Genomic DNA, 115,343 nt, shown 5'->3' on the forward strand with positions numbered 1-115,343 from the left:
CGCGGCGCCGGGACCATATCCAACGACCGGCGGCCCACCAACATTCCGGGCCCGACCACCCCACCACACCGGGCGGCTTCCTCGGTCGCGAGTCATCTACAACGACCGGCGGCCCGCCAACATTCCGGGCCTGGCCGACCCCGCCTCGCGGGGGCATCGGTCGCGTGGTTCACGTGCAACGACCGGCGGCCCATCCGTCATTCCGACCCGGGTCCTGGCGACCCTGATCGCGGGGCACCTTCCTCGGCCGCGCACCCGTGTTCAACGACCCCCGGCCGCCCACCATTCCCGGCCCAGGACCCCGGCCGTCACCCGCAAACCGGACACCACCCACCACAACCCCCGGCCAAGTGACCGATCCCGTCCGTTGATCCACTCCAGATCCCGCAAACGGCGGCATCCAGCACCCACGACACCACCACATACCGCACACGAAGTCGATCACCACGCCCTGCCCAACGAGGCGACCCTTTCGGGGAAAGCGGCCCCTCAGAGCGCCGTGAGGGCCCACCTTCGGCGAAAGCGCGACCTGAGCACACACGGCGGACCGACGACAGGCCAGCCAGGACCGGCCAACCAGGGCGAGCCCCAGCCCACACCCCCGGGCACGAACCACGCAGCCACCACAAGCCGAACGGAAAACCGACGGACACCGGCCGCGAACCACGCAGGCCGCCACATCCGGACGGCGCAGGACCACGACGCGGGTGTGGCCCGCCGTGACCGGCGCAGGGATCAAGCCTGACCGCCCGGAGCCGGGCACGGCGGGCCACACCCGCGCACCGCAACCAAAGTCAGCAGCCACTCACGACGGGTGCACGGTGGGCCACACCCGCACACCGCGACCACAGTCGGCAGCGACCCATGACGGGGCACGGCGGGCCACACCGCGACCACAGCCGGCAGCCACTTACGACGGGTGCACCGCGGGCCGCACCCCAAGAGCGACCAGAAACCGGACCCGCCGCGACCACCCGAGGCGGCGGCTCAGGCGGCGGGCCAGTCCTGGGAGGCCAGACGCGGCGAGACCGCCCCGGGCGGGGCGGCCTCGAGCCAGGAGAGGAAGCCGGTGACCGTGGATCGCGCCATGGCGATCTCCACCGGTGCGTGGTTGCTGGTACAGCGCAGGATCACCCAGTCGGCCGGCATGGAGAACCGTTCCTGCCCCTCGGGCAGCCGGCGGCGCTCCACGGCGAGCCGCTTACGGGAGAGCACCCGCTTGGGCCGCAGGGCGAAGCTGAACATGCGGTACCAGCGAAGTTCGTCACCGACGAAACGGCCGAAGCCGGGTGACCAGCCTCGGCCGTCAAGGATCGTGGAGACCCGGACACTGAGCCGGATGATGCCTCCGCTGCGGGTGAACAGGGCCCGCCGAACGAAGAGGATCAGAAGCGCGGCGAGCACGACCGCGACGCCGATTCCGATCCCTTCCACGATCTCCATCGGCGGGTCGGCTCAGCGCGCCGGGGTGGCGGGGGTTGCGCTCTCGGCGAGGACGGTGACGCCCGCACCGGTCACCGACAGGAAGCCGCCGGCGACGTCGTACGCGAGCTGCTGGCCGCCGGCCTGCTTGATGCGTACCTGGCTGGGCTCCGCGAGCTGGCCGAGCAGGGGCGCGTGCCCCGCCAGCACACCCAGCTCACCTTCGGTCGTCCGGGCGACGACCATCTCGGCCTCGCCGGACCAGACCTTCTCCTCGACGGCTACGAGCTCGACGTGAAGCTGCTGTGCCACGCTGTCTCCTTGCTGCGGCGGCGGATTGCCGAAAGTCTAGTCGCGGCCCGGAGCGCCACCCAACGCGGGTGGCGAGAGCTGCGCCACGTCACGGCAACGGCCCCGGCACCCGCCGGGTCCGTTGGCGCTCAGGTTAGCTGGTCTTCTGCTTGAACTCGGGGTGCTCCAGCATGAACGCGTCGATCTGTTCGTTGCCGAGCGCCGCGAAGAAGTCGTCGGCCGCCGGGAGCAGCCGCTCCCCCTTGTACGCCGAGCCGGTGCCGATGTTCGCGCCCGGCAGCTTGATCATCTGGATGGAGTCCGCGCGGATGTTCTTCAGAGCGAGCGCGAAGTCGACCACGCTGTTGCCGCGACCGTTGAAGATGAGCGACTCCCCGGCGGCACGCAGCACCTTGTCCAGCTTCACCGGGTTGGTCACCACGTCGGCGCTGAACGCCTGGCTCACCATCGCCTTGATGAACTGCTGCTGGTGCCGCTGCCGGCCGTAGTCGGCGTCCGGCACGCCGTTCTTCGGGTAGCGCTGCCGCACGTAGTCCAGCGCCTGCCAGCCCTTGAGGTGGGCGTTGCCCTTCTTGTACTCGGCCTGCGGGCCGAGGTAGCCGCCGCCGCCCGGCTTGAGCTGGCGCATGCTGCCGTCGGGCTGGCGGTGCTCCGACTTCACGTCCCGCTCGATGTACATGTCGACGCCGCCCATCGCGTCAACGATCTTCCGGAAGCCGGTGAAGTTGATGATCGCGCCGGCGTCGAAGCGCTTGATCCCGGTGACCTGCTGGACGGTATTCGCGAGCAGTTCGAAGCCCTGGGCGGGTTCTGGGTTCCGCCCCGACACCACGCTGCCGTGCGACATCGCCGCGTTCAGCCGGTCGGTGCCGCCCGGGTAGTCCGCCTTCGGGAAGGCCGGGATGTCGACCCGCAGGTCGCGCGGCAGCGAGAAGAGATAGGCCCGGTCGAGGCCGGCCGGCACGTGCAGGACCATGATCGAGTCGGACAGCGGCCGGGTCTCCGGATTGCGCGGGTCGATGCCGACCAGCAGGATGTTCAGCGGGCCTTTGATGTTGCTCTTCTTCTCGGTGGCGCCGGCCGCCTGGTCGCCGAAGAGGTCCCCCTTGCCGACCGCGCCCTCGTAGCGGGCCACCAGCGCGTGGTAGCCCACCAGCACGCTGCCGCTGAGCACCATGAGGACCACGCCGAAGATGGTGCACACCCGGGCCCAGCGCGGCACGCCTCGCCACATGGACCGCTTGCCGCCGCGACCGCCGGCCTTAGCCACGAGCTTCTCCAATCGTCGCGCCCACGACTGGTAGACGGGCGGGCGGGTCCGTTTCGTTGCGAGAGATCAACGTTGATGACGTGAAGTCGTGTCACGAACGGTACCGCGCGGTCGAGCGAGCCGCGTGCCGGGCAACTGGACAGCTGGTATGGGCCGGGCCTGAACAGGCGGAGGCCGCCCCGACATCTGTCGGGGCGGCCTCCGTGGACTGTGGCAAGGGTCTCAGCCCTCCATCAGCTCCTTGGCCTTGCGCTCCAGGTCCTCAAGACCGCCGCACATGAAGAAGGCCTGCTCGGGGAAGTGGTCGTACTCGCCCTCGCTGATCTTCTTGAACGCCTCGATGGTCTCCTTGATCGCGACCGTCGAGCCCGGCACGCCGGTGAACTGCTCGGCGGCGTAGGTGTTCTGCGACAGGAAGCGCTCGATCCGCCGGGCCCGCTGCACGGTGATCTTGTCTTCCTCGGAGAGCTCCTCGATACCGAGGATGGCGATGATGTCCTGCAGGTCCTTGTAGCGCTGCAGGATCCGCTTCACCTCGGTGGCCACCTGGAAGTGCTCCTGGCCGACGAACTCCGGGGCGAGGATCCGGGACGAGGACGCCAGCGGGTCCACGGCCGGGTAGATGCCCTTGTCGGAGATCGACCGCTCCAGGTTGGTGGTCGCGTCCAGGTGGGCGAACGTGGTGGCCGGCGCCGGGTCGGTGTAGTCGTCGGCGGGCACGTAGATCGCCTGCATCGAGGTGATGGCCTGGCCCCGGACGGAGGTGATCCGCTCCTGGAGCTCGCCCATCTCGTCGGCCAGGGTCGGCTGGTAACCCACGGCGCTCGGCATGCGGCCGAGCAGCGTGGAGACCTCGGAACCGGCCTGCGTGAAGCGGAAGATGTTGTCGATGAAGAGCAGCACCTCCTGCTTCTGCACGTCGCGGAAGTACTCCGCCATGGTGAGCGCGGAGAGGGCGACCCGCAGCCGGGTGCCCGGCGGCTCGTCCATCTGGCCGTAGACCAGCGCGGTCTTTTCGATGACGCCGGACTCGGTCATCTCGGCGATGAGGTCGTTGCCCTCGCGGGTGCGCTCACCCACGCCGGCGAAGACCGAGGTACCACCGAAGTTCCGGGCAACGCGGGTGATCATCTCCTGGATGAGCACCGTCTTGCCCACGCCGGCGCCGCCGAACAGGCCGATCTTGCCACCCTTGACGTACGGGGCGAGCAGGTCGATGACCTTGATGCCGGTCTCCAGCATCTCGGTCTTCGGCTCCAGGTCCGCGAAGGCCGGGGCCTTGCGGTGGATCTGCCAGTGGTCGTCCGGGTTGAGCGTCTCGCCCTCGGTGAGGTTGAGGCACTCGCCGATCGCGTTGAACACGTGGCCCTTGACCGTGTCGCCGACCGGCACGCTGATCGGCGAGCCGGTGTCCCGCACCTCGGTGCCGCGCACCAGGCCGTCGGTCGGCTGCATCGAGATGGCGCGGACCAGGTTGTCACCCAGGTGCTGGGCGACCTCCAGGGTCAGCGTCTTCTCGCCGCCGGACAGGGTCACGTCGACGTGCAGGGCGTTGAACAGATCCGGCATGGCGTCGCGCGGGAACTCGGCGTCGACGACCGGGCCGATGACCCGGACCACGCGACCCGTGGCCGTCTTGGTCTCTACTGGGGCAGTCATCACACTTCACTTCCCGACGCGGCGAGCGCGTTCGCGCCGCCGACGATCTCACTGATCTCCTGGGTGATCCCGGCCTGGCGGGCCGTGTTCATCTCACGCGTGTACTTCTCGATCATCTCTTCGGCGTTGTCGGTGGCGCTCTTCATCGCCCGCCGCCGAGCCGCCGACTCGCTGGCCGCCGACTCCAGCAACGCCGCGTAGATCCGCGTGTTGATGTACTTCGGCAGCAGCGCGTCGAGCAGCGCCTCCGCCTCCGGCTCGAACTCGTACGCCGGGAGCAGACCCTCGGACCGCGGCCGGTCCTCGACCTGCATCGGGCCGATGATCCGCGTGACCGGCGTCTGGGTCATCAGGGACTTGAACTCGGTGTAGACGATGTGCAGCTCGTCGATGCCGAGGACGCCGTCGGGCCCGGCCCCGCCATCCACGTCGTCCGCGCCGGCCGTGAACGCCTTGATCAGCGTCTCGCCCACCTCGCGGGCGTCGGAGAAGTTCGGCTGCTCCGAGAAGCCGGTCCAGCTCGCCGCGATGTCCCGGTTGCGGAACCGGTAGAAGGTCACGCCCTTGCGACCGATGACGTAGAGCACGGGCTCCTTACCGTCGGCCTTGAGCCGGGCGATCAGCGACTCCGCGGTCCTGATCGCGTTGGAGCTGTACCCACCGGCCAGACCGCGGTCGCTGGTGATCAGCAGGACGCCCGCCCGCCGCACCCGCTCACGCGGGGTGAGCAGCGGGTGGTCGATCCGCGCGTTCGACGCCAGCGCCGTGAGCACGTCCGTGATCGCCTTGGCGTACGGCAGGGACGCCTCCACCCGCGCCTGGGCCTTGGCGATGCGGCTCGTCGCGACGAGCTCCATCGCCTTGGTGATCTTCTTCATCGACTTCGCCGAGCGGATCCGTTGACGAAGAACGCGAACCTGGGCGGCCATCGTCAGCTCTCAGCCGGGCGGTCGGTCGAGCCCTCGCGGAAGCGGGTCACCGTCTCGCGGGTCTCCTCGCCCTCCAGCGGCTTGGCCGGGGCCTCGTTGATCCGGACCTCGTCCTCCTTGCCGAGGAAGAGCTGCTTGAACTCGGTGATGGCCGAGTCCAGCGAGCCGATGATCTCGTCGTCCCACTTGTTGTCGGCGATCGCGGCCAGGACGCCCTCGTGCTTGTGCCGGAGGTACTGCAGGAACTCCGACTCGAAGCGCTTGATCTCGCCGACCGGGATGTCGTCCAGCTTGCCCTCGGTGCCGGCCCACACGGAGACGACCTGCTCCTGCACCGGGTACGGCGAGTAGTTCGCCTGCTTGAGCAGCTCGACCAGGCGGGAGCCGCGCTCGAGCTGGGCGCGGGAGGCCTTGTCCAGGTCGGAGGCGAAGGCGGCGAACGCCTCCAGCTCGCGGAACTGGGCCAGGTTGAGCCGGAGCGAACCGGCGACCTTCTTCATCGGCTTCACCTGGGCGGCGCCACCGACCCGGGAGACCGAGGTGCCGACGTTGATCGCCGGCCGGACGCCCTGGTTGAACAGGTCGGTCTCGAGGAAGATCTGGCCGTCGGTGATCGAGATGACGTTGGTGGGGATGAACGCCGAGATGTCGTTCGCCTTGGTCTCGATGATCGGCAGACCGGTCATCGAGCCGCCACCCAGCTCGTCGGAGAGCTTGGCGCAGCGCTCCAGCAGCCGGGAGTGCAGGTAGAAGACGTCACCCGGGTACGCCTCGCGGCCCGGCGGGCGGCGCAGCAGCAGCGACACGGCCCGGTACGCCTCGGCCTGCTTGCTCAGGTCGTCGAAGACGATCAGGACGTGCTTGCCGCCGTACATCCAGTGCTGGCCGATGGACGAGCCGGTGTACGGGGCGAGGTACTTGAAGCCGGCCGGGTCCGAGGCCGGGGAGGCGACGATGGTGGTGTATTCCATCGCGCCCGCCTCCTCCAGCGTCCCCTTGATCGAGGCGATGGTGGAGGCCTTCTGGCCGACGGCGACGTAGATGCAGCGAACCTGCTTCTTCGGGTCGCCGGAGCGCCAGTTGTCCCGCTGGTTGAGGATGGTGTCCAGGGCGACCGTGGTCTTGCCGGTCTTCCGGTCACCGATGATCAGCTGACGCTGGCCACGGCCGATCGGGGTCATGGCGTCGACGGCCTTGAGGCCGGTCTGCAGCGGCTCGTCGACCGACTTGCGGGACATCACGTTCGGGGCCTGGAGCTCCAGCTCACGGTAGCCCTCGTTCGGGATGTCACCGAGGCCGTCGATCGGCTGGCCGAGCGCGTTGACCACGCGGCCGAGGAAGGCGTCGCCGACCGGGACGGAGAGCACCCGGCCGGTGCGCTTGACGCGCTGCCCTTCCTCGATACCGCCGAAGTCACCGAGGACGACGACACCGATCTCCCGGACGTCGAGGTTCAGCGCCACGCCGAGCGTGCCGTCCTCGAACTCCAGGAGCTCGTTGGTCATGGTCGAGGGCAGACCCTCGACGTGGGCGATGCCGTCGCCGGCGTCGGCGACGGTGCCGACCTCCTCACGGGAGACGTCGGCCGTGTAGGAGGAGACGTAGCGCTCCAGGGCGCCGCGGATCTCCTCCGTCGAGATGGTCAGCTCGGCCATCCTCTGCTTCCTTCAAGTATCAGGGGCCCGGGATACCTAGTACCGACCGGTCCGATGGCGTCGAATCAGGGCTGCGGAGGCGCTGGTCAGCGCTTCGCGAGCGCGTTACGGGTCTCGTTGAGGCGGCGCAGGACGGTGCCGTCGTACAGGTCGGAGCCGACCCGCACGCTCACCCCACCGAGCACCTCCGGGTTAACCGTCTGCTTGACGGAAACCTCTCGACCGTACATCGCGGAGAGGCGGGCACCGAGGCGTCGCTCCTCCTCGTCACTCAGCGGGGCCGCCACGGTCACGTACGCGACCTGACGGTCCCGCCGGTCGGCGGCCAGCTCCACCAGCCGGGTGAGCGCCCCGATGAAGGAGCGCCCCCCGAAGCCGGCCAGCGCGGCCTCGACGAGACGGACGGTGACCGGCCGGGCCTTGCCGGCGAGCAGCTCGCGGGCCAGGGTGGCCCGCCGCTCGGCCGAGGCCATCGGATCGGAGAGCGCGTTGGACAGCTCGGCGGAAGCGGAGACGACCTGGCCGAAACGGAACAGCTCGTCCTCGACCTCGCCCAGCTCGCCGGCCTTGTCGGCGCCCGCCAGGAGCGCCTCGACGCCGAGCCGCTCGGTGCCGTCGAGCAGTTCCGACGGCGCCGACCAGCGGCCGGAGACCAGCGCGGTGAGCAGGTCGAGTGCGTCCGCGCCGACCTTGCCGCTCAGGATGCCCGTGAGCAGGCCGGCGCGGTCCTCACCCGGACGCGCCGGGTCGGACAGCGCCCGGCGCAGCCGCGGCTCGCGCCGCAGCAGGGCGGCGACGGAGAGGATGTCGTCGGCGGTGGAGGCCACCGCCGACGGCTCCGTGCCGCGGGCGTACGCGTCGAGGCGCTCGGCCGCGACCTTGTACGACTCCCGGCTGGCGGCCTGCATCAGCGGGCCCCCGCGCTCTCGAGACCGCTCAGGAACCGGTCGACGGTGCCCTTGCGACGCGCCTCGTCGGCGAGCGACTCACCGACGATCTTGCTGGCCAGGTCCACCGCGATCGTGCCGACCTCGGCGCGGAGCTCGCGCACGATGGTGGCCCGCTCGGCGGCAAGCTGCTCCTTGCCGGCCGCGATGATCCGGTCGGACTCCTCCCGCGCCTTGGCGAGGATGTCCTGGCGGATCCCCTCGGCGTCGGCCCGGGCGTCGTCGCGGATCTTGGCGGCGTCGGTCCGGGCCTCGGCCAGCTGCGCGCGGTACTGCTCGAGCAGCTTGTTGGCCTCGGCCTGGGCGGCCTCGGCCCGCTTGATGCCACCCTCGATCGCGTCGACCCGGGCCTGGAACGTCTGCTCCATGCGGGGGAAGACGAACTTCATCAGCACGACGCAGAGCAGGATGAAGGCGATACCACCGACCACGAGTTCCTGCCAGGCAGGAAGGATCGGGTTGTGGTCCGCCGCACCACCACCCTCAGCGGCGAGGTAGAACATGGGAAACCTCCCGGTCTAAGGGCGGGATCAGGAGAGGGTGCCCTGCCAGATGAAGCCGAAGGCGATGCCCAGCAGCGCGAGCGCCTCGATGACGGCGAAGCCGATCCAGACGTACGGCAGGGTCATCCGGGACGACTCCGGCTGCCGGGCGGTCGACTGGATGTAGGCGCTGAAGACCAGGCCGACGCCGATACCGGGACCGATGGCGGCGAGGCCGTAGCCGATGGCGGCGGTGCTGCCGGAAACCGCGGCGAGAACGTCCATGGGTTTGGTTCCTCCTGGATATCACGCGTGACGATCACGCGGGACGACAACGGTTGGTGCGGTGGATCAGTGCTCTTCGGCGAGCGCGCCCTGCACGTAGCTGGCGGTCAGCACGGTGAAGACGTATGCCTGCAGGACGATCACCAGGAATTCGAGGAAGGTGAGCGCGATGGTCATCACCCAGGACAGCACCGAGACCGGCGCCAGCCAGGCGTTCGCGCTGATCATCGCGAAACCGCCCAGCGTGAAGACCAGCAGGAGCATGTGGCCCGCGAACATGTTCGCGAAAAGACGGACGGCCAGCGAGAAGGGCCGGACCAGGAAAGTCGAGAAGAACTCGATCGGGATCAGCAGCGGCAGGATGTACCAGGGCGCCGGCGGGACGAGCGAGTTCTTGAAGTACTTCACGAAGCCGTGGTGCCGGATGCCGACGTAGTTGAACATCACGTAGGTGATCGCGGCGAGGAGCGCCGGGAACGCGATGTGCGAGTTCGGCGAGATCTGGAAGAACGGGACGATCGCGAAGAAGTTCGTCAGCAGAATGAAGCAGAACAGCGTGGTGAAGTACGGCGCGAACCGGACCCCCGCGTGCCCGATCATGTCGACCGCGATGTTGTTCCGCACGAAGCCGTAGATCGACTCGGCGAACCACTGCTTCTTCGTCGGCACGAGCTGCGGGTTCCGGTAGCTCGCCAGGAAGAAGATGATCAGGATGCCGACGGCGATCCAGACCATCGCGGTGATCTTCGTGAACCAGAAACTGTTCTCCGCACCCCAGGGCAGGATGCTGGGCAGGTAGAAATCCGACACGCTGGGTGGGAATTCCGCCTGGCCCTGAGCCAGGACGTTCGCCTGTCCGAACACCGCGTCCCTTCCTAAGTAGGTGTACCGAGTCGACGGACGACCAGGATGATCCCCCCGGCCATGCCGAGCACGACACCGATCCCGGTGGCGATGCCCCCGGTGTCGAGCCAGTGGTCGACCAGCCAGCCGATGAAACCCCAGACGAGCATGCCCCCGATGAGGTACGAGAGCGCCGTCCAACCCTGACCGGCACCGGACGGATAGTCGCCCGGGCCGCCAGCGCTGGGGGGTTTCTGGTCACCGGCCATGACGGGGCGAACGATATCAGTCGAGAAGACGAGGCTGTGCCTCACCCCCCGCACAACCTGGTTGTGTGGGACACGGGTGGGCGAAGTCGTCTGGAGGCACGCTACTCCCCTTCCGCCACTGAGAGAATGACCGATCGCGGACACGTCGGCGCGCCGTCCGAAAGGTGGGACGGCGCGCCGGACCTCCGCGGGTCAGCGCCGGGACCGCCGGGCGTGGACAGTGGTCAACCACCAGATGTGCACCGCGGTCCAGACCAGCACGCCGGCGGCGATGCCGAGGCAGAACGGGATCAGCCCCGGCCAGCCGGTCGAGGCGACTCCCACCATCACCGCCCCGAGCAGGGTCATCTTGGCGACGTACGCGCCGAGCCCGAAGGGCAGCACGAGCTGGGGGTCGCGGGCGTCGGCCCAGGCCAACGCGACCGTGGTGAGCGTGTAGCTGAGCGCGGTGACGGCCACCCCGGCCGCCGCACCGAGCGCGCCGTCCACGCCCCGGGTCACCCCGCCGACCACCCCGGCCGCCGCGGCCAGCACCGCCGTCGAGATCAGCAGGACCGGGAGGTGGCGCAGTCGCCAGCCGCGGTCCTCGAGCGCCTCCGCCGCGCGGGTCCCCGGCTCAGCCACGGGGGTACGCCGGGAAGGCGGTGACCAGCTCGGTCACGTCGGCGGCGGTCCGGGCCAGCTCGTCCGCGCCGCCCGGGGCCGCCGGATCGGTGCGGACCGCCCGGGCGATCAGCGTGGCGATCCGCCGCATCTCGCCCTCCCGCATGCCCTGGGTGGTGACGCTCGGTGTGCCCACCCGGATGCCGGAGGCCACCATCGGCTTCTGCGGATCGTACGGGACGGCGTTCTTGTTCAATGTGATGTTGGCCGCGTCGCAGCGCGCCTCGGCGTCCGCCCCGGTCACCCCGACCTCGCGCAGGTCGATCAGCGCGAGGTGGGTGTCGGTGCCGCCGGAGACCGGCCGCATCCCCTCGGCGGCCAGCCCGTCGGCCAGCGCCTGGGCGTTGCTCACCACCTGGGCGGCGTACGCCCGGAACTCGGACTGGGCGGCCTCGCGCAGCGCGACCGCCTTGGCGGCGACGGCGTGCATCAGCGGGCCGCCCTGGGTGAACGGGAAGACCGCCTTGTCGATCCGGGCGGCCAGCGACTCCCGGCAGAGGATCATGCCGCCGCGCGGGCCGCGCAGCGTCTTGTGGGTGGTGGCGCAGACGACGTCGGCGTACGGCACCGGGGACGGGACCGCCCGGCCGGCGACCAGCCCGATGAAGTGCGCCGCGTCCACCATCAGGTACGCGTCGACCTCGTCGGCGATCTCCCGGAACCGGACGAAGTCGATCAGCCGCGGGTACGCCGTCGCGCCGCAAATGATCATCTTCGGCCGGTGCGCCCTGGCCAGGTCGCGTACCTCGTCGTAGTCGATCAGCTCGGTGTCCCGCCGGACCGTGTAGCTGACCGGGTGGAACCACTTGCCGGAGAAGTTCACCCGGCTGCCGTGGGTGAGGTGGCCGCCGTGCGGCAGGTCCATCGCCAGCACGGTGTCGCCCGGCTGCACCAGGGCGGCGTACGCGGCCAGGTTGGCGCTGGCCCCGGAGTGCGGCTGGAGGTTGGCGTGCTCGGCCCCGAAGAGCTCCCGGGCCCGGGCGATGCCGATCTCCTCGGCCCGGTCCACCTCGGCGCAGCCGCCGTAGTAGCGCCGGCCCGGGTAACCCTCGGCGTACTTGTTGGTCAGCGTGGAGCCGAGGGCCGCCAGCACCGCCGGGGAGGTGAGGTTCTCGCTGGCGATGAGTTGCAGGCCGCCGCGCAGCCGTGCCAACTCCCCCAGCACCACCCCGGCGATCTCCGGGTCCTCGGTGCTGAGCTGCTGGAAGTCCGGCCCCCAGAACGTGTCTCTGGTGTTCTCCACAGCGTAGGAGTCTACGGAGCCCCGCATCGGGAGCTGTGGCATGCCTCGGCACCGGAGCCACGGGCCACCCGGTCAGTTCCCCGAGCGGGGGCTGGTGCGCTCGAAGGCGACGGTCTGGCTGGGCGGGACGAAGTCGCGCACCGGCTGGTCGCGCAGCGCGTACGCCAGCACCCGGCCCACCGCGGCGATCTGCCGGGTCTGCACCCCACCGCCGACGGCGTCCCGGGGATTGTCCGGGTTCGCCGCGATGGTGGCGACGGCGAGCTGCGGGGTGAAGGCGACCACCGTCTCGGTCTCGTTCCGCTCCGCGCTGCCGGTCTTGCCGGCCACCGGCCGGTTCAGCCCCGGCGCCAGTTCCTCGGCGGTGCCGCCGTCGCAACGGCGGTACATCGACTGGTCGCCGACCGGACAGCGGGCCGCGTCCGCCGCCGCCCGGGCCACCTCCGTGTCGAGCGCCTGCCGGCAGTCCGGGTTCCCGGCGGCCAGCTTCCGTCCCGAGCTGTCGGTGATCGAGGCGACCGGGGTGGGCCGGCACCAGACGCCCTCGGCCGCCACCGTCGCGTACGCGTTGGCCAGGTCCAGCGGGGTGGTGGCGACGACGCCCAGGGTGAACGGACCCCAGCTCTTCGCCCCCTCGCGAGCCAGCCGGGCATCGTCGGCCGCGCGCAGCACGATGCCGAGCCGCTCGGCCATCTCCACCACCCGGTCCGCGCCCACCTGCTCGGTCAGCCAGGCGAAGTACGTGTTCACCGACCGGCCGAACGCGCTCCACATGGTGCGCCGGCCGTCCATCCAGTCCGGGTTGGCGTTGGCCGGGCACCAGTGGCCGCCGCAGGCGGCCGGTCCGGGTCCGGTGGCGTAGCGGGTGACGTAGACCGCCGGGGCGTCGAACTCGGTGTCCAGCGGCAGCCCGGACTCCAGTCCGGCGAGCAGCGTGAAGAGCTTGAACGTCGACCCGGCCTGGTAGCCGACGATGCCGCCGCCACCGGCGATGAGCTGGTTGACGGTGTTCGGGTAGTTCTTCTGCCCGTCCGGGTTCGCGGCCACGCTGTAGTTCCGGTTCACCGCCATGGCCAGCACCCGACCGGTGCCCGGCTGGACCACGGCGGTCGGCGCGGCCCGTTTGTTGGTGACCGGGTAGATCTCCAGCACCTGCTCGGTGGTCTTGCGCTGCACGTTCGGGTCGAGCGAGGAGACGATCGAGAAGCCGCCGCGCCGGAGGGTGCGCTGCCGCTCCTCCGCGGACGCCCCGAAGGACGGCTGGCTGTTCCACCACTGGGTGAACCAGTCGCAGAAGAAGCCCCAGTCGTTGTGGTCCTTCGAGATCGCCGTGCAGTCGTTCGGGGTGGCGCTGGGCTTCAGGGCGAGCTGCTCGGCCTTCGCCCGGGCGGCGTCCTCGGCCGACACCTGGCCGGTCTCCAACATCCGGTCCAGCACGTACGCCCGGCGGTCCAGGGCCGCGTCGGCGTCCCCGTTGATCGGGTCGTCGCTGTCCGGCGAACGGACCAGCCCGGCGAGCAGTGCCGCCTGGGCCAGCGTCAGCTTGGCCGGGGTGGTGGAGAAGTAGCGCTTGCTGGCCGCGCCGACGCCGTACGCCCCGGCGCCGAAGTACGCGATGTTCAGGTAGCGGCTGAGGATCTCGTCCTTGCTCAGCTCCCGCTCCAGGGCCAGCGCGTACCGCATCTCGCGGATCTTGCGGCCCGCGGTGACCTCGGTGGCCCGGGCCCGCTGCGCCTCGGTCAGCCGGGGATCGCTGGCCAGCGCGTTGCGGACGTACTGCATGGTCAGCGTCGAGGCGCCCTGCCGGGTTCCGCCCTCCCGCTGGTTGACGGTGAAGGCCCGCACCACGCCGCGCACGTCGACGCCGTGGTGCTGGTAGAACCGGACGTCCTCGGCGGCCACGATGGCCTGCCGCATCACCGGCGCCACCTCGGCGGCCGGCACGTCCATCCGGTCCTCGACGTAGAACGAGGTGATCAGGGTACGGCCGTCGTTGGCGTAGAGGTTGGAGCGCTGGGCCGGTTCCGGCGTCCGCAGCGACTGCGGCAGCTCGGCGTAGGGCACCAGCCCCTTGAAGCCGAGCCCGAAGACCAGCGCGGCCGGCAGCGCGGCCGCCGCCAGGGCCAACCCGGCGAGCACGCCGGCGAGCAGGATGGTGAACAGCTTGTCGAGATGGACCCGGTTCATCAGCTCTCCCCGCAGGAGCCGGCTGTACGAGACCCATTCAGAATGACGCGAATAGGGCCTTTCGCCGCCACCTTCCTCAAAACACGCAGGAATTTCGCGAGGAAGGATGAAGGTGGACAGAAAGCCCTACATCGAGCGGGCGGGGGGACTCAGGGCAGCAGCGCGGCGGCCAGCGGGTGGACGGTCTCCTCGATCTCGTCGGCCACCCGGCTGAAGCACTGGTCGCCCCGGCCCCACGGGTCGTCGAGGTCGTCGAAGGGCAGCGGAGCCGCGCCCTGCCGGGCCGCCTCCGCCGCCGCCACCAGGGCCACCCCGCGGGCGTACACCGCGTCCGGAGTGGCCGCGGCCGGAGGCAGGACGGACGCGTCCACCCCACCCAGCAGCCGGCCGAACTCCCCCAGCACGAAGGTGCGCGCGGCGGCGTCCGGGCGCAGCGCCACCACGTACTCCTGCTGGTCGGCGGTGGCGGTGAGGACCAGATCGGCGGCGTCGATCAGGTCGGAGCGGAGCTTGCGGGCGGCGAAGCCGGCCACGTCCCCGCCGCGGGAAATCACCTGCCGGGCCGCCGGCGGGTTCATCTCCTCGCCGGCGTGCCAGCCGCCGGTGCCCGCGCTGTGGCTGTGCAGCAGCTCGTCGGAGCGCTCCGGGTCGGCACCGAGCCGGCCCAGCCGCTCGCGGACGGCGAGCACCAGCAGCCGCTCCGCCATCGGCGACCGGCAGATATTGCCCATGCAGACGTGCAGGACGGTGAACGGGGGCACTCAGAACCCCCGCTCGTCGAGCATGTCCGGCACCACGTCGCGCAGCTTCTCCAGCGACACGGCGCCCTGGCGCAGCACCCGGGGCACCTCGCCGGTGAGGTCGACGACAGTGCTCGGCACCGGGTCCAAGGCCGGGCCCGCCTCCAGATAGGCCCGCACGCCGTAGCCGAGCTGGTCGCGGGCCTCCTCGGCGGTGAGCGCGGCCGGCTGGCCGACCTTGTTGGCCGAAGCCACCGCCATCGGGCCGGTCTCCCGCAGCACCTCGAGGGCCACCGGGTGCAGCGGCATGCGTACGGCCACCGTGCCGCTGCTGTCGCCCAGGTCCCAGGACAGGCTCGGCGAGTGCTCCACCACGATGGTCAGCGCGCCCGGCCAGAACGCCTCGACCAGGTCGCGCGCCGCGCGCGGCAGCGAGAAGACCAGGCCGTCGAGGGTGTGCCGGGAGCCGATCAGCACCGGGGGCGCCTGCCGGGCGCCGCCCTTGGCGTCGGCGAGCGCCTTCACCGCGTACGGGGTGAAGGCGTCGGCGCCGATGCCGTAGACCGTGTCGGTCGGCAGGACGACGAGTTCCCCGTTCTTGACCGCCTCGATGGCAGCGGCGATGCCGCGGTCCCGGTCGGCGAGCGACCGACAGTCGTAGAGCATCACGAGGAGCCAGTCTGCCACGCCGCGTCGGGCTCGGCGTGCTGGCCGTCCCCGCGGCGGGACGCGGTGGCGAACCGGGGCCGGCCGACCAGGTCCCGGTGCTCCTCGACCCGCTCGTACCGGCCGTCCGCGGCGAGCAGCGCCGGCACCGCCGCGCCGTGGGTGTCGTCGTGCTCCACGCCGAGCGCGCCGCCGGGCCGGAGCAGCAGCGCGGCGGCCCGGGCGACCACCGGCCGGATCACCGCCAGCCCGTCCGCGCCGCCGAAGACCGCCTCGTCCGGGTCGTACCCGGCCACCTCCGCGGACACGGCCACCGACCGCGGCACGTACGGCGGGTTGCAGAGCAGCACGTCGACCCGGCCCACCAGGTCCGCGAGAAGCTGCGGGTCGGTGACGTCGGCGGCCACCACCTCGATCGGGGTGTCCCCGGCGGCGGCCCGGTCGGCGGCGTTCCGGCGCAGCCAGGCCAGCGCCGCCGGGGACCGCTCCACCGCCACCACCCGGGCCTGCGGCAACTCCTGGGCCACCGCCAGGGCGATCGCGCCAGAGCCGCTGCACAGGTCCACCACCAGCGGCGAGCGGCGTTCCCGGCCCTGGGCCACGCCCCAGCCGGCGAGCAACTCGGTCTCCGGACGCGGTACGAAGACCCCGGGGCCGACCGCCAGCTCCAAATGCCGGAACCCGGCGGTGCCGGTGAGGTGCTGGAGGGGTTCCCGGGCCACCCGGCGCGCCACCAGCGCGTCGAACCGGTCACGTTGCCCGGGGGTGAGGCCCTCGGTCAGGGCCAGCCGGCCGCGCGGCACGTCCAGCACGTACGCGGCCAACTGCTCGGCCTCCGCCCGGGGCGCCTCGACCCCCGCCGCCGCGAGGGTTCGGGCCGCCCGGGCGACCGCCAACGAAGGCCGCTCGCGTTCCGTCCCTTCGGACGGGTGTTGCGGGAGGTGGGTCACGACATAATCATGAAGCGTCGCGGGTCACATCACGAGCGGGTGCGTTCGGGCGCACACCACAGGGAGGTTTCGAGTGGGCTGGCTCGACCGGGTCGACGACCAGGTTGACGCCCTCCGGCGCGCCCGGGCGTTGCAGGAGGCGAGCCGCTCGGCGGAGGCGGTCGCCCTGCTCGACCGGGTCGTCCGCACCACGAACGATCCCTGCACCCGCGCGGACGCGCTGGTCCAGCGCCTCTGCGCGGTGATCAATCTCGGTCGGACGGCGGAATACACCAGGGCCATCGAGGACGCCTCCGCCGCGGTCCGGGACCTCGCGGAGCCGTACCTGCACGGGCACCTCAACGCCCTGGCGGCGCTCGCCGCGCACCACCAGGGGGCGCTGGACCGTTGCGTCACCCACCTGGTCAAGGCCTCCCGCTGGCTGACCGCCGACGACGACCCGGACCGGGACACCGCCTGGGGCTGGCACGACCTGGCGATGGCCTACTCCTACCTCAGCTTCCACGGACACGCCCTCGGCGCGATCGAGCGCGCCCGCCAGGTGGGGATCGCCGCCGGCATCCCCGAGGAGACCTTCGCCGCCCCGGGCATCCGGCTGCGCAACGCGGTGGCCCTGGACCACACCGGCGACAGCGACGGCTGCCTGCGGGTGCTGCGCGACGTGGCCGGGGACTTCAACCGCTTCCTGCACAGCGGTCGGGCCGGCAACATCCGGCCGAGCAGCCTGGCAGCGTACGGCTACGCCGTCGCCCGGCGGGCCGCCCTCGGCGACCAACTGGATCCCGGTGGCGACGCCGACCTCGACCGGCTGCTCGGGCACGGCGGCGACAGTGCCCGCGCGCGGGACATGCGCCAGCTCGGCCAGGTCTGCCTGGCCATCGCCGACGGCCGCCCGATCGAGGCGGTGACCCGGCTGGACACCTCCCGGGTCTCCATCGAGACACTGGGCGCGGCCGAGCCGCCCCGGCTGCGCAGCATCGCGCTGGCGCGGGCCGGCGACCACGCCGCCGCGCACCGGGCCGACCGGTACGCGTTCCGGCTGGCCGCACAGCGCAACGACCGGCTGCGGGACGTCTACATCGAAGGCATCGCAGCCCGGATCGACCACGAAGAGGTGCGCCGCGAGGCCGCCCGGTACGAGGGCGAGGCGCTCACCGACCCGCTGACCGGGCTGCCCAACCGGCGCCGGCTGGAGCGCTACATCGGCGCCGTGGTGTCCCGGGGCGAGCGGGTGGTGATCGGCGTCTGCGACCTGGACGGCTTCAAGGCGGTGAACACCCGGCACGGCCACCACTCCGGGGACCTGGTCCTGCAACGGATCGCCGGGGTGATCAACCGGGTGATGCGCCGTGGGGACTTCGTGGCCCGGTACGGCGGGGACGAGTTCGTCGTGGTGCTGCCCGAGGCGGGCATGTCCGAGGCGGCCGAGGTGGCCCGCCGGATCCAGGCGGCCGTCCGCACCGAGGACTGGGAGTCCCTGGTCCCCGGCACCCCGGTCGGGGTGAGCATCGGCTTCGCCGAGGTGAGCGGGGGCTCCGGGGCGAGCGTCCGGGACGCCCTGGGCGCCGCGTTCGAGCTGGCCGACCGGGAGATGCTGCGCGCCAAGGACCGCCTCCGCGCCTCCTGACTCCACCCGCGCGCCGCCCCCGCGGCGCCGTGCCGGGCCCGTGCACCCGCGCCGGGCCCGTGGGGCCTAGTTCACGGAAAGAGTGGCCATCCGGCGCGGAATGGCCACTCTTTCCGTGAAACTGGCACCAAGTCGGGCGCGCGCGAAGCGGCACGGCGGGGCAGGGCGTCAGCGGCGGGTCAGTTCGGTTTCGCCGGCCAGGCGGGCGGCGCGGTCGGCCTCGGTGAGGGCGTCCAGGACCCCGTCCAGCTCACCGGCCAGGGCCAGATCCAGGTTGTACGCGGTGTAGCCGATCCGGTGATCGGTGATCCGGTTCTGCGGGAAGTTGTAGGTGCGGATCCGCTCCGACCGGTCCACGGTGCGGACCTGCGCCTTCCGGGCGTCCGAGGCGGCCGCGTCAGCCTGCTCCTGGGCGGCGGCGAGCAGCCGGGCGCGCAGGATGCGCATCGCCTGCTCCCGGTTCTGCAGCTGCGACTTCTCGTTCTGGCAGGAGACCACGATCCCGGTGGGCACGTGGGTGATCCGGACCGCCGAGTCGGTGGTGTTGACCGACTGGCCGCCGGGCCCGGACGAGCGGAACACGTCGATCCGGAGGTCGTTCGGGTCGACGGTGAGGTCGACCTCCTCGGCCTCCGGCAGCACCAGCACGCCGGCCGCGCTGGTGTGGATCCGACCCTGCGACTCGGTGACCGGGACGCGCTGCACCCGGTGCACGCCGCCCTCCCACTTGAGCCGGGACCAGACGCCGTTGCCCCCCTCGGGCACGCCCTTGGTCTTGATCGCCAGGGAGACGTCCTTCACGCCGCCGAGGTCGGAGTCCTGCGAGTCGATCACCTCGGTGACCCAGCCGTGCCGCTCGGCGTACCGGGTGTACATCCGGAGCAGGTCGCCGGCGAAGAGGGCCGACTCCTCGCCGCCCTCCCCCGCCTTGATCTCGACGATGACGTCCTTGGCGTCGTGCGGGTCCCGAGGGATCAGCAGCTCCGCCAGCCTCTCCTCCAGCGCCGGCAGGGACGCGGCGATCGCCTCGGCCTCGGCGGTGAACGCCGGGTCCTCGGCGGCCAGCTCGCGGGCGGCGGTCAGGTCGGCCCGGGCCTGCTCCAGCTCGCCGGCGGCCTTGTGCAGCGGGACCAGCTCCGCGTAGCGCCGGCCGACCCGCCGGGCGGTGCCCTGGTCGGCGTGGATCGCGGGGTCGGCCAGCCGCTTCTCCAACTCGGCGTACTCGTCGAGGAGGGCGGCCAGGCGCTCACTGCTCATGCTGCGGATGCTCCTTGAACGACCGGATGGGGACAGGGACAAGCGGGCGGAAACGGACGAACGCCCGCGCCCGGCACGGAGCCGGACACGGGCGTCGTCGGAGGAGCTACTTGGCCTTCTTGGCCTGAACCTTGGCGTACTTCTGCTGGAACTTGGCGACCCGACCGGCGGTGTCGAGGACGCGCTGCTTACCGGTGTAGAACGGGTGGCAGGCGCTGCAGGTCTCGACACTGATCTGACCGCCCTTGGCGGTGCTGCGGGTCGTGAACGTGTTGCCGCAGGAGCAGCGGACCTCGGTGGTCACGTACTCCGGGTGGATGTTGGGCTTCATCTCGCCTCGGTCCTTTCGTGGGTGGTCGCCGGGTCGCCGTCGTCGCTCCCCGCCGTCCGCGAGAGGCTCGGGCGTGAACCGGAACCGGTGGCCGATTGACCAGTGTGCCATGGGCCTCCGCCGACCCGGCGAGCGGGCCGCACCGGAGGTCCGGCAGGCGCAACGCTCACTATCAGGTACGCATTCCCGCGCGGGTCGCGGGCATTCGTGAACCGGTCCGGGGATGGACCGGGACGAACAGGAGGTGCGGGATGTTCTGCCTGATCGCGACCCGTGGGCTGCCCGCCTCCGGCAAGACCACCTTCGCCCGCCGGCTCCAGCCCGGCGTGGTCCGGGTCAACCGGGACGACCTGCGCCGGATGATGCACGGCGAGCGGCTCTTCACCCAGTGGGCCGAGGGGCAGGTCACCCGCGCCCAGCGGGCCCAGGTGGAGGCGCTGCTGGCGGCCCGGGTGAGCGTCTGCGTGGACGACACCAACCTGCGCTCGCGCACGTTGCGGGACTGGGCCGAGCTGGCCGAGCGGTTCGGCGCCGCGTTCGAGGTGCACGACTTCACCGACGTGCCGCTGGAGGAGTGCCTGCGCCGGGACGCGGCCCGGCCGGAGGCCGACCGGGTCGGCGAGGCGGCGATCCGCCGGCTGCACGAGCGCTACCTCGCCAACCGGCCGTTACCGCTGCCGGTGCCGACCGCCCGCACCGGCACCCCGGCCCGGGTCCACCCGCCCCACCCCGAGCCGCCCGCGATCGTGCTGGTGGACATCGACGGCACGGTGGCGTTGACCGTCTCCCGCAGCCCGTACGACATGACCCGGGTCGGCGAGGACGCCCCGAACGAGGCGGTGATCGCGGCGGTCCGGGCGATGCACGCGGCCGGGCACGGGGTGGTCTTCTGCTCCGGCCGGGACGCGACCGCACGGCCGGCCACCGAGACCTGGCTGGACCGGCACGTCAAGGTGCCCTACCTGGCGCTGCACCTGCGGGCGGTCGGCGACCACCGCAAGGACGCCGTGGTCAAGCAGGAGATCTACGAGCGGGAGATCCGGGACCGGTACCGGGTGGTCGGCGTATTCGACGACCGGCAGCAGGTGGTCCGGATGTGGCGCTCGCTCGGCCTGACCGTCTTCCAGGTGGCCGAGGGCGACTTCTGACCGAGCACCCGCCGACGGGCTCCTCCCCCAGGTCACAGGGCCCGTCGGCGGGTGGCGGCCGGCGTCCGGGGACGCAGACCATGGCCGCGCCCCCGGGGCGGGTCAGGCGGCGGGCGCCTCCGCCGCCGTCAGGGTGACCGTCGCCTGGGCGGGTACGCCGTTGACGGTCACCGCGAGCACCACCTGACCGCCGGGGCGCAGCGCGGTCAGCTGCCCCGTCGCCGGGTCGAACCGGGCCACGTGCCAGGGCTTCACCCCGTCGGCCCCACCGACGTGCAGGTTCGGCGAGCCGGACCAGTCGGCACTGACCGGTGCGGCGACCGGGACGGTACGGCCGCCGGGCTGGGTGAGCGTGGCCGTGACGGTCGCCGGGGCGCCCACCGCGACGCTGGCCGGAGCCGCCAGGGCGAGCCGGTCGACGTGGGCGTGGAACTCCGCCTCGACCCAGCGCGGCCCCTCGGCCAGTGGGTCACGCCGGGCCCGCTCCGCCTCCTGCGGGGTCACCGGGTCGACGCCGAACTCGGTCCAGCCGGTGAAGCCGCCGAGCTGCGGCGGGGTGGAGGGGTTCTTGCCCGAGTTGCCGTTGATCACGTACGGGACGCCGTCCACCCGCTCGGCGTGGAACGTGCCGACGTGCCCGTTGACCAGGAGCGCGCCCTTGCCCGTCCGGTGCTGGAAGTCGGCCAGCCACTGCTCCACCAGGGCGGCCTCCTTCCGGTCGCCGAGCTGGCTGGCCTTGGCCGGGCTGGGGTCGCGGGGCGGGTGGTGGAAGAACACCGCGACCGAGCCGACGGCCGGGTCGGCGGCGGCCCGGTCCAGCGTGTCCCGCAGCAGCTTCACCTGGTCGAAGCCGCCGCCGCGCAGTGAGCCGTTGGCGGTGTTCAGCGTGACGAACCGGGTGCCCTGGTGGTCGAAGACCCGCGAGGTGTCGCCGAAGGCGGCCTTGAAGTTGTCGATCGGGGCGCCCATGATCTCGTGATTGCCCGGGACGTAGTAGTAGGGCAGCTCGCCGCCCAGTTCCTCGTCGAGGATCCGCTTGGCCAGCGCGAAGTCCGCCGGGTACGCGGTGTCCACGAGGTCGCCGACGATGATCACGAAGTCGGGCTTCGCCGCCTTGATCTCGCGGAGCGTACGGCGGGCCTGGGCGACCAGGTCGCTGTCCGGGTCGGCGGCGACGAACTGGGCGTCGGACATCACCGCGAAGCGCCAGGACGCGCCGTCCACCGTGCCGTCGCGCAGGACCACCCGGTCGGTCAGCGGTGACTCGGCCGGCGCGTCCAGGGTGGGCGGCACCTTGGCCACCAGGTCGTCGATGACCACCTCGCTCTTGTACTGCTTGGCCGGGTCGGTCTCCGCCACGTAGAACCGGCGCACCCGGACCGGGTACTGCACGCCCGGCGGGACGGCGAACTCGACGTACCGCCACCCGGTCCAGGTGACGTACGGGCCGCGGAGCACGAACTGGGTGTCCTGGGCGTCGTGCAGGTGCAGGCTGGGCCACTCCCCGGTGCCGTTGCCCTTGATCCACATGCCGAAGGCCTGCGGCTGGCCGGGCACCGGGATCCAGGCCGGCGGGTCGGCGTACGCGGCGCGGGTGCCGGTCGACTGGCTGAAGTCGTACGACAGCTTCAGGCCGGTGCCGGTGTGGCCCGGCGTCGGCGCGACCGACCCGCTGGCCCGCGCCTGGCTGAACTTCCAGGAGGCGGCGTCGTCGAAGCCGGCCACCGGCACGTCGGCCAGCCCGACGGTCACCGGCAGCACGGTGGTCTGCGCTCCGACGTGGATGGTGACCAGGGCGGAGCCGGTGCCGCTGAGCGCCTTGACCGAGAGGTTGCCGTCGCCGGTCGGGGTGACCGCGAGGAGGTCGTGGTCGTACTCCAGGCGCAGGTCGGCCGGCTCGATCGGCGCGGTGTTGCCCTCGGCGTCGTAGCCGACCACGCCGAACAGGCCGGTGTCACCCTGCCGGTTGAGGCCGAGCCGGTCCACGGTTGAGTCGATCCGCTCCAGAGGACCGAGCACGGTCAGGTCGAGGGTGCCCCGGGCCGCCTCGCGCCAGGCGGTGATGGTGCTGCGGCCGGGCCGAGCGGCCCGGAACACGCCCTCGTCGTCGACCGTGCCCTGGGCGGCCGGGTTGGCCCGCCACTGCGGCGCGCCGGCCGCCGGCCCATACGTCTCGTCGTAGCCGGCCGCGGTGAGCCGGCGGGTGAGCCCGGGGAAGACCCGGTCCGGCCGCCCGCCGCGGACCGGGGCGACCCCCGGCGCGGCGGTCGGGTCACTCGCCGTCTCCAGCCAGTACCCGGTGAGCCGGCCGCTGCCCGGCGGGGCGTAGATGGCCAGGCCGTTCGGCACCGGCCGCTCGCTGCCGTCCGAGGGGCTGTTCTCCACCTGCACGGTGGCCGCGCCGGGCTCGCGGGCCAGCAGGGTCGAGGAGCCGCCGCCGTCGAGGTTCAGTGCGGTCCACGCGCCGAGCTCGCGCATCATCCGGCCCAGCTCGGTCTGCGTGACGCCCCGGCTGTCCACCTGCCGGCCGTCCACGGTCAGCATGATCATTCTGCGCCCGTCGGCGGAGAAGCCGACCGAGGTACGCGGGGCCAGGCTCTGATCGGCGATCTGCTGCACCACGCCGTCCCGGATCAGCACGTTGCCGCCACCGACCGCAGCCCGCAGGCTGCTCCCGTCGGAGGCCTTCGGCCGCCAGCTCAGGTCGACCGGATCGCCCGGCCGCAGCGCCGCGAGCGCGTCGGCGCCCGCCTCCCGGCCCAGCAGCACAGTGGTGCCGGCCGGAATCGGGCCCTCGCCCGCCGCGGTGGCCACGGCGGCCACCTTGCCGCCGGTCACCGTCACCTCGACCACCCGGGCGGCGCCCTCCACCGGGCGCTTGCGGGAGTACGTCCCCCAGAGCGGGGTGAAGACGCCGACGCCGTCGCGCTGCACCATGTTGTTGAACTGGGTCAGCGGCACCGACCCGGCCGGCAGGGTGACGCTGCCCTCGAAGCCGACCTGGATCACCCGGCCCAGCCCCTCGGCGCTGATCGCGGCGGCGTTGGTGTGCCCGGCGACCGGCGACTGAACCAGTTCGCCGGAGCGGATGCCGATGCCCTGCGCGGCACCGGAGTTGTTGATGTCGAAGAAGTCGCCGTTGACCGCGGCCACCGCCCGGGAGCGGTCCACCGCGGCGCGCAGCGGCTCGTCCCGGGTGACCGCGCCCGAATTGACGTAGTCCACGGTGACACCGCCGGACAGGTCGGCGGTGAGGGCGTCGGCCCGCAGCCAGCCGTCGGCGTCGTACCGGTCGAAGGAGGTCAGCTCGAGTCCGGGGGCGACCGGACGGATGGTCTTCGCGGTCTCCAGGCCGCCGGCCGGTTCCAGACCGGCGGCGTCGCCGGCGAGGGCGACGGCGGAGTCAGGGCGGGAGGAGGCGGCCGGGGCGTCCTCGGCCGCGGTGTGCGGCTCACCTGCGGGCGCCGCGGTGCCGGGTGGGACGGGACCGGCCAGGGTGAGCAGCGGCGTCAGCAGCAGGACGCCGGCGAGACGGGCAGATCGACTGCGGATACGCATGGACGACAGTCAACCGGAAACTGAATAGAAGTTTCAATACCTCTAGGCTTAACCGTAGAAAAACTTCATACAGGCTGTTCGGCACCCGGCCAGGAACGCGGAAGAGGGGCACGACCCGCAGGCCGTACCCCTCTTCGCTCCGCCCCTGGCGGGATCACTCGCCCGGCGTGGACTTCGCGATCTGCATCAGGAACTCGATGTTCGTCCGGGACTGCTTGAGCCGGTCCAGCAGGAGGTCGAGCGCCGCCTGCGAGTCCAGCGAGTGCAGCACCTTCCGGAGCTTGTGGACGATCGCCAGCTCCTCCGGCGCGAGCAGGACCTCCTCCTTGCGCGTACCGGAGGGGTTGATGTCGATCGCCGGGAAGACCCGCTTGTCGGCGATCTTCCGGTCCAGCTTGAGCTCGGCGTTGCCGGTGCCCTTGAACTCCTCGAAGATGACCGTGTCGGCCATCGATCCGGTCTCCACCAGCGCGGTGGCGAGGATGGTCAGCGAGCCGCCGTTCTCGATGTTCCGCGCCGCGCCCAGGAAGCGCTTCGGCGGGTAGAGCGCGGTGGAGTCGATACCACCCGACATGATCCGGCCGCTGGCCGGCGCCGCCAGGTTGTACGACCGACCGAGCCGGGTCACCGAGTCGAGCAGCACGACCACGTCGTGCCCCAGCTCGACCAGGCGCTTCGCCCGCTCGATCGCCAACTCCGCCACCGTGGTGTGGTCCTGCGGCGGACGGTCGAACGTGGCCGCGATGACCTCGCCCTTCACCGACCGCTGCATGTCGGTGACCTCTTCCGGCCGCTCGTCGACCAGCACCACCATCAGGTGGCACTCCGGGTTGTTGCGGGTGATCGCGTTCGCGATCGCCTGCAGCACCATCGTCTTACCGGCCTTCGGCGGCGAGACGATCAACGCCCGCTGACCCTTGCCGATCGGCATCACCAGGTCGATCACCCGGGTGGTCAGGATGTGCGGCTCGGTCTCCAGCCGCAGCCGCTCCTGCGGGTACAGCGGAGTGAGCTTGTAGAACTCCGGACGGCGCTTCGCCTCGTCCGGCTCCATCCCGTTGATGGTGTCCAGCCGGACCAGCGGGTTGTACTTGTCGCGCCGCTGCTCGCCGTCCCGCGCGGCCCGCACGGCGCCGGTGATGGCGTCACCGCGGCGCAGGCCGTACTTCTTGATCTGGGACATCGAGACGTACACGTCGTTCGGGCCGGCCAGGTAGCCGGTGGTCCGGACGAAGGCGTAGTTGTCGAGCACGTCGATGATGCCGGCGACCGGGACGAGCACGTCGTCCTCGCCGACCTGCGGCTCGCGGCCGCCGCCCTCGCCGCCCTCGGCCCGCTCACCGCGGCCCCGCCGGCGGTCACGGAACCGGCTGCGCCGGCCGCGCCGGCCGCCGCCCTCGCCGTCCTCGTCGCCGTCGTTGTCCCGCTCGGCGCGCTCAGCGCGCTGGCCACGGTCGTTGCGCTCGGCCCGCTCGCCACGCTCGGCACGCTCGGTGCGTTCGCCACGCTCGCCACGCTCGGTGCGTTCGGCCCGCTCGCCACGCTCGGCACGCTCGGTGCGCTCGGTCCGCTCGCCGCGCTCGGCCCGCTCGGCCCGCTCGGTGCGTTCGGCCCGCTCGGTGCGCTCGGCCCGCTCGGTGCGCTCGGCCCGCTCGGTGCGCTCGGCCCGCTCGGCGCCGCGCTCCCGGCCGCGGCCCTCGCCGCGCTCGGCCCGCTCACCGGTCTCGGCCGGGGCCTCCTCGGCACGCGGCTCGGCCGGACGCGCCTCGGCGGTCGCGGCGGCCCGGCCACGCCGGCTCCGGGTGCGACCCTCGGTCACCTCGGCGGCCGGCGCCTGCTCGGCCGGGCGGCGCTCGGTCTCGGCCCGCTCCTCACGGACCTCGGCGTGCACCTCTTCCCGGGCCGGAGCGGCCGCGGCCGCGACCTCGGCCCGCGGTCGAGGGGTGCCGGCGGCGGCGCCGCCCTGCCGCTCTGTGATCGCGCTGATCAGCTCGCCCTTGCGCATGCGAGCCGTACCGGAGATGCCGAGCGACGCGGCCAGGCTCTGAAGCTCAGGCAGCAGCATCGCCGACAGGCCGGTACCGCTGCGCCGACGGCGAGTGGGAGCGGCGGCGGTGGCATCGCCAGCGACGTTGGAAACATCCGACGTCACGTCGGTGGTGTCGCTCAATGGATTCCTTCCCTCGATAGGCCGGGGCTGCCCGGAGTCGAAACCAGGTGGCCGGGCGGCCTCGGTGCACCCGCCTCGCATGGACGCGTCGCGGGAGTCTGTGACACAGCAGCCGGTCGGTTTCCCGACTCACCAGCGTCGGTGAGCAGGTCTCGCCGTCTGCGGCGACCTGTGGAAACTGCGGTGCGGCGTAGGCCTTTGGCAGGGGTGACGGGCTGACCGCCGAGAGCTTCGGGGGTGCGCCGCCCCGCAGGAGATCGCATGCTTCGCGGCTGTGCTGAGTCTAGAGCGTAATCAACTCTTCCGACCTGCGGCAACAGGGTCCCGCTCGGCGTGTCCAAGTCTACCCCGGGTGACCCGGGCACCGCTGACATCTATCGGCAACTCCCAGCGCTGCCAATCTGTTCCCGCGCCGAACCCCGCCGGCACCTCGGTCAACGCCAGAACCGTCGGGCCCGCCCCACTGACCACAGCCGCCACATCCGCCTCACGCAGGGCGACGACCAGGGCTGCCGTCCCCGGCATCTCCTCGGCGCGGTAGTCCTGGTGCAGCCGGTCGACCGTGCCCGGCAGCAGCAGCGCCGGATCGGTGGTCAGCGCGTGCACCAGCAGGGCCGCGCGTCCGGCGGTCAGGGCCGCGTCGGCGTGCGGCACGGTGGCCGGCAGCGCGGCCCGGGCAACGGCGGTCAGGCCGCGCTCCCCGGGCACGAAGACGGTCGGGCGGACGCCTTCCGCCACGGGCAGCGACACCGCCCGGGCACCGGCCGGCTCGGTCCAGGCGACGGTGAAGCCACCGAGCAGGCAGGGCGCGACGTTGTCGGGATGGCCCTCGATCTCGGCGGCCAGCCGGAGCGCGGCGACGTCGTCCAGCAGCGCCGCGCCGTCGTCGGCCAGCGCCCGGGCCAGCAGCACCCCGGCGACGATGGCCGCCGAGGACGAACCGAGGCCCCGGGCCTGCGGGATCCGGTTGACGCACTCCAGGGCCAGCCCCGGCGGCTGCGTGCCCAACACGTCGAAGGTGGCCCGCATGGCCACCACCACCAGGTGCTGGTCCCCGTCCGGCAGCTCGCCGGCGCCCTCGCCGGTCACCGCCACCCGGACCCCGCCGGCGGTCACCTCGGCCGCCACGTCGTCGTACAGCCCGAGGGCCAGCCCGAGCGAGTCGAAGCCCGGCCCCAGGTTCGCGCTGGTCGCGGGCACCCGGACCCGCACGGGACCGGAGGTGAGAGTCATCGGCACCGGCTCATGCTAGGACCCGACACCGACAGCCCGTCGATTCGCCCGGACCATGGGATGCGTTCCCACGCTCGGCGAAGCCGGCGTCGGTCGTGGGCGCCTCGCAGCCCGGATGGCGGGTGGGCGGCGCCGCCGCGCGCACCGTGCGCCGGCGCGGGTCAGGACGCGCGGCTGGCACAGGGCTCCTCCGCCGGATCGGTGAGCGAGAGCCGCCGGGTGGCCAGCCGCCAGCCCAGCGCGTAGACCACGGTGACCAGACCGCAGCCGGCCAGCACGGTCCGCTCGCTCACCGTGTCGACCACCAGGGCGACGGCCAGCTGGCTGACCGAGATGGCCAGCGTCGCCAGCATCATGTCGGTGGCGAAGACCCGCCCCCGCAGGTGGTCCGGCACCTCGCCCTGGAGGGCGTAGTTGGACAGCACCCAGTTGCTGCCGCCGCCGAGGTGGGCCAGGAAGACCAGCACCAGCACCAGCGGGAACCAGGCGACCACCGACGCCCCGAGGTAGGCCAGGCCGTAGAGGGACATGGACAGCGCCAGGCCGGTGAGCAGCCAGGCCCGGTTGGCGAGCACCCGGCGCATCAGGATCGGGCCGACCAGCGCCCCGGCACCCCGGGCGGCGAAGAGCAGTCCGGTGCCGACCGCCCCGACCCCGTACACCCCGGCGAGCAGCGGGAAGACGGTCAGCACGCCGTTGCCCAGGCCGACCGCCGACTTGACGGTGACCAGGCCGAGCACCCGCGGCCGGTGCGCGATGTAGCGCAGCGCCTCGCGGATCGCCGCCCAGGTGCGCGTGGGTGCCAACGCCGGGTCGCGGGGGGCCTGCAACGGCCGGCGGATCAGCGCGGCCAGGCCCGCCGCCACCACCAGGCTCCCCGCCGCCACCCAGAAGCTGACGTACGCGCCGGCGGCCGCGCTGAGCATGCCGCCGAGCGAGGCGCCGACGACCGTCATGGTGCCCCAGGCGGAGCCGGCCACGGCGTTGCCAGCGGCCAGGTCCGCCGGGTCGAGCACGTTGGGCAGGGCAGCCTGGGCGGCCGGCGAGTAGAACGCCTTCGCCACCGCCACGGCCGCGATCGCTACCAGGGCCAGCCAGGCCGTCCGGGGGCTGCGGACGCCGAGCAGCAGCAGGACGCCGGCCAGCGCGGCGAGGTTAGCCGCGATCATGGTCTTCCGCCGGTCGAACCGATCGGCGATGGTGCCGGTATACGGCAGCAGCAGCGCCAGCGTGCCGGTGTCCACGGCGAGCACCAGCGCCCCCCACACCCCGCTGCCGGTCAGCTTCGGCAGGAGCACCAGCAGCGGCACCATGACGAACCAGTCGGCGCCGAACACCACCAGCTCGGCGAGGAAGAGGTTGCGGAAGTCACGATTGCGGACCAGGACCGAGACGGTGGGTGACACGCCGGCACCCTACCGGGCCGGTCAGACCACGGCGGCGTGGCGGAGCAGCTGGGAGACGGTCACGAAGGTGTAGCCGCGGGCCCGCAGCCCGGTGATCATGTCGGGCAGGCCGCGCAGCGCGACCAGCCGCCGTTCCGTGCCCACGTCATGGCCGAGCAGGATGGTGCCGGGCTGCACGTCGGCGACGATTCGTCGGGCGTGCCCAGCCGGGTCGTCGGGAAACTCCCCCTCGACCATCTGCAACGTCCATAGCACCAGCCGGTAGTCCAGCCGGGCGGCGGCGTGCAGCACCGCCCCACCCAGGTGCCCCCAGGGCGGGCGGATCAGGCGGGGCGCGACCCCGGTGGCCTCGGTGATGGCCTCGTGGCTGCGCCGGAGGTCGTCGTACGCGGCGTGGGCGTCCATCCGGGCCAGGTCGTGGTGGGCCCAGCTGTGATTGCCCACCTCGTGCCGCCCCAGCCGGCCCCGGACCAGGACGGCGTGCTCCCGGGCCCGGACACCGACCAGGAAGAAGGTGGCCGGGACGGCGTACTTCTCCAGGGTGTCCAGCACCATCGGCGTCCACTGTGGCAGCGGCCCGTCGTCGAAGGTGAGGGCGAGCAGTCGCTCGGTGGTGCGTACGCCCCAGGCGACCTCGACCGTGCCGGAGCCGACCTCCTGGTGGCGGCTGCCCACGGTGGCGCTGGCCGGCCCGCCGGCGATCGGGAGCCGGCGGTCGGCGATCCAGGTGGTCTGCGAGGTCGCGGCGGCGCCCAGCGCCGCGCCCCCGGCCAGCAGCGCGGTGCGACGCAGCACCGCCCGCCTGTCCCACCGGCCCACGCCGTCCGCCATGGCCCCGCCCCCGCTCCGGCCGGCCATCCACGACAGCGAGCCGACGACGCGCAGTAGGTGTCAACTCACCCACGGTACAGCCTGGCGTCGCCGCCCATGGTCCCCTCGCGCCGCCGTCCGCCGTGAAACGCCCGCTTCCCCGAAAAGATTGGTCCCCCCTCCCTCCGTCGGGGACGTTGGAGGGGCCCCTTCCGCGGAAAGAGTGGCCAGCCGAGGCGGAATGGCCACTCCTTCCGGGAATTTGCCCGCAACCCGCCGGGGCGGGGGGGCGGGTGGGGGTCAGTCGGCGGGTGGGAGGGGGGAACGCCGGCTCTTCGGGAGCCGGAGCACCTCGAACTGGTCCGTACCGTCCAGCAGCGCGGCCGACGGGGCCGGCCGGGCCGGCGCCGGGGCGGCCGGTGCGGCAGGCTCGGCCGGCGACTCGCCATCGCCGACGGTCGCCAGGACCGGCACCGGGACCGGCTCCGGTGCGTCCCGGCGGCGGGCCCCAAGTGCACGCAGCGACTCCTTGGCGCGTTCCACCATGGTGTAGAGGGTCGGCACCAGGATCAGCGTCAGCAGCGTCGAGCTGATCAGGCCGCCGATCACCACGATCGCCAGCGGCCGGGAGATGAAGCCACCCTCGCCGGTGAGGCCGAAGGCCATCGGGAGCAGCGCGAACACCGTGGCGACCGCGGTCATCAGGATCGGGCGCAGCCGCCGGCGGCCGCCCTCGACCACCGCCTCGGTCACGCCCATCCCCCGGGCCCGGTACTGGTTGATCAGGTCGAGCAGCACGATCGCGTTGGTCACCACGATGCCGACCAGCATGAGCACACCGATCAGCGCTGGTACGCCCAGCGGCGTCCCGGTGGCCAGCAGCAGCGCGATCGCCCCGGTGGCCGCGAACGGGACGGAGACCAGCAGGATCAGCGCCTGGGTCAGGCTGCGGAACGTACCAACCATGATCAGGAAGACGATCGCGATCGCGGCCAGCACGGCCAGCCCCAGGTCGGCGAAGGCGTCCTTCTGGTCGGCGCTCACCCCGCCGATGGCGAACGTCGCCCCCGGCACGTCCAGCGCGTCCAGCCGCTTCTGCAACTCCTGGGTGGTGGCGCCGAGGTCGGAGCCGGTAGCCGTGCCGGTGACCGAGACGCTCCGCTCGCCGTCGATCCGGGTCACCTGCTGCGGGCCCTCGACCTGGTTGACGTCGGCGATGTCGTCCAGCTTGACCGGGCCCACCGGAAGCGCCCGCAGGTCGGCCACGCTCAGCGGCGGCCGGGTCCCGGTGCTGAGCACCACGTTCAGGGGCCGGCCGTCCAGCGTGACCTGGCCCAGCGGGGCACCCCGGTACGCCTGCGCGACGAGCTGCCCGACGGCCGCCTCGGTGAGCCCGGCCCGCGCCGCGGCGACCCGGTCCACGGTCACCTCGACCCGGGGCACCCGGGCGGCGAGGCCGGTGGCGACGTCGTCGACACCCGGCGTACCGGCCATCGCGTCCCGGACGGCCTCGGCGGCCCGGGTCAGGGTCTCCTGATCGGCGGCCTGCACGACCACCTCGAGCTGGCTGGCGGAGGCGTCGCTCTGTCCGGCGCCGAAGCTCAGCTCACCCACCTCCGGGCCGAGGCCGTCGAACTCCTCGCGGAGGGTGCGCCGGACCTTCGCGGCGTCGGTGTCCTCGGTGAGCGCCACCGAGTAGGAGGCGGTGTTGTTGCCACCGCCACCCGCCCACGGACTGTCCGTGCCGCCCGCGCTGACCTGGTACGTCTTCACCCCCGGCGTACCCCGGAGCACCTCCTCGACCCGCGCGGCGGCCTGGTCGGTGCCGGTCAGCCCGGTGCCCGCCGGCAGCTCCTGCCGGATGGCCAGGGTGTCCTGGCCGGAGTCGTCCAGGAAGTTGGTCTCCAGCTTCTGGGCCAGGCCGAACGTGCCGAGCAGCACCAGCAGGCCCAGCCCCACGGTCGCCCAGCGGGTGCCCCAGGAGCGGGTGGCGAACCCGATGGCCGGCAGGTACGCCCGCTGCAGTGGGCTGCGCAGCTCCTTCTCCTCGGCCGCCCCCCGGGCTGCGGCGTCGTCCGCCCCGCCGCGGCCCGGCTTCAGGAACCAGTACGCCAGCACCGGGATCACGGTCAGCGAGACCAGCAGCGAGGCGAGCAGGGCCACCGTCACGGTGATCGCGAACGGTGCGAAGAGCTGCCCGACGAAGCCGCCCACCAGCGCGATCGGCGCGAAGACCGCGACCGTGGTGAGCGTCGAGGCGGTCACCGCGCCGGCCACCTCGCGGACCGCGCCGAGGATGGCCTCCCGCTTCGGCTCGCCGTACTCCAGGTGCCGCTTGATGTTCTCGAGCACCACGATGGAGTCGTCGACGACCCGACCGACGGCGATGGTCAGCGCGCCGAGGGTGAGCAGGTTGAGCGAGTGGTCGCCGGCCCAGAGCACGATCAGCGCGACCAGCACCGACAGCGGGATGGAGACCGCGGTGACCACGGTGGAGCGGATCGAGAGCAGGAAGACCAGGATCACCACCACCGCCATCAGCAGCCCGAGCAGGCCCTCGGTGGTGAGGCTCTCGATGGACCGCTCGACGAACGGGGCCTGGTCGAAGACCACGGTGAGCGCGGCGCCGGAGGCGGCCGAGAGCGCGTCGAGCCGGTCCCGGATCTCGTGCGAGATCCGGACCGCGTTGCCGTCCGGGGTGGCGGTGACGGCGATGCCGAGGCTGGGCTTGCCGTTGGTCCGGGTGAACCCGGTGGCCGGGGCGAGCTGCTGCTCCACCCGGGCCACGTCGCCGAGGCGTACCGGGGCGGCGGGGGCGGTGGTGAGCACGATGCCACGCAGGTCGTCCACGGTCCGGATCGGGGTGCCGACCTGGACCGGCAGCGACCGGCTGCCGTCAGCCACCGCGCCGGCCGGCACCGCGACGCCGTTGGTCCTGAGCGCCTGGCCGATGGCGGTGGGGGCCAGCCGCGCCGCGGCCAGCTTCACCGGGTCGGGGGTGACCAGCACGACCTGGTCGCGGGTGCCGGTGACCGCGACCGTCCGGACCCCGTCCAGTCCCTCCAGCTCGGGTACGACGGTGCGGCGCAACTGCTCCGCCAGCGCCTGCTCGTCGTCGCCGCCGGTCGCGGCCACCACCACGGCGGGCAGATCGTCGGTGCTGCCGGCGATGACCTGCGGATCCACCCCCTGGGGCAGCTGCCCGTCGATGCGGTTCAACGCGGTCTGCATCTTGTTGACCACGTCGTCCAGATCAGTGCCGAACGCGTACTGCACCTGGACCGTGGTGGAGCCCTCGCGGGAGGTCGAGGTGACCTTCTCCAGCCCCGGGATGCCCTGCAGGCTGTTCTCGATCGGCTCGGTGACCTGGGACTCGACAATCTCCGGCGCGGCGCCCGGGTACGCCGCCACGATGAACGCGGCGGGGAACTCCAGCGACGGCAGGAGCTGCTGCTTCAGCGATGGTACGGCGAACGCCCCGAACGCCGCGGTCACCAGCGCGATGAGGGCGATCAGCCCTCGGTTGGCGAGGCTGAATCTGGCGAGCAGCGACATCGGCGTGGCTCACTCCTGGAATGGGGTCTGCGGGTGCCCAAAGTCTGCCCCACCCCCTCCGTCCACTCCGCACCCACCCACCCCGTCCGGCACCCTGTTGATCAAGAAGTTTGGCCAGGAACCGGGGCGATCCTGACGCAACCTCTTGGTCAGCGCCGGCGGCCGCGCGCCCGGCGGAGGGGGAAGGGGGGTGGGGTGGGGTGGAGCGTGGGGGTCAGGCCAGGTCCAGGGAGCGGGCGGCGGCCAGGGGGTCGTTGGCGATGGTCACCGGGGCGGGGGCGGTGGAGATAGCCCACTCCGGGTCCTTGAGGCCGTGGCCGGTGACCGTGCAGACCACGGTGGACCCGGCCGGCACCCGGCCCGCGGCGCCCTGCTGGAGCAGCCCGGCCACGCTGGCCGCGCTGCCCAGCTCGACGAACACGCCCACCTCGCGGGCCAGCAGCCGGTACGCCGACAGGATCTCCCGGTCGGTGACCGCCGAGATCAGGCCACCGGAGGCGTCCCGGGCGTCGACCGCCTTGGTCCAGCTCGCCGGGTTGCCGATCCGGATGGCGGTGGCGATGGTCGACGGCTCCGGCACCACCTGCCCGGTGACGATGGGGGCCGCACCGGCCGCCTGGAAGCCGTACATCTTCGGCGCCTTCGTGGCGTTGCCGGCCGCCACGTCCTCCGAGTAGCCCATCCAGTAGGCGGAGATGTTGCCGGCGTTGCCGACCGGCAGGCAGTGGATGTCCGGCGCGTCGCCCAGCGCCTCGACGATCTCGAACGCGGCGGTCTTCTGCCCGTGCAGCCGGTCGATGTTGACCGAGTTGACCAGGGCGACCGGGTAGTCCTGGGCGAGCTTGCCGGCCAGCGCCAGGCAGTCGTCGAAGTTGCCCTGCACCTGGAGCAGCCTGGCGCCGTGCACCAGCGCCTGGGCCAGCTTGCCCAGCGCGATCTTGCCCTGCGGCACCAGCACCGCGCAGGTGATCCCCGCGCGGGCCGCGTACGCCGCGGCGGAGGCGCTGGTGTTGCCGGTGGAGGCGCAGATGATCGCCTTGTCACCGGCCTCGACGGCCTTGGAGACGGCGACCGTCATGCCCCGGTCCTTGAAGGAGCCGGTGGGGTTGGCCCCCTCCACCTTCAACCAGACGTCGGCGCCGATCCGGGCGGAGAGCACCGGTGCCGGCAGCAGCGGAGTGTTCCCCTCGTGCAGGGTGACGACCGGGGTAGCGTCGGTGACGGGCAGCCGGTCCCGGTACGTCTCGATCAGACCCCGCCACATGTCGCTCTCCTCGCCTCGACCGCCCCGGCCACATCGGGGCTTCTACCAGCGTGAGCCAGCCTCCCGGACCGGCCGCTGGCACACCTCCGGTTAACCATCAGGCGGGACGAAAGCTACGCCCCGCCCTCGACCCGCAGCACGCTGGTCACCGAGCGGACGATCGCCAGCCCGCGCAGCTCCCGGACGGTGGCCGCGAGCGCGGCGTCCGGCGCGACGTGGGTGACGATGACCAGTTCGGCGTCCGCGCCCCCGCCGGCCGCGCCGCCACCTGCCGGGCCCTGCCGGACGGTGGCGATGGAGACCTCGTGCCGGGCGAACACCCCGGCCACCGCCGCCAGCACACCCGGCCGGTCGGTCACGTCGAGGCTGATGTGGTAGCGGGTGAGCGCCTCCCCCATCGGCCGCACCGACAGGTCCGCGTACGCCGACTCGCTGGGCGCGTGCACCCCGGCGAGGCGGTTGCGGGCCACCGCCACCACGTCGCCGAGCACTGCGCTGGCGGTCGGCGCGCCGCCGGCGCCCCGGCCGTAGAACATCAACTGCCCGGCCGCCTCGGCCTCGACGAAGACCGCGTTGAACGCGTCGCCGACGCTGGCCAGGGGGTGGGTCAGCGGGATCATCGCCGGGTGCACCCGGACACTGACCGTCTCGCGGCCCTGCGCGTCGGAGCCCCGGGCGGCGATGCAGAGCAGCTTGATGGTGCAGCCCATCGCCCTGGCGCTGGCCACGTCGGCGGCGGTCACCTCGGTGATGCCCTCCCGGTGTACGTCGGCCGCGGTTACCCGGGTGTGGAACGCCAGGGAGGCGAGGATGGCGGCCTTGGCGGCGGCGTCGAAGCCCTCCACGTCGGCCGTCGGGTCCGCCTCCGCGTACCCCAGCTCGGTGGCCTCCTCCAGCGCCTCGGCGAAACCGGCGCCGGTGGCGTCCATGGCGGAGAGGATGAAGTTGGTGGTGCCGTTGACGATGCCGGTGACCCGGTTGATCCGGTCCCCGTGCAGCGACTCGCGCAGCGGGCGCAGCAGCGGGATGGCCCCGGCGACGCTCGCCTCGTAGTAGAGGTCGGCGCCGCCCTCAGCGGCGGCGTCGTGCAGCGCCGCGCCGTCCTCGGCGAGCAGCGCCTTGTTTGCCGTGACCACGCTCTTGCCCGCGCGCAGCGCCTCGACGAGCCAGCTCCGGGCCGGCTCGATGCCGCCGACGACCTCCACCACGACGTCCACGTCGTCCCGCTTGATCAGCCCGAGCGGGTCGGTGGTGAACAGGGCGGGGTCGACCGGCAGGTCGCCCCGGTCCCGACCGAGCCGGCGTACGGCGATGCCGGCGATCTCCAGCGGGGCACCGATCCGGGCGGCGAGGTCGGCCGACTGCTCGTGCAGCAGCCGCACCACGTCGCTGCCGACCGTGCCGCAGCCGAGCAGCGCCAAGCGAACGGGTGAGGTCATCCGACATCCAATGCGAGCAGGTCCGCTTCGGTCTCCCGGCGGACGATCAGCCGGGCCCGACCGTCGCGGACGGCGACGACCGGGGGCCGCGGGACGTGGTTGTAGTTGCTGGCCATGCTCCGGCAGTACGCCCCGGTGCCGGGCACCGCGACAAAATCTCCGGGCTGCACGTCAGCGGGCAGGAATTCATCCTTCACCACGATGTCCCCGGACTCACAATGCTTTCCCACCACGCGGGCGAGCAGCGGTTCCGCAGCTGAGGCCCGGTTCGCCACCGTCGCCGAGTAGGACGCGTCGTAGAGCGCGGTGCGGATATTATCGCTCATCCCGCCGTCCACGCTCACGTAGGCACGATGGCCGTCGCCGCCGCCAGTGCCCAGCGGCACGGACTTGACCGTGCCGACCTCGTAGAGGGTGAACACGGCGGGACCGACGATGGCCCGGCCCGGCTCGATGGACAGGTGCGGCACCCGCAGCTTCTCGGCGAAGCACTCGGCGTCGACAATCTTGCGCAGCCGCTTGGCCAGGTCGCTCGGCGCGGCCGGGTCGTCCTGCGTGGTGTACGCGATGCCGAACCCGCCGCCCAGGTCCAGCTCGGGCAGCTCCACCCCGCGGGCGTCGCGGATCTGCGCCTGCAGGCCGAGCACCCGCCGGGCGGAGACCTCGAAGCCGCTGGCGTCGAAGATCTGCGACCCGATGTGCGAGTGCAGCCCGCGCAGCTCCAGCACGCCCTCGTCGAGGATCTTGAAGGCGGCCGCCGCAGCCGCCCCGCCAGCGAGCGAGAAGCCGAACTTCTGGTCCTCGTGCGCGGTGGCGATGAACTCGTGGGTGTGCGCCTCCACGCCGACGGTGACCCGGACCAGCACCTTGGGGCGTACCCCACGCTCGCGGGCGAGCGCGGTGAGCCGGTCGATCTCGGCGAACGAATCGACGATGATCCGGCCCACCCCGGCGTCCACCGCCCGGGTCAGCTCGGCCACCGACTTGTTGTTGCCGTGGAAGCCGATCCGCGCAGGCTCCATCCCCGCCGACAGCGCGGTGGCCAGCTCGCCGCCGGTGCAGACGTCGAGGAAGAGGCCCTCCTCGGCGACCATGCGGACCACGGCGCGGCAGAGGAAGGCCTTGCCGGCGTAGTAGACGTCGGCGTCCGGGAAGGCGTCCCGGAACTCGCGGCAGCGGGAGCGCAGGTCGTCCTCGTCCAGCACGTACACCGCGGTGCCGAACTCGGCGGCCAGGTCGCGGACGTCCAGCCCGGCGACCTCCAGCGCGCCGCCCGCCCCGCGCGCCACATGGCGCGGCCACAGCTGCGGCACCAGGGCGTTGACGTCGACCGGGGTACGCAGCCAGGCCGGCCCGCGGTTGCCGATGTCGCCGTGCAGGGCACCGGCCTCGTGCGCGCGCATGGGACTACATCCTTTCCGGGGCGGAGACGCCGAGCAGCTGCAGGCCGTTGGCGATGACCACGCGGGTGGCGTCGTTGAGCCAGAGCCGGGCCCGGTGGGTGTCGGTGATCTCCTCGTCGCCCTGCGGGGTGACCCGGCACTGGTCGTAGAACCGGTGGAACGCCGGGGCAACCTCGCGCTCCAGGTAGTGCGCGAGCCGGTGCGGCTGGCGCAGCTCCGCGGCGGTGGCCACCACGGCCGGGAACCCGGCGAGGGCCTTGAGCAGCTCGTGTTCCTTCTCGTGGCTGAGCAGCTCGGGGCGGAAGTCCGCCGCCGCGCCCCGGGTCAGCCCCGCCTCGGCGGCCTGCCGCGAGATGCCGGCGGTCCGCGCGCCCACGTACTGCACGTAGTAGACCGGGTTGTCGTTCTTGGCCCGGGTCCACAGCTCCACGTCGATGTCGATGGGCGAGTCGGCCGAGTAGCGGGCCAGCGCGTACCGGGCGGCATCCACGCCGATCGCGTCGACCAGGTCCTCCAGGGTGACCACGGTGCCGGCCCGCTTGCTCATCCGCACCGGCTGCCCGTCGCGGACCAGGTTGACCAGCTGGCCGATGAGGATCTCGAGGTTGCGGTCCGGGTCGTCGCCGAAGCAGGCGGCCATGGCCTTCATCCGGCCGATGTAGCCGTGGTGGTCGGCGCCCAGCATGATCACCACGCGCTCGAAGCCGCGCTCCCGCTTGTCCAGGTAGTAGGCGCAGTCGGCGGCGAAGTAGGTCCACTCGCCGTTGGACTTGCGCAGCACCCGGTCCTTGTCGTCGCCGAAGTCGGTGGTGCGCAGCCAGGTGGCGCCCTCGGCCTCGTAGACGTGCCCCTGCTCGCGCAGCCGGGCCAGCGCCTTGTCCAGCTCGCCCCGGTCGTGCAGGTCCTTCTCGTTGAAGTAGGTGTCGAACTCGACCCCGAAGTCGCGCAGCGACGCCTTGATCTCCTCGAACATCAGCTGGACGCCCTCGACCCGGAACATCTCCTGGGCGGCGGCGTCGTCCAACTCCCGGACCTCCGGCCGGCGCCGGCACACCTCGTCCGCGATCTCGGCGAGGTACGCGCCGCCGTAACCGTCTTCCGGGGTCGGCTCGCCCTTCGCGGCGGCGAGCAGCGAGCGGGCGAACCGGTCGATCTGGGAGCCGGCGTCGTTGAAGTAGTACTCGGTGCCGACGTCGGCGCCGGTGGCGCGGAGCAGCCGGCTCAGCGCGTCGCCGACGGCCGCCCAGCGGACCCCGCCGATGTGCACCGGGCCGGTCGGGTTCGCCGAGACGAACTCCAGGTTGATCTTCTGGCCGGCAAGGGTCGCACTGCGGCCGTACTCCGGGCCGGCCTCGACGATGACCTTGGCCAGCTGGCCGGCGGCGGCCGAGTCGAGCCGGATGTTCAGGAAGCCCGGGCCGGCGATCTCCACCGACTTGATCCCCGGCGCCCGACCGAGCTGCTCGGCCAGGGCGGCGGCCAGCTCCCGCGGGGGTACGCCGACCTTCTTGCTGAGCTGCAGCGCCAGCGTCGAGGCGTAGTCGCCGTGCTCGGGGTTTCGGGGTCGCTCGACGGTGGTCTGCGCGGGCAGCGCGAAGCCGTCCAGGCCCCGGTCCTCGAAGACGGCGCGGGCTGCGGCAAGGACTACGTCGGCGAGTTCTGCGGGAGTCACCGAACCATGTTATCGGGGGTAGACTCGGGCACCGCGGCGGCGACCAGCATGTGAACCGACCCGCCGGGCTCCCTGACCGACCGACCTGACGAGGCACGATGAGCATCAGCACCCCGGGCGGCCCGGAGCGCCGTCCGACCGTGGTCAGCACCGGCAAGAAGCCGGCCGCCGGCCGGCCGGCCGCTGCCGACAAGCCCGCCGGCGGCAAGGCCGGATCCGGCAAGGGCAACCCGCGGCCGGCCGCGGGCGGCAAGGGCCGCAAGCCGGTCGCCCCGGTGAAGGTCAGCCAGGGTCGGTCCTGGGGCCCGATCGCCCTCTTCGTCGCGGTCGGCGTGCTCGCCGCCGGCATCATCGGCTACGGTGCCTACGCCGCCTTCCAGGGCTCTCAGCCGTGGCAGACGCGGGCCGACGCCATCAAGGGCATGGTCGACTACCGCAAGAAGGACCCGGACCTGGTCAAGGGTGGCAACCACCAGCCGGGCTCGATCAAGTACGACGTCCTCCCGCCGGTCGCCGGCCCGCACAACCAGGCCTGGCAGAACTGCATGGGCGACGTCTACGACGCCCCGATCGCCAACGAGCACGCGGTGCACAGCCTGGAGCACGGCACGGTCTGGATCACCTACCGCCCGGACCTGCCGGCCGACCAGGTGGCCAAGCTCAAGGCCAAGGTCGAGGGCAAGGAGAAGCTGATGCTCAGCCCGTTCGAGGGGCTGGACAAGCCGATCTCGCTGCAGGCCTGGGGCTTCCAGCTCAAGGTCGACAACGCCGACGACAGCCGGATCGACGACTTCATCAAGACGCTGAAGGTCAACGCCTCCATCGAGGGGCCGACCGCGCTCTGCGACCAGGGCGTCACCGCCACCGGCACCACGCCGCGGGACAACCTGGGCAACCAGATGCCCGAGCAGCCGACCCAGTGAGGACGCCGCGATGACCGCCGCCGTGACGACGGACACCGAGCTCGACGAGGCCCCGGCCACCGGTGACGGTGGCCGGGGGGCCGCGCGCCGCTTCGGCGTGCTGGCCCTGGCCGCCGCCGTCGTGGTCGGCCTCCTGCTCGGGTACGCGGGCGGCCTGCTCACCCCGGCTCTCACCCGGCCGGGTGACAACTCCGCCGAGGCGGGCTTCGCCCGGGACATGACCACCCACCACGCGCAGGCGGTGGCGATGGGGCTGCTGGCCTTCCAGCAGGGCCAGGACCCGGAGGTACGGCAGATCGGCGTCGACATCGCGACGGGCCAGCAGGGCGAGATCGGCATCATGCAGACCTGGCTGCGCTCGTGGCACCTGGACCCGACCGGCGACCAGCCGCCGATGGCCTGGATGCCGGACGGCGCCGGGCTGGTCAAGAACGGCCTGATGCCGGGCATGGCCACGCCGGAGGAGATGGCGAAGCTGCGGGCCGCCAAGGGCCGCGAGTTCGACGTGCTCTTCCTCACCATGATGCGGCAGCACCACCTGGGCGGGGTCCACATGATCCAGGGGATCCTCGACCAGGGGCACGACGAGGACGTGCTGGCGGTCGCGCAGACCATGAAGAACACCCAGCAGACGGATCTGACCAACATCCAGGCCGCGCTCAAGCGGCTCGGTGGCTGAGCCGCCGGCACGCCTGCTTCCGGAAGGGCCCGCGTCGTTCCCGACGCAGGCCCTTCCGCATACCCGCCCCTACCAGCCCGTTATGCCCGTTTATAACTTTTTGATGGAGTTCAACCCATAGTGCTCCTTGGAGACTTTTCTACCCACATATCGTGACCAGTTGCGATTCGGGCTCGTTGCGCAAGACGTGGGGGTTGCACTCAGAGACGCAGGCAGGTCGGTGACCAGTTGGTGCCGACGCCACACCATCGGCGGTGACGGGGCGGTGGCAGCCGTCCGTCGCGGACAGCGGCCGGGCGAGTCGGGAACGCTCAGCCGCGAACAGGAACTCGAACTGATCGACGTACTGCGGGGCGTCCACCCCGACGGGTTCGGCCTGGACGAGGAGCTCTGGACGCGACAGAGCCTGACCACCCTCATACAGCGCCGGTTCGACCTGGCGATGGACCCCGGCACGGTCGGGGCGTACCTGCGGGCCTGGGGGTTGGGTCCGCGGGAGCCCCGGGAGCGGGCCTGCGGGCTCTGCGTGGGCGCAGTCGAGCGCTGGGTGCGCAGCGAGTACCCGGCAATCACCGGGGCCGCCCAGGAGCACGCCGCGGAGGTCTACTGGATCGGCCGGATCCGCCTGCGCGGCACCATGCCGGCGGCCGACGTGATCTCCGCGGTCTCCTCCCGGGGCCGGGTCCGCTTCATGATCACCACACCGTCGGTCGACCCGCCGCTCCCGCGCGACTTCGTGCTGCGGCTTAGCGGCGCCGAGGAGCGCAGCGTGCACCTGATCGTCGACGGCTCGTGGCCCCGCAACGAGTGGCCGCGCCGCCTGCCGCGCCGCATCGTCCTGCACCCGCTTCCCAGCTGCGGCCGCCCCCTGGCCGCCGCCTGACCCCCGGCCACCTTTCCGGTGATCATGAGGTTGCCGGCGACAATGATCTCCACGGCTGCCGCCAACCTCATGATCAGGGCAATTGCGGAGACGGGCGGCGCGCGGGGATACCGATTGGGTGATCCGGAGGCGGGTTTGCTACGCTTCTCGGGTCGCTGAGCCCCCGTAGCTCAGGGGATAGAGCACCGCCCTCCGGAGGCGGGGGCGCAGGTTCGAATCCTGCCGGGGGCACCATCCAAGGCCGCTGACCAGGGAAATCCGGTCAGCGGCCTTGATCGTGTATGCGGGCCGTCGGCGGCCCGCGGCCATCAACCGCGAACATCACAACGACCGATAACTCGCCGGTTATCGCCGCGGCACGGTGACGACGCGCCACACCTAACCATGGCGAGCAACCGGCAGCCCCGGGAGCCGCACCCGGACCGGTCAGCCGGCCTCGCGGCGGGCCTTCGCGCGGCGCTTGCCCTCGTGCATGGCCTGCACCCGGGCCACCGGGATGGTCCGCCCCTCCGCGACCAGGTCGGCCGGGAGCCGCTGCGGGGCCGGCAGCGCCGCCGCCCACGGGTCCCGCTCGGCGACCAGCGCCGGCACGGTCCGCACGGTGAAGTCGGCGGGCGTCGCCGACTCCAGGTCGTCCCAGCCGACCGGGTACGACACCGGCGTGCCCGGCCGCACCCGGGGGCTGTACGCCGCCACCACCGTCGCCCCGTACGCCCGGGTCGAGTCGACGAACACCCGGCCGCCGCGGTCCTCGACGATGAACGCGGTGGTGGCCAGTGCCGGGTCGAGGCGTTCGGCGCGGGCGGCGACGGCCCGGGTCGCGGCGGCCGCCTCCTCGGCCGTGGTCTCGGCGGCCACCGGCACGATCACGTGCACGCCCTTGGCGCCGCTGGTCTTCACCGCCCCGGCCAGCCCGACGTCGGTCAGCGCCTGCCGGACCAGCAGCGCGGCCCGGACCGCCATGCCGAACGAGTCACCCGGGGGCGGGTCGAGGTCGAGCACCAGCTGGGTGGGGTGCTCCGGCCGGCCCGCCAGGCCCAGTGTCGGGTGGTACTCCACCGCCCGCTGGTTGGCGAACCAGAGCAGCGTCCGCCGGTCGTCGCAGAGGGCGTACGAGATCCGCCGGCGGGACGCCTCCGCCCAGACCGAGGTGCGGCGCACCCAGTCGGGGGTGTACTTCGGCAGGTTCTTCTGCATGAACGGGTCCTGCCCGGGCCGCACCCGGACGACCGAGAGCGGCCGGTCACGCAGCTCCGGCAGGATCCGCTCGTGGACGGCGTCCAGGTAGTCGACCAGATCGCGCTTGGTCGCCCCGGCCCCGTCGAACAGCGGCTGGTCCAGATTGGTCAGCGAAACCCCGTCCCGGGTCTCGTCAGCGGCACCCATCCGCTCACCTTCCCGGCCCGAAGCCGTGCCGGCAACCCCGACACGACCGCCGAGGGAGTCAGACCCAGAACGTGTCGTGCCGCAGGAAGAACTCCGTCCGCTCCTCCTCGGTCCGGCCGGCCAGGTCCAGCAGGCCCTCGAAGTAGCCCTCCCGGGGCGCGCCGGGCGCGAAGTGCAGCAGCATCGAGGCGGGCTCGCCGGACTCGTTGCGGAACGCGTGGACGCCACCCTCCGGGACGTGCACGAAGTCGCCGGGCACCGTGTCGATCCACCGCCGGCCGTCGTAGATGCGGACCGTCCCGGACAGGATGTAGAACGACTCCGAGATGGACCGGTGGAAGTGCGGATCCGGGCCGCTCGGCTGCGGGCCCATCTCCCAGCGGTAGAGCCCGAACTGCCCGTTGGTCGACGCGCCGGTGGCGAGGTAGTGCGCCGTGCCGCCGCTGGGGTAGACCAGCTCGGGCGGCTGGTCGGCCGGGCGGTAGGTGGCGGTCGGCTCGCCCCAGTCTCCTGAGTAACGCGGTGGTGGGTAGGTCACCGTGCCTCCTCTGCGGTCCGGAACAACTCGTCGCCCGCCCGGATCGCGGCGAGCATCTCGACGGTACGGGCGCGGGCGGCCGCGTACAGCCCCTCACCGAAGCTGACCCGGGCCACGCCGAGCCCGGCCAGCTCGGCCACGGCCGGTGCGCCGGGGCGGGCCAGCACGTTGACCGGGGCGTCCACCTCGGTCACCAGGGTCCGGACGTCGGCCGGGTCGGCGAGGACGATCGGGTAGACGCAGTCCACCCCGGCGGCCCGGTAGCGGCGGGCCCGGCGGACCGCCTCGGCGAGCCGCCCCTCCGCCGGCCCGTACGCCCGCAGGTGGACGTCCACCCGGGCGTTGAGCACCACGTCCACCCCGGCCTCCCGGGCCGCCGCGCGGACCCCGGCGAGCAGGTCGGCCTGCTCCGCCACGTCGCGCAGCTCCCGGGTACGCGGGTCGGAGTCCTCGAGGTTGCAGCCGACCGCGCCGGCGGCGAGCAGCCGCTCGACCAGCTCGGCCGGGCGCAGCCCGTACCCCCGCTCCAGGTCGGCGGTGACCGGGACGGCCACGGCGGCGGCGATCCGGGCGACCGCGTCGAACATCTCGTCCACCGGGGTGGCCTCGTTGTCGGCGTGGCCGAGCGCCTCGGCGACCGCCCCGCTGCTGGTGGCGACGGCCGGGAAGCCGGCCGCGACCACGGCCCGGGCCGACCCGGCGTCCCAGGCGTTGGGCAGGATCAGCGGTACTCCGGGGCGGTGCAGCGCGCGCAGCGTGGCGGCCCGCTGGTTCAGCTCGGTCATGCGGGGATTCTCGCCGGGCCGGTGGCCAACCCCTAAGCTCCAATTCCGTGCCGATGGACTGGGCCGATTTCGGCGTCGACCTGCACCTGGAACTGGACGCGAGCGGCGGCCGGCGGGCCGGGCTGGAACGGGCCCTGCGGGCGGCCATCCGCGACGGCCGGCTACCGCCGTCGGCCCGCCTGCCGGCCACCCGCACCCTCGCCACCGAACTCGGGCTGTCCCGGGGCACGGTCAGCGCCGCCTACGACCAACTGGTCGCCGAAGGCTGGCTGGTGGCCCGGGTCGGCGCCGGCACCGAGGTCAGCCCGCTACGCCGGGCGGCGCCGGCGCCGGTCGCGCCGCCGCCCGGGCCGGCACCCTTCCGGTACGACCTCCGTCCGGGCAGCCCCGACGTCGGGCTCTTCCCGGTCACCGCCTGGCTGCGGGCCACCCGACGGGCGCTGGCCGTGGCCCCCGCCGAGGCGTACGGCTACGGCGACCCGCGCGGCCGACCGGAGCTGCGTACCGCGCTCGCCGGCTACCTGGGACGAGCCCGCGGCGTGCTCGCCGACCCGGAGCGGATCGTGGTCACCACCGGGTACGTCCAGGCGCTGGTGCTGCTCACCACCGTGCTGCGCGACGCCGGTACGCCGGCCGTGGCGATGGAGGATCCGGGGCTCCCCTTCCACCGGGAGGTGGTCCGCCGGCACGGTGGCACCGTGCTGCCGCTGCCGGTGGACGAGCGGGGTGCGCGTACCGACCTGCTCGGCACCGGGCGCCTCGCCCGGGTGGGCGCCGCGGTGGTGACCCCGGCACACCAGTTCCCGATCGGGGTGACGCTGCACCCGGCCCGCCGGCACGCGCTGGCCGACTGGGCCCGGGCGACCGGCGGCCTGGTCGTCGAGGACGACTACGACGGCGAGTTCCGGTACGACCGGCAGCCGGTGGGCGCGGTCCAGGGCACCGCCCCGGAGCAGGTGGCGTACGTGGGCACCGCGGCGAAGACGCTCGGGCCGGCGTTGCGCCTGGCCTGGCTGGTGCTGCCGGCCCGGCTGGTGGATCCGGTGGTGGACGCGAAACGCCACCTCGACCTGCACACGGAGACGATCGGCCAGCTCGCCCTCGCGGACCTGATCGGCACGCACGGCTACGACCGGCAGATCCGTACCGTCCGGCGGCGCTACCGGCAGCGGCGGGACCTGCTGCTGGACCGGCTGGGCCGGTGGCCCGGCCTGGACGGGATCTCGGCCGGCCTGCACGCCACCGTCGACCTGCCGGCGGACGGCCCGACCGAGGCGGAGGTGCTGGCGGCGGCCGGCGCGCGCGGGCTCGCCCTGGGCGGGCTCGGCCCGCACCGGCATCACCCGGCAGGACAACCGGGCGGTCTGGTCGTGGGTTACGCGCACCCGCCGTCGCACGCGTACCCGGCGGCGGTGGATCTCCTGGCCCGGGTGCTGGGCGCCGACGGCCGGAGCTGACCGCCGGCAGTCTGCTGGCCAATCGGAGGCGCCGAGCCCGCTGCGGTCGCCCGCCCTGCCGGGGGCGTCGGGAGGGCTTCCTGGCGACGGGGCCGCCGGGCGGTGCGGAGGGCGACCAGCAGGGCGGCGGCGACCAGCGCGGCGGCCACGGCGAAGGCGTACCGGTAGCCGGCGGCGAGGGCGGCCACCTGGTCCGCGCCGGCGGCGCGCGCCGCGTCGGTGCGGGACGCGGCCAGGGTGGCGAGGGTGGCCAACCCGAGCGCCCCGCCCACCTGCTGGGTGGTGTTGGCCAGCCCGGAGGCGAGCCCTGCGTCGTCGGGCGCGGCACCGGCCATGGCGAGGTTGGTGACCGCCGGCAGGGTCAGCCCGCCCGCGACGCCGAAGACCAGCATGGCCGGGAGCAGGTCCCGCGCGTAACCGGCGTCCACCGGGAGGCGGGCCAGCAGCAGGAAGCCCGCCACGGCGAGCGCCAGCCCGCCGACCAGCACCGCCCGGGCGCCGTACCGGGCCACCAGCCGGCCGGCCAGGCCCAGCGAGACCGCCGCGATCACCAGCGGGGTGGGCAGGAAGGCGAAGCCGGTGGCCGCCGGGTCCAGCCCGAGGACGAGTTGCAGGTGCAGCGCGAGCAGGAACTGGAAGCCGAAGTACGCGGCCACCATGAGGAACTGCGCGGCGTTGGCGGCGACCAGGCCGGGCGCCCGCAGCACCCGGGGTGGCAGCAGCGGGGTCGGGGCGATCCGCTGCCGGGCCGCGAAGCCGGCCAGGAGCGCGATGGCCAGCCCGGCGGCGGTGAGGGTGCGCGCCGAGGTCCAGCCGTGTTCGCCGGCACCGACGATGGCCAGCACGGCGGCCATCAGGCCGGCGGTGGCCAGCACCGCGCCGAGCAGGTCCAGACCGGCCCGCAGGCCGACGCCGGGGTCCGGCGCGATCAGCCGTCCGGCGGCGGCCAGGATCAGCGCGCCGATCGGCAGGTTGATCAGGAAGATCGACCGCCAGCCCGCCAGGTCGGTGAGCACTCCCCCGACCAGCAGGCCGATCGAGGAGCCGGCCGCGCCGGTGAAGCTGAACACGGCGATCGCCCGGGCCCGCTCGGCCGGCTCGGGGAAGAGCCGGACGATCATGCCGAGGCTGACCGCGGTGGTGAGCGCGCCCCCGACGCCCTGCGCGAAGCGGGCGGCGACCAGGATCGCCGGGCTGGCGGCCACGGCGCAGAGCAGCGAGGCGAGGGTGAACAGGGCCACCCCGGCCAGGAAGACCTGGCGCCGGCCGAGCAGGTCGCCGAGCCGCCCGGCCAGCAGGAGCAGGCCGCCGAACGCGACCAGGTAGGCGTTCACCACCCAGGCCAGCCCGGCGCCGTGGAAGCCCAGGTCGGCCTGGACGGCCGGGAGCGCCACGGCGACGATGCTGCCGTCCAGGATGATGATCAGGCTGCCGGCGCAGAGCACGAGCAGCGCCGGCCAGCGGTTGGTCCCCGTCATCGGGTACGACCTCCTTGGTGCATGGTTTGTTACCGAGGCCATCGTCTGTGACCATCAGACCGAGCGGAAGGAGGCACTTTCGTGTCCCAGGGGAACAGCTGTGTGTCCGTGACCGCCCAGCAGGCACGGGCCTGCACCGTCCGGGAGGCGCTGGATCGGGTCGGCGGCAAGTGGAGCATCGGCATCCTGATCGCCGCGTCACAGGGGCCGATCCGGTTCACCGAGCTGGAGCGGCAGGTCGAGGGCATCAGCCGGCGGATGCTCACGCTGACCCTGCGCAACCTGGAGCGGGACGGCCTGCTGCACCGGCACGTCTTTCCGACCGTCCCGCCGAAGGTGGAGTACACCGCCACCCCGATGGCCCTGGAGCTCTACGAATCACTGGTCGCGTTGACCGCGTGGGCGGAGCGGCACCGGACCGCGATCACGGCGGCCCGGGCGGCGTACGACCACGAGCACGGTGTTCCGGTCGGCTGAGGCTGTGGCGAAGACCACGCAATCCGTCTGACCGATCGGTCAGGTGCTGACCGATCGGTCAGGCATCCTGGAGGACATGGCACGGGCGCTACCGGAAACTCACGACGAGATCCTCGCCGCGGCGGCGCGCCGCTTCGCCGTCACCGGCTACAAGGGCACCTCGCTGCAGGACATCGCCCGCGAGGTGGGCTGCTCCAAGGCCACCGTGCTCTACCACTTCGCCAACAAGGAAGCCTTGCTCAGCGAGCTGATGGCACCCGCCATCGCGGTGCTGGAGGCGCTCGACGCCCGGATCGCCGCACACACCGGCGCGGACGCCCAGCGGGTCGCCGGCGAGGGCTTCGTCGACCTCGCGGTCCGCTTCCGGCGGGAGATCGCGCTGCTCCGCGGCGAGTTCCCCGACCTGCTCCAGCAGCCCGCCTTCGCGCACGTCCAACAGATCTCCGAACGACTGATCGGCGCGTTCGCCGGCCGGTCCGACCGCCCGTCCGCGCGGATCGCCGCGCTGGTCGTGCTCGCCGGGATCGCGGAGACGTGCGCCGAGTTCATCGCCATCCCCGACGAGGAGCTGCGGCCCGCGCTGCTGGCCGTCGTCCGGCGGGCCCTCGAGCCCGCCACCTGATCCCAGTTCACGACCCCGAGGACAAGGAAACCTCATGGCGACCCTGCTCTACCGGCTCGGCCGGGCATCCTTGCGCCGCCGGCGACTCGTCGCCGTCGTCTGGCTCGTCGTACTCGTCGGCCTCGGTGCCGCCGCGCTGACCCTCAAGGGCTCGACGGCGAGCAACTTCAGCATGCCGGGCACCGAGTCGCAGCGCGCGATCGACCTGCTCGCCGAGCGGTTCCCGGCAGCCAGCGGGGCCACCGGCACCATCGCTGTCAAGGCACCCCAGGCCGGCCAACTCGGCACGCCCAACGGGCAGGCCGTGGTCAAGCAGGTCACCGAGGAGGCGGCCGCCCTGCCCGGCGTGGTCGGCGCGGTCGACCCGTACCAGGTGCAGGCGCTGAGCCCGGACGGCCGGTACGCACTGATCCAGGTGCAGTTCAAGGGCCGGGCGGACGAGGTGACTGACACCCAGCGCACCGCGTACGAGCAGGTCGGCGCGCAGGCCGAGGCGCAAGGGTGGCAGATCGCCCCGGGCGGCGAGGTGCTCAACGCCGAGCCGGAGGTCGGCTCGACCGAGGCACTCGGTGTGCTGGTCGCGGCAATCGTCCTGATCGTCACCTTCGGCTCGCTGGTGGCGGCCGGCATGACCATGCTGAACGCGCTGATCGGCGTCGGCGTCGGCATGGCCGGCCTGTACGCGCTCAGCGGCGCGGTCGAGCTGACCAGCACCGCGCCGATCCTGGCGCTGATGCTCGGCCTCGCGGTCGGCATCGACTACTCGCTGTTCATCACCTCCCGACACCGGCAGAACCTGCTCGACGGGCTCTCCCCCGAGGAGGCGGTCGGCCGGGCCGTCGGCACCGCCGGCTCCGCCGTGGTCTTCGCTGGCGCCACCGTCGTCATCGCGCTCGCCGGCCTGGCGGTGGTGAACATCCCGTTCCTCACCGTGATGGGTCTGGCCGCCGCCGGCACGGTCACGGTGGCCGTCCTGGTCGCGATCACCCTGGCCCCGGCGCTGCTCGGCTTCGCCGGCCGCAAGGTGCTGCCGCGCAAGCTGCGCAACCGCGAGGCGGTCGCCGCACGTGCCGGCGAGAACCGCTCGGGCTTCGGGTTCCGCTGGGCGCGCTGGGTGACGAAGCTGCGGATCCCGGTCATCCTGGTCGGCCTGATCGGCCTCGGCCTGCTCGCGCTCCCCGCCCAGCACATGCGCCTGTCCCTGCCGGACGCCGCCACCGCGGCCGAGGGCACCCCGGCCCGGGTCAACAACGACCTGATCCAGGAAGGCTTCGGCCCCGGCTTCACCGGGCGCCTCGCGGTGGTCGTCACCGGCGACTCGCCGCAGGCCACCCAGGCCGCCGTGCCGCAGGTCACCGCGCTGGTCCAGAAGACGCGCGGGGTCCTGGCCGTGGCCCCGCCGCAGCTCGACCCGACCGGCCGGACCGCGCTGCTCGGCGTCATCCCGAAGACCGGCCCGACCGACGAGGCCACCGAGACCCTGGTGCACGACATCCGCGACCAGGTCAGCGGCATCCGGAACGCGGACGTGCTACTGACCGGCGCGACCGCGATCGGCATCGACGTGTCCGAGAAGCTCTCCGCCGCGCTCCCGGTCTATCTGCTGCTGGTCGTCGGGCTGTCGGTGCTGCTGCTGATGCTGGTGTTCCGCTCGGTCCTGGTGCCGGTGAAAGCGGCGCTCGGCTTCCTGCTCACCGTGGCGGCCACCTTCGGCATCACGGTCGCGGTGTTCCAGCAGGGCCACCTGGCCGGCCTGCTCGGGCTGGACACCCCCGGTCCACTGGTCAGCTTCCTGCCGATCCTGCTCATCGGCATCCTGTTCGGCCTGGCCATGGACTACGAGGTCTTCCTGGTCTCCCGGATGCGAGAGGACTTCGTGCACGGAGACAGCGCCCGGCAGGCGACCATCAACGGGATGGGCCACGGCGCGCGGGTGGTCACCGCCGCCGCGCTGATCATGATCTCGGTGTTCGGCGGCTTCGTCTTCCTCGACGACCCGGTGATCAAGTCGATGGGCTTCGCGCTCGCGATCGGAGTCGCGATCGACGCGTTCGTGGTCCGGATGGCCGTCGTCCCGGCGGTGATGTCGCTGCTCGACACCGCCGCCTGGTGGATCCCCCGCTGGCTGGACCGGATCCTGCCGAACGTGGACGTCGAGGGCGAGGGCCTGCGCGCCCACCTCGCCGAGCGCGAGCCCGCCGGCGTGTGAGGAACGGGCCCCTGGTTGTCGCCCCGCGACAACCAGGGGCTCCTCCTACTGCCGCCGGCCGCTCAGACCCCGGCCGGGTAGGTCTCCATCTCGCCCGGCGCGCTCAGCGCCGGCAGCGGGTGCAGAGCGGTGGCCTCGTCGCACCAGATGAACGCGTCGTAGCGCTCGCCGAGCCGGGTGGGCACGTAGTTGCCCCAGGACTCGAAGCTCGGGTCGTAGACCACCCCGATGGCCCGGTGGTCGGCCGTCCCGGTCACCCACTCCGGCTCGTCGGGGCCGCCGAAGACCAGCACCGCCCGCTCCGGCATCAGCTCGTGCAGCCGCCGCTCCACCGAGCCCTCCCGGGCCGGCGGCACCACCATCGCCTCCGCCGGGGAACCCCAGCGCGGCGCGGCGATCACGGTGCCCCGGTAGCTGCCGAAGCCGACCAGCGTCACCGCGTCACCGCCGTGCCGCTCGCGGGCGAGCTGGCCGATGTTGACCATCCCGTCCGTCGCCATGTCGGTGGCCCGGGCGTCGCCGATGTGGGTGTTGTGCGCCCAGACGATGCCCCGGGAGTCCGGGCCGTAGTGGTCGAGCAGCCGGTCGAGGGTGTCGGCCATGTGGATGTCGCGGACGTTCCACGACTCCGGGCCGCCGCCGACCATCGCCCGGTAGTAACGCTCCGCGCCGGCCACCACCTCCGCGTTCTGCCAGGCCGAGAAGCGGTCCGCGCCGTCCGCGGCGGCGTGTTCCCGGGTACGCGCCAGCAGCCGGACGACCTCCTCCTCGCAGCGGGCGGAGACGAACCGGCTGGCCGTGCCGTACTCCTCGACCCGCTTGCCGTACGGCTCGAAGCAGCGGTACGCCTCCTGCGCCGCCTCCAGCGAGGCCGGTTCCTCCTCGCCCAGGTAGTCGAAGATCGCCTGCATCGACTCCCACAGGCTGTAGACGTCCAGCCCGTGGAAGCCGGCCCGGTCCCCCTCGGCGCGCTCCAGGTTCCAGGCCCGCAGCCAGCGGCAGAAGCGGGCCACCTCGGCATTGGCCCACATCCAGGTGGGCCAGCGTTCGAAGCGCTCCAGCGCGGTCTGCGGATCGGCCAGCCCGCCCGGGGCGGCCACCACCGAGCGGTGCACCCGGTCGCAGTCGGGCCAGTCCCCCTCCACCGCGACGAAGTCGAAGCCCTGCTCGGCGATGAGCCGCCGGGTCAGTTGCTCACGCAGCCGGTAGTAGTCGTAGCTGCCGTGCGTCGCCTCCCCGATCATGACGATCCGGGCGTCCCGGACGCTGTCCAACAGCGGGTCGAAGTCGCTCGGCGCGCCGAGTCGCTGTACCAGCATGTCCGCGGCTACCCGGGGACCCGGCCGGGCAAACCGGCATGCCTCCCGGTGGAGCGGGTAGCCGCGGACATGACGGTGACCGGGGTGCAGTTGCAGGAGTTCCTGGCCGGGCTCGACTACCCGGTTTCCCGGGAGGACCTGATCCGCTGGTGCCAGGAGAACGGTGCCAGCACCGAGACGTTGCAGCTGATCAAGGCCCTGCCGGCGGAGGAGTTCGACTCCCCCGCCGAGCTGGCCGACGCGCTGAAGACGCTCACCTGAGCCGGGTCAGACCCGCAGCAGCCGGAACAGGGTGAGCCACTGCTCCGGCCAGACCGCCCCGACCAGGGTCTCGGGCGGCAGCCGGAGGGCACGCAGCGCGGCGTCCACCCGGGCCCGGGGGTGGTGCCGGCGCAGCGAGGCGGCCAGCGAGCCGCCCACCCCGCCGAAACCGACCTCCACCAGCCGCCGATAGGCCGGCAGTTCGGCGGGGGACAGCAGCGGCTCCGGTCGCCGCTCAATCCGCAGGATGCCGGCGTCGACCCGCGGCACCGGGCGGAACGCCGTCCGGGGCACCGTGCCGACCGCCCGCCAGGCGTACTCGGGCCAGGTCAGGATGGTCAGCCGGGTCCACCGGCCGCCGTGGCCGGTGCGCCGGCGGGCGTACTCCCGCTGGGTGAGCAGGGTGGCCGCGCGGAGCCGGTCGGCGGCCAGGCACCAGCGGACCACCGCGGCGGTCAGCGACCACGGGATGTTGCCGACCAGGTCGAAAGGCTCGGCGGGCGGCGCGGCGGCGAGGAAGTCGGCCCGGCGCAGCGTCACTCCGGGCAGGCCGGCGCAGGCCGCCGCCAGATCCGCGGCGGCCACCGGGTCGATCTCGTACGCGACCAGCCGCCCGCACCGGACGGCCAGCGGAACGGTCAGCCGGCCCCGGCCGGCGCCCACCTCGACGAGGAGGACGTCCGGGTCGGGCCGGGCCGCCCGGACGATCCGCGCGACGGCGGCCGGGTCGGCGAGGAAGTTCTGGGAGAGCACGCGACGGGACCGGTCGCGTTCGGTGGGTCGGGGCGCCATGGCGTCGTCGTCCTGTCTGTCGCCGGTCGGCGACGGGACGGACAGGCAGCCGGCGATCGGGCCTGTCCGAGCGGATGGGGACTCGGACGGCCCACGGCACGGGCGGTACGCGGTCAGCACCCACCTCCCGACCGGCGGGGCGCCGGGCACGGCGCGGGGCGGGTCGGTACGGCGGGGTGGGGCATCGCCGGGCGGCCCTCGAAGGGTCGCCGGCGAGCGGTCAGCAGCGGATCGCGTTCCAGCCGGCCGGGGCCGGACGCCGGATCCGCGGGCGGGCCACCAGCATCGGGGCCCACGCGGCCGGCGTGCCGGCCACGTCGATCAGGGCGTGCGCCATGCGGGCGAGGGTAGCCAGGGCGAGGGCGCCCGTCGACCGATTTCGCCCCGGCGGCCGGGACGGTAGCGGCGGTCAGGCGGGCAGGTCGACGGTGCGCCCCTCGGTGCGGGCCCGCTCGGCGGCCGCCAGCACCGCCACCACCTCGCGGCCGAACCGGACGTCACAGCGGTGGTCCCGGGTGCCCGCGTCGACCTCCTCCAGCAACTGGTCGATCGCCGTGCCGTACGCCTGCAGCGCGCTCCCGTCGCCGGGCGGGACGGTCTCGGTGCCGTTCTCGCCGAAGAAGACGAAATCCCGGGTCACCGCCTCGGCCGGCGCCTCCAGGGTGAGCGAGAGCGAGCTGGTGGCGCCGCCGTCGTGGGTGAGCAGCAGGTGCACCAGGCCGCTCGGGCCGTCCATCGCGGCGACCCGGGTGACCCGGCCGAGCACCGGCAGGATCAGCGACAACGCGTGCGGTCCGATGTCCCACAGCGCGCCCCGGTCCCGCCGCCACTGCGAGTTCCCGTACGGGTTCCCCGGCTGGTAGATGGACGCGAACATGGTGGCCCGGGCGTGCTGCCAGCCGCCGGCCGCCGCGGTGGCGGCGAGGAAGCCGGTGACGTTCGGGTGGAACCGCTGGGTGAAGAAGACCACCGAGGCCACTCCGGACGCCTGCGCGGCGGCGACCACCCGGTCGGCCTCCGCGAGGCTCAGCGCCAGCGGCTTGTCCAGCAGCAGGTGCCGCCCGGCGGTGGCGGCCCGGACGGCGATCTCGGCCTGGATGTCCGGCGGCAGCGCGACCGCGATCGCGTCGCAGGCGGCGAGCAGCGCGTCCACGTCGTCGAAGGCCGGTACGCCGTGCCGATCGGCCAGCGCCGCGACCTTCGCCGGGTCCCGGCCCCAGACCCCGGCCAGGTCGGCCCGCGGGTGCGCGTCGATGGCCGCGGCGTGCGTCTCCGCCGCCCAGTGACCGGTGCCGAACAAGCCGAACCGCACCACGGATCCCCCTACCCTCGTCGTCCGCCACGGCTTACGCCCGTGGCCGTGATCCACGCTAGTCGTCCGGCGGAGTCGGCGGGCCCGCGACCGGATGGGAGAGCCAGGCGACGGTGGTTACTACGAGGCTTAGTAGTCTGTGCCGGTGACTCGGACTGCGCCGGGAGGGCGCCGATGACCAGCGCCGCTGCGGCCGGCTCGCCGGTGGACGGGATCCTCGCGACGGCCGCGATCGTGCTGTCGCTCGTTGTCGCGGCCTGGGCGCTGGTGGCCGCGCTGCGCCACCGGGCGCCGGACCGGCTCCAGTTCGTCGGCCTGGCCGTGCTGGAGGTGGCGCTGCTCGCGCTCGCCGTGCTGGCGCTGGTGGCGCTCGGCGAAGGCGTACGGCCGGGCGAGCCGGGCGCCTTCTTCGGCTACCTGGTGACGCTGGTCTGCCTGCCGCCGCTGGCCTGGGTACTGGCCCGGATGGAGCCGACCCGCTGGGGCTCGGCGATCGTCTGCGCGGTCTGTCTGGTCACCCCGGTGGTCGTGGTCCGGTTGCAGCAGACCTGGGAGGTCATCGGTGGCTGAGACCCAGGTGCCCGAGCGCACCACCAACCGGGGGCCGGGGCGGCTGCTGATCGCCGTCTACATCCTCTTCGCCATCGCCGCGACCTCGCGGGCGGGCCTGCAGATCGCCACCAAATTCGACCAGGCGCCGGTGGCGTACCTGCTCTCCGCAGTGGCCGCGCTGATCTACATCGTGGCCGCGGTCGGGCTGGCCCGGGCCGGGCACGCCGGCCGCCGGGTCGCGCTGGCCTGCTGCTCGGTGGAGCTGGTCGGGGTGGTCGCGGTCGGCATCCTCAGCCTGGCCGACCGGGCACTCTTCCCGGACGAGACGGTCTGGTCGGGGTTCGGCAGCGGCTACGGCTACATCCCGCTGGTCCTGCCGATCCTCGGCCTGTACTGGCTCTGGCGCACCCGCCCCGACGCGTCCCGCCCCTGATCGGGCGGGACGCGTCGGAGGGTCAGTCCTTGGGACCGCCGGCGACGTAGATGACCTGGCCGGAGACGAACGACGCGCCCTCGCTGACCAGGAACGAGATGGTGTGCGCGACGTCCTCCGGCCGGCCAGTGCGGCGCACCGGGATCTCGGCGGCGGCATGCTGCTGCAGCGCCTCGAAGTCGACCTTCATCCGGGCCGCGGTGGCCGCGGTCATGTCGGTGACGATGAAACCGGGCGCGACCGCGTTGACGGTCACCCCGAACGGGCCCAACTCGATGGCGAGGGTCTTGGTGAAGCCCTGCAGGCCCGCCTTGGCCGCGGCGTAGTTCGCCTGGCCCCGGTTGCCCAGGGCCGAGGTGCTGGAGAGGTTGACGATCCGGCCCCACTTCCGCTCGACCATGTGCTGCTGGGCCGCCTGACTGAACAGGAACGCCCCCCGCAGGTGCACGCCCATCACCGTGTCCCAGTCGGCGTCGGTCATCTTGAACAGCAGGTTGTCCCGGAGCACCCCGGCGTTGTTGACCAGTACGGTCGGCGCCCCCATCTCGGCGGCGACCCGCTCGACGGCGGCCTCCACCTGGGCCCGGTCGGAGACGTCGGCGCCCACCCCCAGCGCCCGGCCGCCGGCGGCGACGATGGCGTCCACCGTCTCCTTGGTCGCCGACTCCTCGATGTCGACCACGGCGACGGTCATGCCGTCGGCGGCCAGCCTACGGGCGGTGGCCGCGCCGATGCCGCGCGCGGCTCCGGTCACGATGGCGACGCGGGGCTCCTCCGACATGATTACCTCCCGGTAACTTGGGCTCGATCGAAGGAGCTTAACGCAGGGGTACGCGGCGTCCGGCCGTCACAGGCCCCTGCCGCGGCTGATCCGGATCCACCGGTAGCCGTAGCCGGCGAGCTTGAGCTGGTCCAGCTTGCCGACCTCCTCGTAATTGCGGTCGGTGAACACGTCGATCGGCAGGTCCGCCTCGGGGGCGAGCATGCTCAGGTCGACCTCGACGTCCTCGGTGCCGAGGTTGTGCAGGAACACCATGGTCCCGGTCGGACCGTCGGCGCGGTGCGCGAGCACCCCGGGTGGCATCGGCACGTCGATGTGGGTGGTGCTGCCCGAGCCGATCTCGGGAGCCTCCCGGAGGGTGCGGATCATCCGCTCGAACCAGCCCAGCAGCGACCTCGGGTCCCTGCGCTGGGCGGTCACGTTGACCTTCTGGTAGCCGTACTCGCCCTTGTCGACCACCGGGCGGACCAGCTTCTCCGGGTCGGCCGTGGAGAAACCGGCGTTCTCCTTGTACGACCACTGCATCGGGGTACGGATCGCCTCCCGGCCGGGCAGCGACAGGTCCTCGCCCATGCCGATCTCCTCGCCGTAGCGCAGCACCGGCGTGCCGCGCAGCGAGAACTGGAGCGCGTACGCCAACTCGATGCGCCTGCGGTCGTTACCGAGCATCGAGGCGAGGCGGCGGCGGATGCCCCGGCCGTAGAGGCGCATGTCCTCGTCGGGGCCGAACTGCTCGTACACCTGGTTGCGCTGCTCGGCGGTGAGTCGGGACAGGTCGATCTCGTCGTGGTTGCGCAGGAAGGTCGCCCACTGCCCGCCCTCGGGCAGCGCCGGGGTGTCCCGCAGCGCCTCGATCACCGGCTCCGGGTCCTGCCGGGCCAGGGCGAGCATCAGTCGACCGTTGAGCATGAAGTCGAAGAGCATGTGGATCCGGTTGGCCGAGCCGCCGCTGTCCCCGAAGTACGTCGGCAGCTGGTCGGGCTCGACGTTCGCCTCGGCCAGCAGGATCGCGTCGCCCCGCCGCCACTGCAGGTGCTGGCGCAGCTCGGTGAGGAAGTCCATGTCCTTGGGCGAGTCCGGGTTGCCCGGCTCGGTCAGCTCGATGATGAACGGGACGGCGTCCATCCGGAACCCGGTGACGCCGAGCTGGAGCCAGAACGACACGATCTTCTTGATCTCGGTGCGGACCTCCGGGCTGGCGATGTTGAGGTCCGGCTGGAACTTGTAGAACCGGTGGTAGTACCAGGCCTTGGCGGTCCGGTCGTAGCTCCACGTCTCGTTCTGCTCACCCGGGAAAACCATGCCCTGGTAGCGGTCCGGCGGCTCCTTGTCCGACCAGACGTACCAGTCCCGGTACGGCGAGTCGGGCGACGAGCGGGCGGACTGGAACCAGGGATGTTCGTCCGAGGTGTGGTTGACCACCAGGTCGATGATCACCTGGATGCCCCGGTTCTGCGCCTGGTGCAGCAGTTCGGCGAAGTCGCCCAGGGTGCCCAGGCGCGGGTCCACGTTGTAGAAATCGGTGACGTCGTAGCCGCCGTCCCGCCGCGGGGACGGATGGATCGGATGCAGCCAGAGGCAGGTCACGCCGAGCCGGGCCAGGTAGTCCAGGCGGCCGAGGAGGCCCCGGATGTCGCCCACCCCGTCGCCGTTGGAGTCCGCGAACGTGTCGATGTCGAGGCAGTAGACGACCGCCTCCTGATACCACCTGTCGCCCATGTCCGGCTTACTTCTCCGGTCCGCCGGTCCGGCAAACCCGGGCCCCGCCCGGGTCGCCCCGCCGGTACGGTGCCGGCATGAGCGCCGACACCCACCCCGTCGACTGGTCCGCCGGCACCTGGCTGAATCCGCCCGTCCGGACCGAGGAGTCGGCCGACGGGCTGCTGGTCGAGCCGCGCGCGGGCAGCGACTTCTGGCGGCGGACCAGCTACGGCTTCGTGCACGACGACGGGCCGGCGCTGCTCGCACCGTTCCCGGTGGACAGTGCGGTGGAGGTGAGCTTCCGGCTCGACTACACCGCGCAGTTCGACCAGGCGGGGGTGCTGGTCCGGGTGGACGAGCGGCGGTGGACCAAGGCGGGTGTGGAGGTCAGCGACGGCCAGCCGCAGGTCGGCGCGGTGGTCACCGACGAGCGGTCGGACTGGTCTGTCGCCCCGGTGCCGGAGTGGTCGGGGCGGGAGGTGACGGTCCGGGTCAGCCGGGCCGGGGATGCGCTGACCGTACGGGCCCGGGTGGCGCGGGAGCCGTGGCGGCTGGTCCGGGTGGCCCCGCTGGACCCGGTGGCCGAGGCATCGGCCGGACCGTACTGCTGCTCGCCGAGCCGGGGCGGTCTGGTGGTCCGCTTCACCGGGTGGCGGTGGGGCCCGGCGGACGCCGCCCTGCACCCGGCGGGCTGAGCCCGGCCGGCGGTGGGGCGGGTCACCAGCAGGTGTGACGGGCCGCCGCCGGGGTACCAACCTCGGATCCCCCGGCACCCCGCGAAAGGACGGCGATGGCTCTCGCCCGGAACGTCGACCCGAACCAGTTCACCGGGCTGACGGGGTGGGTGGCGGGCGTGCTCGACTCGATGGGCGCGCTGGAGGTGGCGCTGCTGGTCGCCCTGGAGAACGTCGTCCCGCCGATCCCGAGCGAGATCGTGCTGGCGATGGCCGGCTACCTCTGCGCCGAGGGCCGGTTCAACGTGGTGCTGATCGTGCTCGCCGCGACCGCCGGATCGCTGCTCGGCGCGGTGCTGCTGTACTGGCTCGGCGCGGCGCTCGGCGAGGAACGGCTGAAGCGCTGGCTGGACCACGTCCCGCTGGTGGACCGGGACGACCTGGAGAAGGCCGACCGCTGGTTCGAGCGGTACGGCAGGTGGGCGGTGCTGGTCGGCCGGCTGGTGCTGGTGGTGCGCAGCCTGGTGTCCGTCCCGGCCGGGGCCAACCGGCTGCCGCTGGGCGAGTTCCTGCTGCTCACCGCGCTGGGCAGCGGGGTCTGGAACGCGTTGCTCGTCGGGCTCGGCTTCGCCCTCGGCTCCCGCTGGGAGCAGGTCGACCGGTACAGCAGCTGGTTCAACTACGCGATCTTCGCGGTCTTCGGCATCATGATCGCGAGCTGGGCGACGAAGCGGATCCGTCGCCGCCGCCGCGCGCGGCGCGGCCGGCAGTCGGTGACCGCCGGCCGCTGACCGCGGCTCAGTACCTCGCGGTGATCGAGGTGAACTCCCAGGTGTTCTGGGCGATGCCGGAGCAGTTGGAGACCACGCCGCCGCCCGGGCAGGCCCGGTCCCGGTTCACCGACCAGAAGGTGAACCGGGACAGCCCGCGGGCCTTGGCCCAGTCCCGGATCTGGGTCCAGGTGGCCGGGGAGGTCAGCTCCTGCTGGTCGGAGAGGCCGTTCATGCCGGAGATGCCCATGTGGGCGTACGCGGTGGCGTCAGACCAGCCGAAGGCCGTCTTCAGCGCGTTCTTCAGCCCCTCGGCCGCGTTGACCGTGTTCTGGTACATGTTCGCCCCGCCGCCGAAGTCGAACGGCATGATCGTGAAGGTGTCGATGTTGGCACCGAGCGCGGCGGCCTGGTTGATCAGGCGGGTGCCCCACCAGGACGGCCCGGAGGTGGTGGTGCCGAAGGTGACGATCGTCTTGATGCCGGGGTTGTTCTGCTTGACAATCTTCAGGGCGCCGAGGATCCGGTCCTGCACCACCTCGTTCTCGAACTCGTCGCTGTTCTCGATGTCGATGTCGATCGCCTTCAGCCCGTACGCGTTGATCACCTGCTGGTACGCGCCGGCCAGCGCGCTGGCCGAGGAGCAGTTCGGGCCGAGCTTGTTGCCGCTCCACCCGCCGAAGGACGGGATGACGTCACCGCCGGCCGCCCGGACCGCGGCGATGGTGCTGGCGTGCGTGCCGCCGGTGAGCGGGCCGTTGCCGTCCCAGGCCGGTGTGCAGCCGCCGCCGGAGAGCACGAACGCGATGGTGAACCACTTGATCCCGGTCGCGCCCATCACCGTCGACGGGGCGGGCGGGTCGCCCCAGCCCGGGTAGAGGTAGGGCGCGGCGGCCATCGCGCCGCCCCCGCCGGTGCATCCGGTGGTGCTGGCCGACACGGCCGCCGACTTTGCCGACTCCCCGTTGGCGTTGTAGGCGGTCACCGTGTAGCTGTGCGCCGAGCAGGCGGCCAGGCCGGAGACGGTGGCCGAGGTGCCGGTGACGGTGGCCTTCACGCTGGTGCCCTCGTACACCCGGTAGCCGGTGACCGTGCCGGAGACCGCGTTCCAGGCCAGCGAGACCGACGTGTTGGTGGTGCCGGTGACCCGCAGGCCGCCCGGTGTGGCCGGCGCTCCCGGGTTGCCGCCGCCACCGGTGCACGGACCGCCGTTGACGGTGCAGTTGGTCGGGTCGCCGTTGCCGTTGACGTTGAAGCCGAAGGTGGTGCTGGCCCCCGGGGCGAGGGTGCCGTTCCAGGACTGGTTGACGGCGGTGACGTGCTGACCGGAGGTGGTCAGCAGGGCGTCCCAGAACGCGCCGACGGTGCTGCCGGCGGGCAGGTCGAACTGGACGTTCCACGAGGAGATGCTGGCCGAACTGTCGTTCTTCACGGTGAACTTCGCCTCGTACCCGCTGCCCCAGCTGGTGACGCGGACGAAGGCGGCGGTGGCGGCGGAGGCGGGTGGCGCGGCCACGACGGTGGCCGCCACCAGAGCGGCGGCGAGCGCGGCGGCGAATGTCGCCACCCGGGCGGAACGGAGTCTCACGGCGTCCTCCAGGGACCGTTGTGGTGGGGGGTGCCGGCTTGCGCGGACCGGCGTGGAGGGTATCCATGAACGTCGACGTCTGCGCTCATTATTAAGACTGTTAACTGTTTCTGTCCAGAGGAAATCCGGGGCGTCAGGAGGGGCCCCTTCCGACGCGTGCGCGTGCGGACGGGGCCCCTGCTTCCGGTCAGCGGCGGAAGGTGAACCAGTTGACGTTGACGAAGTCGGCGGGCTGGCCGCTGCTGAACGTCAGGTAGACGGTGTGCCGGCCGGCCACCGGGCTGACGTTGCCCGGCACCGAGCGCCAGCTCTGCCAGCCGCCGGTGTTGGCGACCGCGAAGCTGCCGATCGGCGCGCTGGTCGGGCTGTCCACCCGGACCTCGACGAGTCCGCTGGCCCCGGCCGGCGCGCCGGAGGCGACCCTGGCCACGAAGTCCCGCGGCGGCGTGGCGCCGAAGTCCACGTTGTCGTAGCGGGCCCAGTCACCGTTGCTCAGCCAGCCGATGTCCTGGCCACCCTCGGCGCACACCTCCACCTGCACCCCGTTCTGGGCGTTGAACGCCTCGGCCTGGATGGTCGAGTACGCGTCCACCGTGCCGCCCGGCGGCGGGGTGGTCGGTGGCGGGTTGCCGCCGCCCCGGGTGTAGACGGCCACGTAGTCGACCAGCATCGGCCGGCCGGAGACGGTGGCCGAGGTGGGCGTGGCGTAGCCCGCCACCCCGTTCGGGAAGCCGCCCCCCATCGCCACGTTGAGCAGCAGGAAGTAGCCGCCGTGGTTGGTCATCTGCCCCCAGTACGGTTCGCCCACCTGGGCCTGGGTGACGGTGTGGAAGAGCTGGCCGTCGACGTACCAGCGGAGCTGCTGGGGGCTGACCGAGGCGTCCCACTCGAAGCGGTACGTGTGGAACGCCGACTGGCAGGTGCTGCCCGGGCAGGCCCGGGAGCCGCCGATGCCGTTGAACTCGTTGCACGGCCCGCCGGGGGCGACGCCGCAGTGCAGCACCCCCCAGACCGAGTTGATCCCGTTGACGTTCTCCATCACGTCGAACTCGCCGACACCCGGCCAGTTCTGGTAGTTGCCCCGGTACGGCGAGCCGAGGGCCCAGAACGCGGGCCAGTAGCCGGCCGCCTCCGCGCCGGTGACGTTCGGCATCTGGATCCGCCCCTCGAGGGCGAGGACTCCCCCGGCCGGCGGCTTGAAGTTGGTCCGGACCGTCTCGATCCGGGCCGAGGTCCACCGGCCGGCGCCGTCCCTGAGCGGGGTGATCCGCAGGTTGCCGGCGCCGTCCTGGCTGAGGTTGGCGGTGTTCGAGGTGTAGGTCTGGATCTCGCCGGTGCCCCAGTTGGCCGGACCGCCGGGGTAGCTGGTGCCGGTGTCGATGATCCAGTTGGCGGACGAGGGCAGGGTGCCGGCCGCACCGGTGAAGTCGTCGCTCCACACCAGGCTCCAGCCGGACGGGGGCGGCGGGACGGCGGCCTGGGCGGTCAGCGAGACGGCGGCCAGCGCGGTGGTGGTGGCGAGCACGGCCGCCGCCAGGGCGAGCCGTCGGCGCGACGGGCGCACGGCGGAGGGGGCGGCGGATGCCGCCGGGACTGGGTTCATCGGGGTGCCTCTCTGCGGGGACGGGTGCCAGAGAGCGCTCTCTGAGTGCGATTTCTACGCGCCCGTCCCCGCATTTGTCAATGCATGTCGATGCCAATCGGCTAATGCACGTCGATGCCTGCCGGCTGCGGCCGGCGCAGCACGGCCTGCTCCAGGGCGGTCCAGCCGGTGGTGGTGACCAGGTAGAGCACCGCAGCCAGCGGCACCACCAGCGCCACCAACACCGTCGTGTAGGGCAGCAACGGCAGCAACCGACCCAGCACGGCGGCACCGGGCCCCTCGGTGGGCGTACCGGCGACCGTGGCCGCCCGCCGGGCCCGCCGCGAGGACCACCAGGCCAGCGCGAGCAGCGCCGCCAGTAGCACCCCGAAGACCGCCACCACCGGAGCGGAGAGCCCGTCCCCGAGGTGCCAGCCCATGGGTACGCCGGCCAGTCGCTCGTGGAGCAACGCGGTGCTGCCGTCGCCGGTGGCGAAGAGGCGGTACATCACCAGGAAGAACGGCGCCTGCAACAGCGCCGGGAGGCAGCCCGCGACCGGGCTGGCCCCGGCCCGCCGGTAGAGCGCGAAGAGTTCGCTCTGCAGGCGGGCGGGGTGGTCGGCGTACCGCCGCTGGAGGTCGCGGACCTCGGGGGCGAGCGCCGCGCGGCGCCGCTCCCCGCGGACCTGCGCCACGGTGAGCGGCGAGATCAACAGCCGGACCCCGATGGTAAACAGGACGATCGCGGCCGCCGTGGCGGCCCCACCGGTCAGCGGGACCAGCGTGTCGGCGAGCCAGGTGACGACGGTGGCGGCGGCGGACGCCGCGGTGTGCAGTGGTGCGAAGGCGAGCACGGGGAACCCCTCGGTCCGATTCCGGATGCCCCGACGGGACGACGCGTCCCGGCGGGACGGATGACGACGGAACCGGCCGCGTGGCGGATTTCGTGGCCCGCGCCGGTGTTCCGACGCGGTGACGCGCTACGCGGCCGAGGGGCGCAGGCCGGGCGCGCGGGGTCGGGGCCGCCCGGGCGCGTCCGGGTCGACCTGGCGGGGCACCCGGCGATGCCGGGCGCGGGCCCGCAGGGCGGTGGCGTGCCGTCCGCCGAGCCGGTCGGGCAGCACCCCGACCCGGGCGGCGAGCAGGACGGCCAGCAGCAGCGCGGCGGCCACCGCCGCGCCGGCGAGCAGCGCCGCCGGCCGGTCCGCGAGCACGGTGAGCTGGGCGAGCGCGTACGCCCACGCCCCCGTCACCGCCACCAGAATCCCCGGCACGTCGACCAGGTTAGAACCCGGTGTCACGCCCCCGGCCGAGTCGCCGGCCACCCGGCGCGACCCCACGCCCCGCCAGGTCGGCGAAATGGCGGCAGCCCGCCAGGGCGGCCCCGCCCCGGCATGCCCCCGGCGGGTCAGGTGGAGGGGCGGACCAGGGGGAACGGGAGGGTCTCCCGGATGGAGCGGCCGGTCAGCAGCATGACCAGCCGGTCCACGCCGAGGCCGAGGCCGCCGGTGGGCGGCATGGCGTACTCCAGCGCGGTGAGGAACTCCTCGTCCAGTTCCATCGCCTCCGGGTCGCCGCCCGCCGCCTTCAGCGACTGCTCGGTGAGCCGGCGGCGCTGCTCGGTCGGGTCCACCAGTTCGGTGTACGCCGTACCCAGCTCCAGCCCGAACGCCACCAGGTCCCACCGCGCGGCCAGCCGCGGGTCGTGCCGGTGCTGCCGGGTCAGCGGGGACACCTCGGTCGGGAAGTCCAGGTAGAACGTGGGCAGCTCGGTACGCGCCTCGACCAGCCGCTCGTAGAGCTCCAGCAGCACCGCGCCGCGCCCCCAGCGCGGGTCGTACGACACCCTGGCGGAGTCACAGAGCTTGCGCAGGCCGGCCAGGTCGGTGTCGGCGGTGACCTCCTCGCCCAGCGCGGCGGAGATCGCCTCGTTGACCGTCCGCACCGGCCACTCGCCGCCGATGTCCACCGGTTCGCCGCTGCCGGGCGGGCGGACCACCGGCGTGCCGTGCACCGCCACCGCCGCCGCCACGATCAGCTCCCGGGCCAGCTCCCGCATCACGTGGTAGTCGGCGTACGCCTGATACGCCTCCAGCACGGTGAACTCCGGGTTGTGGCTGTGGTCGACGCCCTCGTTGCGGAACGCCCGGCCCAGCTCGTACACCTGCTCGACACCGCCCACGGCCAGCCGCTTCAGGTACAGCTCGGGCGCGATCCGCAGGCTCAGCCGCAGGTCGTACGCGTTGCTGTGAGTGACGAACGGGCGGGCGTTGGCCCCGCCGTGCACCCGCTGGAGGATCGGCGTCTCCACCTCCAGGAAGCCCCGCCCGGCCAGCGTGGAACGCAGGGCGTGCAGGGTGGTGCCGCGGGCCCGCAGCAGGTCCCGCGCGTCGGGGTTGATGGCGAGGTCGAGGTAGCGCTGCCGGACCCGGGCCTCCGGGTCGGCCAGGCCGTGGTGCTTGTCCGGCAGCGGCCGCAGGCACTTGGCGGCGAGCCGCCAGTCGGCGACCCGCACCGACACCTCGCCGTGCCGGGTGGCGTACACCTCGCCGGTGGCCCCGACGTGGTCGCCGATGTCGACGGTGTCCCGCCACGGGTCCAGGTCGTGCTCGAGCATGAGCTGGAGGTCGCCGCTGCCGTCCCGGACCGTGGCGAAGAGCACCCCGCCGTGGTCGCGGACCAGCATCACCCGGCCGGCCACCGCCACGGTCTCCCCGGTCCCGGTGTCCGGCGCCAGCCCGGCGTGCCGCTCCCGCACCGCCGCGCAGCTCTCCGTGCGGGGATAGCCCACCGGGTACGGGTCGATCCCCTCGGCACGCAGCCGGTCGAGCTTGGCCACGCGCACCCGGACCTGCTCCGGCTGCTGCACCGGGGCCGGCTCCGGCGGGACGGCCCGGACCGTCGCGGCGGCCGGCGGCACGAAGCGGACGCCGCCGCCGGCCGGCGGCACCCCGTACAGCGGGGTGGGTCGACCGCCGGGCAGGGCGAGGAAGCCCTCGGCGGCCACCGCGGCGAGACCCACCCGGGCCAGTTCCCGACGCTCCCCGAAGCAGAGGTAGCGGGGCGTCCAGTGCGGCTGGTACTTGGCGTTCGACAGGTAGAGCGACTCCAGCTGCCACCAGCGGGAGAAGAAGAGCAACGTACGCCGCCAGAGCTGGATGACCGGGCCGGCGCCGATCCGCGCGCCCTGCTCGAACGCCGACCGGAACGCCGCGAAGTTCAGCGACACCCGCTCGACGCCGAGGCGCGGGCCCGCCTCCAGCAGCGCGGCCACCATGAACTCGATGACCCCGTTCTCGGCGGTGCGGTCCCGGCGCATCAGGTCCAGCGACAGCCCGTGCGCGCCCCACGGGCTCAGCGACAGCAGCGCCCGCACCCGGCCGCTGCTGTCCCGGGCCTCGGCCAGCACGGAGTCGCCGTCCGCCGGGTCGCCGAGCCGGCCCAGCGCCATCGAGAAGCCCCGCTCGTGCTCGGTGTCCCGCCAGGTGGTGGCCAGGCGCGCCAGCCCGGCCAGCTCCTCCGGGGGGATCTCCGCGTGCCGGCGTACCTGGGCGGTGTAGCCGGCCCGTTCCACCCGGTGCACCGCCTGGCGGACCGGGCGCATGTCGCGGCCGTTGAGGTCGAACTCGCGGGTCAGCAGGATCGCCTCGTCGCCCAGCTGCAGCACCTTGAGCCCGTGCCGCTGGTATGCCCGCGCCCCGGCCTCGCTGGCGCCGATCACCGCCGGCGTCCAGGCGTACTCGCGGGCCTGGCCGAGCCACGCCTCGATGACCGGGCCCCACGCCTCCGGGTCGCCGATCGGGTCCGCGCTGGCCAGGCTGACCCCGTTGACCACCCGGTAGGTGATCGCCGCCTTGCCGCTGGGCGAGAAGAGCGCCGCCTTGTCCCGCCGGGTGGCGAAGTAGCCGAGCGAGTCCCGCTCGCCGTACCGGGCGAGCAGCTCGCGGATCCGCTCCTCCTCGTCGGGGTGCAGCACCGCGTTCGCCCGTTGGGAGCGGACCAGGGTGAACAGGCCGGAGACGAAGGCGATCGCACCGAACCCGCCGAGCAGCAGGTTGACCCAGCCGGGGGCCTGGCCCTTCCGGGTCACGTCGACCATGACCGCGCCACCGAAGACCTTCTCGACCGCGTACCCGAGCCGGTCCGACCAGGTGTGCAGGCTGCCCGGCTCGAGCAGGAGCAGCAGGTAGCCGAGCCCGACGGAGACCGCCGCCAGGCCGAGGAGGACGCCGAGAGCCCGCCAGACGCTGCCGCTTCGCACCTTGGCGTAGAACTCCCGCCGGGCGGCGAGTAGCAGGGCGAGCGCGCTGGCGGCGAAGGCCAGGCCGACCCACACCCCAACCGTCTCCAGGGTGCCGAAGATCCGCTCACCCGCGTCGTTGGTGAGGTCGTTGCTGCCCACGGTCAGCAGCAGCCCCCCGGCCACCAGGCTGAACGTCAGGGTGAGGCTGAAGTACGCGACCAGCACCCAGTACGCGAGCCGCTTGCGGCGCAGCACCGCGGAGGCCAGGGTGCCGAGGAAGACGGCGTACGCCAGGTTGGCCGGCGCGGGCACCAGCAGGGCGTCGATCGCGGTGCGGACCGGCTGGATGCCGGTGCGGAAGGCACTGCTCACCGCGGCGAGCGCGCAGACCACCGCGACCACCCAGAGCAGGGTGGCGAAGCCCCGCGGCACCTGGCCGCGCCAGTCCCGGCCGGCGCGCCGGGCGTCGGTCACCGTCCGCGACGTCGTGCTCGGGGTCAACTTGGCCTCCCTCGCTGCCGGCGGTGGGCGTCGAGCGGCCTCATCGTAGGCCCCCGAACCCGTTCTCCCGCCCCGCCCACGGCGGCCAGCCGGGCCGGGGATGCGCGCAGATTCCCGGAAAGAGTGCCCATTCCGCCGGCCCAGGCCACGCATTCCGGGAAAGCGGCCGCACCCGCCGGCGCGCACCCCGCGACACGCCGGCGGGTGCGTTTCCGGCCGCCGACACGGTGGGTAACAGAGCGTCGACGGCGCGGCGCCAGGTCGCGGCCGGACGGATGGGCGGTGGTGGCGATGGGTGGGTCGGTGGCGGAGCGGGAACGGAGCACCGCCCCGGGCGGGACCGACCTGCTGACGGTCGGCGTCGAGGAGGAGTTCCTGCTCGTCGACCCGCACACCGGCGCCGCCGTGCCCGCCGTCGACCTGGTCATGGAGCAGGTGCCGCCGGAGCTGCGCGGCCAGGTGGAACGGGAGTTCCAGACCAGCCAGATCGAGATCGGCAGCCCGCCGGGGCTGGAGCTGTCCTCCGTCCGGCACTCCCTCGGGGTGCTCCGCGCCGAACTGGCCGACGCCGCCGAGCGGGCGGGCGTACGGCTGCTCGCCATCGGCACCGGGCCGGTGGACGGGCCGGTGCCGCCGGTGGTGGACAAGCCCCGCTTCGACCGGATGGTCGAGCGGTTCCAGTTGCTGGTGCCCGGCCCCGGCAACAACGGCATGCACGTGCACGTCGGCATCCCCGATCCGGAGGCCGGGGTGCAGGTGCTCAACCACGTCCGCCCCTGGCTGCCGATCCTGCACGCGGTGACCGCCAACTCCCCGTTCGCCAGGGGCGCGGACACCGGGTACGCGAGCTGGCGCTCGGTCGAGTGGGAACGCTGGCCGTCGGTGGCGCCCACTCCGTACCTGGACTCGCACGAGCACTACGAACGGCTGATCCGGCAGCTCATCGCCAGCGGCGTGATGCTGGACGAGGGAATGCTCTACTGGTACGCCCGGCTGTCCGCGAAGTATCCGACGGTGGAGCTGCGGATCGGCGACGTCTGCCCGTCGGTGGACGACGCGGTGCTGGTCGCCGCCCTGGTGCGGGCCCTGGTGGCGACCGCGCTGGCGGCGGTCGCCGAGGGACGGCCGGCCATCCGCACCGACCACCACCTGCTGGTCGCCGCGCACTGGCGGGCGGCCCACGACGGGCTGGAGGGCGACGGCGTCGACCTGACCGACGGCGAGCTGCGCCCGGCCTGGGAACTGCTGGACCGGCTCGTCGACCGGGTCCGCCCGGAGCTGGCGCGGCACGGGGACCTCGACCAGGTGACCGAACTGCTGGGCGGGCTGCGCCACCACGGCAGCGGCGCGGCGCGGCAGCGGGCGGTGTTCGCGCGTACCGGCCAGTTGGTCGACGTGGTGGCGGACGTGGCCCGGCAGACCCGGGGCTGACCGGCCCCGCCCCGGATCTTCGCGTGACAGGATGGGCCCGTGGCGGAACGGCTGATCGTCGTCGGCGGGGACGCGGCCGGGATGGCGGCCGCCTCCCAGGCCCGACGCCGCCGCGACGGGGCCGACCTGGAGATCGTCGCCTTCGAGCGCGGCCACTTCACCTCGTACTCCGCCTGCGGCATCCCGTACTGGATCAGCGGGCTGGTGCCGGACCGGGACGCGCTCATCGCCCGCGATACGGTCACCTTCCGCGAGCAGTTCGACATCGACGTGCGGCTACGGCACGAGGTCACCGCCATCGACCTGGACCGCCGCGAGGTGGTCGCCCGCGACCTGGACGGCGGCGGCGAGGTCCGCGCGGGTTTCGACAGCCTGGTCTACGCCACCGGCGCGGTTCCGGTGCAGCCCGACTGGGCGCGCGGCGGCATCGCCGGGGTCTTCGGCGTGCAGACCCTCGACGACGGCGCGGCCCTGCTGGACTGGCTGGACCGCGAGCCGCGGCCCCGGCGCGCGGTGGTGGTCGGCGGCGGCTACATCGGTGTGGAGATAGCCGAGGCGCTGCTCCAGCACGGGCTCTCGGTCGACCTGGTCGAGCAGGGCGCCCAGCCGATGTCCACGGTGGACCCCGACATGGGCGAGCTGGTCGCCGCCGCCCTGCGCAAGGTGGGCATCGGCATCCGTAGCGGCCTGACGGTCACCGGCCTGCAGGAGCGGGACGGGCGGATCGCCGCGGTGGTCACCGCCGAGGGGCCGATCCCGGCCGACGTCGTGGTGCTGGGTCTCGGCGTACGCCCGAACACGGCCCTCGCCGCAGCGGCCGGCCTGCCGCTCGGCCCGACCGGCGGAATCCGCACCGACCTGCGGATGCGGGTACCCGGGGTGCCGGGCGTCTGGGCCGCCGGCGACTGCGTGGAGACCCTGCACCGGGTCAGCGGCCTGCCGGTGCACATCCCGCTGGGCACCCACGCCAACAAGCAGGGCCGGGTCGCCGGGATCAACATCGGCGGCGGGTACGCGACCTTCCCCGGCGTGGTCGGCACGGCGGTGACCAAGGTCTGCGACCTGGAGGTGGGGCGGACCGGCCTGCGGGAGTCGGACGCCACCGCGGCCGGTTTCGAGTTCGTCACGGTACGGGCCGAGTCGACCAACCGGGCCGGCTACTACCCCGGTGCCCGTCCCATGACGGTGAAGCTGATCGCCGAGCGGCCCGGCGGCCGGCTGCTCGGAGCGCAGATCGTCGGCTGGTCCGAGGCGGCCAAGCGGATCGACGCGCTGGCCGTGGCGTTGTGGAACGGCATGACGGTGGACGAGATGACCGCGCTGGACCTCGGCTACGCCCCGCCGTTCGCGCCGGTCTGGGATCCGGTCCTGATCGCCGCCCGCCGGGCCGTCGACGCCCTCTCCCGCGCCGAACGATAGGGCGCCCGCCGGCTTCGGGTGCAGTTGTTGTCGGGGGGCGCGGTTAGCGTGTGCGCGCTGTCGCGGTGCCGGGTCCGGCGCCTTTTCCCTCGGAGGCATCCCATGTCGCAGGAGACGACCTACCTCGAACTGTCCGAAGTGGACGGAGGAGCGCACAAGTTCTACGAGGTCGTGGTGGCGGACACCGCGCTGACCGTGCGCTACGGCCGGATCGGCGACCTGGGCCAGGTGAAGACGACCACCTTCCCGGACAACGTCCGGGCCCGGGCCGCCGCCGCGAAGAAGATCGGCGAGAAGGTCCGCAAGGGGTACGCCCCGGCGGTGCCGGGCGTACGCCAGAAGCGGGCGGTCACCCGCCGGCAGATCGTGAGCACCCGCTCCACCGCCCGCACCGCCCCGGTCCTCTGGCGGTACGACTCGGGCGCGCCCGCGTTCGGCATCTTCATCGACGGGCAGAGCTGCATGGTGGGCAACGAGCACGGGGTGATCACCACCCTGGGCCACGACGACCGGGTGCTGAACCAGGTCCGGCTCCCCGACGGGGTGAAGTGCATCGTCGCCGACGACGCCTGGATCTACGCGGGTTGCGACGACGGGAACGTCTACGACCTCTCCGGCAAGGTGCCCCGGGTGGCGTACGCGATCGCCCCGGACATCGACATCTACTGGCTGGACATCCATGACGGCGTCCTGGGCGTCTCCGACCGCGAGGGCGGCATCGCCGCGATCGACCACGAGGACGAGTTCCTCTGGCGCCGGCCGGGGCGGGGCCGGTCCGCCTGGATGGTGCGCTGTGACACCGATGCGCTCTACCACGGCCACTCGCAGGGGGTGACCGGCTACGACTGGCGTACCGGACGGGAGCTGTGGCACACCCGGACCGGGGCGGTGCTCTTCGGCTGGCAGGAGCGGGACAGCGTGTTCGCCGGCACCGGCACCCGCGAGGTGGTGCGGCTGCGCAAGGACGGGCGCGCCGAGCGGACGTACCGGTGCGACGCCGCGGTCTTCTCCTGCGCCACCGCCGAGGGCGGCCGGTACGTCTTCGCCGGCGACAGCGCGTCCTCGATCTACTGCTTCGACGCGGCCGGCAACCGGCTGTGGAAGCTCGGCACCGGCTGCGGCTCGGCGTACTCGATGCAGTACCACGAGGAGCGGCTCTACGTGGTCACCACCAGCGGCTACCTGGCTTGCATCGACGCCAGCGAGCCGGCCATCCGGGCCGCCGAGGCGGGCAGCGTGCCCGAGGTGGTCGACGTGAAGGCCCCGACCCGGCTGCCCGAGCCGGCCGCCTGGACCACGGTGGAGGTCACCACCGACGACCGGGCCGGCGTGGTGGTGGAGTGCGTCGAGGAGGGTGGCCGGCTGCGCATCCACGTGCTGTCGAACGGCTACCGCCGGGACTGGCCGGTGCAGTTCCCCAAGGGCATCCGCGAGCCGGGCGCCCGCTACCTGGTCACCGACGTGCGGGTGGCCGGTCGGGGCGGGTTCTACCGGGCGTACGGCGACATCCGCCGCCTCCGCTGAGGGCTCCGGTCCGGGGCGGGGCGGGACCGCTCCCGGACCGGTCACCGGCCGGTCCAACCCACCGCCCGCCTCCGCCCTGCCAACCTGTCCCGGAATCGGCTGTACGCGACCCGCCGACGTGGTCCAGGATGGCCGGATGGCCGGGCACCTGGAGATCCCCGAGGGCCTGGGCTGGGTCCGGCGGCTGCCGGCGGGCCGGGTCTGGCTGGCCGAGCTGCCGGACCTGCTGGCCGAGTGCGTACGGCGGTGGGAGCTGCGGATCGGACCGCCCTACCCGTACGCGTTCGCCTCGCTGGCGATGCCGGCGGAGCTGCCCGACGGCACCGCGGCGGTGCTGAAGCTCCAGTACCCGGACGCGGACAGTGCGCACGAGGCGACCGCGCTGGCCCGCTGGGCCGGTGCCGGCACGATCCGGTTGCTGGCCCACGACCCGCCACGGCGGGCGCTGCTGGTGGAGCGCTGCGTGCCCGGCACCCCGCTGCACGAGCTGCCCCTCGATGCGGCTCTGGACGTGGTGGTCGAACTGCTCCCCCGGCTCGGCGTGCCGGCCGGCCCGCCGTTCACCCCGCTCGCCGAGGAGGCGACCGGCTGGGCGGAGCAGCTACCGGCGAACTGGGAGCGGGCCAACCGCCCGTACGAACGGCGGCTGCTGGACGCGGCGCTCGGGCTGCTCGCCGATCTGGTGCCCAGCAGGGCGAGCAGGTGCTGGTCAACCAGGACCTGCACGCCGGCAACGTGCTCCGGGCGACCCGGGAACCGTGGTTGGTCATCGACCCGAAGCCGCTGGCCGGCGAGCGGGAGTTCGCGCTGGTGCCGATGGTGCGTGGCGCGGAGCTGGGGCACTCGCCCGATGCGGTCCGCTATCGGCTGGATCGGCTCAGCGCCGAGCTGGGCCTCGACCGGGAACGGGTCCGGGGCTGGACGATCGTGCACACCATCGCGTGGAGCATCGGCGGGGACGAGGTCTTCCCGAATCAGGTCGAGGTGGTCCGCTGGCTGCTCGGCGAGGAGTGACCGACCCCGGGAGGCGGCCGGGGTTCGGTCACGTCGAGCGGCTCCGTCACCAGATCCGCGTCCATCGCGCGGTGGGTTGACACGGCCGGCGGCCTGGCGTCAGCCGGCCTGGCAGGTGGGGCACCAGTAGAGGTTGCGGCCGGCCAGCTCGCCCCGGCTGATCGCGGCACCGCAGACGTGGCAGGCCGCGCCGGGGCGGCGGTAGACGTACACCTCCCCGCCGTGCCGGTCGACGCGGGGCGCGCGGCCCATCGCCTGCGGCAGGTGCTCGTCCCGCACGGTGTCGATCCGGCCCCGCTCGACGGCGAGGGTCATCAGCGCCACCAGGTCGGCCCAGAGCTCCGCCCAGCCGGCCGGGGTGAGGTCCCGCCCGGGCAGGGTGGGCGGCAGCCCGGCGCGGAACAGCGCCTCGGTCACGAAGATCAGCCCGGTGCCGGCCACCACCGACTGGTCCAGCAGCAGCGCGGCGAGCGGGGTGGGGCTGCGCCGGATCCGCGCGTACGCCCGGTCGGGGTCGGTGTCGGCGCGCAGCGGGTCCGAGCCGAGCCGGTCGCGCAGGGCCGCCACCTCGGGCGGGGTGAGCAGCTCGCAGGCGGTCGGGCCGGTCAGGTCCAGCCAGTGCCGGTGGTCCTCGCCGGCTGGCGGGACGCCGATGTCGGCCAGATCGAGGCCCACCTCGGCGCGTCTGCCGCCACGCCGAGAGCTGGCGCCGTCGTTGCTGAGTCGCAGCCGCACCTGCCCGACCGGGGGCGGCGGCTCGCCGGGCCCGTCGGCGAACTTGCCGTAGAGGCCGAGGTGCACGTGCAGGGTCAGCTCGCCGGCGTAGTGGTGCAGCAGGTGCTTGCCGTACGCCTCGGTGCCCTCGAGGACGGTGCCGGTGAGCCGGGCCGCGCCCCCGGCGAAGCGGCCCTGCGGGCTGGCGGCGTGCACCCGGTCGCCCGCGAAGAGTTCGGCGTGTCGGGCCGCCAAGCGGTGGATGGTGTGTCCCTCTGGCACGACGGCAACGGTAGCCCGGGGCCCCGGCGGCGCCGCTGGGGAGTCCGGCCACCCGTCGACGGGTGTCGAATTCCCGGCGGCCGGGTACCTCCTGCGTGTCACGCGTGGTCGCCACTGCGCATCACCCGGCCTCCACGCAGCAGATCAGGAGGTGTCGAAATGAAGATTTTGTCCCACCGCAACGCCCCGGCGCGAGATGAGGCCGTCGACGGCGACGGCGTCGTCGACGGCCGCCACACGGCCGCCACCGGCCGTCCGGTCGCTACCGAGGGACGGCACGCCGGGGTCGACCCGGATCCGGCCCTGGAGCGCACCGTCGACCTGGACCGGGACGGCCAGCCGGACCGGCCGTCGGCCCGCCCCGACGCCGATGCCCGGACGGCTCCGGTGGCCCTCGGGCCGAAGCCTCGGGCCAGCCTGCTGGCCACCCTCGGCCTGATCGCCTCCGTGGTCGGCGCGCTGTTCGTGCTGAGCGGCAGCCTCGCCGGATATGGCATCGGGCTCGGCGCGGTCGGCGCGGTGCTCGCCGTGCTCGGCCTGGTCGCCACCCGCCGGCGGCACGTGGCCGGTACGACCGACGCGCTGATCGGCGTGGTGGTCGGCCTCGCCGCCGTGGTGCTCGGCCTCGTCGCGCTGACCGGCCAGTTCGACTGGCCGACGACCGACGGCGAGTGGGTCGGCCGGTTCCGCGAGTGGCTTGATTCACAGTTTGCCGCGATGTTCTGACGGGCACTGATCGGCTCGCCTGGCGGTGCGCCGGCACGCCCGACCAGTCTGGTGGTTCACCAGCCGGGCACATCCTCTTCGGGGGCGGCGATGGCCGCCCCCGAAGTGTGTCCGGGATGGCCAGGGGGTCGACCACGGCGACGCCGGCCCGGATCGCGCCGGCCCGGGCGGGGCGTCGCCCCAGGTGGGCGGACCTGGCGATGGCCCGGCTGGACGAGATCGAGACGTCCCGGCACCCGCCGGCCCACCTCGTTTGGAGCGGGACTGGGCGTCGACGCAACGATCCGACGCCGTCAGAGCGCCAGACGCAACGATCCGACGCCGAACGCAACTTCTCGCGGTGGATGTCGCCGGCCTGCGGCGCATAACGTTGGACCACGGCGCCAGCCCGTGGGCCGACCGTGGCCGGGCGCGCCCGACCCCTGGGAGCACGACATGACGATGGACGCCACCCGCCAGCGCTTTCTGATGTGCCGGCCGACGTACTTCGCGGTCGACTACGCGATCAACCCGTGGATGGATCCGACCGCGCCGGTCGACGCCGACCTGGCGATCCGGCAGTGGGAGCAGCTCCGCCAGACGTACGTCGACCTGGGCCACGAGGTCGAGCTGATCGACCCCGTCGCCGGCCTGCCGGACATGGTCTTCGCCGCCAACGGCGGCACCGTGATCGACGGCAAGGCCATGGCGGTGCAGTTCCGTGACCCGCAGCGCGCCGACGAGGCCCCCGCCTACCGGGCCTGGTTCGAGGCTGCCGGCTTCGAGATGTACGACCCGAAGCACGTCAACGAGGGCGAGGGCGACATCCTGCTGGTCGGCGACCACCTGCTCGCCGGGACCGGGTTCCGCACCGCGCACGCCTCGCACGCCCAGCTCCAGGAGGTCTTCGGCTACCCGGTGATCACCATGCAGCTGGTGGACCCGCGCTTCTACCACCTGGACACCGCGCTCACCGTGCTCGACGAGCGGACCGTCGCGTACCTGCCGGAGGCGTTCTCGCCGGGCAGCCGGGCGGTGCTGCGCCGGCTCTTCCCGGACGCCATCCACGCCACCATGGCCGACGCCGAGGTGCTCGGGCTGAACGCGGTCAGCGACGGCCGGCACGTGGTGCTGCCCGCCCAGGCCACCGACCTCGCCGCCAAGCTGCGCGACCGGGGCTACCAGACCATCGGGATCGACCTGTCCGAGCTGCGCAAGGCCGGCGGCGGACCGAAGTGCTGCACGTTGCGACTCCGTCAGGGAAAGGCAGACAAGTGATCATCGACGACATGCTGCGGACGCCGTCCGCCGTACGGGACGCGGAGCGTCACACGGCGCACAACTACCACCCGCTGCCCGTGGTGATCTCGTCCGCCGAGGGCGCCTGGCTGACCGACGTGGACGGCCGCCGCTACCTGGACTGCCTGGCCGGCTACTCGGCGCTGAACTTCGGCCACCGGCACCCGCAGCTGATCGAGGCCGCGCACGCGCAGCTCGACCGGCTCACGCTGACCAGCCGGGCGTTCATCCACGACCAGTTCGCCGACTTCTGCCGGGAGCTGGCCGAGCTGTGCGGCAAGGACCTGGTCCTGCCGATGAACACCGGCGCGGAGGCGGTGGAAACCGGCATCAAGGTCGCCCGCAAGTGGGGCTACCAGGTCAAGGGCGTGACCCCGGGCCAGGCGAACATCGTGGTTGCCGAGGGGAACTTCCACGGCCGGACCACCACGATCGTCAGCTTCTCCACCGACGAGGACGCGCGCGCCGACTTCGGGCCGTACACCCCGGGCTTCACGGTCGTCCCCTACGGCGACCTGGACGCGCTGACCGCCGCGATCGACGAGAACACGGTCGCCGTGCTGCTCGAGCCGATCCAGGGCGAGCAGGGTGTCGTGGTGCCGGCGGAGGGCTACCTGCCGGGCGTCCGCCGGGTCTGCACCGAGCGGAACGTCCTGTTCATCGCCGACGAGATCCAGTCGGGTCTGGGGCGTACCGGCGCGACGTTCGCCTGCGACCACGAGGGTGTCGTTCCGGACATGTACCTGCTGGGCAAGGCGCTCGGCGGCGGCATCGTGCCGGTCTCCGCGGTGGCCGCGAACACCGACGTGCTCGGCGTGCTCAAGCCGGGCCAGCACGGCTCGACGTTCGGCGGCAACCCGCTGGCCTGCGCCGTCGCCACCGAGGTGGTCCGGCTGCTCGCCACCGGCGAGTTCCAGCGGCGCTCGGCCGAGCTGGGCGAACGGCTGCACGCCGGCCTGCGCGGCCTGATCGGCAAGGGCCTGGTCGCCGTCCGGGGCCGGGGCCTCTGGGCCGGCCTGGACATCGACCCGGCGCTGATGACCGGCCGGCAGGCCTGCGAGCGGCTGATGGAGCGGGGCGTCCTGGCCAAGGACACCCACGGCTCGACCATCCGGCTCGCCCCGCCGCTGGTGATCACCGAGGAGGAGATCGACCACGCGGTGGCCCAGCTCGCCGCCGTGCTGGAGGGCTGACCCCCGTACGCGAAAGGGCGCCGGGACCGCGACGGTCCCGGCGCCCTTCGTCGTGCGCCTCAGGGGCGCGGCAGGCGCATCGCCATGGTGGGGGCCTCCGCCATCACCGAGGTGGGGCTGAACTTCGCGTCGCTGGGCAGCTCGTCGGCGCGGCCGACCTGCACGCCCGGGTAGAGCTCGACGATGTCGCCCTCACCCAGCACCCGGGACTGCTGCGGGGCCAGCGCGATCCGGTCCGACTCGGCCATCGAACCGCCCGGCCGTACGCCCGAGCCGTTGGTGCTGGTGTCGGTGACGACCACCTCGCCTCGACCAGCCCGCAGCTCGAACCGGACGTGGCTGCGGCTGATCCAGCGCCGCGCCTCGTCGTTGAGCCACTGGCCGAGCACGATCCCGCCGGACGAGTCCGGTGCCCGCCCGACCAGCACCGGCTGGGACTCGGTGAGCACGAACCGCCGCCGGACCAGCCCGCCGATGCGTACCGCCAGCAGCTCCGTCCGCGGCCGCGGCCCGGCGTCGCCAAGCCGGACGCCGTGCCGGGGGCAGGTCGGCGCCCCGTTGCGCAGCGTGGGCGGGGGCTGGCCGGCCGGGGCGCGGTCCACCCGGGCCAGGTCGGCGAAGGCGCCGCCGCCCCCACCGCCGCCGAAGAGCGCGCACCCGGGCTCGGGGCAGCGCCACTGCCGGGCCAGCAGCTTCGCGCCCACCGGTGAGCGGCTGCCGGAAGCCGGGCTCTGCCCGCCGCCGACGTGCGCGATGAACACCGGGCCACCTGCGCCGGGCACCGGCGCGAGCACCCTTCCGGCCTGCCCGAGCCACGGGTAGCGGCCGCTCAGCCCGTCGAAGCGCCCCCGGCTGAGCACGGGCAGCCCGAGCAGGTCGGCCACCTCCAGCACCCGGTCGCCGGGGTGGTCCAGCACCTCCACCAGACCGTCGTCCGCCCAGCGCCGGACCACCATCCGCTCGTTGGAGGTCAGGTCCGCGTCGGAGAGCAGGGCCCGGTGCACGATGGCGTAGACCGGGACGCTGTCCTCCCCCAACTGCTGGGACAGGGCGTCGATCACCATGCCGAGCCGCAGCAGGCTGGCCGGCCGGCCGCCGTCCAGGTTCTGCCAGCGGATCACTTCGGCCAGGTCCACCACGGCCCGGGCCAGTGCGGGGTCGGTGCAGACCCGCCCCTCGATGGCGTCGAGCACCTTGCTGATCTCGAATCTCATGCCGCGCTCCGGACGGTGCCGTCGATCCGACGGGTTGGCACCCGCCCGCCCGTCTCGTTCCGCACCGCCGCCGCGCTGCGCACGTCTGTCATGACCCGACCCTACCGGCAGCGCTGATTCAGGCCGATCCACGCACGGCGGAAATCGACCTTCGCCGGTGGGTGGCGGGGGCTAGGCTGACCCGCCGGCCCGGGCGGGGGCCGCCGCCTCCGCCCGGCGCGGTCCCGCTCAGCCGGCCCGCAGCGGGCGGCCGACCTCGTGCAGGTGGCCCAGGGCCTGCCGGTACGACTCGACCAGCCCGGTCTCGACGTACGGGATGCCCTGCTCGGCGCAGTACGCCCGGACGATCGGCTGGGCCCGCCGCAGGTTGGCCCGGGGCATGTTCGGGAAGAGGTGGTGCTCGATCTGGTAGTTGAGCGCCCCCAGCGCCACGTCAACGAACCGGCCGCCCCGCACGTTGCGCGAGGTGAGCACCTGCTTACGCAGGAAGTCGAGGTCGTCGTCGGCGGTGGGCATCGGCATGCCCTTGTGGTTCGGGGCGAACGCGCAGCCCATGTAGAGCCCCCAGAGCCCCTGGTGAACGGCGACGAAGAGCAGCGCCTTACCCGGCGACATCACCGCGAACAGCAGGCCGAGGTAGCCGACGGCGTGCGCGACGAGCAGCAGGCCCTCGACCGCGCGGTGCCGCACCGGGGTGCGCCACCGGCCGTCCGGCTCCCGGCCGACCAGCGCCTGGACGCTGGCCACGTGCAGCGCCAGCCCTTCCAGCAGCAGCAGCGGGAAGAACAGCCACGCCTGCCGCCGGGCCAGCCACCGGCCCAGCCCCCGGGTCGCCAGCGCCTGCTCGTACGTCCAGACCAGCGCGCCCGCCCCGACGTCCGGGTCCTCGTCCTCGTGGTTCGGGTTGGCGTGGTGGCGGTTGTGCTTGTCCACCCACCAGCCGTAGCTCAGCCCGACTGCGAGGTTGCCGGCGATCAGGCCGGCGAACTCGCTCGGGCCGCGCCGGCGGAACATCTGCCGGTGGCCGGCGTCGTGCCCGAGGAACGCCACCTGGGTGGTGGCCACCGCCATCCCGGCCGCCAGCAGCAGCTGCACCCAGGAGTCACCGACCGCGGCCACCACGACCCAACCGGCCACGAAGGCACCCAGGGTGAGCCCGATCCGGGCCGCGTACCAGGCCGGTCGGCGGTCGAACAGCCCCGCCTCGGCAACCCGTCGGGACAGCCGCGCGTATTCGCTGCCCCGCCGGGCCGGTGGCGCCGTCAATGATGAGGTCATGCCGATCCCCGCTCCTCGGTCGGTCCGTCACACCGGGCGGCGCGACTCTCCGTAACCAAGCATGCCTTGATCGACTGCGCTGGGTAATCCAGCCAACCCCCCAGCCATCGGTGGTGCTATCCCTACCCCATCCGGCCCACCGCGGCCCGCAGCCGGGCCAGGTCGCGCCGACGGCGCTCGTACGTCGCGGCGAGGGCGATCAGCGCCAGACCGCCCAGGCCCAGGTAGATCCACCGGGGCAGCAGGTCCCAGCCCCGGGCCAGCTCGTGCAGCGCCAGCGGGACCAGGGTGACCGCGCCGAGCACGACGGGCGCCTGCCAGCGCCGGGCCGCCCCGCCGAGCACCGCGCCGAGCGCGACGACCCCGAGCGCCAGCCGGCGCCACGGCTGCGGGTCCGGCGCGGCCAGCACCGACACCAGGCTGGGCAGCAGCGCCGCCGCCAGCCCCGGGCCGAGCGCCAGCCAACTGTTCAGGCCCGGCCGGGTGCGCAGCGCCACCAGGCCAGCGCCGAGGGCCAGCGCCGCCGCCGGCACGGTGTACGCCTCCAGCACCGCCACCCCGCCGGCGGCGAGCAGCAGCCAGCCGCCGAGCAGTTCGCTGCCGCCCGCGACACCGGCGAGGATCCACCGCCGGCCGGCCGGCTCGTCCCGCCGGAGCACCCGTACCGCCACGACCGCGCCCCACAGCGCGCAGACCGCCGCCGCGTGCCGCAGCGCACCGCTGGTGAGCAGCAGCGCCAGCAGGGCCACCGCGTGCGCCGCCGCCGCCCCCGCCAGCGCGGCCCGTGGGGTTGCCGTCGCGGGGCGGAGCAGCGGGCCGGCGTGCAGGGCCGCCGCCGCCACGACCAGGACCGCGAAGGCGGCGGTACGCAGCGGCAGCCCGCCGGCCAGCGGCGCGGTCACCGCGAACCCGGTGGCCGCCGCCAGGGCCGACAGCCAGCCGGCGAGCTGGATCCCGTCCTCCCGGCCGACCGCGCCCACGACCGCCGCCGCGACGACCAGCGCGCCCAGCCCGGCGAGCGTCCCGGCCCGGGTGGCGAGCAGCCCGCCCAGCCCGGGCACGGTGAGCGCCAGCCCGAGCGGCACGGTGACCGGCAGCAACGCCCAGCGCGGCGCGGCGAGCGCGGCCACCAGCAGCGCGGCCAGCCCCGCCCCGAACGTCAGCGCGGGGACCACCGGCCAGGGCGCGCCGGTCGCCGCCAGCAGCACCGGCAGGGCGACCGCGCCGAACGGGAGCGCGGCCAGCGTGGGCAGCCGACGCCCGCCACTCGGACTCCGGCTCGGCGCGTCCGGGTTGGCGCCGCGATCTGGAGCCGTCGCGACGCGGGCGTACGCGGCGGCGGCCGTACCGAGCAGCAGCAGCGCCAGGCCGGCGGGCACCGCGCCGGGCACCGGCCCGCCGGCGGGCACTCCGGACCAGGGCCGGACCGGCAACTCCAGGAGCACCCGCAGGACCGCCGGGGCGGCCGCGAGCAGCGCCAGGCCGGCCAGCCCGGCGCCGACCACCCGCGGGGCGACCGCCGGCCGGGCCGCCCCACCGGCGGCCACCGCCAGCAGCACACCCGCCGCGGCGTAGAGCGACACCCGCTCGGCGCCCGGTACGACCAGCGGCGCGACCCCGACCGAGCCGAGCGCGACGGCGAAGCCGGCCGAGGCGTACCCGTGCAGGTCGGGCCAGTGTCGGCGGACCGCGAGGACGGCGACCACCAGCAGCACGACGGCGCCGGACACACCGCGCAGCCGCCACCAGGGCGCCGCGCCGAAGCCGAGCAGCGCGACCGCCACCGCCGCTGGTACGGCGAGCAGCGCACCGCCCAGCGCCACCCCGGCGACGGTCGGCTGGGCCCCCTCGCCCCGGCGGCCCCGCGCCGCGACCGCCACGCCGACGATCGCCAGGACCGCAAAGACCGTTCCCGCGCCAGCCGCGTCGGCGCAGCCGACCAGCAGGGCGTGGCCGAGGAGGACCGCCGCCGCCAGGGCGGGGACCAGCACCGTCGGGTACCGGCGGCGCGGCCGGTACACCGCGCCGAGCAGCAGCGCGGTGGCCGCCACCAGATCGAGGGCCACCACCAGCGGCCAGGGGGTGGCCACGGCGGCCGGCCCGGCGAGCACGGCCAGCGCGCCGCCGACGGCCCCCACCACCGGCCGCGCGGACGGGGGCACCAGCAGCGCCACCGCCCCGGCGGTGAGCAGCACGGCCACCGGCAACTGCCAGCCCCACGACGGGGCCGGGACCGGCTCGGCGCCCTGCCATGCCGGCACCGCGGCGAGCACGCCGGCCCCGGCGACGAGCCCGGTGAGGATCGTGGCGACCTGCCCCGCCCCGGCCGCCACCACCAACGCGCCCACCCGCGGCCCGGTACGCAGCCGCTGCGGCACCGCCCGCACGGCACCAGCCAGCCCGGCCGTCACCAGCCCGGCCGCCAGCAGCAGCAGCCCCGGGTGCAGCGCGGCGACCGGCCGGATCAGTGCGGTGGCCAGCACCGGCACCAGCAGCCCGGCGGCGGTCGCCCGGTACGCCCGGCCACCGGCCGCCAGCGCGCCGGTCAGCAGGGCGAGCGCCACCACCAGCAACGGGCCACCGGCCAGCAGCGGAGCGCCGGCCACCCGCCCCAGCCCGAGCGGGACCAGCGCGCAGCCGGCCGCGACGGCCAGCGCGACCCCGTGCCCGATCCAACCCAGCACCCAGCCGGCCGCCACCGTCGCCGAGCCACCGACGGGCACCGGCACGGAACGCGGGCCCACCAGGGAACCGGCCGGCGCCGGGCCGGGCGGAACGGCTCCCGGGGCGACGACGCCGGTGGGCGCGGCGGCCGGCCCCCCGCCGGCCGCCGCCTCCCCGTACGGGCCGAAGTGGACCGGCCCCCCGCCGGCCACCCCGCCCCGCCTCGGGTCACCGCCACTGGCCGACGTCGCGCCGTCCACCCCCGACGGCAGCGCGACGTGGGCCCGCGGGACCCGGTTCCGCAGGGCGATCACCACCACGAGATCGCCCAGCGCCACCCCGGTGAACACCAGCGCCCAGCCGGCCGCGGACGGCTCGGCGGCCACCGCGGCCAGCGGCAGCACGGGCTGCGCGGTCAGCAGCGCCGCGAACCACGGCACGGTGAGCCGGCTGAGCCGCGCGTACCCGGCCGCGACCGCCGCGCCGATCCCCCCGACCAGCGCCGTGTAGCGGCTTCCGGGCCAGCCCGCCACCCCGAACAGGTCCACCGACCAGGCGGCGTACCCGTCGAGGAGCACCAGCAGCAGCCCCACCGCGGCGAACGTCTCGGCGGTGCCGCGCAGCCCGCGCCACCGGGCCACCAGCGGGGCAGCGAGGGCGAGCGCGGTGCAGCCGAGGAGGATCACCGCCCGCCCGGCAATCCCGAACGCGGCCCAGGCGACCGCCGTGAACACCACCGCCGCGGTGCCGAGCAGCAGTCCACCGAGGACGAACAGCAGTCCCTGCACGGTCCGGGTGGAGGTCTCCGCCCCACCGGGCCGTACCGGGACGGCCGGCGGCGTGGGCACCGGTGGCACCGGCCCGACCGGGCGCGGTGGCGGGATCTCCCGACGGATCCGGGTGGCCAGCTCCGCCCGGTGCTGCCGGGCGGCGCCGAGCCGGGCCGCCAGTTCCTGGTGCGCGACCCGGGCCCGCTCCACCTGCGGCGTCAGCGCGGCGATCTCCCGGTCCAGCCGCACCACCTCGGTGGCCGGCGGGTACGGCGGACGACCGCAGCCGGGGCAGCCGGAGGCGAGATCGGCGGGGGCGCCGCAGCCGGGGCAGGGGTAGCCGGTGTTCTCCACCCGGCCAGCATCGTGACCGGCGGGCCGGCCGGACAGAGTAGGCGTACTCAGGGACGGGTGTGTTGGTGCACCCAGGCCGTGTAGTCCGGGTTGCCGCTCTCCACCCGGGTCACCAGGATCTCCGGCACCTCGTACGGGTGGTTGGCGCGGAGCTGGTCGATCAGCGCGTCCACCCGGTCCGGCGCGGTCTTGAACTGCACCGACCACTCGGCGGTGGTCTGGATCGCGGACTGCCACCAGTAGGTGCTGTCCACCTGTCCGCTCACCTGGGCGCACGCCGCCAGGCGTCCGGCGACGGCCGCGGCCGCCAGGACGTCCGCGACCGCCCGCGCGTCCACCACCGTCGTCACCACGCAGATCTGCTCCACGGGCGCACCATACGTGGCCACCCGCGTCACCGAGGGTTTGCTGGGCCCGCCACCCCGTCCCGGTTGGCCGCGATCCACCGGTCGATCCGCGACCACCAGTCGAAGAGCCAGTCGATGCGTTCCTGCCGCCCCACCGGGATGTCCTCCGGCGGCACCGACCAGAACCGCATCACGATCCGCTTGTCCATCGGCAGTTCCCGCCACACGTCGGTCACGGTGAGCATCCGGTCCAGCCCGGTGTGCGCGACGAAGACGACCCCGGCGTCCGGGGCGGCGTCCAGGGCGGCGAGCAGCCCGCCCGGCTGCGGGGCGAGCACGTGCTGCATCCGTTCGGCGCGCGACGCCATCCGGTCCAGTCCGAGCGCCCGCAGCCGGGAGATGGCCCGCAGCCGCCGGCTCGGGGTGAAGTTGCCGCCCTCCGGGAAGATCACGAACGCGTCGTCGTCGTCCAGGTCGGTGGCGAGGTGGCCGATCTGCTCAAGCATCGTCTCCCGGCCGTCCGCCCCGGGCGCGATGAACCGGTTGGGCAACCGGTTGAGCAGGACGTCGATCGCCGGGTCCCACTGGAGGGCCGCCTTGAGCACGATCCGGGGCTCCCGGTGGAACCAGTTCACCAGCGCGTGGATCAGAATGAACGAGTCGCCGGGCCCGGCGTGCCGGCAGAGCACCAGCTCGGGGCGGCCGGGCAGGGCGGTGTCCGGGTCGGCGCCGACCACGTCGATACGCAACCGCAGCGCCCAGCGGGCCTGCCAGAACAGCACCCGCAGGAAGTGGCCGGCGAGCAGGTAGTGCGCCCGCTGGAAGGCCGGCGAGCGCTTGCGCGCCCCGAAGCCGGCGGCCACCCAGAGCACGAACAGGGCGAGCAGCGCGGCCGCGTCCCAGACCAGGTAGACGGTGACGATCCAGAGCAGCCGCAGCGGTCGCAGCCGCCCCGGCACCAGCGGCGAGGCGGCCAGCGCCAGCAACGCCCAGGCCGGCAGCGTCGTCAGCACCGCGACCGCGAGCAGCACCACGCCGGGGGCCAGCAGCAACCGGCGTACCCACCGCGGGGGCAGCGGCATCAGCGCTCCAGTCGGGTGTCCAGGTAGCGACGGGAGGCGGTGTACGCGCGGCTGATCCGCCGCCCCACCGCCGCCATGTCCCGGTACGCCCACGGGGTGTCGTCGCGCGGCTCCAGCCCGCCGGTGGGCAGCACGTGCACCTCCACCCCTTCGGGCAGCGCCGCCATCTCGCGGGCGAACCGGTGCCGGCGGGCGATCTCGAAGGCCACCTGAGCGATCTCCCAGGGCCGGCGGGGCGGGGTGAGCGCCCGCTCGATCCGACCCACCTGGAGCACGAAGATCTGCTTCGCGCCGAGGGCGACCGCCTCCCCGACCGGGATGGAGTTCACCACCCCGCCGTCGATGTAGTGCTGGCCGTCGATCTCCTTCGGTGGCAGCAGCCCAGGCACCGAGGCGGAGGCGAGCACCGCCGGCACCACCGGCCCGCTGTGGAACCAGTGCTCGGCGGCCCGCTCGATGTTCGCCGCGCAGCAGCGGAAGGGGACCTTGAGGTCGGCGAAGGTGGTGTCCTCGCCGAGTTCGCTCTCCAGCAGCCGGCGCAACGGCCGGGGTGAGTGCAGGTGCCTACGGGCGGCGAAGCGGCGCAGTTGCCGGGCGACGGAGTCTCCGTACACCTCGCTGGCCTCGGGCGAGGCCCAGAGTCGGACCAGCCGGTCGGTGACGGCCTCGCTCGGGTCGGCGGCGACCAGGGCGCCGTTGACCGCGCCGATCGAGGTGCCGAGCACCAGGTCGGGCCGGATCCGGGCCCGGAACAGCGCGCGCAGCATGCCGACCTCGACCGCGCCGAGCACTCCGCCACCGCCGAGCACGAACGCCACCGGACCCCCTGCCATGGCGTTCATCCTGGCACGAGGCGGAAGGGCGGCCGGCCGGAGCCGCCTCGCGTGACCCGCGCGGTCACCCGGCGTGAGAAGGGCCGCGCGCCGCGCGACCCGGGACCGGACAGCCGTTGACACGCCGGGCACATTCCCGCAACCTGATAGCGCTCCCAAGCCTAGGCAGGTGCGAGGTGAAGGCGTCACTGCACGCCGGCACGATGCTGGCCCGCAGGTATCGGCTCATCGACCAGATCGGGGCCGGTGGCATGTCGGTGATCTGGCGGGCCCGGGACGAGGTGCTCGACCGGATCGTCGCGGTGAAGGTGCTCGCCCCGGCGCTCGCGGCCGACGCCCGGTTCCGGGGCCTGGTCCGCGAGGAGGCCCGGTCCGCCGCCCAGCTCGTGCACCCGCACGTCACCGCCGTGCACGACTACGGCGAGACGGTGGCACCCGACGGCACCATCACCTCGTTCGTGGTGATGGAGCTGCTCGGCGGCGAGGGGCTGGAGCACCGGCTCACCGCGGGGCCGCTGCCCTGGGCGGAGGCGGTAGAGGTCGGCGCCCAGGTGGCCGAGGCGCTGGCGGCGGCGCACCGGCTCGGCATCGTCCACCGGGACATCACCCCGGCGAACGTGATGCTGACCCAGGTCGGCGCGAAGGTGCTCGACTTCGGCATCGCCACCCGGGTCGGCGCGCCGGACGAGGACGAGGACGGCGGCACCTTCGGCACCCCCGCGTACGTGGCGCCGGAGCGGCTGGACGGCGCCCCGGCCCAACCGGCCACCGACGTCTACTCGCTGGGCGTGCTGCTCTTCGAGACGCTGAGCGGCCAGGTGCCGTACCCGGCGGACACCTGGGAGCAGCTCGGCGCGGCGCTGGCCGAGGGCGGCCCGTCGGCGCTGGACGTACCCGGTCTGCCGCCCCCGGTCGCGGAGATCTGCCTGCGGTGCCTGGCCCGCGCCCCACGGCGGCGGCCCACCGCGCACCAGGTGGCGGCCGCGCTACGGGACCAGCTCCGGCCCGCTGGCCCGCAGGCCGCCACCGTGCTTGCCTCGGCCATGGCGCTCCCCACCCCGGCGCAGCCGCAGCCCAACCCGGCCCCCGCCGGCCGGCCGGGTGCGAACGCCAGCGACCCGGCCGGGCCCCGCCGGGCGGTCGACCGCCGCCGGTCGAGGAGGCTCCTGGCGGCTGGCGGGATGGTGGTCGGCGGTGCCGCGCTGCTGGTGCCCGCCCTGGTCCCGGACCGGGAACCCATGCCCCGGGTACTGCCGACGGCCGGGCCGGTGGTGCCCTCGGCGGCGCCGTCGACCCGCGGCACGGCGGACGCTCCAGCACCCCCGAGCCCGACCCGGCCGGCCCCCGCGACCAGCACCGTGCCCGTGCTGCCACCGGTCGGTGGCCTGGTCGACGTCGCGGGCCGGGTGGACGGGCTGATCGAGGCCGGGCTGGTGGCCGGCCAGATCCGCGACGACGTCGGCGTCGACCTGCGCAACCTGCTGCGCAACGCCACCGCCACCAGCGGCGAGGGCGCATTGACCGCCGCGGTGGACTGGCTCCGTGCGAAGATCGGCGAGCGTCAGCGCGAGGGCAGCATCAGCCCTGGGTACGCCCGCCAGCTCGACGCCGCCGCGGCGGAGTTGGTCGCGGCCCGCACCTGACGGCGAGCCCGCCGGCCGGGGCGGGTGCGGCGGCCGCTCGCCGCCGACCGACCGGTCATCCCGCGGCGACCCGAGCCGTCTCCGGCTGGCCGGTCCGCACGGCGGCGGCGATGAACCGGCGGTACACCGACTCGTAGCCGAGCGCCATCCGCTCCGCCGAGAAGTTCTCCGCGACGTGCGCCACGCAGTTGGTCGGGTCCAGCAGGATCGAGTCGCGCAGCGCCGCCGGCAGCTCGTCGGCGTGTTCGCAGAGCAGCCCCGTCAGCCCGGGCCGGACCAGTTCCGGCACCGCGCCCCGGCGCAGCGCCACCACCGGCGTACCGGTCGCCATCGCCTCCAGCATGGCCATGCCGAACGGCTCCTCCCACTGGATCGGCATGATCAGGCAGCGGGCGTCCAGCAGCAGTTGCAGGGTGGCCTCCCGGTCGGCGTTCAGCACCAGACTGACGTCGTCGTCCAGCAGCGGCTCCACCACCTGCTCGAAGTAGCGGCGTTCGGCCGGCTCGTTGCACTTGCCGGCCAGGGTGAGCGGCAGCCCGGCCGCCCGGCAGGCGCGAATCGCCACGTCGGGCCCCTTGTCCGGGCTGAACCGGGCCAGCCACAGCACCGGCCCCTCGCCCGGGGTCCGCTTGCGCGGGAAGTCCCGCAGCGGCATCGCGTTGTGCACCGTGCCCACCCAGGGCAGCCCCGGGTTCGCCCGACGCTGCGCGTGCGAGATTGCCACCAGGCCCACCCCCTCGTCGACGATGCCGAGCATGGTGCCGAACTCCCCCACCGGGTTGCCGTGCACGGTGGCCACGGTGGGCACCGACCGCCGGCCGGCGACCAGCGGGCCGATCGTGGTGTGGTCGTGGACGACGTCGAAGCCGGCCGGGTCCACCAGGCGGTTGACCTGAGCGAGGTGGGCCAGTTCGGGCAGCGACTCGCCCAGCCGGTCGTACTGGAGGTCGTCGCAGGTGGAGACGAACTCGGCGGCGGTGCCGTGGTCCCGGCCGGCGCCGAAGACGGTGACCCGGTGCCCCTGGTCGACCAGACCGTTCACCAGCCCGGTCACCACCTGCTCCACGCCGCCGTAGCCGGGCGGCGGCAGCGACAGCCACGGCGGCACCACCATCGCGATCCGCAACGGCCGCCCCCGGGCCAGGTCCGGCTGATGATTCACGGCCACGAGTCCTCCCGATGGTCCCTGGCATCCGTGATCGGCGTCGCTTTCCCACCCCGATCGGCGGCAAACGGGCTCAGGCGGCCACCACGATCCGGTCGTGCACCTCGCGTACGCCGGGCATGGTCCAGGCCGCGCGTTCCGCCTCCTCCCGCTGCCACCAGGAGCGGACCACCCCGTCGAGCACCACGGTGTCCCCGGTGACCCCGACCCTGATCCGTGCCGTGCCGGTCCGTCGGAGCAGCACCCGTTGCAGGTCCCGCCGGTTCTGCTCGTCGCTGGACGGGGCCGGCGGACGGACCTCGATCAGGTTGGTGACCCCGCGTACGCCGCGCAGCCGGCGCAGTTCCCGCTCGGCGGTACGCCGCTGGAAGCCGTACTCCACCTCGCCGCGGAGCATGACCCAGCCGTTGGCGACGGTCACGTCCAGCCGGTCGGCGGGGACGAAGCTGTCCCACTCCAGCGCCCGGCTGGCCGCGATGGCGATGTCGGCGTCGGTACGCTCCTCCGCGGCGGGCAGCCGTACCTCGAGGTCGCTGGCGACCGCCCGGACCCCGCGTACCCGGTGCGCGCAGCGCTCCGCCGCCCAGCGCCGGGCGTAGCTGTCTACCTGGCCGGTGAGCGTCACCACCCCGTCGGCGACGGTCACGCCGATCTCGGTCGGCTGGGTCTGCGCGTCCCAGTCCAGCTCCGCGAGCACGTCCCGCTGGATCTCCTGGTCGGTACGGACGGCGGTCGTGGTCGTCATGACGTCCCCTCCCGTGCGGTTTGCCGTGCGTCGAGGGTGCCGCCGGACGGGGTGAGCCCGGCTCACCCGGGGCGGGTGAGCGCAGGAAAATGGGCGGCGGGTGACGGAGCCAACCCCCTTGACTCCGGCACCCGCCGCCCACGGAGGAGGCAGGTCTGTTGGTTAGGACGACTCGGCGAGCGTCACGGTTGCGTTCTGCGTCGAACCGTTGCGCTTGAACTCCACCTGGACGCGGTCGCCGACCTTGCCCGCCTGGACGGCGCCGACCAGGTCGTTCGAGTCGTTGATCGCCTTGTCGCCGAACTTGGTGATCACGTCACCCCGCTGGATCCCGGCCTTCTCGGCCGCGCTGCCCGGGGTGACCGAGGCGACCATGGCGCCACCGGCCTCGGCGGCGTTCACGCTGACGCCGAGCGACGGGTGGCTGACCTTCTCACCGCGCTGGAGCTTCTCGGCGACGTCCTTGGCCTTGTTGCTCGGGATGGCGAAGCCGACACCGATGTTGCCGTTGCTGCCCTGCCCGGCGGTGGCGATGGCGGTGTTGATGCCGATCACCTCACCCCGGGTGTTGACCAGCGCGCCGCCGGAGTTGCCCGGGTTGATCGGGGCGTCGGTCTGCAGCAGGCCGGAGATCGAGCTGGCGCCCTGCCGCGGGTCCATCTGCTGGCCGCCCTCGCCGGCCTGGATGGTGCGGTCGCGGGCGCTCAGGATGCCGGCGGTCACCGAACCCTGGAGGCCGAGGGGGCTGCCCAGGGCGAGCACCTGGTCACCGACCTGCATGGCGTCGCTGTCGCCGAACTTGGCCGCCTTCAGGTCGCTGACCCCGCTGGCCTTGACCACCGCGAGGTCGGTCTTCGGGTCGGTGCCGACGATCTTCGCCTGCGCGTTCTTGCCGTCGGCGAAGACCACCTTCACCGTGTCGCCACTGGCGGAGGCGACCACGTGGTTGTTGGTCAGCACGTACCCGTCGGCGCTGAGGATCACCCCGGAGCCCTCACCGCTGCCCGTCATGATCGTGACGATGCTGTCCTGGACGGAGGCCGCGATCTTCGGCAGGTCGGCGCTGTTGATCACGGGCGCGGCCGAGTAGGTACGGGTGATGGTGTTCCCGTCGTTCAGGGCGAGCGCGAGCGCCCCACCGGCCACCCCGGAGCCGAGCATCAGCGCCAGGCCCAGGGCGGCGGCACCGATGAACTTCCCGGCCCGGCTCGGCCGCGGCGCCGGCTGGGGCGCGCCCCACGGCAGGCCCGGCTGACCGGCCTGGTGCGGCTGCGCACCCGGGTACGGCTGGTGCGCCTGGCCGGCCTGATGCGGCTGCGCGCCCAGGTACGGCTGGTGCTGCTGGTACGGCGGGACCGGCCCGCCGGCGTGCGGGGAGTAGTGCGGCCCGGCCCAGCCGCCCTGCTGCTGCCCGGCGGCCCACGGGCTGGGCTGCTGCGGCTGCCCGGAGGTGGGGTACGACGGCGCCGACACCGGCGCGTACGGGCTGGCCGGCGGGGCCGGTGGGTCGGTGCGACCGAGGTCGGCGGCCGGCGCGTCAAAACGACCAGCGTCGGCTGCCGGTGCGTCGAAACGACCGGCGTCGACGGTCGGCACGCCGGGGCGACCAGCGTCGGCGGCCGGTGCGTCGGAGCGACCGGCGTCGGCGTCGGCGTCGGCGTCGGCGTCGGCGTCGGCCAGGGTTCCGGCGGCCGGGGAGTCGGCCGGAACCGGCGCGGCGGCCGGGGTGACGGTGGAGTCCGGGTGCCCACTCTCGGCGCGGGGCAGCTCGGCGGTGGGGTGCGACGGCTCGGCGTCGGCGGGAGCCGGCGACCGCTGCGGATCGGTCTCGTGGTCGGTCATGGATCCACCTTCCCCCCTGGCACTGCGACCAGCCTGGAACGTGCCTGAATGTTCTCTGAAAGTCACTCGCCGGACTCGGGTGACTGCGGCAGCAGCGGCAACTTCACCCGGAAGGTGGCCCCGCCGCCCGGCGTCTCGGCCACCTCGACCATGCCGTGGTGCGCCGCCACCAGCGCGGCGACGATGGCCAGCCCGAGCCCGGTGCTGATCGGCCCGCCGGCCCGGCGGGTCCGCGCCGCGTCCACCCGGTAGAACCGCTCGAACACCCGCTCGGCCTGCTCCGGGGTGAGCCCCGGACCGGTGTCCGCCACCTCCACCACGGCCAGGTTGCCCGGCTCGACGCGCAGCCGCAGCGTCACCGAGGCGTCCGTCGGGGTGTGGGTGAGCGCATTGGTCATCAGGTTGCCGATCACCTGCCGCAGCCGGGCGTCGTCGCCCAGCACCACGAGCGGACCGGCGCCGGGCTCGATCTCCAGCTCGATCCGGCGCTCCGGGTCCACCGCCCGGGCCGCCTGCACCGCGTCGGAGGCCAGCACCGGCAGCTCGACCGGGGCGAGGGCGATCGGCCGCTCCCGGTCCATCCGGGCGAGCAGCAGCAGGTCCTCCACCAGCAGCCCCATCCGGGCCGCCTCGTCCTCGATCCGGCGCAGCAGGCCGGCCGTCTCCTCGGGCTGGCGGGCCGCGCCCTGCCGGTACAGCTCGGCGAAGCCCCGGATCGTGGTCAGCGGGGTACGCAGCTCGTGCGAGGCGTCCGCGATGAACTGCCGCATCCGCTCCTCGGAGCGGCGGGCCCGCGCCTCGGACGCCTGCGCCGCCGCGGCGGCGTCCCGGGCGCTGACCTCGGCACTGCGCGCCGCCGCCTCGGACGCGGCCCGGGCCGTGAAGGCGGCCTCGATCTGGGCGAGCATCGCGTTCAGCGCCCGGGAGAGCCGGCCCAGCTCCGAGGTCGGGCAGGCCCGACCCTCCTCCGGGTCGGGCACCCGTCGGGTCAGGTCACCGCCGGCGATGGCCGCCGCGGTCCGCTCGATCTCCACGAGCGGTTTGAGACTGGTACGCACGATCGCCGCACCCACCGACGCCAAAATGATCAGCACCGATCCACCGACCAGCAGGTCGATCCAGATCAGCTGCTTGACGGCCATGTCCACGTCGGTGATGTGCTGCCCGACCGCAATGTAGTGCTCGTCATCGACCTTTTTGATCACTACCCGCCAGCGCAGGTGCTTATCGGCCGCATCGGTGGTGAAGGCACCCTTACCGGCGTGCTCCTGGTACCAGGGGAACTGGTTGAGCGAGCCAGGCAGGTCGTCCTCGGAGAGCCTCTTGTCCCAGAAGACGTTGGCTTTGCCGCTGGTCAGGCTGGCGAAGGCCGCCATATAGTCGCTGGGCAGAGTGTTGTCCTGGGCCGTTTCGCTGGACAGCGGCACCTGCTCGACCCGGTTCAGGTACGTGTTCAGCTCGTCATCGACCCGACTCACCAGGTAGCTCTGCAGGAAGAAGGCGGTAAGCGCGCTGATCACGACCAGAGCCACGGCGACCAGCGCCAGCACCGAGGCGACCAGCTTCACCCGCAGCGGGATGGTGCGCAGCCACCTCTTCGCGTCGTGGACGAGGCTCACGCCGCCGGCTTACGCAGCACGTAGCCGACGCCCCGGAGGGTGTGGATGAGCCGGGGCTCAGTGTTGTCGACCTTGCGCCGCAGGTAGGAGATGTAGGACTCGACGATGTTGTCGTCGCCCCGGAAGTCGTAGTTCCAGACGTGGTCGAGGATCTGCGCCTTGGAGAGCACCCGGTTGGCGTTGAGCATCAGGTAGCGCAGCAGCTTGAACTCGGTCGGCGAGAGCTGCACCCGCTGGCCGGCCCGGTGCACCTCGTGGGTCTCCTCGTCCAGCTCCAGGTCGGCGAAGGTGAGCCGGGAGGGGGCCTGCTCGCCCGTGGCGGTACGCCGCAGCACGGCCCGGATCCGGGCGGTCAACTCCTCCAGGCTGAACGGCTTGGTGACGTAGTCGTCGCCGCCCAGCGTCAGCCCCCGGATCTTGTCGTCGGTCGCGTCCCGCGCGGTCAGGAAGACCACCGGGGTACGCGTGCCGCCCTCACGGAGCATCCGGATCACCTCGAAGCCGTCCAGGTCGGGCAGCATCACGTCGAGCACGACCAGGTCGGGCCGGTGGTCCTTGGCGGCGTTCAGCGCAGCGCTGCCGCTGGTCGCGGTGGCGACGTCGAAGCCCGCGAAGCGCAGGCTCGCGGAGAGCAGTTCGAGGATGTTGGGATCATCCTCGACGACCAGCAGTCGGGCCTCGGTCTGGGTAGCCACCATGGCCCCCATCATCCGCGCTCTGCCTGCGGCGGCGCTGGGTGGATGCTGGAAACAACCTGTGAGCCGACCGGCCCCGGTGACGGCTCAGCGGAGCAGCCGGCGCAGCCCGTCCAGCGCGCCGTCGAGCAGCCGGATCGCCGTCCGCAGCTGGGTGTCGGTGAGCCGCCCGGCGCGGACCAGCGTGCCGACCTCGACGGTGAACTCGGCCAGCCGCTGGTCGAACTCGGCGAGCAGCGGCGACTCGCCGGGCGCGCGCGGGCCACCGTCGGCGGCGGGCCGGGTGGGTGGCGGCTCCCAGTGCGTACGCCGGGTCTGCCGGGCCGCCTCGCGCAGCTCCCGCTTGAGGTCGCGCACCGAGCCGCGCACCTCGGTGCGGATCTCGCCGGCCAGGGCGGAGAGGTCCTCGACGGAGGCGGTGATGTCCGACTCCAGGGTGGCCAGCTCGTCGGCGCGCTGCCGCAGCTCGGCGCGACCCGTCTCGGTGATCTCGTACACCTTCCGGCCGCCCGCGGCGGTGTGGGTGACCAGCCCTTCGACCTCCAGCCGTTGCAGGCGGGGGTAGATAGTGCCGGCGCTGGGCGCGTAGAGGCCGAGGAAGCGGTCCTCCAGCAGGCGGATCAGCTCGTAGCCGTGCTTCGGGCCCTCGTCGAGGAGCTTGAGCAGGTAGAGCCGGAGCCGCCCGTGACTGAACACGGCGGTCACGGCAGCTCCTCCAGGTCGTCGGCGTCCTCGACGGGCCGGGCGAGCAGCGCGATGCTGCCGGAGGTCGCGGACGCCCAGAGCTTACCGCCGCCCGTGCCCAGCACCCCGTGGCTGTCCTTCATCGCGCCGAGCCCCCCGCGACCGCGCACCTGCGGGAAGCCACTGGTGATCCGGCCGGAGACGGTGTGCAGGTCGACGGTGAGGTCGCTGTCCTCCCGAACCCGGACGGTGATGCTGCCGGAGATGGCGCTGAGCCGGATCTCACTGCCCCGGGGGTTGTCCAGGTCGCAGGTGATCGAGCCGGAGACGGTGTGCGCGTGCACCCGGCCGGGCGCGCTCTCGGCGAGGATCACCTCGCCGGAGACCGTCTCCAGGGAGACGTCGCCGGCGACGCCGAGCGCCTCCACCGGCCCGGAGGTGACCTTGGCGGTGGTCCGGCCACGCAGCCCCATCAGGGTGATCTGGCCGGAGGTGACGTCGACCTGGGTGTCCCGGCGCAGGCCGGAGGCGACCAGCGAGCCGTCCACCAGCCGCAGGTCGGCCAGCACGTCGGCCGGTACGGCGACGGAGACCTCGGCCCGGAACCGGCGGCCGAGCTGGCCGAGCCACCAGAGGAACCCGGGCCAACGCGGGTGTCGCTCGTGCCCGACGAACAGGCGACCGTCGCGGTGCTCCACGATGACCGGCCGACGGCTGACCCGGGTGACGTCGATCCGGGCCGGGCCGTCGGTGGCGACCACGTTGAGCCGGCCGGTGACCAGCCGTACGTCGAGCCGGGTGACCGGCCCGTCCAGGGTGAGCCGCTGCGGGCTGTCGACCGTCCAGCTGGCCATGACGTCCTCCCCTCAATGACGTGCCGACCCACGGCACGTCGAGTGACAGGAGGAGCATAACGCGATACATCGCGACTGAACAAGATAGTGTCGCGACTGCGTCAGGCGGCCCGGTCCAGCGCCACCTCCCGGGTGTCGAGCCCCGCAGCGGCCGCCGCCGCTGCCGTCCCGGCCGGGGCGACGAGACCGGGTCTGGCCGGCACCGCGAGACCGCGGCCGGACGGCAGCGCCACCGCTCCGACGGGCACCGGCAGGAGGCCACCCAACGGGGCGGGCCGGCCGAGGGCCACCGGCCGGGCCGGCGTCAGGTGGACCACCGACTCGGCGGCGCGGGCCAGCAGCCGCCGGTCCGCGTCCTGGGCCGGGTGCAACGCGGTGGCCACCACCACCGACACGGTCAGGTCCCGGGCGGCGAGCACCCGGCGCACCGATGCCCAGAGCGTCTCCTCGCCGAGGAACGCGGCCAGGGTGGTCGGGTCGCCGGCGTACCGGTAGTCGATGCGGAGCGGGACGATCGGTGCGCCGGCGTCCACGGCGGCCTGGAACATGGCCGGCCGGAACCCGCCGCGTGGCCGGCAGTCGGCGGCCTCGCCGCACCAGGTCGTGCCCTCTGGGAAGACCGCCACCGGAGTCCCGGTGCGCAGCGCGGCGGCCACCCGGCCGACGGTGGCGGGCAGGTCGCGCGGTCGCGACCGGTCCACGAAGACCGTGCCGGCCGCGGCGGCCAGCGGGCCCACCACCGGCCAGTCCCGGACTTCCCGCTTGGCGAGCATCCCGGCCGGGGCGACCGCGAGCACCGCGAGGATGTCCAGCCAGGAGACGTGGTTGGCGACCAACAGAGCGGGTCGGCGCGGCGCCCGGCCGCGGACCACCAGCCGCACGCCGAGGGCGCGCAGCGTCCCCCGGGCCCAGCCGCGCAGCGCGGCCTGCCGGTCCCGGGCGGGCAGCACCGGCAGCAGCACGGCCACCCCGACCCCGGCCAGGAGCATCCCGACCACGCCGAACAGCCGGGCCACCCGGCGCGGGCGCGACACGGTGGACCCGGTGGCGGCGGGCAGGCACCACGACCCGCAGCCCGAGGTCGGCCGCCACAGCTCCGCGGCGGTCACGAGGTCCCCTCGCCCAGGAAGTGGCGCAGGTAGCGGGGGTTCATCCGGTCCAGCGAGAGCAGTACGTAGAAGTCGGCGCAGTCGAAGTCCGGGTCGTACGCCGGCTCGCCGCAGATCCAGGCGCCGAGCCGCAGGTATCCGCGGAGCAGCGGCGGGACCAGCGCGTGGCGCTCGGCCGACGACAGGGTGGCCGGGTCGACGGCGGCCGGCGCCTCGGCGAACCACGGACGGCGGGGCGCGACCCGCAGCGGCGGCGGGGCGAGGTGGCGGGCGGTGGCCTGGGCCCAGACCTCGGCGACCGCCGTACCGCCGTCGGCCACCGGCACCGAGGCGCAGCCGCCGAGCCAGCGCGACCCGCGCAAATGCAGGTAGCGGGCGATGCCGGCCCACATCAGATTGAGCACGGCGCCGGAGCGGTGGTCCGGGTGCACGCAGGAGCGGCCCGCCTCGACCAGGTCGTCCCGGAGCGGGGCGAGCGCGGCCAGGTCGAACTCGCCCTCGGCGTACCGGCGGTCCGTGCGGCCGGGCGGCAGCAGGCGGTACGTGCCGATCACCTCGTCGGTGCCCTCCCGCAGCACGACCAGGTGGTCGCAGTGGGCGTCGTACTCGTCGGTGTCGAGTCCGGCGGCCCCCGGCCCCAGGGTCGCGCCGAGTTCGGTGGCGAACACCTCGTGACGGAGGCGTTGGGCGGCCGCGACCAGCGCCGGGTCGTCGGCGATCAGCAGGGTGTATCCGCTGGTCGTGAGGGGTGCGCCAGCGGCGTGCAGAACAGCCATGGCTACCTGTGTAAGGGGCCCGGGTTGCCACCCCCGGGGACGAAGGGTGTCGATCCGGTGAACGCCAGCCCACCGCCTGCCACCAGCCGTACCGATCATGGCGTTGGCCGCACGTTTCGTCCGGTTCGTGACCGCCAACCTCATGATCGACGGGATGGGCGGTGGCCCGGGTGGGGCGGCGTGGGAGGCTGCCGGGGCGGGGTTGGCGAGGGGGCCCGCGGGCGGGGCCGGGGGCAGGGTTGGAGGAGTTGCATGATCATCGAGTCCCGCTTCCACGGGCCGGCCGGTTCGGGCAACGGCGGCTGGAGTGCCGGGGTCTTCGCGGCGGCGGTCGACGACCGGGGGCCGGTGGAGGTCACCCTGCGCAAGCCACCTCCGCTGGAGACCCCGCTGACCGCAGTGGACGGCGCGGTACGCGCCCCGGACGGCCAGGTGATCGCGCAGGTACGCCGGGTCGAGGAGTTCACCGCCGTGGTCCCGCCGGTGGACCGGCCGACCGCGGCGGCCGCCGCGAAGGCGTACCCGGGGTTGGTGGAGCACCCCTTCCCCGGCTGCTACGTCTGCGGCCCGGAGAACCCGGACGGGCTCCGGATCTTCCCCGGCCGGTTGCCGGACGGCCGGACCGCGGCGCCGTTCCGGGCCCCGGCCGAGGTCGTGCCCGCGACGGTCTGGGCGGCGCTGGACTGCCCCGGCGGCTGGGCGGTGATCGCGCCCGGCCGCCCGTACGTCCTGGGGCGGATCGCGGCGGTGGTCGCGGCGCTGCCGCGTCCCGGCGACGAATGCGTGGTGACCGGCGCCATGGTCGGCGGGGAGGGCCGCAAGGCCGAGGTCCACTCCAGCCTCTACGGCCCGGACGGCACCCTGCTCGGGTACGCCCGCGCCACCTGGATCGCCCTACCACCGGCCTGACTCCTCCCTGGGGATGATCGCCTCCTGCCCCCGAGGGAGGAGGCCGTACGCATCGCGCCTGATTGACCGGCTTGCACGGGCTTGCCAGGCTGTCCCACGGCGCCCCCGCAACGGCGTCCCCACCGGCGCGCCCGCGCGCCGTGCCAGGAGAGGAGAACGATGTCCGACGGGCAGTGGAGCCCCAGCACCGGGACCGGCCAGATCGTGGTGTCCGGACTGACGAAGCAGTACAAGAACGTCCGGGCGGTCGACAATCTGTCCTTCACCGTCGAGCCGGGGCGGGTGACCGGCTTCCTGGGCCCGAACGGCGCCGGCAAGACGACCACCCTGCGCATGCTGCTCAACCTGGTCACGCCGACCGCCGGCGGGGCCACCATCGGCGGCCACCGGTACGCCGACCTGGCCGACCCGCTGCGCTCGGTCGGCGCGGTGCTGGAGGCGTCCAGCGCGCACAAGGGCCGCACCGGGATCAACCACCTGCGGGTGATCTGCGCGGCGGCCGGCCTGCCCCGACACCGGGCCGACGAGGCGCTCGCGCTGGTCGGGCTCACCCCGGCGGCGAAGCGCAAGTTCAAGGGCTACTCGCTGGGCATGAAGCAGCGGCTCGGGATCGCCGCCGCGATGCTCGGCAACCCGCAGGTGCTGATCCTCGACGAGCCGGCCAACGGCCTCGACCCGGAGGGGATCCGCTGGATGCGCGGCTTCCTCAAGGGGCTGGCCGCCGAGGGCCGGACCGTGCTGGTCTCCAGCCACCTGCTCTCCGAGATGCAGCTGCTCGCCGACGACGTGGTGATCATCGCGGCCGGCAAGCTGGTCCGGCAGGGGCCGGTGGATCAGGTGATCGGCTCGATGACGCACGGCGCGCGGGTGCGGGTACGCACCCCGCAGGCCGAGGAGCTGACCGCGGCGCTGCGCGAGCAGTCGGCCACGGTGGACGCCGACGGCCAGGGCGCGTTGCTGGTCACCGGGGTGGACGCGCCGACCGTGGGCCGGGTGGCCCTGGCCGCCAAGGTGGAGCTGCACGAGCTGACCACCGAGCGCCCCGACCTGGAGGGGGTCTTCCTCGAACTGACGGCCGGAAAGGCGGAGATCCGATGAACCTGGTCCGATCCGAGCTGCTCAAGATCCGTACGACCAGCACCTGGTGGTTGCTGGCGATCGGGGCCTTCCTCGCCACCGCGGTGGCCTTCGCGGTGAACGCCTGGCTCGCGCACACCACGCTGAGCGGCCGGGGCGAGGAGATCGGGGTCACCGGCGAACAGGCGACCGCAGCGGCGCAGGCGGCGAACGTCTACACCTCCGGGCAGTACCTCGGGCTGCTCTTCGTGATGCTCATCGGCATCCTGATGGTCACCAACGAGTTCTTCCACCAGACGGCGACCACCACGTTCCTCACCACGCCACGGCGCACCTCGGTGATCCTCGCCAAGCTCGGCGCGGCATCGCTGCTCGGCTTCGGCTTCTGGCTGGCCACCACGGTGCTCGACCTGCTCGCCGGGGCGGCCTTCCTGTCCCTGGACGGCCACGGCACCCAGCTCGGCGAGTGGGACGTGCAGCGCGCCCTGCTGCTCAACCTGCTGGCGTACGCGATCTGGACCAGCCTCGGGGTGGGCATCGGGACGCTGATCCCCAACCAGCTCGGCGCGGTGATCACCGCGGCGGTGCTCTACCTGGTCGGCACCCAGATCGTGCAACTGCTCTTCTTCCTGGTCTCCAACTGGCTCGACAACGAGGCCGTGATCAAGTGGCAGGTCGTCTGGCCGGCCGTCGCCTCCCAGGTGATGATCAGCGGGGAACCCAGCCAGTTCACTCCGGCGTGGTGGGTGGGTGCCCTGGTGCTGGTCGGCTACGCCCTGGTCAGCGGGGTCAGCGGGGTCCTGATCACCCGACGGCGGGACATCGCCTGAGGCGGGTCCGGGAACGGCCCCGGTGGGTGACCAGGCGTCACCGACCGGGGCCGTTCGTCGCATAGCAGGAGCCGGCGGGACACACAGCGTTTGTCAAACTTCTGGCATCTTCTGTGAAACGGACCACCAGCCGGAGGCGAGAATGCCTGCGCCATTCGTACGGCGTAGCCTTGACCCGTCTTCCGTGCGCCGGCCATTCGGGCACGGAGGACACCGCGTGACATAACGAACCCGCGTGAAAGAGGCGATCAGCGGCCGTGTCGACCCAGCAGACTTCGCAGGAGAACCCACTGGCGGGTTTCGGCCCGAACGAGTGGATCGTCGAGGAGATGTACCAGCGCTACCTCTCCGACCCCTCGAGCGTGGACTCGGCCTGGCACGACTTCTTCGCCGACTACAAGCCGGCCCCCGGTGCCGCCACTCCGCGCCCCGACGGCCAGGCCAAGCCGGCCGCGACGCCGGAGCCCGCCGAGCAGCAGGAGGCGGTGGCCACCGTGGCCCAGCGGCCGGCCGCCGAGCGGGCCGCCGCGAAGCCGGCCGCCGCGGCCAAGGCCGCCCCGGCCCCCGCCAAGCCTGCCGCCGCGCCGGCCGCCAAGGCCGCCCCGGCCAAGCCGGCCGCCAAGGCCCCGACCGCAACCGCCGCCGGCACCACCCCGCTGCGCGGGGTGGCCGCCAAGATCGTGCAGAACATGGACGCCTCGCTGTCCGTGCCGACCGCGACCAGCGTGCGCGCGGTCCCGGCGAAGCTGCTGGTCGACAACCGCATCGTGATCAACAACCACCTGGCCCGCGGCCGCGGCGGCAAGGTGAGCTTCACCCACCTGATCGGGTACGCGCTGGTCCGGGCGCTGATCGAGCACCCGGAGATGAACAACTCCTACGCCGAGGTCGACGGCAAGCCGGCGATGGTCCGCCCGGAGCACGTCAACCTCGGCATCGCCATCGACCTGACCAAGCCGGACGGCTCCCGCAACCTGGTGGTGCCCTCCATCAAGGCCTGCGAGCAGATGGACTTCCGCCAGTTCTGGCAGGCGTACGAGGACGTGGTCCGGCGCGCCCGCCGCAACGAGCTGACCATGGAGGACTACTCGGGCACGACCATCTCGCTGACCAACCCGGGCGGCATCGGCACGGTCCACTCGATCCCGCGCCTGATGCAGGGGCAGAGCGCCATCATCGGCGTCGGCGCCATGGAATACCCGGCGCCCTACCAGGGCATGAGCGAGGCGACCCTGGCCGAGCTGGCGGTCAGCAAGATCATCACGCTGACCAGCACCTACGACCACCGGATCATCCAGGGCGCCCAGTCCGGCGAGTTCCTCAAGGTGATGCACGAGCTGCTGCTCGGCGAGCACGGCTTCTACGACGAGATCTTCACCTCGCTGCGCATCCCGTACGAGCCGGTGCGCTGGGTGCGGGACGTGGCCGTCGACAGCGAGGGCCAGATCAACAAGACCGCGCGGGTGCACGAGCTGATCCACGCGTACCGGGTCCGAGGCCACCTGATGGCCGACACCGACCCGCTGGAGTTCAAGATCCGCAAGCACCCGGACCTGGACGTCCTCCAGCACGGGCTGACCCTGTGGGACCTCGACCGGGTGTTCCCGGTCAACGGGTTCGCCGGCAAGCAGCGGATGAAGCTGCGCTCGATCCTCGGCGTGCTGCGCGACTCGTACTGCCGCCGGGTCGGCATCGAGTACATGCACATCCAGGACCCGGAGGAGCGGCGCTGGCTCCAGGAGCGGGTCGAGCGCAAGTACGAGAAGCCGACCCCGGACGAGCAGAAGCACGTGCTCAACCGGCTCAACGCGGCCGAGGCGTTCGAGACCTTCCTGCAGACCAAGTACGTCGGCCAGAAGCGCTTCTCGCTGGAGGGCGGCGAGTCGCTGATCCCGCTCCTCGGCGAGGTGCTGGAGTGCTCCGCCGAGGCCGGGCTGGACGAGGTCGTCATCGGCATGGCCCACCGCGGCCGGCTCAACGTGCTGGCCAACATCGTCGGCAAGCCATACGAGAAGATCTTCTCCGAGTTCGAGGGGCACCTCGACCCGCGCTCCACCCAGGGCTCGGGCGACGTGAAGTACCACCTCGGCCAGAACGGCAAGTTCACCACCCCGGACGGCGGGCACGCGGTCAAGGTCTCGGTGGTGGCGAACCCGTCGCACCTGGAGGCCGTGGACCCGGTGCTGGAGGGCATCGTCCGGGCCAAGCAGGACCGGATAGACCTCAAGCTGGAGGGCTACACTGTGCTGCCGCTGGCGGTGCACGGTGACGCCGCGTTCGCCGGTCAGGGCGTGGTCGCCGAGACGCTGAACCTGTCCCAGCTGCGCGGCTACCGCACCGGCGGCACCGTGCACGTGGTGGTGAACAACCAGGTCGGCTTCACCACCGCCCCGGAATACAGCCGGTCCAGCCTCTACAGCACCGATGTGGCCCGGATGATCCAGGCGCCGATCTTCCACGTCAACGGCGACGACCCCGAGGCCGTCGTCCGGGTGGCCCGGCTCGCCTTCGAGTACCGCCAGGCGTTCAACAAGGACGTCGTGATCGACATGGTCTGCTACCGCCGGCGCGGGCACAACGAGGGCGACGACCCGTCGATGTCCAACCCGCAGATGTACCAGATCATCGACTCGAAGCGGTCGGTCCGGAAGCTCTACACCGAGGAGCTCATCGGGCGGGGTGACATCACCGTGGAGGACGCGGAGGAGCTGCTGCGCGACTACCAGGCGCAGCTGGAGCGGGTCTTCAAGGCCACCCGGGACGCCGCCACCACGCCGCGCCAGCTCAGCCGGCCGCCCCGGCTGGTGGAGCCGGAGCCGCAGGTCGGGACCGCGACCGACGCGGCCGTCGTCAAGGCGATCGGCGAGGCGCACGTCAACCTGCCGGAGGGCTTCACCCCGCACAAGCGGATCCAGCAGCTGCTGGACCGGCGGGCCCGGATGGCGGTCGAGGGCGGCATCGACTGGGGCTTCGGCGAGATCATCGCGTTCGGCTCGCTGCTGCACGACGCGGTCACCGTCCGGCTCGCCGGGCAGGACTCGCGTCGCGGCACCTTCGTCCAGCGGCACGCCTCGATCGTCGACTCGAAGACCGGCGACGACTACCTGCCGCTGAAGTCGCTCACCGGCGACGGCGAGCGGTCCCGGTTCTTCGTGCACGACTCGCTGCTGTCCGAGTACGCCGCGATGGGCTTCGAGTACGGCTACTCGGTGGAGAACGTCAACGCGCTGGTCTGCTGGGAGGCCCAGTTCGGTGACTTCGTCAACGGCGCCCAGTCGGTGATCGACGAGTTCATCTCCTCCGGCGAGGTGAAGTGGGGCCAGCGCTCCGCGGTGACCCTGCTGCTGCCGCACGGCCACGAGGGCCAGGGCCCGGACCACACCTCCGGCCGCCCGGAGCGGTTCCTCCAGCTCTGCGCCGAGGACAACATGCGGGTGGCCATCCCGAGCACCCCGGCGAGCTACTTCCACCTGCTGCGCCGTCAGGCCCTCTCGCCGAAGCGGAAGCCGCTCGTGGTGTTCACGCCGAAGTCGCTGCTGCGGCACAAGCTCTGCGTGTCGCCGGTGGAGGACTTCACCACGGGCACCTTCCAGCCGGTCCTGCGGGACACCGCCGGCCCGGCGCCGGAGCAGGTGAAGCGGGTGCTGCTCTGCTCGGGCAAGGTCTACTACGACCTGTTCCAGGCCCGGCAGGAGCGGGGCGTCTCGGACACCGCGATCATCCGGATGGAGCAGCTCTACCCGCTGCCGGTCGAGGAGATCCGGGCCGCGCTGGCGCAGTACCCGAACGCCGAGGACTTCGCCTGGGTCCAGGAGGAGCCGGCCAACCAGGGCGCTTGGTCGTTCGTCGCGCTCAACCTGCTGGAGCACCTGGACGGCGTCCGGCTGCGCCGCATCTCCCGCCCGGCCGCCGCCGCCCCGGCGGTCGGCTCGGCGAAGATGCACGAGGTGGAGCAAGGCGCGCTGATCGAGGCGGCCCTCCCCCGCCCGTGACCTGACCGCACCGCCAGCACCGGGGCAGCGACCGTACGACGGCCGCTGCCCCGGTCGCGTGGCGACCCCTTTCTGCTGAGAGGACTGATCATGTACTTCACCGACCGCGGCATCGAGGAACTAGTCGAGCGCCGGAGCGACGAGCAGGTCAGCATGGAGTGGCTGGGCGAACGGCTGCGCGACTTCGTCGACCTGAACCCGGAGTTCGAGACCCCGATCGAGCGCTTCGCCACCTGGCTGGCCCGGCTGGACGACGAGGACGAGGACTGACCGTGACGCATTGACGGCGGGCCGTTCCCTGGCGTCCACTGGAGAGCAGCGCCCAGGGTCCGCCGAGGACCCACGCCCCGCCCGAAGCCAGGGAGGCGGAGATGGATCCCGAACTCCGCAAGCCGCCGCAGGACGCCGTGACCGTACGCCACCTGCGTCTCGGCATCGGCTCCGTCGGCATCGCACTGCCGGTCGTGCTGGTGGTCGGTCACCTGATCGTGGCCCGCCGGCTCACCCTGCTCGACTCGCTCAGCGCCTACTACCACACCGAGATGCGCGACGTCTTCGTCGGCTCGTTGTGCGCCGTCGGGGTGTTCCTGATCGCCTACCGGTACCGCCGGCCCGACGACGCGCTGGGCAGTGTCGCCGGGGTCCTGGCGATCGCGGTGGCGCTCTTTCCCACCACCGTGGGCGCGCCGGCCGGCACCACCAGCCACAGCGATCGAACGTTCGGCGTGGTGCACCAGATCGCCGCCGCAGGGCTCTTTCTGCTCCTCGCGGTCTTCTGTCTCTTCCTGTTCACCCGCCCGGACCGGGTCGGGGTGCCGCCGCGCCCGACGGCCGTCCGGTTCTACCGCGTCTGCGGCGGGCTCATCCTGCTGGCGATCACGTTCGCGCTGGCGAGCACCCGACTGCCCGCGGACCTGCGGCACACGCTCAAGCCGGTGCTGTGGTGCGAGACGGTCGCCGTGTTCGCCTTCGGGGCCGCCTGGGTGGCGAAGAGCGACGCGCTGTTCCTGGCCGCGGAGTCCATCGACGAGAGCGACGTGCGCCAGGACCCCCGGCCGGCCGCGCCAACCTCGTCCTGAGCGGGAAGGGGCCGTCGGCCCCGGGCACAAGGACCCGGGCGGGGGCCACCACGATCTTGTAGCGTGAGGTCGTGGCACGCAGCGTGTACCTGACCAGCGTGGGCTCGGGCGGGGGCAAGTCGACCGTCGCGCTCGGGCTGGCGGAGCTGCTGTCCCGGCAGGTCGAGCGGATCGGCGCGTTCCGGCCGCTGGTCGCGGGCCAGGGCCCGGACCAGATCCTGGCCCTGCTCACCGAGCGCTACCGGGTGGAGCTGCCGATCGACGCGCTGCACGGCTCGACGTACGCCGAGGCCACCGCGCTGGTCGCGGACGGCCGGCGGGAGGAGCTGATCTCCCGGATCGTCGCCCGCTACCGTGAGGTGGAGCGGCGCTGCCCCGCGGTCGTCGTGGTGGGCAGCGACTTCGCCGACGGGGACGGCGCCGGCCCACGCGAGCTGGCGTTCAACGCCCGGCTGGCCACCGAGTTCGGCAGTGTCGTGGTGCCCGTGGTCGACGGGTTCGGCCAGCCGCCCGAGGCGGTCGCGGCGGCGGTACGCGGGGCGTACCACGACCTGGAGGACCTGGGGGCGACCGTCCTGGCGGTGGTCGCCAACCGGGTGCCCGGGCCGATGACCCTGCCCGACCTGCCCGTCCCCGCGTACGCGATCCCGGAGGTGCCGGCCGTGTCGGCGCCGACGGTGGCCGAGGTGGCGGCGGCGCTCGGCGCCACCCTGCTCGCCGGGGACGACGCCGCGCTGGACCGCGACGTGCTCGACTACGTGGTGGGCGCGGCGCACGTGCCCATCCTGCTGGACCACCTGACCGACGGCGCGCTGGTGATCACCCCCGGCGACCGGGCCGACCTGCTGGTGGCGGCGGGCGCCGCGCACGTGGCCGGGCAGGTCTCGCTGGCCGGGCTGGTGCTCACCCTCGGCGAGCAGCCCGACCCTCGGGCGATGCGGCTGGTCGAGCGGCTGAACACCGGGCTGGCCGTGCTGTCGGTGCCCAGCGACAGCTACGCCACGGTCGAGGCGTCCAGCCGGATCGAGGGCCGGCCCAGCGTGGCCAACCCCCGCAAGGTGGAGGCGGCGCTCGGCGCCTTCGAACGCTGCGTGGACACGGTCGACCTGGCCCGGCGGCTCCGGGTCAGCCGCTCCACGCGGGTCACCCCGCTGATGTTCGAGAACGACCTGATCGACCGGGCCCGGGGGCGACGCCGGCGGCTGGTGCTGCCGGAGGGCACCGAGGAGCGCATCCTGCGGGCGGCGGAGATCCTGCTGCACCGGGGCGTCGCCGACCTGACCCTGCTCGGCCGGCCGGCAGAGGTCGCCCGGCGCACCCGCGAGTTGGGCGTCGACATCGGCGGCGCGCAGGTGGTCGACCCGGTCGCCAGCGAGTGGCGGGACGAGTTCGCCGCCGAGTACGCGCGGCTCCGCACGCACCGGGGTGTCACGCCCGAACTGGCCCAGGACATCGTGGCGCAGCCCAACTACTTCGGCACGATGATGGTGCACTCCGGGCGTGCCGACGGCATGGTCTCCGGCGCCACCCACACCACCGCGGCGACCATCCGGCCGGTCTTCGAGATCATCCGGACCGTGCCGGGCGTCTCCGTCGCCTCCAGCGTCTTCTTCATGCTGCTGGCCGACCGGGTGCTGGTGTACGGCGACTGCGCGGTCAACCCGGATCCGGACGCCACCCAGCTCGCCGACATCGCCATCTCCTCGGCCGACACGGCGGCCCGGTTCGGCATCGAGCCCCGGGTGGCGATGCTGTCGTACTCGACCGGCGACTCCGGCTTCGGGGCGGACGTGGAGAAGGTCGCGGCGGCCACCAAGCTGGTCCGGGAGCGCCGGCCGGAGCTGCTGGTGGCGGGCCCGATCCAGTACGACGCGGCCATCGACCCGCAGGTCGCGGCCACCAAGCTGCCGGACAGCCCGGTGGCGGGCCGGGCGACCGTGTTCGTCTTCCCGGACCTGAACACCGGCAACAACACGTACAAGGCGGTGCAGCGTTCGGCCGGAGCGGTGGCGGTCGGCCCGGTCATGCAGGGCCTGCGGCGGCCGGTGAACGACCTGTCCCGGGGTGCCACCGTGCCGGACATCGTCAACACCGTGGCCATCACCGCCATCCAGGCCGCCGCGTCGTCGGAGGGGGTCGCGTGACCGATCGGGTGCTGGTGCTCAACTGCGGTTCCTCGTCGGTCAAGTACCGGCTGTACGACGGCGAGGAGGTCCGGGACAAGGGCAAGATCGAGCGGGTGGGTGAGCCGGGCGGCGGGCCGCCCGACCACGCGAGCGCGGTACGGGAGATCATCGACCGGCTCGACCTCGACGGGCTGGCCGCGGTCGGGCACCGGGTGGTGCACGGCGGCCGGCGGTTCAGCGAGCCGACGCTGATCGACGACCCGGTCCTCGCCGCCATCGAGGACCTGGTGCCGCTCGCCCCGCTGCACAACCCGGTCAACCTGGCCGGCATCCGGGTGGCCCGGGAGGTCCTGCCGGACACCCCGCAGGTCGCCGTCTTCGACACCGCGTTCCACCACACGCTGCCCGAGCCCGCAGCCACCTACGCGATCGACCGGGACACCGCCGAGCGGTACGGCGTCCGCCGGTACGGCTTCCACGGCACCTCGCACTCGTACGTCTCCCGGCGCACCGCCGAACTGCTGGACCGGCCGTACCCGGAGCTCAACACGGTCACCCTGCACCTGGGCAACGGGGCGAGCGCCTGCGCGGTCCAGGGCGGACGGAGCGTGGCCACCTCGATGGGCCTGTCCCCGCTGGAGGGCCTGGTCATGGGTACCCGCAGCGGGGACCTCGACCCGACGGTCATCTTCCACCTGCGCCGCGAAGCGGGGATGGGTGTGGACGAGATCGACGACCTGCTCAACCACCGCAGCGGCCTGCTCGGCCTGGCCGGGGCCAACGACATGCGCGAGGTGCTGGCCCACCGGGACGCCGGGGATCCCGCCGCCGCCCTCGCCTTCGACGTCTACTGCCGCCGGATCACCGAGTACGTCGGCGCGTACTACGCGCTGCTCGGACGGGTGGACGCGGTCACCTTCACCGCCGGCGTCGGCGAGCACGCCGCGCCGGTCCGCGCCGCCGCGCTGGCCGGGCTGGACCGGCTGGGCATCGCCGTCGAACCGGCCAGCAACGACGGCACCGGCGACCGGGTGATCTCCCCCGACGGGGCCGAGGTCACCGTCTGCGTGATCCGGACCGACGAGGAGCGGGAGATCGCCCGGGAGACCCGGGACGTGCTCGGCTCGCGCGGCTGAGGCGGCCGGCTGGCTGCCCGTCTTTCACTGGCCCGGCGACCGGTCCGGGCAGGTGACCCTCGCGACCACCCGCGGCGGAGTGTCGGACGGCTGCTGCCACGGTCGCCGGCGAGGGCTCAGCTCAGCGCCAGCCAGGCCACCACGGCGACCACCACCACGGCGACGCCGATGCCGGCGATCAGCGGCAGCCGGGACGGCGCCTCCGCCACCGCTGCCGTGTCGGGCGACTCGACGAAGGCGCGGAACTGCGCGGTGTTGCCGCTCGGGTCGGTGTAGTTCTCAGCCATGCGCGTGACCCTAGCGAAGCTCGTCCAGCGGAGGCTGTTCCGCCGGGCCGGCGACCACAACACGGTCCGGCCGGTGGAGGCGTGTCGGCCAGGTGGTGACGGTGCTCGGTCCGGACGTCCGGGCCGCACCGGCCACCCGGCCGCCTACCGTGAAGTGGTGAGGGTGCAGCGGCTGGTCGCCGCGCTGGTGACGGCGCTGCTCGCGGGATGTGGTCCGGCCACCGCGACGACCCGCGGTGCGGCCGCACCCGCCATCCCAGCCGCCCCCGAGCCGGCCTACCCGGTCGGCGTGCGGCAGTTCGTCGTCGACGCGGGCGGTCCCCGGCCGCTGCCGGTCACCGTCTGGTACCCGGCGTCCACCGGCCCGCCGTCGACCCCCACCGTCCTGCCGTCGACCTCAACCATCCCGCCGGGCGGCCCGCCATCGACCCCAACCGCCGCGCCCAGCGCCCCGGGGGCGGAGACCGGGCCGAGCGTACGGGCCGGAGCACCGGTGGCCGCCGGGCGGTTCCCGGTGGTGATCTACAGCCACGGGCTGCGCAGCCTTCCCGAGCTGCACGCCCCGCTGACCACCCGCTGGGCCGCCGCCGGCTTCGTGGTGGCGGCGCCGATCTTCCCGCGTACCAACCTGCGGGCGCGGGACTTCACCCGCGCGGACGTCCGCAACCAGCCCGCCGACGGCTGGCGGCTGATCCGCCACCTGGTACGCCTCGACACCCGCCGGGACGACCCGCTCGCCGGGCACCTCGCCGTCAACCGGATCGCCGCGGCCGGACACTCGGCGGGCGGCTTCACCACGGCCGGCATGTTCACCTCGGGGCACCCGGCCCGGCTGCGCTCCGGGATCGTGCTCGCCGGCGGCGGGCTGGCCGGCAGCTTCGCCGGTCCGGTGGCGCCGCTGCTGTTCGTGCACGGGGCCGCCGACCCGATCGTGCCCGAGTCGGTCGGCCGGGCCGCGTACGCCCGCGCGGTCGGGCCGGCCGCCTTCCTGAGCCTTCGCGGTCAGGGCCACGGCGAGTACCTGATCCCGGGAAACCCCGGCTTCCCCCAGGTCCTCGCCACCACCATCGACTTCCTCCGGTGGACCCTCTACGACGACCGGGCCGCCCTGCGCCGCCTCCCCACCGATGCCCGCCTCCCTGGCGTCACCACGCTCACCAGCCGCCTCCCCCGCTGACCCGCCGCTCGCCGGGTGGGTATCGCCTCGGCCCACGCCGGCTCGGCGACACCGTGGTGTCGACCGGCCCCGGCCCCCGCCACATCGCCGAAACTGGCGTCGAGCATGACCAGGCTGAGCGGTCGCGGTCTGCCGCTGGGCGGTAGCGTCACCGCGTGGACGGGGACGGGCTGGCGGAGCGGCAACTCGACGCGATCCGCGAGGTGACGGCGCTGGCCGGACGGGCCGGTATCGCGCTGTGGCTGCGCGGCGGCTGGGCGATGGACTTCCACCTCGGCGTGGTGACCCGGCCGCACGTGGACGTCGACTGGTACTGCTGGCGGCACGACGCCGACGCACTGTCGGCCCTGCTCGCCGGGGAGGGCTGGCGACCCGACCCGCGGATGCCGGCCACCCTCCAGCTCGACGTGGGCCGGGACGACGTCGAGCTGAGCTTCGCGTACCTGGACCGGGACGCCGAGGGCCGGGTGGTGGTCGGCGCCGGGCCGTGGGCCGGCACCCCGCTGCCCGAGGGGATGCTGGACGCCGGACCGGGTCGCATCGGCCTGCTGGCCGCGCCGATCATCAGTGCCGCCGCCCAGATCGAGTTCAAGGAGATGTTCCCGGTGTGGATGCCGGCTCGGCCCCGTCGGGCGAAGGACGCGGCCGACCTGGCCCGCCTCCGGAGCAGCGGACCCCACCCCGGAGGAGTCTGACGCCCGGTCCGGACCTCGCTACATCGCCGAGCCGGCGTTGAGCACGACCGGACCGAGCGGACGCCGAACCCGGTGTCGATCGCGGCCGGCGCGACCGAAGGCCGGCCGGCCGGTCCGGATCGCGAGGCAGAATCGTCTTCATGCTCCGTCGCCGTGCCGCCCTGGTCGCCGCCGCCCTGCTCAGCGCGGGTCTGGCCGGCTGCTCCGGCGGGACCGTCCTGCCCGAGCGCGCCGCACCGACCCCGCCGCCCAAGGCGACCACGCCGGCGCCGCGAGTACCCATCGGGCACGCCCCCACCGAGAGCTTCGCCGTCGGCGTACGCCAGCTCAAGCTGAACCGCGACGGCGACCGTGCTCTGCCGGTGACCGTCTGGTACCCGGCCCGGGGCGCGGCCGGCGGCGCGCCCGAGCGCTCGGCCGCGGCGGCGGCCGGGCGGTTTCCGGTGGTGATGTTCAGCCACGGGCTGGGCGCCCGGCCGGAGGACTACCAGCTTCTGCTCGGCCGCTGGGCGGCGGCCGGGTTCGTGGTGGCCGCGCCGCGGTTCCCACACACCGGGGCGGGCGGCGACGGCAACGTGCTCGACGTGCTCAACCAGCCGGCCGACGTGTCGTACGCGCTGACCCAGGTGCTCGCCCTCGACGCGAAGGCGGACGACCCGCTGCACGGCCGGCTGGACACCGAACGGGTGGCCGCGGCGGGGCACAGCGCGGGCGGGGTGACCACGATCGGGCTGTTCACGGCGGGCCGGGACGACCGGCTCGACGCGGGCATCGTCTTCGCCGGTACGGCTCTCGGCGTCGGCACCGCCTTCGCCGGTGCGGCCGCCCCGCAGCTGTTCGTGCACGGCGAGGCCGACGAGGTGGTGAACTATGCCTCCGGCAAGGCCGCCTACGACGCGGTGCCCTGGCCGAAGGCGCTGCTCAGCCTGCCGAAGGGCGATCACGGCCGGGCCCTGCTCACCGACGGCGCGGCGCTGCGGGTGGTCGCCGACACCACCGTCGAGTTCCTGCGCTGGACGCTCTACGGCGACGCGGCGGCGAAGCAGCGCCTCCCCGCCGACGCCACCCGCGGCGGCCTGGCCACCCTCGACGACCACCTCTGACGCATCCGCGCCGCGCCCCCGTCAGGCGGTGTGGTCGATGACGACCTTGCCGAAGACGTCGCCGGAGGCGAGACGGGCGAAGCCGTCCTCGATCCGGCTGAGCGGCACCACGCTGTCGACCACCGGTCGCACCTCGTGCTCGGCGCAGAACGACAGCAGTTCGGTGAGCTCGTCTGGGGTGCCCATCGAGGTGCCGAGGATCTCCAGCTGCATGGCGAAGACCCGGCGCAGGTTGACCTTGGGCTCGTGCCCGGCGGTGGCGCCGGACACCACGATCCGGGCCATCGGCGCGGCGGACTTCAGCGAGTGGTCGAAGGTGGCCGCGCCGACCGTCTCGATCACCACGTCGACCCGCTCGGGCAGCCGGGCGCCGGGCTCCAGCGCGGTCGCCCCCAGCTCGGTGATCCGTTCCCGCTTGGCGGCGTCGCGGCTGGTCGCGTACACCCGCTTGCCGAGCGCGACGCCGAGCGCGACGGCCGCGGTGGCCACCCCGCCGCCGGCCCCCTGGACCAGCACCGACTCGCCCTCGTCGACCCGCCCCTTGGTGGTGAGCATCCGCCACGCGGTGAGCCAGGCCGTGGGCAGGCAGGCCGCGTCGGTCGCCGACAGGCCCTCCGGCAGCGCCAGCAGGTTCATCCGGGGTACGGCCACCCGCTCGGCGAAGGTGCCGGGGAAGTGCTCGGAGAGGATGGAGACCCCACGCGGGTCACCCGGGGTGGGCACCACCGGGTAGATGACCACCTCGTTGCCGTCCGGGTCGGTGCCGACCGCGTCGCAGCCCAGGATCATCGGGAGCTGGTCACCGCTGAGGCCCACTCCGCGCAGGGACCAGAGGTCGTGGTGGTTGAGCGAGCTGGCCCGTACCTGCACGGTGACCCAGTCCGGCTCGGGTCGGGTCGGCTCGGGACGGTCGCCGACGGTGAGCGCGGCGAGCGGGTTGTCGGCGTCGAAGGCCGAGGCATAGGCGGCACGCATGATCGGCACGGTAACAAGCTGAGCGCCCGTTAAGAAGGGGCCCTTCCTGTGCAAAATGCAATAAGAAGGGCCCCTTCCGTCGACTCAGCGGCGGGCCACCCCGTCCCGGCGGGCCGCCTCGGCGACGGCCTCGGCGACCGCCGGGGCGACCCGCGGGTCCAGCGGGGACGGCACGATCGCCTCCGGGGTCAGCGACTCGGCGACCACCCCGGCGATGGCGTCGGCGGCGGCCACCTTCATCCCGTCGGTGATCCGGGTGGCCCCGGCGTCCAACGCGCCCCGGAACACCCCCGGGAAGGCGAGCACGTTGTTGATCTGGTTGGGGTAGTCGCTGCGCCCCGTGGCGACCACCGCGACGTGCCGGGCCGCCACCTCGGGGTGCACCTCGGGCGTGGGGTTGGCCAGCGCGAAGACGATGCCGCCCGGGGCCATCCCGGCCACCGCCGCCTCGGGGATCTGCCCGCCCGAGACGCCGATCAGCACGTCCGCGTCGCGCAGCGCCTCGGTGATGTCGCCCTGCCGGCCGTCCGCGTTGGTGGTCTCGGCCAGCTCGGCCTTGGTCCCGGTCAGCTCGCGGTGCCGACCGAGGATGCCCTTGGAGTCGCAGACCACCACCTGGTCCGGGTTCACTCCGCCGGCGACCAGCATCCTGGTCACCGCGACGCCGGCCGCACCGGCCCCGCTGACCGCCACCCGCAGGTCGCCGAGCTTGCGGTTGAGCAGGGTGGCCGCGTTGCGCAGCGCGGCCAGCACCACGATCGCGGTGCCGTGCTGGTCGTCGTGGAAGACCGGGATCGGTAGCGCCTCGTCCAGCCGGCGTTCCACCTCGAAGCAACGCGGGGCGCTGATGTCCTCCAGGTTGATCCCGCCGAACGACGGGGCGAGCGCCCGAACCGTCGCCACGATCTCGTCGACGTCCTGGGTGTCCAGGCAGATCGGCACCGCGTCCACGCCCCCGAACTGCTTGAACAGCACCGCCTTGCCCTCCATCACCGGCAGCGCCGCGCGGGGGCCGATGTTGCCCAGGCCCAGCACGGCGGAGCCGTCGGTGACCACGGCGACGGTGTGCGAAACCCAGGTGTAGTCGTCGACCAGGTCGGGGTCGGCGGCGATCGCCTCGCACACCCGGGCCACCCCCGGGGTGTACGCGAGGGAGAGATCCTCCCGGCTGGTGAGCGGGACGGTCGAGGTGACGGCCATCTTGCCGCCGGCGTGCAGCCGGAAGACGGGATCGGCGGGGTCCGGAGGGGCGGAAGACATGGTGACTCCTGGATCTGTCGAGCAGACGGACCGGCCGGCTCGGCGCGCGGTGGTCAGCGGCCAGCGGGGCGGCGGTGCGGGGGTCACCCGGGCACTTTCCGAGCATAGTGGCGCACCCGTCACCGGGGTGTGAGCGGGGTCATATCCATTCTTGCCGACCCTTGACCAGCCCGGGATGCGGCCAGTAACGGACCACCACCCGACCCCGGACGTCCGCCACCCCGTACGCCCGGGAGTCGTCGGCGACCAGGTCGTTGTCGCCGCGTAGCCACCATCCGCCGTCCTGCGGACGGACCGCGCGCTTGACCACGAGCAGGTCGGGGCGGCTCCGGAAGACCGCGACCACCACGTCGCCGGGGCGGACCGGCCGGCCGCCGGTACGCACCAGCACCGCGTCGCCGTGCCGCAGGGTCGGGACCATGGAGGGGCCGGTGACCAGCACCGCCGCCAGTGGGCCGCGCAGCACGGTCGGGTGGGATCCGTTCACCGCTCGCACCGGGTTTCACCTCCCGCCCGCTGGGGAGCATGTCCAGGAGTAATGTCGTCTCGGATCATCGCAAACATCCCATGGAGGACCCTGATGCGCCTTCCCCGCATCCTCACGCCCCGTGTGACCGCCAGCGCCCACTGTGACCTGCCCTGCGGCGTTTACGACCCGGCGCAGGCCCGGATCGAGGCCGAGTCGGTCAAAATGATCTGCGAGAAGTACCAGGCGAACACCGACCCGGAGTTCCGCACTCGGGCGATCATCATCAAGGAGCAGCGGGCCGAGCTGGTCAAGCACCACCTGTGGGTGCTCTGGACCGACTACTTCAAGCCGGCGCACTTCGAGAAGTACCCGCACCTGCACCAACTCTTCAACGAGGCCACCAAGATGGCGGGCGCCGCCGGCGCCAAGGGCGCCACCGACCCGGCCAAGGCCGACGAGCTGCTGTCGAAGATCGACGAGATCTCGAAGATCTTCTGGGAGACCAAGCAGGCGTGACCCCGCCGCCTCCGGCACCGACGATCCGGCCGGCACGTCCCGAGGACGTGCCGGCCGTCGTCGCGATGGTGCACGAACTCGCCGACTACGAGCGGGCGCCCGAGCAGTGCCACCTCACCGAGGAGCAGCTCACCGCGGCTCTTTTCGCCCCCGCGCCCGCGCTCTTCGGCCACGTCGCGGTGGACCGGGCCGACCAGCCCATCGGCTTCGCCCTCTGGTTCCTCAACTTCTCTACCTGGGAGGGCGTGCACGGCATCTACCTGGAGGACCTGTACGTCCGGCCGGCCGCCCGGGGTACCGGCGCGGGTCGCCAACTGCTCGCCACCCTGGCCGCGATCTGTGTCGAGCGCGGCTACCGGCGGCTGGAGTGGTGGATGATCAACTGGAACCCGGCGGCCCGGTTCTACTCGTCCATTGGGGCGAGCCCGATGGACGAGTGGGTCCCCTACCGCCTCGCCGGCACGGCGTTGCACCAACTCGCCGCGCAGGCGACGGCCGTCACATCCCCCGACACCTGACCGGGTAGAGTCCCGCACCAGGGGGATGAGGGTGACTCAACTGACCGGCCAGCCGACGAGCGACGACGTCGTGCACCTCACCGTGCCCGCCGACGGCGGGTATCTCGGCGTGCTCCGCACTGCCACGGCCGGGCTCGCGGCCCGGCTCCAGTTCGCCCTCGACGAGATCGAGGACCTGCGCATCGCGGTCGACGAGGCCTGCGCCATGCTTCTCGCCATCGCCACCCGCAACGCCGAGCTGGAGTGCCGGTTCGCGGTGACCGAGGATGCGCTCACCGTCGAGGTGACCGTGCCGACCGTCCGGGGCGCGGCGCTGCCCGCCGAGTCGTCCTTCGCCTGGAAGGTGCTCACCGCGCTGACCACCGCGGCGTCCGCCCAGGCCGGCGGCGGCCGGGCCACCATCTCCCTGCTCACCCGCCGCGCCTCCGGCTACTGACCGCGTCGCTTGCGGCGGACCGCGCTCAGGTGCGGGGGACCCCGGCGTCAGCCGACGCCGAGGGCCCGGTTGGTCGGCGAGCTGACCAGCAGCCCGGTGACCCCGACACCCAGCGCCATCAGCGGCAGCCCCAGCCAGCCCAGCCCGCCCTGGATCATGTAC

The 115,343-nt window shown here is 73.4% G+C and carries 98 protein-coding genes, 1 tRNA gene and 2 pseudogenes (1 of these 101 running past the window's edge); 37 read left to right on the plus strand and 64 right to left on the minus strand.

Annotation, left to right across the window (positions count from 1 at the left end; translation table 11 throughout):
- Positions 1-987: 987 nt before the first annotated feature.
- The 17 genes from A6A27_RS11790 to prmC all read right to left on the minus strand — a co-directional run bounded on the left by A6A27_RS11790 (position 988) and on the right by prmC (position 16,522).
- Positions 988-1,443, minus strand: a complete 456-nt coding sequence (locus tag A6A27_RS11790; protein ID WP_073834630.1) for a DUF2550 domain-containing protein — start codon at positions 1,441-1,443, stop codon at positions 988-990.
- 12 nt (positions 1,444-1,455) lie between these two features.
- A complete protein-coding gene (locus A6A27_RS11795; protein WP_073834631.1) occupies positions 1,456-1,734 on the minus strand; it encodes a F0F1 ATP synthase subunit epsilon in 279 nt (92 codons plus the stop codon).
- 133 nt (positions 1,735-1,867) lie between these two features.
- Positions 1,868-2,968, minus strand: a complete 1,101-nt coding sequence (locus tag A6A27_RS11800) for an LCP family protein (protein WP_073834938.1) — start codon at positions 2,966-2,968, stop codon at positions 1,868-1,870.
- Positions 2,969-3,226: 258 nt separating this feature from the next.
- A complete protein-coding gene (gene atpD, locus A6A27_RS11805) occupies positions 3,227-4,663 on the minus strand; it encodes a F0F1 ATP synthase subunit beta (protein ID WP_073834632.1) in 1,437 nt (478 codons plus the stop codon).
- Positions 4,663-5,592 (minus strand): F0F1 ATP synthase subunit gamma, encoded by a 930-nt coding sequence (locus A6A27_RS11810; protein ID WP_073834633.1) that lies wholly within the window; start codon positions 5,590-5,592, stop codon positions 4,663-4,665. Before A6A27_RS11810 ends, atpD begins: the two co-directional genes overlap by 1 nt.
- 2 nt (positions 5,593-5,594) lie before the next feature.
- Entirely contained in the window at positions 5,595-7,247 is a 1,653-nt protein-coding gene (gene atpA, locus A6A27_RS11815; RefSeq protein WP_073834634.1) for a F0F1 ATP synthase subunit alpha, read from the minus strand.
- A gap of 86 nt (positions 7,248-7,333) precedes the next feature.
- On the minus strand, positions 7,334-8,155 hold the full coding sequence (locus A6A27_RS11820; RefSeq protein ID WP_073834635.1) for a F0F1 ATP synthase subunit delta: 822 nt from the start codon (positions 8,153-8,155) through the stop codon (positions 7,334-7,336).
- On the minus strand, positions 8,155-8,697 hold the full coding sequence (locus A6A27_RS11825) for a F0F1 ATP synthase subunit B (protein WP_073834636.1): 543 nt from the start codon (positions 8,695-8,697) through the stop codon (positions 8,155-8,157). Before A6A27_RS11825 ends, A6A27_RS11820 begins: the two co-directional genes overlap by 1 nt.
- Before the next feature lie 27 nt (positions 8,698-8,724).
- Complete coding sequence (locus A6A27_RS11830) at positions 8,725-8,961, minus strand: ATP synthase F0 subunit C (RefSeq protein ID WP_073834637.1); 237 nt, start codon at positions 8,959-8,961, stop codon at positions 8,725-8,727.
- A 66-nt stretch (positions 8,962-9,027) separates the two neighbouring features.
- Positions 9,028-9,825, minus strand: a complete 798-nt coding sequence (gene atpB / locus A6A27_RS11835; RefSeq protein ID WP_073834638.1) for a F0F1 ATP synthase subunit A — start codon at positions 9,823-9,825, stop codon at positions 9,028-9,030.
- Between the two features lie 11 nt (positions 9,826-9,836).
- Complete coding sequence (locus tag A6A27_RS11840; protein ID WP_073834639.1) at positions 9,837-10,073, minus strand: AtpZ/AtpI family protein; 237 nt, start codon at positions 10,071-10,073, stop codon at positions 9,837-9,839.
- A 192-nt stretch (positions 10,074-10,265) separates the two neighbouring features.
- Positions 10,266-10,697, minus strand: a complete 432-nt coding sequence (locus tag A6A27_RS11845) for a hypothetical protein (RefSeq protein ID WP_073834640.1) — start codon at positions 10,695-10,697, stop codon at positions 10,266-10,268.
- Complete coding sequence (gene glyA / locus A6A27_RS11850) at positions 10,690-12,006, minus strand: serine hydroxymethyltransferase (protein ID WP_073834641.1); 1,317 nt, start codon at positions 12,004-12,006, stop codon at positions 10,690-10,692. The genes A6A27_RS11845 and glyA overlap by 8 nt, the downstream gene beginning before the upstream one ends.
- Before the next feature lie 45 nt (positions 12,007-12,051).
- Positions 12,052-14,166, minus strand: coding sequence for a transglycosylase domain-containing protein (locus A6A27_RS11855; protein WP_073834642.1), 2,115 nt, complete (start codon positions 14,164-14,166; stop codon positions 12,052-12,054).
- A gap of 149 nt (positions 14,167-14,315) precedes the next feature.
- Positions 14,316-14,927: an arsenate reductase/protein-tyrosine-phosphatase family protein gene (locus tag A6A27_RS11860; protein WP_073834643.1), complete on the minus strand. Its 612-nt coding sequence runs from the start codon at positions 14,925-14,927 to the stop codon at positions 14,316-14,318.
- Complete coding sequence (locus A6A27_RS11865) at positions 14,928-15,572, minus strand: L-threonylcarbamoyladenylate synthase (protein ID WP_073834939.1); 645 nt, start codon at positions 15,570-15,572, stop codon at positions 14,928-14,930. It abuts the gene before it with no gap.
- Positions 15,572-16,522: a peptide chain release factor N(5)-glutamine methyltransferase gene (prmC, locus tag A6A27_RS11870; RefSeq protein WP_073834644.1), complete on the minus strand. Its 951-nt coding sequence runs from the start codon at positions 16,520-16,522 to the stop codon at positions 15,572-15,574. The genes A6A27_RS11865 and prmC overlap by 1 nt, the downstream gene beginning before the upstream one ends.
- A 73-nt stretch (positions 16,523-16,595) precedes the next feature.
- Between prmC and A6A27_RS11875 the strand changes: the two genes are divergently transcribed.
- The gene (locus A6A27_RS11875) at positions 16,596-18,149 is read left to right on the plus strand and encodes a GGDEF domain-containing protein (RefSeq protein ID WP_073834645.1); all 1,554 of its coding nucleotides are present in this window, start codon (positions 16,596-16,598) and stop codon (positions 18,147-18,149) included.
- Positions 18,150-18,317: 168 nt separating this feature from the next.
- Here the strand turns inward: A6A27_RS11875 and prfA are convergent, their stop codons facing one another.
- Positions 18,318-19,406, minus strand: a complete 1,089-nt coding sequence (gene prfA / locus A6A27_RS11880) for a peptide chain release factor 1 (RefSeq protein ID WP_073834646.1) — start codon at positions 19,404-19,406, stop codon at positions 18,318-18,320.
- Positions 19,407-19,512: 106 nt separating this feature from the next.
- On the minus strand, positions 19,513-19,737 hold the full coding sequence (rpmE, locus tag A6A27_RS11885) for a 50S ribosomal protein L31 (RefSeq protein WP_073834647.1): 225 nt from the start codon (positions 19,735-19,737) through the stop codon (positions 19,513-19,515).
- 251 nt (positions 19,738-19,988) lie between these two features.
- On the opposite strand from rpmE, the gene A6A27_RS11890 reads away from it, so the two are divergent.
- Positions 19,989-20,885 carry a phosphatase domain-containing protein gene (locus tag A6A27_RS11890; protein WP_073834648.1) on the plus strand — a complete coding sequence of 299 codons (897 nt, stop codon included), beginning with the start codon at positions 19,989-19,991 and terminating at the stop codon, positions 20,883-20,885.
- A gap of 102 nt (positions 20,886-20,987) precedes the next feature.
- Here the strand turns inward: A6A27_RS11890 and A6A27_RS11895 are convergent, their stop codons facing one another.
- From A6A27_RS11895 to argS, 10 genes are all read right to left on the minus strand, one after another.
- On the minus strand, positions 20,988-24,443 hold the full coding sequence (locus A6A27_RS11895) for a phosphodiester glycosidase family protein (RefSeq protein WP_073834649.1): 3,456 nt from the start codon (positions 24,441-24,443) through the stop codon (positions 20,988-20,990).
- A 154-nt stretch (positions 24,444-24,597) separates the two neighbouring features.
- A complete protein-coding gene (gene rho / locus A6A27_RS11900; RefSeq protein WP_073834650.1) occupies positions 24,598-26,613 on the minus strand; it encodes a transcription termination factor Rho in 2,016 nt (671 codons plus the stop codon).
- Between the two features lie 294 nt (positions 26,614-26,907).
- Entirely contained in the window at positions 26,908-27,846 is a 939-nt protein-coding gene (thrB, locus tag A6A27_RS11905; RefSeq protein WP_073834651.1) for a homoserine kinase, read from the minus strand.
- Positions 27,847-28,007: 161 nt separating this feature from the next.
- Entirely contained in the window at positions 28,008-29,252 is a 1,245-nt protein-coding gene (locus A6A27_RS11910; RefSeq protein ID WP_073834652.1) for an MFS transporter, read from the minus strand.
- A 21-nt stretch (positions 29,253-29,273) separates the two neighbouring features.
- Positions 29,274-30,083: a polysaccharide deacetylase family protein gene (locus A6A27_RS11915; RefSeq protein ID WP_073834653.1), complete on the minus strand. Its 810-nt coding sequence runs from the start codon at positions 30,081-30,083 to the stop codon at positions 29,274-29,276.
- 279 nt (positions 30,084-30,362) lie between these two features.
- A complete protein-coding gene (locus A6A27_RS11920; RefSeq protein WP_073834654.1) occupies positions 30,363-33,617 on the minus strand; it encodes an efflux RND transporter permease subunit in 3,255 nt (1,084 codons plus the stop codon).
- A gap of 214 nt (positions 33,618-33,831) precedes the next feature.
- Complete coding sequence (gene thrC, locus A6A27_RS11925) at positions 33,832-34,881, minus strand: threonine synthase (RefSeq protein WP_073834655.1); 1,050 nt, start codon at positions 34,879-34,881, stop codon at positions 33,832-33,834.
- Positions 34,882-34,994: 113 nt separating this feature from the next.
- A complete protein-coding gene (locus tag A6A27_RS11930) occupies positions 34,995-36,320 on the minus strand; it encodes a homoserine dehydrogenase (RefSeq protein ID WP_073834656.1) in 1,326 nt (441 codons plus the stop codon).
- On the minus strand, positions 36,317-37,723 hold the full coding sequence (gene lysA, locus A6A27_RS11935; protein ID WP_073834657.1) for a diaminopimelate decarboxylase: 1,407 nt from the start codon (positions 37,721-37,723) through the stop codon (positions 36,317-36,319). Before lysA ends, A6A27_RS11930 begins: the two co-directional genes overlap by 4 nt.
- Before the next feature lie 4 nt (positions 37,724-37,727).
- Positions 37,728-39,395: an arginine--tRNA ligase gene (gene argS, locus A6A27_RS11940; protein ID WP_073834658.1), complete on the minus strand. Its 1,668-nt coding sequence runs from the start codon at positions 39,393-39,395 to the stop codon at positions 37,728-37,730.
- A 98-nt stretch (positions 39,396-39,493) separates the two neighbouring features.
- Here argS and A6A27_RS11945 point away from each other — a divergent pair, with 98 nt between their 5' ends.
- From A6A27_RS11945 to A6A27_RS11960, 4 genes are all read left to right on the plus strand, one after another.
- A complete protein-coding gene (locus tag A6A27_RS11945; RefSeq protein ID WP_073834659.1) occupies positions 39,494-40,318 on the plus strand; it encodes a DUF3105 domain-containing protein in 825 nt (274 codons plus the stop codon).
- Between the two features lie 10 nt (positions 40,319-40,328).
- Entirely contained in the window at positions 40,329-40,997 is a 669-nt protein-coding gene (locus A6A27_RS11950) for a DUF305 domain-containing protein (RefSeq protein ID WP_073834660.1), read from the plus strand.
- 187 nt (positions 40,998-41,184) lie between these two features.
- A complete protein-coding gene (locus tag A6A27_RS11955) occupies positions 41,185-41,880 on the plus strand; it encodes a winged helix-turn-helix domain-containing protein (RefSeq protein ID WP_073834661.1) in 696 nt (231 codons plus the stop codon).
- 159 nt (positions 41,881-42,039) lie between these two features.
- Positions 42,040-42,114: transfer RNA gene (locus tag A6A27_RS11960), tRNA-Arg, on the plus strand.
- Between the two features lie 192 nt (positions 42,115-42,306).
- On the opposite strand, the gene ligD is transcribed toward A6A27_RS11960, so the two are convergent.
- The 3 genes from ligD to A6A27_RS11975 are packed head-to-tail and all read right to left on the minus strand — an operon-like array spanning position 42,307 to position 44,589.
- Complete coding sequence (ligD, locus tag A6A27_RS11965) at positions 42,307-43,266, minus strand: non-homologous end-joining DNA ligase (protein WP_073834662.1); 960 nt, start codon at positions 43,264-43,266, stop codon at positions 42,307-42,309.
- Between the two features lie 58 nt (positions 43,267-43,324).
- Positions 43,325-43,804 carry a cupin domain-containing protein gene (locus tag A6A27_RS11970; protein WP_073834663.1) on the minus strand — a complete coding sequence of 160 codons (480 nt, stop codon included), beginning with the start codon at positions 43,802-43,804 and terminating at the stop codon, positions 43,325-43,327.
- A complete protein-coding gene (locus A6A27_RS11975; RefSeq protein WP_073834664.1) occupies positions 43,801-44,589 on the minus strand; it encodes an isocitrate lyase/PEP mutase family protein in 789 nt (262 codons plus the stop codon). The genes A6A27_RS11970 and A6A27_RS11975 overlap by 4 nt, the downstream gene beginning before the upstream one ends.
- Positions 44,590-44,642: 53 nt before the next feature.
- Here A6A27_RS11975 and pdxR point away from each other — a divergent pair, with 53 nt between their 5' ends.
- A complete protein-coding gene (pdxR, locus tag A6A27_RS11980) occupies positions 44,643-46,046 on the plus strand; it encodes a MocR-like pyridoxine biosynthesis transcription factor PdxR (RefSeq protein WP_073834665.1) in 1,404 nt (467 codons plus the stop codon).
- Here the strand turns inward: pdxR and A6A27_RS11985 are convergent.
- Positions 45,965-47,524, minus strand: a complete 1,560-nt coding sequence (locus tag A6A27_RS11985; RefSeq protein ID WP_073834666.1) for an MFS transporter — start codon at positions 47,522-47,524, stop codon at positions 45,965-45,967. The genes pdxR and A6A27_RS11985 overlap by 82 nt on opposite strands.
- 81 nt (positions 47,525-47,605) lie before the next feature.
- On the opposite strand from A6A27_RS11985, the gene A6A27_RS11990 reads away from it, so the two are divergent.
- From A6A27_RS11990 to A6A27_RS12000, 3 genes are all read left to right on the plus strand, one after another.
- Complete coding sequence (locus A6A27_RS11990; RefSeq protein ID WP_073834667.1) at positions 47,606-48,001, plus strand: winged helix-turn-helix transcriptional regulator; 396 nt, start codon at positions 47,606-47,608, stop codon at positions 47,999-48,001.
- A 76-nt stretch (positions 48,002-48,077) separates the two neighbouring features.
- On the plus strand, positions 48,078-48,623 hold the full coding sequence (locus tag A6A27_RS11995) for a TetR/AcrR family transcriptional regulator (protein ID WP_073834940.1): 546 nt from the start codon (positions 48,078-48,080) through the stop codon (positions 48,621-48,623).
- Positions 48,624-48,657: 34 nt separating this feature from the next.
- Positions 48,658-50,832, plus strand: coding sequence for an MMPL family transporter (locus tag A6A27_RS12000; RefSeq protein WP_073834668.1), 2,175 nt, complete (start codon positions 48,658-48,660; stop codon positions 50,830-50,832).
- Positions 50,833-50,894: 62 nt separating this feature from the next.
- On the opposite strand, the gene A6A27_RS12005 is transcribed toward A6A27_RS12000, so the two are convergent.
- On the minus strand, positions 50,895-52,151 hold the full coding sequence (locus A6A27_RS12005; protein ID WP_073834669.1) for an erythromycin esterase family protein: 1,257 nt from the start codon (positions 52,149-52,151) through the stop codon (positions 50,895-50,897).
- Positions 52,152-52,220: 69 nt separating this feature from the next.
- Between A6A27_RS12005 and A6A27_RS12010 the strand changes: the two genes are divergently transcribed.
- Positions 52,221-52,412 carry a DUF2795 domain-containing protein gene (locus tag A6A27_RS12010; protein WP_073834670.1) on the plus strand — a complete coding sequence of 64 codons (192 nt, stop codon included), beginning with the start codon at positions 52,221-52,223 and terminating at the stop codon, positions 52,410-52,412.
- 6 nt (positions 52,413-52,418) lie between these two features.
- Here the strand turns inward: A6A27_RS12010 and erm are convergent, their stop codons facing one another.
- Positions 52,419-53,204: an ErmE/ErmH/ErmO/ErmR family 23S rRNA (adenine(2058)-N(6))-methyltransferase gene (gene erm, locus A6A27_RS12015; protein WP_073834941.1), complete on the minus strand. Its 786-nt coding sequence runs from the start codon at positions 53,202-53,204 to the stop codon at positions 52,419-52,421.
- Between the two features lie 409 nt (positions 53,205-53,613).
- The gene (locus tag A6A27_RS12020; RefSeq protein WP_073834671.1) at positions 53,614-54,519 is read right to left on the minus strand and encodes a Gfo/Idh/MocA family protein; all 906 of its coding nucleotides are present in this window, start codon (positions 54,517-54,519) and stop codon (positions 53,614-53,616) included.
- A 171-nt stretch (positions 54,520-54,690) separates the two neighbouring features.
- Here A6A27_RS12020 and A6A27_RS12025 point away from each other — a divergent pair, with 171 nt between their 5' ends.
- Both A6A27_RS12025 and A6A27_RS12030 read left to right on the plus strand, forming a co-directional pair.
- Entirely contained in the window at positions 54,691-55,086 is a 396-nt protein-coding gene (locus tag A6A27_RS12025) for a hypothetical protein (protein ID WP_073834672.1), read from the plus strand.
- A pseudogene (locus A6A27_RS12030) lies at positions 55,079-55,551 on the plus strand (hypothetical protein). The gene A6A27_RS12025 and the pseudogene A6A27_RS12030 overlap by 8 nt, the downstream one beginning before the upstream one ends.
- On the opposite strand, the gene fabG reads toward A6A27_RS12030, so the two are convergent.
- The gene (gene fabG / locus A6A27_RS12035; RefSeq protein ID WP_073834674.1) at positions 55,524-56,282 is read right to left on the minus strand and encodes a 3-oxoacyl-ACP reductase FabG; all 759 of its coding nucleotides are present in this window, start codon (positions 56,280-56,282) and stop codon (positions 55,524-55,526) included. The pseudogene A6A27_RS12030 and the gene fabG sit on opposite strands and share 28 nt — an antisense overlap.
- A 66-nt stretch (positions 56,283-56,348) precedes the next feature.
- Positions 56,349-58,001: an alpha-amylase family protein gene (locus A6A27_RS12040; RefSeq protein ID WP_073834675.1), complete on the minus strand. Its 1,653-nt coding sequence runs from the start codon at positions 57,999-58,001 to the stop codon at positions 56,349-56,351.
- A gap of 77 nt (positions 58,002-58,078) precedes the next feature.
- Here A6A27_RS12040 and A6A27_RS12045 point away from each other — a divergent pair, with 77 nt between their 5' ends.
- Positions 58,079-58,678, plus strand: coding sequence for a DUF1349 domain-containing protein (locus tag A6A27_RS12045; protein ID WP_073834676.1), 600 nt, complete (start codon positions 58,079-58,081; stop codon positions 58,676-58,678).
- Between the two features lie 95 nt (positions 58,679-58,773).
- Positions 58,774-59,448: a DedA family protein gene (locus A6A27_RS12050; protein ID WP_073834677.1), complete on the plus strand. Its 675-nt coding sequence runs from the start codon at positions 58,774-58,776 to the stop codon at positions 59,446-59,448.
- 7 nt (positions 59,449-59,455) lie between these two features.
- Here A6A27_RS12050 and A6A27_RS12055 read toward each other — a convergent pair whose 3' ends face one another.
- From A6A27_RS12055 to lysX, 5 genes are all read right to left on the minus strand, one after another.
- On the minus strand, positions 59,456-61,015 hold the full coding sequence (locus A6A27_RS12055) for a cellulose binding domain-containing protein (RefSeq protein WP_073834678.1): 1,560 nt from the start codon (positions 61,013-61,015) through the stop codon (positions 59,456-59,458).
- 187 nt (positions 61,016-61,202) lie between these two features.
- Positions 61,203-62,618, minus strand: coding sequence for a carbohydrate-binding protein (locus A6A27_RS12060; protein ID WP_073834679.1), 1,416 nt, complete (start codon positions 62,616-62,618; stop codon positions 61,203-61,205).
- Positions 62,619-62,719: 101 nt separating this feature from the next.
- On the minus strand, positions 62,720-63,451 hold the full coding sequence (locus tag A6A27_RS12065; protein ID WP_073834680.1) for a YidC/Oxa1 family membrane protein insertase: 732 nt from the start codon (positions 63,449-63,451) through the stop codon (positions 62,720-62,722).
- 126 nt (positions 63,452-63,577) lie between these two features.
- On the minus strand, positions 63,578-63,871 hold the full coding sequence (locus A6A27_RS12070) for a DUF6412 domain-containing protein (protein ID WP_241825237.1): 294 nt from the start codon (positions 63,869-63,871) through the stop codon (positions 63,578-63,580).
- Positions 63,872-64,005: 134 nt separating this feature from the next.
- Positions 64,006-67,341, minus strand: a complete 3,336-nt coding sequence (gene lysX / locus A6A27_RS12075; RefSeq protein ID WP_241825238.1) for a bifunctional lysylphosphatidylglycerol synthetase/lysine--tRNA ligase LysX — start codon at positions 67,339-67,341, stop codon at positions 64,006-64,008.
- A gap of 291 nt (positions 67,342-67,632) precedes the next feature.
- On the opposite strand from lysX, the gene A6A27_RS12080 reads away from it, so the two are divergent.
- From A6A27_RS12080 to A6A27_RS12095, 4 genes and pseudogenes are all read left to right on the plus strand, one after another.
- Positions 67,633-68,772, plus strand: a complete 1,140-nt coding sequence (locus A6A27_RS12080) for a carboxylate-amine ligase (protein ID WP_198940277.1) — start codon at positions 67,633-67,635, stop codon at positions 68,770-68,772.
- A gap of 39 nt (positions 68,773-68,811) precedes the next feature.
- Positions 68,812-70,191 carry an FAD-dependent oxidoreductase gene (locus A6A27_RS12085; protein ID WP_073834683.1) on the plus strand — a complete coding sequence of 460 codons (1,380 nt, stop codon included), beginning with the start codon at positions 68,812-68,814 and terminating at the stop codon, positions 70,189-70,191.
- Positions 70,192-70,293: 102 nt separating this feature from the next.
- Positions 70,294-71,715, plus strand: coding sequence for a WGR domain-containing protein (locus tag A6A27_RS12090; protein ID WP_073834684.1), 1,422 nt, complete (start codon positions 70,294-70,296; stop codon positions 71,713-71,715).
- Between the two features lie 298 nt (positions 71,716-72,013).
- Positions 72,014-72,729 (plus strand): annotated as a pseudogene (locus tag A6A27_RS12095) (aminoglycoside phosphotransferase family protein).
- Between the two features lie 99 nt (positions 72,730-72,828).
- Here the strand turns inward: A6A27_RS12095 and A6A27_RS12100 are convergent.
- Entirely contained in the window at positions 72,829-73,725 is an 897-nt protein-coding gene (locus A6A27_RS12100) for an Fpg/Nei family DNA glycosylase (RefSeq protein WP_073834685.1), read from the minus strand.
- Positions 73,726-73,884: 159 nt separating this feature from the next.
- Here A6A27_RS12100 and A6A27_RS12105 point away from each other — a divergent pair, with 159 nt between their 5' ends.
- The 3 genes from A6A27_RS12105 to rocD all read left to right on the plus strand — a co-directional run bounded on the left by A6A27_RS12105 (position 73,885) and on the right by rocD (position 76,922).
- Positions 73,885-74,451, plus strand: a complete 567-nt coding sequence (locus A6A27_RS12105; RefSeq protein ID WP_073834686.1) for a hypothetical protein — start codon at positions 73,885-73,887, stop codon at positions 74,449-74,451.
- A 441-nt stretch (positions 74,452-74,892) separates the two neighbouring features.
- On the plus strand, positions 74,893-75,708 hold the full coding sequence (ddaH, locus tag A6A27_RS12110; protein ID WP_187413458.1) for a dimethylargininase: 816 nt from the start codon (positions 74,893-74,895) through the stop codon (positions 75,706-75,708).
- Positions 75,708-76,922 (plus strand): ornithine--oxo-acid transaminase, encoded by a 1,215-nt coding sequence (gene rocD / locus A6A27_RS12115; RefSeq protein ID WP_198940288.1) that lies wholly within the window; start codon positions 75,708-75,710, stop codon positions 76,920-76,922. The genes ddaH and rocD overlap by 1 nt, the downstream gene beginning before the upstream one ends.
- Positions 76,923-76,981: 59 nt before the next feature.
- Here the strand turns inward: rocD and A6A27_RS12120 are convergent, their stop codons facing one another.
- From A6A27_RS12120 to A6A27_RS12145, 6 genes are all read right to left on the minus strand, one after another.
- On the minus strand, positions 76,982-78,136 hold the full coding sequence (locus tag A6A27_RS12120; RefSeq protein WP_073834687.1) for an FHA domain-containing protein: 1,155 nt from the start codon (positions 78,134-78,136) through the stop codon (positions 76,982-76,984).
- Between the two features lie 228 nt (positions 78,137-78,364).
- Positions 78,365-79,414 (minus strand): fatty acid desaturase family protein, encoded by a 1,050-nt coding sequence (locus A6A27_RS12125; RefSeq protein ID WP_073834688.1) that lies wholly within the window; start codon positions 79,412-79,414, stop codon positions 78,365-78,367.
- 122 nt (positions 79,415-79,536) lie between these two features.
- On the minus strand, positions 79,537-83,202 hold the full coding sequence (locus A6A27_RS12130) for an SCO7613 C-terminal domain-containing membrane protein (protein WP_073834689.1): 3,666 nt from the start codon (positions 83,200-83,202) through the stop codon (positions 79,537-79,539).
- 47 nt (positions 83,203-83,249) lie between these two features.
- Positions 83,250-83,570 carry a divalent-cation tolerance protein CutA gene (gene cutA, locus A6A27_RS12135; RefSeq protein WP_073834690.1) on the minus strand — a complete coding sequence of 107 codons (321 nt, stop codon included), beginning with the start codon at positions 83,568-83,570 and terminating at the stop codon, positions 83,250-83,252.
- Positions 83,571-83,596: 26 nt separating this feature from the next.
- Positions 83,597-84,631, minus strand: coding sequence for a 1-acyl-sn-glycerol-3-phosphate acyltransferase (locus A6A27_RS12140; protein WP_073834691.1), 1,035 nt, complete (start codon positions 84,629-84,631; stop codon positions 83,597-83,599).
- A complete protein-coding gene (locus A6A27_RS12145; protein WP_073834692.1) occupies positions 84,631-85,464 on the minus strand; it encodes a patatin-like phospholipase family protein in 834 nt (277 codons plus the stop codon). The genes A6A27_RS12140 and A6A27_RS12145 overlap by 1 nt, the downstream gene beginning before the upstream one ends.
- Before the next feature lie 176 nt (positions 85,465-85,640).
- On the opposite strand from A6A27_RS12145, the gene A6A27_RS12150 reads away from it, so the two are divergent.
- Entirely contained in the window at positions 85,641-87,107 is a 1,467-nt protein-coding gene (locus A6A27_RS12150; RefSeq protein WP_241825239.1) for a serine/threonine-protein kinase, read from the plus strand.
- 55 nt (positions 87,108-87,162) lie between these two features.
- Here A6A27_RS12150 and A6A27_RS12155 read toward each other — a convergent pair whose 3' ends face one another.
- From A6A27_RS12155 to A6A27_RS12195, 9 genes are all read right to left on the minus strand, one after another.
- Positions 87,163-88,275 (minus strand): glycosyltransferase family 4 protein, encoded by a 1,113-nt coding sequence (locus A6A27_RS12155; RefSeq protein ID WP_073834693.1) that lies wholly within the window; start codon positions 88,273-88,275, stop codon positions 87,163-87,165.
- Positions 88,276-88,345: 70 nt separating this feature from the next.
- Positions 88,346-89,017 carry a BON domain-containing protein gene (locus A6A27_RS12160; protein WP_073834694.1) on the minus strand — a complete coding sequence of 224 codons (672 nt, stop codon included), beginning with the start codon at positions 89,015-89,017 and terminating at the stop codon, positions 88,346-88,348.
- A gap of 162 nt (positions 89,018-89,179) precedes the next feature.
- Complete coding sequence (locus A6A27_RS12165; protein ID WP_073834695.1) at positions 89,180-90,859, minus strand: trypsin-like peptidase domain-containing protein; 1,680 nt, start codon at positions 90,857-90,859, stop codon at positions 89,180-89,182.
- A gap of 62 nt (positions 90,860-90,921) precedes the next feature.
- Positions 90,922-92,478, minus strand: a complete 1,557-nt coding sequence (locus A6A27_RS12170; protein ID WP_073834696.1) for a HAMP domain-containing sensor histidine kinase — start codon at positions 92,476-92,478, stop codon at positions 90,922-90,924.
- Positions 92,475-93,176, minus strand: a complete 702-nt coding sequence (locus A6A27_RS12175) for a response regulator transcription factor (RefSeq protein WP_073834697.1) — start codon at positions 93,174-93,176, stop codon at positions 92,475-92,477. The genes A6A27_RS12170 and A6A27_RS12175 overlap by 4 nt, the downstream gene beginning before the upstream one ends.
- Positions 93,177-93,260: 84 nt before the next feature.
- Complete coding sequence (locus A6A27_RS12180; RefSeq protein ID WP_073834698.1) at positions 93,261-93,878, minus strand: PadR family transcriptional regulator; 618 nt, start codon at positions 93,876-93,878, stop codon at positions 93,261-93,263.
- A complete protein-coding gene (locus A6A27_RS12185) occupies positions 93,875-94,711 on the minus strand; it encodes a DUF4097 family beta strand repeat-containing protein (protein WP_073834699.1) in 837 nt (278 codons plus the stop codon). Before A6A27_RS12185 ends, A6A27_RS12180 begins: the two co-directional genes overlap by 4 nt.
- A gap of 101 nt (positions 94,712-94,812) precedes the next feature.
- The gene (locus tag A6A27_RS12190; RefSeq protein WP_143193980.1) at positions 94,813-95,820 is read right to left on the minus strand and encodes a lysophospholipid acyltransferase family protein; all 1,008 of its coding nucleotides are present in this window, start codon (positions 95,818-95,820) and stop codon (positions 94,813-94,815) included.
- A complete protein-coding gene (locus tag A6A27_RS12195) occupies positions 95,817-96,596 on the minus strand; it encodes a GNAT family N-acetyltransferase (RefSeq protein ID WP_073834700.1) in 780 nt (259 codons plus the stop codon). The genes A6A27_RS12190 and A6A27_RS12195 overlap by 4 nt, the downstream gene beginning before the upstream one ends.
- Positions 96,597-96,848: 252 nt before the next feature.
- Here A6A27_RS12195 and A6A27_RS12200 point away from each other — a divergent pair, with 252 nt between their 5' ends.
- The 8 genes from A6A27_RS12200 (at position 96,849) to A6A27_RS12235 (ending at position 107,745) form a co-directional block, all read left to right on the plus strand.
- Positions 96,849-97,505, plus strand: a complete 657-nt coding sequence (locus A6A27_RS12200) for a hypothetical protein (protein ID WP_073834701.1) — start codon at positions 96,849-96,851, stop codon at positions 97,503-97,505.
- 159 nt (positions 97,506-97,664) lie between these two features.
- The gene (locus A6A27_RS12205; RefSeq protein ID WP_073834702.1) at positions 97,665-98,603 is read left to right on the plus strand and encodes an ABC transporter ATP-binding protein; all 939 of its coding nucleotides are present in this window, start codon (positions 97,665-97,667) and stop codon (positions 98,601-98,603) included.
- The gene (locus tag A6A27_RS12210) at positions 98,600-99,412 is read left to right on the plus strand and encodes an ABC transporter permease (protein WP_073834703.1); all 813 of its coding nucleotides are present in this window, start codon (positions 98,600-98,602) and stop codon (positions 99,410-99,412) included. The genes A6A27_RS12205 and A6A27_RS12210 overlap by 4 nt, the downstream gene beginning before the upstream one ends.
- A gap of 257 nt (positions 99,413-99,669) precedes the next feature.
- Positions 99,670-103,404, plus strand: coding sequence for a multifunctional oxoglutarate decarboxylase/oxoglutarate dehydrogenase thiamine pyrophosphate-binding subunit/dihydrolipoyllysine-residue succinyltransferase subunit (locus tag A6A27_RS12215; protein ID WP_073834704.1), 3,735 nt, complete (start codon positions 99,670-99,672; stop codon positions 103,402-103,404).
- Positions 103,405-103,494: 90 nt separating this feature from the next.
- Positions 103,495-103,674, plus strand: coding sequence for a DUF6104 family protein (locus A6A27_RS12220; RefSeq protein WP_073834705.1), 180 nt, complete (start codon positions 103,495-103,497; stop codon positions 103,672-103,674).
- A gap of 101 nt (positions 103,675-103,775) precedes the next feature.
- Positions 103,776-104,483 (plus strand): hypothetical protein, encoded by a 708-nt coding sequence (locus A6A27_RS12225; protein ID WP_073834706.1) that lies wholly within the window; start codon positions 103,776-103,778, stop codon positions 104,481-104,483.
- Positions 104,484-104,554: 71 nt separating this feature from the next.
- Positions 104,555-106,627 (plus strand): phosphate acetyltransferase, encoded by a 2,073-nt coding sequence (gene pta, locus A6A27_RS12230; protein WP_073834707.1) that lies wholly within the window; start codon positions 104,555-104,557, stop codon positions 106,625-106,627.
- The gene (locus tag A6A27_RS12235; RefSeq protein WP_073834708.1) at positions 106,624-107,745 is read left to right on the plus strand and encodes an acetate/propionate family kinase; all 1,122 of its coding nucleotides are present in this window, start codon (positions 106,624-106,626) and stop codon (positions 107,743-107,745) included. Before pta ends, A6A27_RS12235 begins: the two co-directional genes overlap by 4 nt.
- Positions 107,746-107,861: 116 nt before the next feature.
- Here the strand turns inward: A6A27_RS12235 and A6A27_RS44955 are convergent, their stop codons facing one another.
- On the minus strand, positions 107,862-108,032 hold the full coding sequence (locus A6A27_RS44955; RefSeq protein WP_198940278.1) for a hypothetical protein: 171 nt from the start codon (positions 108,030-108,032) through the stop codon (positions 107,862-107,864).
- A 157-nt stretch (positions 108,033-108,189) separates the two neighbouring features.
- On the opposite strand from A6A27_RS44955, the gene A6A27_RS12240 reads away from it, so the two are divergent.
- The 3 genes from A6A27_RS12240 (at position 108,190) to A6A27_RS12250 (ending at position 111,007) form a co-directional block, all read left to right on the plus strand.
- Positions 108,190-109,209, plus strand: a complete 1,020-nt coding sequence (locus A6A27_RS12240; RefSeq protein WP_073834946.1) for an alpha/beta hydrolase family protein — start codon at positions 108,190-108,192, stop codon at positions 109,207-109,209.
- Between the two features lie 155 nt (positions 109,210-109,364).
- On the plus strand, positions 109,365-109,904 hold the full coding sequence (locus A6A27_RS12245; protein ID WP_073834709.1) for a nucleotidyltransferase domain-containing protein: 540 nt from the start codon (positions 109,365-109,367) through the stop codon (positions 109,902-109,904).
- A gap of 140 nt (positions 109,905-110,044) precedes the next feature.
- Positions 110,045-111,007, plus strand: coding sequence for an alpha/beta hydrolase family protein (locus A6A27_RS12250; protein ID WP_073834710.1), 963 nt, complete (start codon positions 110,045-110,047; stop codon positions 111,005-111,007).
- A gap of 21 nt (positions 111,008-111,028) precedes the next feature.
- On the opposite strand, the gene A6A27_RS12255 is transcribed toward A6A27_RS12250, so the two are convergent.
- The 3 genes from A6A27_RS12255 to A6A27_RS12265 form a co-directional block, all read right to left on the minus strand.
- On the minus strand, positions 111,029-111,991 hold the full coding sequence (locus tag A6A27_RS12255; RefSeq protein ID WP_073834711.1) for a zinc-binding dehydrogenase: 963 nt from the start codon (positions 111,989-111,991) through the stop codon (positions 111,029-111,031).
- A gap of 75 nt (positions 111,992-112,066) precedes the next feature.
- A complete protein-coding gene (locus A6A27_RS12260) occupies positions 112,067-113,242 on the minus strand; it encodes an NAD(P)-dependent malic enzyme (protein WP_073834712.1) in 1,176 nt (391 codons plus the stop codon).
- Positions 113,243-113,381: 139 nt separating this feature from the next.
- Positions 113,382-113,738: a S24/S26 family peptidase gene (locus tag A6A27_RS12265; RefSeq protein ID WP_274534547.1), complete on the minus strand. Its 357-nt coding sequence runs from the start codon at positions 113,736-113,738 to the stop codon at positions 113,382-113,384.
- An 84-nt stretch (positions 113,739-113,822) separates the two neighbouring features.
- On the opposite strand from A6A27_RS12265, the gene sodN reads away from it, so the two are divergent.
- The 3 genes from sodN (at position 113,823) to A6A27_RS12280 (ending at position 115,181) form a co-directional block, all read left to right on the plus strand.
- Positions 113,823-114,227: a superoxide dismutase, Ni gene (sodN, locus tag A6A27_RS12270; RefSeq protein WP_073834713.1), complete on the plus strand. Its 405-nt coding sequence runs from the start codon at positions 113,823-113,825 to the stop codon at positions 114,225-114,227.
- A gap of 65 nt (positions 114,228-114,292) precedes the next feature.
- Positions 114,293-114,745 (plus strand): GNAT family N-acetyltransferase, encoded by a 453-nt coding sequence (locus tag A6A27_RS12275; protein WP_143193986.1) that lies wholly within the window; start codon positions 114,293-114,295, stop codon positions 114,743-114,745.
- A gap of 31 nt (positions 114,746-114,776) precedes the next feature.
- Entirely contained in the window at positions 114,777-115,181 is a 405-nt protein-coding gene (locus A6A27_RS12280; RefSeq protein WP_073834715.1) for an ATP-binding protein, read from the plus strand.
- 47 nt (positions 115,182-115,228) lie between these two features.
- Here A6A27_RS12280 and A6A27_RS12285 read toward each other — a convergent pair whose 3' ends face one another.
- Positions 115,229-115,343: the 3' end of a hypothetical protein gene (locus A6A27_RS12285; protein ID WP_073834716.1), read on the minus strand. 275 nt of this gene lie beyond the right edge of the window; only the last 115 of its 390 coding nucleotides appear in the window; its start codon lies beyond the right edge, outside the window; its stop codon occupies positions 115,229-115,231.

The organism is Micromonospora sp. CB01531, from assembly GCF_001905095.1.
Taxonomy (GTDB): Bacteria; Actinomycetota; Actinomycetes; order Mycobacteriales; family Micromonosporaceae; genus Micromonospora.

What these genes read in the sequence shown, in the direction of transcription:
- A6A27_RS11995 (WP_073834940.1), top strand. Translation starts at nt 48,078, where the DNA reads ATGGCACGGGCGCTACCGGAAACTCACGACGAGATCCTCGCCGCGGCG.
- A6A27_RS12045 (WP_073834676.1), top strand. Translation starts at nt 58,079, where the DNA reads ATGAGCGCCGACACCCACCCCGTCGACTGGTCCGCCGGCACCTGGCTG.
- thrB (WP_073834651.1), bottom strand. Translation starts at nt 27,846, where the DNA reads ATGACTCTCACCTCCGGTCCCGTGCGGGTCCGGGTGCCCGCGACCAGC.
- pdxR (WP_073834665.1), top strand. Translation starts at nt 44,643, where the DNA reads ATGGACTGGGCCGATTTCGGCGTCGACCTGCACCTGGAACTGGACGCG.
- A6A27_RS11920 (WP_073834654.1), bottom strand. Translation starts at nt 33,617, where the DNA reads ATGTCGCTGCTCGCCAGATTCAGCCTCGCCAACCGAGGGCTGATCGCC.
- A6A27_RS12200 (WP_073834701.1), top strand. Translation starts at nt 96,849, where the DNA reads ATGATCATCGAGTCCCGCTTCCACGGGCCGGCCGGTTCGGGCAACGGC.
- A6A27_RS11810 (WP_073834633.1), bottom strand. Translation starts at nt 5,592, where the DNA reads ATGGCCGCCCAGGTTCGCGTTCTTCGTCAACGGATCCGCTCGGCGAAG.
- fabG (WP_073834674.1), bottom strand. Translation starts at nt 56,282, where the DNA reads ATGTCGGAGGAGCCCCGCGTCGCCATCGTGACCGGAGCCGCGCGCGGC.
- A6A27_RS11830 (WP_073834637.1), bottom strand. Translation starts at nt 8,961, where the DNA reads ATGGACGTTCTCGCCGCGGTTTCCGGCAGCACCGCCGCCATCGGCTAC.
- A6A27_RS11855 (WP_073834642.1), bottom strand. Translation starts at nt 14,166, where the DNA reads ATGAACCGGGTCCATCTCGACAAGCTGTTCACCATCCTGCTCGCCGGC.
- A6A27_RS11915 (WP_073834653.1), bottom strand. Translation starts at nt 30,083, where the DNA reads ATGGCGGACGGCGTGGGCCGGTGGGACAGGCGGGCGGTGCTGCGTCGC.
- thrC (WP_073834655.1), bottom strand. Translation starts at nt 34,881, where the DNA reads ATGTGGCGGGGTCTGATCGAGACGTACCGGGACCGGCTGCCCGTCACC.
- A6A27_RS12105 (WP_073834686.1), top strand. Translation starts at nt 73,885, where the DNA reads ATGAAGATTTTGTCCCACCGCAACGCCCCGGCGCGAGATGAGGCCGTC.
- A6A27_RS11790 (WP_073834630.1), bottom strand. Translation starts at nt 1,443, where the DNA reads ATGGAGATCGTGGAAGGGATCGGAATCGGCGTCGCGGTCGTGCTCGCC.
- A6A27_RS12010 (WP_073834670.1), top strand. Translation starts at nt 52,221, where the DNA reads ATGACGGTGACCGGGGTGCAGTTGCAGGAGTTCCTGGCCGGGCTCGAC.
- A6A27_RS11890 (WP_073834648.1), top strand. Translation starts at nt 19,989, where the DNA reads ATGTTCTGCCTGATCGCGACCCGTGGGCTGCCCGCCTCCGGCAAGACC.
- erm (WP_073834941.1), bottom strand. Translation starts at nt 53,204, where the DNA reads ATGGCGCCCCGACCCACCGAACGCGACCGGTCCCGTCGCGTGCTCTCC.
- A6A27_RS12250 (WP_073834710.1), top strand. Translation starts at nt 110,045, where the DNA reads ATGCTCCGTCGCCGTGCCGCCCTGGTCGCCGCCGCCCTGCTCAGCGCG.
- A6A27_RS12000 (WP_073834668.1), top strand. Translation starts at nt 48,658, where the DNA reads ATGGCGACCCTGCTCTACCGGCTCGGCCGGGCATCCTTGCGCCGCCGG.
- atpD (WP_073834632.1), bottom strand. Translation starts at nt 4,663, where the DNA reads ATGACTGCCCCAGTAGAGACCAAGACGGCCACGGGTCGCGTGGTCCGG.
- A6A27_RS44955 (WP_198940278.1), bottom strand. Translation starts at nt 108,032, where the DNA reads ATGGCTGAGAACTACACCGACCCGAGCGGCAACACCGCGCAGTTCCGC.
- A6A27_RS12050 (WP_073834677.1), top strand. Translation starts at nt 58,774, where the DNA reads ATGGCTCTCGCCCGGAACGTCGACCCGAACCAGTTCACCGGGCTGACG.
- A6A27_RS11840 (WP_073834639.1), bottom strand. Translation starts at nt 10,073, where the DNA reads ATGGCCGGTGACCAGAAACCCCCCAGCGCTGGCGGCCCGGGCGACTAT.
- atpA (WP_073834634.1), bottom strand. Translation starts at nt 7,247, where the DNA reads ATGGCCGAGCTGACCATCTCGACGGAGGAGATCCGCGGCGCCCTGGAG.
- A6A27_RS12005 (WP_073834669.1), bottom strand. Translation starts at nt 52,151, where the DNA reads ATGCTGGTACAGCGACTCGGCGCGCCGAGCGACTTCGACCCGCTGTTG.
- A6A27_RS11975 (WP_073834664.1), bottom strand. Translation starts at nt 44,589, where the DNA reads ATGACCGAGCTGAACCAGCGGGCCGCCACGCTGCGCGCGCTGCACCGC.
- A6A27_RS11930 (WP_073834656.1), bottom strand. Translation starts at nt 36,320, where the DNA reads ATGACCTCACCCGTTCGCTTGGCGCTGCTCGGCTGCGGCACGGTCGGC.
- A6A27_RS11825 (WP_073834636.1), bottom strand. Translation starts at nt 8,697, where the DNA reads ATGTTCTACCTCGCCGCTGAGGGTGGTGGTGCGGCGGACCACAACCCG.
- lysA (WP_073834657.1), bottom strand. Translation starts at nt 37,723, where the DNA reads ATGCGCGCGCACGAGGCCGGTGCCCTGCACGGCGACATCGGCAACCGC.
- A6A27_RS11985 (WP_073834666.1), bottom strand. Translation starts at nt 47,524, where the DNA reads ATGACGGGGACCAACCGCTGGCCGGCGCTGCTCGTGCTCTGCGCCGGC.
- sodN (WP_073834713.1), top strand. Translation starts at nt 113,823, where the DNA reads ATGCGCCTTCCCCGCATCCTCACGCCCCGTGTGACCGCCAGCGCCCAC.
- A6A27_RS12160 (WP_073834694.1), bottom strand. Translation starts at nt 89,017, where the DNA reads ATGACGACCACGACCGCCGTCCGTACCGACCAGGAGATCCAGCGGGAC.
- A6A27_RS12140 (WP_073834691.1), bottom strand. Translation starts at nt 84,631, where the DNA reads ATGCCGCTGCCCCCGCGGTGGGTACGCCGGTTGCTGCTGGCCCCCGGC.
- A6A27_RS12060 (WP_073834679.1), bottom strand. Translation starts at nt 62,618, where the DNA reads ATGAACCCAGTCCCGGCGGCATCCGCCGCCCCCTCCGCCGTGCGCCCG.
- A6A27_RS11865 (WP_073834939.1), bottom strand. Translation starts at nt 15,572, where the DNA reads ATGCTCTACGACTGTCGGTCGCTCGCCGACCGGGACCGCGGCATCGCC.
- A6A27_RS12220 (WP_073834705.1), top strand. Translation starts at nt 103,495, where the DNA reads ATGTACTTCACCGACCGCGGCATCGAGGAACTAGTCGAGCGCCGGAGC.
- A6A27_RS12195 (WP_073834700.1), bottom strand. Translation starts at nt 96,596, where the DNA reads ATGGCTGTTCTGCACGCCGCTGGCGCACCCCTCACGACCAGCGGATAC.
- A6A27_RS11820 (WP_073834635.1), bottom strand. Translation starts at nt 8,155, where the DNA reads ATGCAGGCCGCCAGCCGGGAGTCGTACAAGGTCGCGGCCGAGCGCCTC.
- A6A27_RS12210 (WP_073834703.1), top strand. Translation starts at nt 98,600, where the DNA reads ATGAACCTGGTCCGATCCGAGCTGCTCAAGATCCGTACGACCAGCACC.
- A6A27_RS12205 (WP_073834702.1), top strand. Translation starts at nt 97,665, where the DNA reads ATGTCCGACGGGCAGTGGAGCCCCAGCACCGGGACCGGCCAGATCGTG.
- A6A27_RS11945 (WP_073834659.1), top strand. Translation starts at nt 39,494, where the DNA reads ATGAGCATCAGCACCCCGGGCGGCCCGGAGCGCCGTCCGACCGTGGTC.
- A6A27_RS12145 (WP_073834692.1), bottom strand. Translation starts at nt 85,464, where the DNA reads ATGGCAGGGGGTCCGGTGGCGTTCGTGCTCGGCGGTGGCGGAGTGCTC.
- ddaH (WP_187413458.1), top strand. Translation starts at nt 74,893, where the DNA reads ATGGACGCCACCCGCCAGCGCTTTCTGATGTGCCGGCCGACGTACTTC.
- A6A27_RS12040 (WP_073834675.1), bottom strand. Translation starts at nt 58,001, where the DNA reads ATGGGCGACAGGTGGTATCAGGAGGCGGTCGTCTACTGCCTCGACATC.
- glyA (WP_073834641.1), bottom strand. Translation starts at nt 12,006, where the DNA reads ATGCGGGGCTCCGTAGACTCCTACGCTGTGGAGAACACCAGAGACACG.
- A6A27_RS12025 (WP_073834672.1), top strand. Translation starts at nt 54,691, where the DNA reads ATGACCAGCGCCGCTGCGGCCGGCTCGCCGGTGGACGGGATCCTCGCG.
- A6A27_RS12125 (WP_073834688.1), bottom strand. Translation starts at nt 79,414, where the DNA reads ATGACCTCATCATTGACGGCGCCACCGGCCCGGCGGGGCAGCGAATAC.
- A6A27_RS12185 (WP_073834699.1), bottom strand. Translation starts at nt 94,711, where the DNA reads ATGGCCAGCTGGACGGTCGACAGCCCGCAGCGGCTCACCCTGGACGGG.
- A6A27_RS12165 (WP_073834695.1), bottom strand. Translation starts at nt 90,859, where the DNA reads ATGACCGACCACGAGACCGATCCGCAGCGGTCGCCGGCTCCCGCCGAC.
- A6A27_RS12260 (WP_073834712.1), bottom strand. Translation starts at nt 113,242, where the DNA reads ATGTCTTCCGCCCCTCCGGACCCCGCCGATCCCGTCTTCCGGCTGCAC.
- A6A27_RS12090 (WP_073834684.1), top strand. Translation starts at nt 70,294, where the DNA reads ATGTCGCAGGAGACGACCTACCTCGAACTGTCCGAAGTGGACGGAGGA.
- A6A27_RS11895 (WP_073834649.1), bottom strand. Translation starts at nt 24,443, where the DNA reads ATGCGTATCCGCAGTCGATCTGCCCGTCTCGCCGGCGTCCTGCTGCTG.
- A6A27_RS11800 (WP_073834938.1), bottom strand. Translation starts at nt 2,968, where the DNA reads ATGTGGCGAGGCGTGCCGCGCTGGGCCCGGGTGTGCACCATCTTCGGC.
- A6A27_RS12275 (WP_143193986.1), top strand. Translation starts at nt 114,293, where the DNA reads ATGGTGCACGAACTCGCCGACTACGAGCGGGCGCCCGAGCAGTGCCAC.
- A6A27_RS12120 (WP_073834687.1), bottom strand. Translation starts at nt 78,136, where the DNA reads ATGAGATTCGAGATCAGCAAGGTGCTCGACGCCATCGAGGGGCGGGTC.
- A6A27_RS12175 (WP_073834697.1), bottom strand. Translation starts at nt 93,176, where the DNA reads ATGGTGGCTACCCAGACCGAGGCCCGACTGCTGGTCGTCGAGGATGAT.
- A6A27_RS12225 (WP_073834706.1), top strand. Translation starts at nt 103,776, where the DNA reads ATGGATCCCGAACTCCGCAAGCCGCCGCAGGACGCCGTGACCGTACGC.
- prfA (WP_073834646.1), bottom strand. Translation starts at nt 19,406, where the DNA reads ATGAGCAGTGAGCGCCTGGCCGCCCTCCTCGACGAGTACGCCGAGTTG.
- rpmE (WP_073834647.1), bottom strand. Translation starts at nt 19,737, where the DNA reads ATGAAGCCCAACATCCACCCGGAGTACGTGACCACCGAGGTCCGCTGC.
- A6A27_RS12080 (WP_198940277.1), top strand. Translation starts at nt 67,633, where the DNA reads ATGGGTGGGTCGGTGGCGGAGCGGGAACGGAGCACCGCCCCGGGCGGG.
- ligD (WP_073834662.1), bottom strand. Translation starts at nt 43,266, where the DNA reads ATGGGTGCCGCTGACGAGACCCGGGACGGGGTTTCGCTGACCAATCTG.
- A6A27_RS11950 (WP_073834660.1), top strand. Translation starts at nt 40,329, where the DNA reads ATGACCGCCGCCGTGACGACGGACACCGAGCTCGACGAGGCCCCGGCC.